Genomic DNA, 115,343 nt, shown 5'->3' with positions numbered 1-115,343 from the left:
ATACGCCTTCAATATTCAGTGGCATCCATTCCTCAAACATTTTCAATTCTGACCACGGGCTGAGCGCTTTAGTGGTCTGTATTTCCTCTAACGATTTGCCAGCCAGAATACCTTCCAGCACGGTGTCATGCAGGGTCACCAGATAATTTCTGTAGTTTTCCACATCCCTGTAGCTACCTGTGTCTGCGTGCCCGCCGATAAACAAATTGAAGGGCTGCTTCAGCACCTCTTCTACCGAAACTATCATTCCTTCAATGTCGTATCCCATTAAATCTTTATAGGGTAAACGTCCCAGTGTTATCCAGTCGGTCACCATCAAAATGTTGCCGGGCTGAATCCTGATAGCCACGTTGCCATAACCGTTATTTGGCCCCAGGTAACGCATTTCAATCGAACTTTCGCCGGCGTGCAGGATGAAGGTGTCACTGAAAACCAGCTTCGGGATAGTCGTCTGCGCTTTTGTTCGTACTAAGTTAGCTCTCGCATCTTCGTGACTGATAAAAACTGTATTACCGTCATCGAACACGTTGCCACCGTAACTATGGTCAGGATGGCTGTGACTGTAGATCACGTAACGTACTGGTTTATTAAAGCGCTCTTTTACTTCTTTTTTCAGCCAGTTTGCAGCATCCGTGTTTAGCGGGTCGACGACCACTATACCGTCGCTGGTATTGATCACCACGGAGCGGTAGTTTCCGGCCACATACCGGTAAACATCATTTCCGGTATCTTCGAGGCGATATTCCTGCGCTGATGCCGGAGAGATTATGCAAATGGTTATGAGAATATATCTGGTGAGAAATGACATAAGTGGGTCCGGAGTAACGTGTGATGGCTCTAATTTCAGTTATATAAATGTATAACTATGTATGTTTGTCACTGATTTCACTGATAATTTCAGTATCTTCTTTCATGCGACTCATTCTTATTTCAATGTTAAGCGATTAATTTATAGTCAAAATTTAATGCTTACACTATCTTTGTCGCAAATGTCGTTAAAATTCACTATTGTCGCCAAATAACCAAAAGTATAATTTCGCGAATTTGGATCTTGTTCATACTGTGTACTACGTTTATTGGCATCACCGATCACTTTCTGTCCGGTTTAATGCCAACACCGAATAGTGAGGAGTAATCAGGTGAGTACACGGGTTTTAGTTGTAGATGATTCCGTTTCGATCAGACAAATGGTGGAAATGACATTGCGTGCGGCTAACTTCGAAGTGACATTAGCCGAAGACGGTCAGCATGCACTGGATATGTGTTCCGGTTCCGCATTTGATGTTGTGCTTACAGACCAGAACATGCCACGCATGGACGGACTGACACTGATTAAAGCGCTCAGAGGCAAACCGGCATTCCAACGCGTTCCTATCGTCATGTTAACCACCGAAGCCGGTGATGACATGAAAGCAAAAGGGCGCGCGGCCGGTGCCACCGGCTGGATGGTTAAGCCCTTTGACCCCAATAAACTTGTGACAGTTATCAATAAGTTGGCCAGCTGATTCTATGCTTCACGGGAGCGTAAAATGTCCATTGATGTTGGGCAGTTTCATACTGTCTTTTTCGACGAAAGCGACGAACATTTGCAGGAAATGGAACGCATCTTATTGGAAATTGATGTGTCTGCCCCTGATGATGAGGAACTGAACAGCATATTTCGCGCCGCCCACTCCATTAAAGGCGGCAGCGGTATTTTTGGTTTCGACGCACTTACCCGTCTGACCCATGTCATGGAAAACCTGCTCGACCAGGCCCGCAAACACCTTATGCCACTCACCACGGAATCCGTGGACTTACTGCTTTCCTCCACAGATGTGCTGAAGGAAACCCTCGAAGCTTATAAAGCGGGAACTGATACTCCCGACGACAATATTTCTGCCCGTATTGCTGAACTGGAAACCGTCCTTGGGAGCGGGAGTCAGGGAGAGAATAGCGGTCAGGACAGCCAGCCGGCGGCTTCCTCTGAATCCGGTGATGACGGTGAAGGGTTTGATTTCGGCTTTTTTGATGATGAAGAAGAATTCCCTGTTGTTGCAGAAAGCGCAGGTGAAACCCCTGCCGCGAATACGACAGATGTTACGGCGGATGCCAAAGCGGCCGGGCAATCTGAACCTGCTCCGGCGGCCGTCGCAGTGAAACCGAAAGTACCGGCGAAAGCCTCACCGGCCAAAGAGAACGCCTCTATCCGCGTAGATACTACCAAGATCGACGGGTTGGTGAATCTGGTGGGAGAGCTTGTGATCACCCAGTCAATGCTCTCGATGGTGGGCAGTGAAGTAGACGGACAGGCAAGCGACCGGTTGCAACATGCAATCACCGAGTTGCAACGCAATACACGGGAAATTCAGGAATCGGTGATGTCCATGCGGATGTTGCCTGTAAATATGACCTTCAGCCGTTTCCCCCGGGTTGTCCGTGACTTGTCTAGAAAGTTAGGTAAGCAGGTCAATCTGGTGATGGAAGGTGAGCATACCGAAATTGACAAAAGTTTGATTGAAAAGCTGGTGGATCCGCTCACCCACCTGGTGCGCAATAGTATTGATCACGGTGTGGAATCCCCGGAGGTCCGTAAGGCAGCCGGTAAACCAGAGGCGGGTACGGTGACTCTGAGTGCGGAGCAAAAAGGCGGCAATATCGTCATCGGTATTACAGACGACGGTGCCGGTCTTAACCGTGAGCGCATTCTGGACAAAGCACGTCAAAATGGTCTGCCATTCAGTGACGATATGCCAGACAGTGATGTGTGGAATCTGATTTTCGAACCCGGCTTTTCCACTGCTGCGGAAGTGACTGACGTCAGTGGCCGGGGAGTTGGCATGGACGTGGTCAGACGAAATATTGAGTCGATTGGCGGAAGAATTGAGATAGTTTCAAAAACTGGTGAAGGATCAGGGTTTTACATTCAGTTACCCCTCACTTTAGCCATTCTTGATGGCATGTGTGTGAAAGTTGGAAGTCGCATTTTTGTGATTCCTCTACTAAATATAATTGAGTCATTCCAACCAAAACCTAACGAACTGAAAAATATCCGGAATGAAAAACTGCTGTGGATCAGAGAACAGTACTGGCCAATGGTGGCACTGCACCAAATGATGGATATCGATGATGCCGTCACGTCGGCTACTCAAGGCATTGTTGTACTGGTGGAAAGTAGCAAAAAACGCTACGGCATTCAGGTTGACTCCATTTTAGGTCAGCAGCAGGTGGTGATTAAGAGTCTGGAGCGCCATTACCGGAAAATCCCCGGTCTGGCAGGAGCAACAATTATGGGTGATGGCACCGTGGCCATGATACTGGATGCAGACGCCGTGGCAGAACATTGTCAACTGCCCGCAGAAGAGGAGTTATGTGTATGAGCGAAGCCGCCGTACAACAGTCGGTGATGGCCGGAGATGATCGTGAATTTCTCAGTTTTGTTTTAGGTGAGGAGCACTACGCGCTGGACATCACCACTGTGAAGGAAATCAGAGGTTACGAGCAGGTAACAAAAATCGCCAATGCTCCTGACTTTATAAAAGGGGTCATGAACCTGCGGGGCGATATTGTGCCTGTGGTTGACCTGCGCATTAAGTTCAATGTGGGCGAAGCCACTTATAACGAATTCACCATTGTCATTATGTTGAATGTGGATGAGCGCATTGTGGGTATTGTGGTTGACGGTGTATCCGATGTTATCCGTCTAACTGAAGAAGAAATGTTGCCACCTCCGGAGTTTGGCGTGGCGTTTGATAGTCGGTATTTACATGGCTTGGCGGATGTGGACGAAACCATGGTCATTCTTGTCAATATTGAAAGTTTAATTAACAGCAATGAACTTGGGCTGGTGGAAGTCGGTCAGGCGAGTGTAGGAGAGTAATCGATGGGTGTTTTTAAATGGTTAAGTGGTGAGGACAATGCCGTAGTAGGATCGCTGGAAAGCATCCAGGCCCTTGAATCATCGTCTGCATGTCTGCTGATTCTGGATGGTCAGTGCAACATAGTGGTCGCAAACAAAGCGGCAAAGGCGCTGCTGGGGCAACTGGAAAGTAGTATTAAAGCCCGCAATAGCGGTTTTTCGGTCATGACCCTTATTGGCAGTAACATCAGTGCCCTTGGCTTACAGGCCAGCAGTCTTCAGCAGGCCGCGGCGCACTCGCCGGGCGGTGGCGAGGTGTTACTGGAACTGAAGGACCGGAATATTAAGGTTACGGTGGCCGGGCTGAAAAACGTGCGTAGCGAGACAACCGCCTACAGCGTTGAACTGATTGATAATCAGGACGCCATTTTAACCAATGCTATTACTGACGCACTGAATCGCGTTCAGGCAGTTATTCAGTTCTATCCGGACGGTACTATCATTACGGCTAATGAAAACTTTTGTGGCGCAGTGGGTTATGACCTGGAGGAAATTCAGGGTCAACACCACCGTATGTTCTGCAGAGGTGACTATGCTTCCAGTCAGGAATATAAAGATTTCTGGCGCAACCTGGCCCGTGGTCAGGTGTCCTCGGGCGAGTTCTGCCGGATTCGCAAAGACGGCAGTGAAATTTGGATCAATGCATCTTACAACCCGGTATACGATGAAAACGGTAAAGTGATCCGGGTTGTTAAATTTGCCACAGACATCACTGACGAGAAAATCAAAAATGCTTATTACGGTGGTCAGATTGAAGCATTGAACCGTGCTCAGGCGGTTATCGAATTTAACCTGGACGGTACAATTATCAACGCCAATGAGAATTTCCTTGGCGCTATGGGTTATTCACTGGAAGAAATTCAGGGCAAACATCACAGCATGTTTGTTGATGCGGAATATAAGAAAAGTCCGGAATACCGTTCATTCTGGGAGCAACTGAGCAAAGGTATTTACTTCGCCGATGAATTTAGACGCATCAATAAAGCCGGTGACGATGTGTGGATCCAGGCTTCCTACAACCCGATTTTCGACCAGAATGGTAAACCCTACCGTGTGGTTAAATATGCTGTAGATATTACCGCGCGGGTTAAGGCAGTTCAGGCTATCCGCGCTACCATGCAGCGCCTGGTGGTGGGTGATCTGGATACCGACCCGCTGCGACTGGATGGTGATTTTGCTGAACTGGGTAATTCAATTAACCAGTTTGTTCAGGACAATAAACGTATCATCGGTACTATCAGCGATGTTATGTCTTCAATGTCAGCCGGTGACTTAACACAGCGGGTAGATGATGACTTCCAGGGTGAATTCCAGGTGCTGGCCAACGCCATCAACTCATTTGCCGAAGAAATTTCAGGGACTATCCGTTCGATTAACGAAGCGGTAGACACCATTAATACAGCTTCGTCGGAAATTGCCACAGGTAACGCCGACTTATCCAGCCGTACTGAGCAGCAGGCGTCCAGTCTGGAAGAAACGGCTTCCGCTATGGAAGAACTGACCGGCACCGTGCGTCTGAATGCAGAGAACGCAGAGCAGGCAAACATGCTGGCTTCACAGGCTTCAAAAGTTGCAAATGAAGGCGGGGACCTTATTCGTCAGGTGGTCGATACCATGGGCGATATTAATGCGTCAGCTCAGGAAATCTCAGACATCATCGGCGTCATTGACGGTATTGCCTTCCAGACTAACATCCTTGCACTGAATGCGGCTGTAGAGGCAGCCAGAGCCGGTGAGCAGGGCCGGGGCTTTGCCGTGGTAGCATCGGAAGTGCGTACGCTGGCACAACGTTCAGCGGAAGCCGCGAAGGAAATCAAAGAGTTAATTTCTGACTCTGTGGGCAAAATCAACGGTGGTAACCAGCTGGTTAACAAATCCGGCGATACCATGGCTGAAGTGGTTAATGCGATTCAGCGCGTGAACGACATCATGTCTGAAATCTCTGCAGCGTCTTCTGAGCAGGCTACCAGCATCGAAGAAGTGGGCAAAGCCGTGAACAGCATGGACGAAATGACGCAACAAAACGCGGCACTGGTTGAAGAGGCTGCGGCTGCGGCTGACAGCTTGCAACAACAAGCCATTGGCCTGACAGAACGGGTTGCGATGTTCAAACTGGATGGTGGTAGTCTGCTTGCACCACCGCCAGCTAAGAGATTGAACGGCTCTGCAAAGCCGGCCGCACGTATGACAGCCGTGAGTACGCCTAAAGCTCTGAAGCCAGGCTCGCCAAGCGAAAGTGAGTGGGAGACATTCTAAATGACCGCCGCAACCGCTGAGCAAGTCGACAGAGAATATGCTTATAGTCAGGACGACTTCGAACGGGTGCGCGCCACCGTGTTTAAGATTGCAGGCATTCGTCTGGCAGACTCTAAAGTTACCATGGTGTACAGCCGGTTATCCCGGCGCCTCAGGGCGCTGGGGCTGAAAACCTTTAGTGACTATTTAAAAGTGGTAGAGCGCAGTGACATTGAACAACAGGAATTTGTTAATGCGCTGACTACTAACTTAACGTCATTCTTCCGTGAGCCTCATCACTTTTCCGCGCTGGAAAAATACCTTCGTAATCATTCCAATGTGACCGCGATTTGGTGCGCGGCGAGCAGTACAGGAGAAGAGCCTTACTCTATTGCTATGACAGTAGCTGAAACCTTTGGCTCATTCCGGCCGGGTATCAAAATCTACGCATCGGACATTGACAGCAAGGTGCTGGCAACCGCAAAAAATGGTGTATACAAAGCGTCGTCTATCGAGAAAATGTCGCCGGAAAGACAAAAGCAGTTTTTCTACCGGGGCAAAGGCTCGAAATCCGGCATGGTGCGGGTGGTCGATGAAGTGCGGGAGATGGTGGAATTCAGGCAAATCAATCTGTTACATAAAGATTATAGCTTCAAAGAGAAAATGGATGTCATTTTTTGCCGTAACGTAATGATTTACTTTGATAAACCGACTCAATATCAGATTCTGAACAGGCTGGTCGGTCATCTCAAGCATGACAGCCTGTATATCGCCGGGCACTCTGAGCATTTCGCTGATGCATCGGATATTCTCAGACCGGTTGGTAAAACAATTTATGCGCCAGTCAGGTAGTTACACATAACGTGTCCGCCCATGATTTTAGTCAGCCTCCTTCCTACTACGACAGTCGTTTTGGCCGTGATGCGGTAAAAATTTTACCTGGTCAATACTATGTCACTGCGGCAGACAAACTCATTGTGACGGTACTCGGCTCCTGCGTGGCAGTATGCCTGTATGATCCCATCACTGAAGTTGGCGGCATGAACCATTTCATGCTGCCAAATAATAAGCAAATCGACAAAATGTCTTTTGAAGCAAACCGCTACGGTGTGCATGCCATGGAAGTGCTGTTAAATGATTGCCTTCATCTGGGCGGAGAAAAGAAACGTTTGGTTGCTAAGGTATTCGGCGGTGCCAGAGTGTTGCCCGGATATGTGCAAAATGATATCGGCGCAACCAATTCTGAATTTGCCATCGACTTCTTAAGAACCGAAAATATTCCCATCCTGGCCAGCGATCTGATGGCTAATTACGCCCGCAAGATTTATTTCACCCCATCTACCGGTTCGGTGCTGATGAAGCGCATTTACGACATGAACAACAACACCATTCATGACCGTGAAGCGGAACTCGCCATGCGTGTTAACGAGGAAACGAAAGCGACCGGTTCCATTGATATGTTTGGGAATTAAGTGTTCTGCCAGCGCCCTTATATAGTCCGGGGCCTTTAATCTTCATAAAAGCTTCAACAAAACCGGTTTGCTCACTGAGTTGATATGATATAACATCCTGCGCCATTTGGTTCCCCCCTTACAGAAGATTTTATGAAAAAGCAGTTTTTATATTCATTACTCGCACTATCCACCAGCGCAGCAGCACAAGAGAGTGTTATTGCCGCGCAGGAAAAGAAGGATGACGTGGAACACATTGAAGTGAAGCGACACTTCCAGCCTTACCGTGGCAATGTTCCGTTAATTCAAACGCCTCAGGCAGTCGATCGCATCAGTGCAGATCAGTTAGCCAATGAAGGCATTACCCGTTTCATTGATGCGCTGGATTTTTCTCCTGCTGTCGTCAGACAGAATAACTCCGGAGGCATGTTCGACAGTTTTGCCATTCGTGGTTTCTCAGGCGATGAAAACAACGCCACTGGCTATCTCATTAACGGCTTTAATGTTCGCGGTTACAGCGGGAACCGCGGCACAGTAAATATTCAGTCAGTTGAAGTAATGAAAGGCCCCGGTTCTGCCTTGTACGGACAGGGAGAACCCGGCGGTACCATCAATATCATTACTAAAAAGCCGCAATTTGAAGAACAGGGCTACGTTCAGGGCACACTGGGTAATTACAGTAAGAAACAGGTTGAATTCGATTACACGAATGGTCTGAATGATGACATGGCTTACCGGCTCAATGGTTCATATGAAGACTCTGACACGTACAGAGATACCGTTTTCTTTAAAAACCTCAATATCAATCCTTCGTTCATCTGGAACCTGTCTGATGTCACCAGTGTGAGTTATCAGATGGAAATCCTTGATCAGGAAAAGCCGCTGGACCGTGGTGTTTATGTACTGGACAACGATTTTGATGCGGTGAACCCGGAAGACTTTTACGGTGATATCCGGGACGGTGCACATGAGGTGAAAACCTTCGGTCATCAACTGGTGCTGAACCACGAACTGACTCACAGCTGGCACCTGCTTACAGGCATGGCGTACCGCGATTCGTCCATGAAAGGACAATCTTCAGATACTGAGCTGTCGGCTGGCCGTCAGTTATTACTGACTGATCCGGATATTCTGTCGCGCCAGCGGAGAACCCGTGATTATGAAGCGCAGGATTTATCCTTACGTGCAGAATTGAGTGGCGAAGCAGAGGTTGCCGGTTTAACCAATAACCTGCTGATTGGTCTGGATTACTACAATTATCATATCGATACTGACTATCGTCGCTGGCGAACAGCCTGGGGCGCCGGTGACACCACTTACAGTATTGATCCGGCCAATCCTGCTTACACCATAGCCCGTCCTGATGTATCGCCTGTTACCCTTACTGCAGAAAAGCAACAGGGTCTGGGTTTTTATGCGCAGGATCTCATCGAGTTAAATGAAGCCACTAAACTGCTGCTGGGTTTCCGTGTAGACAAATTTGAGCAGGAAATTTATGACCATCTTGCAGGTGCCGGTCAGAGCCAGGATCAAACAGTGGTCACGCCCCGTCTCGGTCTGACTTACGCTGTAAACGAAAAGGTGAGCCTGTATACCAGCTATGCTGAAGGGTTCAGACCCAACCCTGGGCTTGATTCCGACCGCAATGCGTTTGACCCGGAAGAAACTACCTCGTTTGAGGTGGGTGCTAAGTGGGAAAATCTGGCTGAGCGGTTCTCCGGTAGCATTGCTATCTTTGACGCTGAAAAAACCAACATGCTGACAGCAGAGCCCAACACCGGGTTGTCGGCGACATTAGGTACAGTGGAGAGCCAGGGCGTTGAGTTTCAGCTGACCACAGACTTAACTGCCAATACCCGTCTGGATTTCTCGTATGCTTACACGGATGCGCAAACCGCGAATGAAGTGAATAACCTCGATTGGGGCGTGACCATTCCGAAAGGCTCCCGTCTGATCAATGTGGCGAAACACGCGGGCTTTATCTCGTTGAATCACTATACGCAACTGATGGAAAAAGAAGCCTTCTTCGGCGCCACGGTGCGTTATGTGGGCGACCGCCTGGGGGAAACCACTGACGCCGGATTTATACTGCCTTCCTATACGCTGGTGAACCTGTCGGCTTCGCTGGCATTAAATGAGAAGCTGAGTGTGAAGTTCGACGTCAACAACCTGTTTGATGAAGTCTACTTTGAAAACTCATACCATAAGCTTTGGGTAATGCCGGGCTCGCCGGTGAATTACACTGCCAGTGTGAAATATCAGTTTTAAATAAATATACTCACAAAGCCGGTTCCGCTGCCTTCAGGGGGCGCTGACCGGCTTTTCTATATTTAAGCCGCTACCAGTCCTGATAAATCACAGTGACGCCAGGAAATTACCGATGCGCTTTATACCTTCATCCAATGCAGTTTCTGAAGCCGCGAAGGACAAACGCACATAATCATCACCGGTAGCCTCGCCAAAATCATTGCCCGGTGTCAGGGCAACGTGCTGTTCTTCCAGTAACCGCTCACAGAAAGTCATGGCATTCAGACCGGTAGAGGTGACGTTGATATATACATAAAACGCGCCGTCCGGCTCCACATCCACGGATAATCCAGCCTGCTTTAAGCCATCAAGAACCCGCTGACGCCGGTGCAGCAGAATATCTCTGCGTCCTTCGCAAACGTTCAGGGTTTCCGGGGTGAAACAGGCCAGCGCCGCATATTGCGCGGGGGTCGACGGACAAATGTATAAGTTCTGCGCCAGACGCTCCATCACCGGCACCATGTCATCCGGCACTACACACCAGCCTAAACGCCAGCCGGTCATACCGAAGTACTTTGAAAAGCTGTTGATCACAATGGCGTCGGGGTCAAAAGCCAGTACTGTCTGAGCGTGACCATCATGGCTGAGATTCAGGTAAATTTCGTCAACAATACGCCAGCCACCGCGGGATTTTACAAAATCGCATATTGCCGCCAGATCACTTTCAGGCACCGATGTGCCCGTGGGATTAGACGGTGATGCCAGCATCACACTTTTGGTATCGCTCTGCCAGTTTGCCTGCACGCTTTGTGGTGTCAGCTGAAAGCGCTGTTCAGCGCCGGCGGGAATGCTTTGCAACTGCCCGCCAAAGCTTCGGATAAACTGACGGTTGCACGGGTAGGCCGGGTCGGCCAGCATCACTTTATCGCCGTGGTTAACCAGTGCGGCACTCACCAGAAGCAGCGCGGCTGATGCTCCTGCAGTAACTACAACATTGTCTGGATTGACAGCAACACCATGTCGCTGAAGATAGAAACCGGCAATGGCTTCCCGCAAGGCCGGTAAACCTAAGGCTGAAGTGTAGGGCAGTTCTGCCCTTTCCATGACATCCTGCATGGCCTGCACAACCGGACCAGGAGCACCGAAATCCGGTTCGCCAATATTGAGTCTGACGACATGATGCCCTTTTGCTTCAAGGGCACTGGCTTTCTCTGAAAAAGCCATGGCATAGAAGGGTGTAATGGCGTTGGCACGATCTGAAAACTTCAACAAAACAGGCTCCCCGTAAAAACGAGGAGCCATGATACCGCAAACCGGTCAGCGCCAGCCAGCTTACTTGTAGATCACCTGGTTTACGATGTTTTCCAGGCCTTCCTGTTTGCCGGATACCGGCTTGGGATCCAGTGCGTTATCGCTGGCGAACTTAGCTACGTCTTCCAGCGACATTTTACCGTTTAATACCTGTTGGCCGAAATCTTCTGACCAGCCGGCATAGCGTTTCTCAACGGCGTCACCCAGTGCTTCAGACTCCAGCAGGGCAGCGGCTTTTTTCAGGCCCAGCGCACAGGTATCCATGCCGCCGATGTGGCCCAGGAATAAGTCCTCCGGCTCGATACTTTGACGGCGTAATTTGGTGTCAAAGTTAAAGCCACCTGAGGTGTAGCCACCATTTTTCAGAATTTCGTAACAAATCAGTGTCATTTCTTCTACTGAATTAGGGAACTGGTCAGTATCCCAGCCTAATTGCGGGTCGCCGCGGTTGGCATCAATAGAACCGAAGATCCCCAGCGCAAATGCAGTGGCTATTTCGTGATGGAAAGAGTGGCCGGACAAGGTGGCGTGGTTAGCTTCAATGTTTACGGCAAACTCTTTCTCTAAACCAAATTCAGACAGGAAGCCATGAACGGTTGCTGTGTCGTAGTCGTACTGATGTTTCGTCGGCTCCTGTGGCTTAGGTTCAATCAGCAGCAGGCCGTCAAAGCCGATTTTGTGTTTGTGCTCAACCACCATGTTCATGAAGCGCCCCAGTTGCTGACGTTCACGCTTTAAATCGGTGTTCAGCAGGGTTTCGTAACCTTCACGGCCGCCCCACAACACGTAGTTTTCACCGCCCAGTTGTTTGGTGGCATTCATCGCATGAAATACCTGAGTGGCTGCGCGGGCAAACACGGCCGGATCCGGGTTGGTTGCTGCGCCTGACATGTAACGTGGGTGGCTGAATACATTCGCTGTGCCCCAGAGCAGTTTCATGCCGGTTTCTTCCTGCTTGTGCGCCAGCACTTCAGTCATGGTGGAAAAGTTGTGCACGTATTCCTTCAGAGACTGACCTTCCGGTGCCACATCAACATCGTGAAAGCAGTAATAAGGCGCGCCGAGCTTTTCCAGAAATGAGAAAGCCGCATCCGCCTTCGCTTTGGCTTGCGTCATGGCATCACCCTGAGTCAGCCAGGGACGATTAAATGTGCCGCCACCGAATACATCAGCTCCGTCCCAGCAGAAGTTGTGCCAGTAGCAGGCAGCAAAGCGCAGGTGCGCTTCCATGGTTTTACCCATGATCACTTCTTCCGGGTTGTAGTGTTTAAATGCCAGCGGATTGGTCGAGTCCGCGCCTTCGTATTTGATCTTTGGAATTGCGTCGAAATAGTTGCTCATATTCTTTTTCCTGTTCAGGCAGGGTTATGGTGAAGACAGTGTGAAAGACCCTGCGCAGTTCAACAATTATGTTAATTCGTGAAAGTTTTCTGTTTTTTCGGTGACGACCAGAAAGGTTCTATGGCGTAGTAAAGCTCACGGAACTGCTGACGTTTTGCTAAATAGGCTTCATTAACTTTGGGGTCTGGTTGATATTCCGCTTCTGCTTCGGGCTGGAAACAAATATCAGATAAGGATTTGTCAGGATTCACCGCCAGTTGCGCAAGCCTTGCAGCTCCTAGCGCAGGGCCAACATCGCCGCCTTTGCGGTAAGTTAAGTTCTGACCGCTGATATCGCTGAGCAATTGTCGCCAGAAAGGACTTTTCGCTCCGCCGCCTATCAGACTGATTGACGATACACTGACGCCACTTTGATGCACTGCGTCCATGCCGTCTGCAAGTGCCATGGAAACACCTTCAATGACAGCTCTGGCCATGTGTGCGCGGGTAGTGCTGGCTGTGACCCCCAAAAAGGCTGCTTTCGCATAAGGATTATTATGCGGTGTCCGCTCACCGGTCAGGTAAGGCAAAAACAACGGCGTTGCTTCATCAGAATAAGAGACTGACTGCTCAACATCATCAAGCATCGCCCCTACATCCTCGTAACCACTTTGACCTGCGTACCATTGAAAACAGCTCGCAGCACTCAGCATTACCGACATCATATGCCAGCGGGAAGGCAGGGCATGACAGAAGCTGTGTACAGCCTGCTCTGTGTTAATGCGAAAGGTATCGGTGACGGCAAAGTAAACCCCGGATGTGCCCAGTGACAGCATGGCCTGACCCGGATCAACAATACCGCAGCCAATAGCGCCGGCAGCGTTATCGCCACCGCCGCCGGCAACAGGGACGGATTTCATGGCCCAGCGTGCGGCAAGGCTGGCCGTCAGCTCTCCGGTGACCGCATTCCCTTCGAAAAGTGCCGGCATATGAGATTCATTCAGCCCTGTGGCAGCCAGCAATGTGCTGTCCCATTTACGGGATTCCGTATTCAGCCAGATAGTGCCGGCTGCATCTGACATTTCGCTGGCAAATTCACCGGTCAGTTTGTAACGCAGGTAATCTTTGGGCAACAATACTTTGTGAATGCGTTTGTAGACATCAGGTTCATGGTGCTTAACCCACAGGATTTTAGGCGCGGTGAAGCCTGCCATCACGATATTACCGCTGCGCTGACGTGCGTCGCTCACGGCCGCTTCTATTTCATGACATTCATCATCGCAGCGGCCGTCGTTCCACAGGATGGCAGGGCGCAACACGTCACCGTTTTCATCCAGCAAGGTTGCCCCGTGCATTTGTCCGCTCAGTCCGATAGCCTTCACGGTACTTAAGTCCTGCGATGCTTTCAGCGCATCCAGACACTGACAGGTCGCTTCCCACCAGTCTGCCGGATCCTGCTCTGACCATAAGGCCTTTGGCATCGACACATCCAGAGACGCATGGGTGGTTCTTAACACCGCGCCCTGTTCGTCTGTTAACACCACTTTTACCCCTGAGGTGCCTAAATCAATGCCTATGTACATGTTGTTTCCACTTCTGGTAATCCGCTATTCCTCTATGTTGATTATCAAAAGCGATCAGAGCAATTATGAAATTTTGTAATCTTTTTGTTAATTGCTTTGCGGTGGTTTAGGATGCGTAAAAACAATATTCATAAATTGCTTTACGGAATCTTATTAGTCGGGGCCAGCTATGTTCGAAAAGTCACACAGTATCACGTTGCTGTTTAATGCCAGTAAGGTTTATGACCGTCAGATTATCGAAGGTATAGGCCGATATTTGCAAACGTCGAAAGCCGATTGGGACTTGTATCTTGAAGAGGACTTTATGACCCGGCTGGAGCATCTGGACGAGTGGAGCGGAAACGGGATTATTGCAGATTTTGACAATCCTGCTATTGAAAAAGCGCTGACTAAAGCCAGAGTGCCGGTCGTGGCAGTGGGCGGTTCTTATCAAAATCAGGCTGATTATCCCCAAGTGCCCTACGTCGCTACCGATAACTTTGCATTGGTTGAAGCTGCATTTGAACATTTAAAACAAAAAGGCATAGAACAATTCGCCTTTTACGGTGCGCCTCTTGACTCTCAGAACCGGTGGGCACATGAGCGTGAGCGAGCCATGCTGGAATTGACTCGGCGGGAAGGCTATGAGTGTTTCGTTTATCGTGGTCATGCCGTACGTCCTGAAACCTGGCAGTATTCTTTAAAACGACTCACCGACTGGCTGAATAGTTTACCGGAACCGACCGGAATCGTGGCAGTTACCGATGCAAGGGCCCGTCACCTGCTGCAAGCCTGTGATCATCTTGGCTTACTCATTCCTGAAAGGTATTCAGTGATAGGTATAGATGATGACGAGCTGGCCCGGTACCTGAGTCGTGTCAGTCTGACATCAGTGAAGCAGGGCTGTTTTGACATGGGGTTTCAGGCTGCAAGAATGCTGCACCGGCAATTGCAGGGTTTACCAGTCAGCAAAGCGCCGGTACTCGTACCACCCGAGCGTGTAGCTGAACGGCAGTCTACCGATTACAAAGCGATTAAAGACCCGCTGGTAATGCAGGCTATGCATTTCATACGGCATAACGCATGTCGCGGCATTAAAGTTGATCAGGTGCTGGACTACGTAGGTATATCCCGCTCAAACCTGGAGGGCCGTTTCAAAGAGGAGCGGGGACACAGTATTCACACCGAAATTCATAACGAAAAACTCAGCCGTGCCTGCAAAATGCTGAAGGAAACTGATGAAGCCGCAGTTGAAATCGCAGAAATTTGTGGCTACCCGTCGATTCAATACATGTATGCCATATTCCGCAAGCATTTTAACCAGACTCCGGTGGAGTACCGTCAGGCACACCGGCCCCAAAGTCTGGATGACTTGCCCGTGGAAGGTTTATCAAAGTTTGCCGCTATCTAGAGAGCAATGAAACTTAAATGACGCAGAATTATTAATAACGGAGAATCAGTACCCTATGGACACCGTGTTATCAGCAAGTGCAGACAAGCCCTCTGAAAACAGGAGTTTTATACTCTTCATCAGTGTTGTTGCCACTATAGGTGGTTTCTTATTCGGGTTCGACAGTGGCGTTATTAACGGCACTATTGACGGTTTGCAGGCCGCCTTTCAGTCAGAAAGTGTGGGTACGGGATTTAATGTTTCCAGTATGCTTTTAGGTTGTGCTGTCGGTGCTTTTTTTGCCGGGCGGCTGGCAGATAAGTACGGCAGAAGAGCATTGCTGCTGGTGGCGGCAGTATTTTTTATTATCAGTGCCTGGGGCTCCGGCGTTTCAACCAGTGGTGGTGAGTTTGTTTTTTATCGTATCCTGGGTGGACTTGCGGTAGGCGCTGCCTCTGTCATGGCGCCGGCTTATATTGCCGAAGTCTCGCCTGCCAGATACCGCGGCATGCTCACGTCGATCCAGCAAATCGCTATTATCAGCGGGTTATTTGCCGCTTTTCTCAGTAACTATATTCTTGCCGATTTCGCCTCGGGTTCTACGCAGGCTCTGTGGATGGATTATGCAGCCTGGCGCTGGATGTTCTGGATGGAGCTGATCCCGGCGTCGTTGTTTTTACTGATGCTGTTATTTATACCTGAAAGTCCCCGTTTCCTTGTAGTAAAAGGAGATAAAGTCAAAGCGCAGCAGGTTCTGGGTAAGCTTTACGGTGATGCAGGAGCGGGAAAGCTGACTGAAATTGAATCCACACTGGCAAATGATCATCAGCCGCGCCTGAGCGACCTGAAACAACCGGATACCGGAAAGGTCAGACCCATCGTGTGGATTGGTCTGGGACTTGCCACCTTGCAGCAACTGGTGGGTATTAACGTGGTATTCTATTACGGCGCGGTGTTATGGCAGGCCGTCGGCTTCTCAGAAAGTGACGCTCTTCTGATCAACGTGATAAGCGGAGCCATCAGTATTGCTGCCTGTCTGGTTACCCTGGCAATCATCGATAAAGTGGGCCGTAAACCACTGTTGAAGTGGGGTTCTGCCGGTATGTCTGTAACGCTTATCGCGCTGGTTGTCGCGTTTGGTAACGCAGAGCAGGGGATGGACGGAAAACTGATAATGGGTGCCTGGGGACCTGTTGCACTGATTGCTGCCAATCTGTATGTGTTCTGCTTCAACTTCTCATGGGGACCGGTCATGTGGGTGATGCTGGGAGAAATGTTCCCCAATCAAATCCGTGGCTCCGGTCTGGCGGTGAGCGGATTGATTCAGTGGCTGACAAACTTCGCCATCACATGGACTTTCCCGATGATGCTGGCCGGTATTGGTCTGGCAGGTGCATACGGCTTCTATGCATTGTGCGCGGTGTTGTCAGTGATTTTTGTCAGCAAGTACGTGTATGAAACCCGCGGTCGTGAACTGGAAGATATGCAAGGCTGAGCCGGCGGAAAAAAAGCCTTACATCCACTGAGTATTAAAGGCATACGAAAAGCGGTAATATGCCTTTTTACGTTTCAGCCTTTTACCGCAAGCAGATACCGGAGTGTAAAGGGCTGCATCACAAGGATGCCTCATGTCACAGCCGGTCAGACTCCTCAGTTTCTCCATCGCATTTGCCTGCATATTGTTATCGCTCAACTTTGGATTGCGCTCTTCCATGGGCTTCTTCATGGAGCCTGTTTCCTCAGAGTTTGGCTACGGCCGTGAGGTGTTTGCTTTTGCGCTGGCGATGCAAAACTTATGGTGGGGACTCTTTCAGCCTGTTGCCGGGGCAATGGCAGACCGTTTCGGTACCGTAAAAACCGTTATTCTTGGCGCCTTCCTGTATGCCGGTGGTTTAGCGGTTACTGCCTTCAGTGACAGCGCCGGCAGCCTGAACGCGGGAGCCGGCTTGCTGATGGGGATGGGCATCGCCGCCTCCGGCCTGGGTGTGGTATTGCCTGCGATGGCAAGAATGGTGTCTCCGGAAAAACGCTCATTTGCCTTAGGTCTTGGCAGTGCAGCCGGCTCCGCCGGACAGTTGCTGGTAGTACCCGTTGCACAGCATTTTATTGCCGCTTATGGCTGGAGCAATGCGTTGTTACTGATGGCGGGAAGTGCGCTGATGATGAGCCTGATGGCCGGTTCATTAACCGGCAGCGGCGGGCAACAGGCGGCGCAGGGCAACACACAGGTGCGTCAGACTGTGAAAGAAGCGCTGAAAGAGGCTTGTACTTACCCCCATTACTGGCTGATTGTGGTGGGGTTTTATGTGTGCGGTTTCCAGCTGGCATTCATTACCGTGCATATGCCTGCATTTCTTGCTGACAGGGGCTTTACCGCTGACATCGCGGTCATGAGCCTGGCGCTCATTGGATTGTTTAACATCATTGGCTGCCTGTTGTCCGGCTCATGGGCGGGTAAATATTCCAAGAAAAATCTGCTCACCCTCATTTACGCATTGCGGGCTGTTGCCATTGCCGGCTTCATGTATTTTCCCATGTCATCAACATCGGTCTACATATTCTCTATTGTGACTGGTTTGTTGTGGCTGGCCACGGTGCCGCCTACATCCGGGCTGGTGGCGCAGTTATTCGGTCTGCCGCACATGGGGCTGCTGTACGGCATTGTGTTTTTAAGCCATCAGCTGGGTTCATTCAGCGGAGTCTGGCTGGGTGGTTATCTGTACGATACTACCGGTTCTTATGATGTAGTCTGGTGGAGTGCCTGCGTGATTGCCGGTATCACTGCGCTGATCCACATTTTCATTGATGAGCGCCCGGTGTTAAGATTGCGAACGGCACAGGCATAGTGAAGACGGGCGTGATGTCACGCCTGTCTGTTGATTCAGATAAAACGTGACATATCCGGATGGGCGATCTCAATCCATTGTTTCAGTGACGGTTCCTCAATGAAACTGAAGTCGGCGAAGTCAAAGCCCGGCGCTACGCTGCAGCCCACGAGAGTGTATTCTCCGGTGGTTTCAGCGGCCTGAAAGTTGCCGGCCGGAATGACAGCTGCATAGCCATGTTCCCTGCCACCAATCCGCTGTTCTCTCAGCTGTTGCTGATGAATGTGGTACAGACGCAATGGCGCTCCCTCGTAATGGTTCCAGACTTCATCGTGTAAAACGCGGTGGAAGCGGCTTACCTGACCTTCAAGCAACAGAAAGTAGATATGCGTCATGGCGGGGCGGCCCAGACCGTGTGCAGGTGAATTAACCTGTTTATCAGACTTGAATATCTGCCTGTAAAATCCGCCTTCCGGGTGGGGTTCCAGTTGCAGTTGATCGATTAATTCGTGATGTCGCGTTTTGCCCATGTTTTTATAATTCTTCTTTTGTGTGTTTACCCTGTACAAATAGCATACCGTGCCCGTTAATCGAAAACATCATCTTTATTAACCAATTCTAAACAAATCCGATGTGGTGAATGGGTGAACTTTTTTTCACAACATCACCGTATGAATGAGAAATTCTCCGGCGCTTTTTTGTCTTTTCAGGCCATACAGAACCGCGCACTCATTCAATTTGAAAGGTGAAAACGTGAAATATCAGAAGTTTACGACCGTTAATGTTGGCGATAATGCATTCAAAGCAATCAGTTTCGATTCCATTGGGCAGCAATTCGACCTCGACCGTCTGCCTTTCTGCATAAAGATCCTGCTGGAAAACTTAATCCGCCACGAAGACAAGGAATTCGTAAGCAGCGAAGATATTGAGAAAGTGGCGAAGTGGGATATCAAAGATGACAGTCAGCATGAAATTTCCTTTGTGCCGGCCAGGGTAATTCTGCAGGATTTTACCGGCGTCCCGGCCATTGTTGACCTCGCCGCCATGCGTGATGCGGTTAATAATTTAGGAGGGGATGCACAAACCATTAACCCTCTGAACCCTGTAGAGCTGGTTATCGACCACTCTGTTATGGTGGATTATTTTGCCTCAGAGGATGCTTTCGAGAAAAACACTGGTGTTGAAGTTCAGCGAAACCGTGAGCGCTATCAGTTTCTGAAATGGGGACAGTCTTCTTTCGACAACTTCAAAGTGGTACCGCCGGGCCGGGGTATCGTGCACCAGGTGAACCTGGAATATCTCGCACGTTGTGCGTTTACCAAGCAGGAAGGAGACGACACACTGGTGTATCCGGACACGCTGGTAGGCACAGACTCTCATACCACAATGATTAACGGTCTTGGCGTACTTGGCTGGGGCGTGGGTGGTATTGAAGCCGAAGCGGCCATGCTTGGACAACCCGTTACCATGCTGCGCCCGGACGTTGTAGGCTTCCGTTTAACCGGTAAGTTAAATCCCGGCGTAACTGCTACTGACATGGTTCTGACGATCACTGAACAACTGCGAGAGCATGGTGTGGTGGGTAAGTTCGTTGAATTCTACGGCCCGGGCATTAAATACCTTACCACTGCAGACCGCGCGACTATTGCGAACATGGCGCCTGAATACGGTGCCACCTGCGGTATCTTCCCGGTAGACAGTGTGGCACTGGATTACCTGAAACTGACCGGTCGTCCTGACGAACAGATTGAACTGGTAGAAGCCTACGCAAAATCAGCCGGTCTGTGGCACGACGATCACACGAAAGATGCCATTTATCATGAAACGCTGGAATTGGACCTTGCTGATGTGGTGCCTTCCATTGCAGGACCCAAACGTCCGCAGGACCGTATTGCTCTTGATACTGCCGCCAGTGCCTTCACTGACTGGTATCAGTCTCAGATTGATATAAAAGTCGAAGGTGAAGAAGCTAAATTTGTTGCTGAAGGCGGCGACATGGCAGAGGTGGATGAAGAGCAGGATTCTTTCGTCGACTTCAATGGTGAGAAATTTAATCTGGAAGACGGTGCAATCGTTATTGCCGCCATTACCAGCTGTACGAATACGTCTAATCCGTCAGTGCTTATCGGTGCCGGTTTGCTGGCGAAGAAAGCGGTGGAACTGGGTCTGACCCGTAAGCCGTGGGTGAAAACTTCACTGGCGCCGGGTTCACAAGTGGTCACACAGTATCTGGAAGATGCAGGACTGATGGAGCCCCTTGAGCAACTTGGCTTTAACCTGGTGGGATACGGCTGTACGACTTGTATCGGAAACTCCGGTCCGCTGCCTGAAGAAATTTCCCGTGCAATTAACGATGCGAAACTCACCGTTACCTCGGTATTGTCCGGTAACCGTAACTTTGAAGGTCGTATCCATCCAGATGTAGCGGCTAACTACCTGGCTTCACCACCGCTGGTGGTGGCGTACGCGCTGGCTGGCAACATGAAAGTGGATATTACCCGTGAGCCAATCGGTACAGATAAGAACGGAAAACCGGTTTATCTGAAAGATCTGTGGCCATCGGAACAGGAAATTCAGTCGAAAATTAACGACTATGTGTCGGGCGATCTGTTTAAACAGAAATACGCGGATGTATTTAAAGGCAATGACATCTGGAACGAACTGAATGTGTCTTCAAGCTCTGTGTATGACTGGCCGGACTCCTCTTACATCAAACATCCGCCTTTCTTTGCTGACATGGGCAGTAAACCTGCGGCACTGAGTGCCATTGAAGGCGCACGCTGTCTGGTGAAGGTGGGTGATTCCATTACCACCGACCATATTTCTCCTGCCGGCGCCATTGCCCCGGACAGCCCTGCAGGACAATATCTGCAGGAGCAGGGTATTGAACCGGAAGACTTTAACTCTCTGGGATCACGCCGTGGTAACCATGAGGTGATGATGCGGGGTACGTTTGCCAATGTGAGACTGAAAAATCAGTTAGCACCCGGCACCACCGGCAGCGCAACCACCCATTATCCCAGCGGTGATGCCATGTCTATCTTCCATGCGGCCATGCGCTACCGTGAAGACGGTGTGCCGGCTGTGGTTATCGGAGGCAAAGAGTATGGTACAGGCTCAAGCAGGGACTGGGCAGCCAAAGGGCCGTCATTATTAGGTGTCAAAGCCGTTATGGTAGAGAGTTATGAGCGTATTCACCGTTCTAACCTCATCGGTATGGGGATTCTGCCGTTGCAGTTTAAAGAAGGCGACAGCGCGTCATCGCTGTCATTGCGTGGTGACGAAACCTACAGCATTGCACCGGTTGAACGTGGGCAGAAAGAAGTGCAGGTAACTGTCACGCCTGACGATGGTGAGGCCCGTCAATTTATGATGGACGTACGGATTGATACCGCCAATGAGTTTACCTACTTCGAGAACGGCGGCATCCTGCACTATGTTATCCGCGAGTATCTGAAGAAAGGCGCTTAAATATAGCGCCGTCTTTCGGCAAGTACGCCCAGAATGATGAATGCACTGATAAAGCCCGCGCCCTGTAAATACCAGGGCAGGTATTTTATCAGGTAGAGCAGGAACGGCGCACCGTGAATAGTGAGCAGCCCGTATCCGAAAGCACACAGCAACACGAACAGTGTGGTGCGGATAAGAAAATGATACGGCGCCAGCATGCGTTTGATATGTTTATTGATGATGTCGCCGTACACCACCAGAATGGTGGCCATCAGCATGATACTCAATTGGGTGTAATAGGGAGATAGCCACTGGCTTAACTGGCCAAATAGTTCTGTCATAAATTCACTGCAAAAATGCCCGCTTTGATAGCGGGCATTTTACGTTTTGCGGCAAAGAAAACCTACGTCTGAATTAAGGTTCAGCGTATGTGCATGACCACTCAGGTATTAGCCGGCCAGCAAGGTGGATACGGCTTTGTAACCCTGCTGAATGGTTTGCAGTTTATCCGGTGTCTGGTCGCGTTCAACGAAACGGTGCTCTACGCCTGCCTGCTTCGATGCGGCAAAGATTTTGGCAAAGTTAATTGTACCGGTACCTACGTCAGCGAACTGGCCCTGCTTGTCCATGTCTTTGACGTGCCACAGCTTGAAGCGGCCGGGGTGTTTGGCAAAATAGGCCAGCGGATCTTTATTGGCTTTGAACATCCAGAACAAATCCATTTCCATCGCCATTTTGTCGGCATCCACTTCATTCAGTAACACATCGTACGGCTCGACACCGTCAGTAACGTGGAATTCGAAATCATGATTGTGGTAGGCCAGTTTCAGTCCCTGACGGTTACAGGCATCGCCCCACTTATTGCATTCTTCTGCCAGCTTTTTGTACACATCGATGGTTGTACCGCGCTGTTCTTCAGTCAGATAAGGGATAACCACATATTTGTGGCCTACTTCGAGGGCGGTTTCGATAACTTTATTAATGCCTTCTTTGCGGAACATATCCAGAGGAATGTGTGCAGAAGGAGCTGAAAGGCCTTCACCATCAACAATTTTGCGGATTTCTTTCGGGCTGTGACCAAAATAACCGGCGAATTCCAGTTCTTTGTAGCCTACCGCTGAAACCAGTTTCAGCACGGCGGGCACACTGACGGCCATCATATCGCGCAGTGTATACAGCTGTAGTCCTACGCGGGTTTCCGCTTTAGCCTGACCAAATGCAAATCCCGGTGCCATCAGCAGGCCTGCTCCGGCTGCGCCCAGTTTTACGAATTGACGACGGTCCAGTGAGGACTGGCCGATCTTGCTGGCAATATGACTTGCCTTATTGTTTCTGCCTGACATGTTATTCTCCTTCGTCATTTGCACTTGCTCACGAAGTTACAGCGTACGCAGCAAGTAAAAGTCATCGTTCTGTTTAATCCGGAGCCTTTCCGGTGCTGCCCCGTAAGATGAGTTCGAACGGCATAATTACTTTAGGTGCCGTTGTCAGTTTGCCTTCCAGTACGTCCACTAACAAGTTTACAGCAGTGCGGCCGAAGGCTTCTGCCGGCTGTGCAATGGTGGTCAGAGGGGGATCGCAATAGGCGGCAAAGTCGATATTATCAAAGCCGGCAACCGAGATATCCTGAGGTACCCGCAAACCTGCGTTTTTAAAGCCCTGAAGTGCACCCAGAGCGGTTTCATCGTTCTCACAAAATACCGCAGTAGGGCGGTTATCCAGTGCCAGCATCCGGCCGGCAGCTTCATATCCAGCCTGCAACGTAAAATCGCCGGCGAAAAGCAAAGATTGATCGTAAGGAATATCGGCGGCCTGTAACGCGTCACGGTAACCGGCAAGCCGCTCCTGTGTGAGGGGACTGTCTGCAGGCCCCTTAAAAAGCGCAATACTTTTGTGACCGAGAGAGAGCAGATGCTCCGTCATGGCTCTGGCTGCGGCGCGGTTATCCAGTGTCACGGTCGGGCAAATATTCGAACTGAGCACCTCACAGGCATTCACCATGGGCAGCATGCTGTCGTTCTTGCCGGTATCTTCAGAAAACGGGTTGTGTGCGCGAAGCTGAATAAGCCCGTCAGCTTGTGATGTTTGTACCATTTTGGCGTAATTTGCCTCGATGTCTGCATTACCAAGCGTGTTGCCCAGTAACAGTGAATAGCCGGATTCGGCTGCAGCTTCCTGCATGCCACTGATCACCCTGGCAAAAAATACGTTTGCCACCGTCGGAACCAGTACTACCAGACTGTGCGTTTTACCGGAGCGGAATTTTACCGCCATCAGATTAGGCTTATATCCTACTTCACTCACTGCTGACATGACCTTAGCCCGTGTTTTCGGAGAAACACGTTCAGGCTGTTGCAAAGCACGCGACACAGTTGCCACGGAAACTCCGGCTAAATCAGCGACATCTCGGATATTTGGCATTACCTTTTTCTCAAACCACTTTTTTATTCTTTGCAGTGCGAAGTGAGGTATTCACTTCTGTGCATATGTAACGGATTACATTTTGTCGCGACAGGATTACCCAAATGTAAGCATAAATCCAGTTTTAAATGTGAAATATAAACAAAAAATATACAAAATTACCGTGTGTTGATTACATTTGGTCGTCCGGACTACGACGATGGTAGAAAATTCGTTGACATCAATTTATGTAATCCGTTACATTTTTACAGTAATTACATATTTGTAACAACGATGTGCACAATTGGGGGAATACATGGCGAAGTTGCAGCGGGTTCGCATGGGTATGGTCGGTGGTGGTGAAGGTGCTTTTATCGGCGCCGTACATCGTCACGCAGCAGGCCTGGACGGTCAGTACGATTTAGTTTGCGGGGCATTCAGCCGCGATACTGGGAATAATCAGCGTACCGGTGACAGTTTGGGTTTAAGCAGCGACCGCGTTTATGCGTCGTGGCAGGAAATGCTGGAAGCAGAAAATAAATTACCTGCTGACGAGCGTATGGAAGTGGTTGTGGTTGTCACGCCGAACCATCTTCACGTGCCGGTCACCATAGCCGCGCTCGAAGCTGGCTATCATGTATTCTGCGAAAAGCCTGCCGGTCTGAATCTGGCAGAAACCAAAGAGCTGGCGAAAGTCGTTAACAGTTCTGACCGTCTGTATGGACTGGCACACACCTACCTGGGGTATCCCATGGTGTGGCAGGCTAAAGCCATGGTTGAAGATGGCAAACTGGGCAACATCCGTAAAATTCTCGTTGAGTACCCGCAGGGCTGGTTAAGCGGCGAAGACGATCCTGATAACAAACAGGCTGCATGGCGTACAGATCCGGCATTGTCCGGCGGTGCAGGATGTATGGGCGATATCGGTACCCATGCCTTTGGTCTGGCCGAATTTATCAGCGGCCACACGGTAACTGAACTGTGTGCAGACATGAACATTATTGTGCCGAACCGCCGTTTAGACGATGACGGTGCAGCATTCTTCCGCACTGCTGAAGGCGCTAAGGGCGTGCTCATCGCCAGCCAGGTGTGTGCCGGTGAAGAAAACGCGCTGAAAATCAAAGTGTACGGTGATAAAGGTGGACTGGAATGGCATCAGATGGAGCCTAACTCCGTTATTTTCCGCACACTGGATGCACCGTACTGTGTATACCGTGCCGGTTCCGGCCAGCCGGGTTTGTATCCTGAAGCGTCCGATCGCTGCCGTACTCCGTCAGGTCATCCTGAAGGCTATCTCGAAGCTTTTGCTAACCTCTACCGTTACTTTGCCATCGCTGTACGCGAAGGTCAGACAGGTAAAGCTGAAGGCGTGCCCGGTCTGAAGTCCGGTTTACGCGGAATGGCATTTATTGAAGCAATGGTTGCCTCCGGCGCCAGCGACGTGAAGTGGCATCCGATCCCGGATACCGAGTAACAGACCCGTTTACAGAATTTAGGAGATTACCATGGCAGCAATTAAAGGCCCTGCGATTTTTTTAGCGCAATTTGCAGGTGACAAAGCGCCGTTCGATACCCTGGAAGGGATGGCAAAGTGGGCCGCTTCACTGGGCTATAAGGGCATTCAGGTGCCAACTGACCCCAAATTATTTGATTTAGAAATTGCCGCAGAAAGTCAGGAATACTGCGACAAAGTAAAAGCTATGTGTGCTGAAGCCGGTGTTGAAATTACCGAGCTGTCTACACATTTGCAGGGACAGCTGGTGGCTGTTCACCCTGCTTACGATGAGTTATTCGATAACTTCGCGCCTGAGCATTTACACGGTAAGCCGAAAGAGCGTACTGAATGGGCAATCAATCAGCTGATGCTGGCAGCAAAAGCCAGTAAACGTCTTGGCCTGAAAGCACACGTGACTTTCTCCGGTGCACTGATGTGGCATCTGGTCTACCCGTGGCCGCAACGTCCTGCCGGTCTTGTTGACGAAGGCTTCAAAGAACTGGGTAACCGCTGGAGACCTATTCTGGATGCATTCGAAGAAGCTGGTGTTGATTTGTGCTACGAAATCCACCCGGGTGAAGACTTACACGACGGTGCAACATTTGAGCGTTTCCTGCAGGAAGTTGACGATCACCCCCGCGCAAACATTCTGTTCGATCCCAGTCACTTCGTGCTGCAACAACTGGATTACCTGGACTTTATCGACCGTTACCACGACCGCATCAAAATGTTCCATGTAAAAGATGCTGAGTTTTTGCCAAATGGCAGAAGCGGCGTATACGGTGGTTACCAGGGTTGGGTAGACCGTCCGGGACGCTTCCGTTCACTGGGCGACGGCCAGGTAGATTTCAAGAGCATCTTTACTAAGCTTACCCAGTACGGTTTTGAAGGCTGGGCAGTGCTTGAGTGGGAATGCTGTCTGAAAGATTCTGCGCAGGGTGCAGCTGAAGGGGCACCATTTATCGCATCTCACATTATTGAGCCAACTAAAGTTGCGTTCGATGACTTTGCCGGTGCTGGCAGCAGCACAGAAAGAAACCGCCGGATCCTGGGTCTGGACAAATAATAATAATGCCCGGGGCCAAAAGGCCCCGAAGTAGTAAGAGGATATAACAATGATAATGACCCGCCTGAGCATTATGATGTTTCTCCAGTTTTTTATCTGGGGTGGCTGGTTTGTGACCTTAGGTACCTTCATGGGGCAAACACTGGGCGCTTCCGGTAGTGAAATCGGTATGGCGTTTTCTACCCAGTCCTGGGGTGCGATTATTGCGCCTTTCATCGTTGGCTTAATCGCTGACCGTTTCTTCAATGCAGAACGTATTCTGGGTGTGCTTCACCTGATTGGCGCAGCGCTGATGTACATGATGTACACCTCCACAGATTTTGCTTCATTCTACCCTTATGTACTGGGCTACATGATTGCTTATATGCCGACGCTGGCGCTGGTTAACTCGGTATCATTCGGCCAGATGACTGACCCGTCAAAACAATTCGGTAAAGTACGTGTTTGGGGAACCATAGGTTGGATTTTAGCCGGTCTGGTGATCAGCTATGTGTTCTCATGGGATTCTGCCAGCGGCATTTCTGAAGGCGCACTGCGTAACACCTTTGCGCTTTCTGCCATTGGCTCATTAATTCTGGGTATCTTCAGCTTCACGTTACCTGCAACACCACCTAAAGCGAAAGGTACAGCTTCGGCAAGTCTGGGTGAAATGCTGGGTCTGGATGCACTGACACTGCTTAAAAGCCGCAGCTTCCTGGTGTTCTTCCTGTCTTCGGTACTGATTTGTATTCCGCTGGCGTTCTACTATCAGAATGCGAACCCGTTCCTGGCCGGCATCGGCGTGGAAAATCCGACGGGTAAAATGGCGCTGGGTCAGGTTTCAGAAGCATTGTTCATTCTGGCACTGCCGGTATTCCTGAACCGTTTCGGCATCAAGGCAACGTTATTGCTGGGTATGCTGGCGTGGGTACTGCGTTATGTGATGTTCGCTTACGGTGATGCTGACGGCGGTATGTTCTTATTATTAATCGGTATTGCACTGCACGGTATTTGTTACGATTTCTTCTTCGTATCCGGACAGATTTATACCGATGCTAAAGCCGGTGAAAAAATCAAAAGTGCGGCGCAGGGCCTTATCACATTAGCCACCTATGGTGTGGGTATGCTGATTGGTTTCTGGGTTGCAGGTAAGATCACCGACACCTACACATCAGAAGCCGGAGCGGACTGGAGCAGCATCTGGTTGTTCCCTGCAGGGTTCGCGGCTGTCGTACTGGTACTTTTCTTCATCCTGTTCAAAGACGAGAAGGTTTCCACCGATGCGTAATTCGCGTAGAGCGGTGCTTAAAGGGCTGGCGCTGTCAGGGGTTGGGCTGACAGCGACCAGTGCTTTATCTCTTCATGCGCATGCTGGCACAAGCCAGCATGCCGCCCTCAAAGGAAATATCAAACACGCAGTGGCGCGTTGGACATTTCCGGATCTTTCTTTAGAGGAGCTTTGCCTTGCCATTAAAGATATGGGCTTTTCAGCGATCGACTTAGTGGGTCCTGATGAGTGGCATATCCTTAAGAAACATGGCGTGCATTGCTCTATGTGTAATGGTGCTGAACTGAACCTTGAAGACGGTTGGTGTGACGACCGTTTTCATGAAGCGCTCATCGAACGTTACATTCCGCATATAGAGAAAGTGGCGGCAGCCGGTTACACCAACCTCATTTGTTTTAGTGGTAACAAACGGGGTATGGACAACGAAACCGGACTGAAAAATGCCGTTAAAGGGCTATCACAAATTCTGCCTCATGCTGAAAAGCACGGGGTAGTGCTGCAAATGGAACTGTTTAACAGCAAGGTCAATCATCCTGATTACATGGCCGACAATTCAGCCTGGGGTATCGAGCTGTGTCGCCGGCTGGGATCAGCGCATTTTAAATTGCTGTACGACATCTACCATATGCAGATAAGCGAGGGTGACATCATTCGCACCATACGTGACAACCATCAGTATTTCGGGCATTACCACACAGCGGGTGTGCCGGGGCGTCACGAGATTGATGACTCTCAGGAACTGTATTATCCGGCCATTGCGAAAGCGATTAAGGATTTACCGTTTGACGGGTATCTGGCCCAGGAATTTATTCCAACTCCAGACAGTAAGGCAGGCAAACTGAAGTCGCTTAACCAGGCGATCCGCATTTGTGATGTCTGATCAGTAGAAACGCTTTTGCCGGACGTGTTTAAGGGGACAAAACATGGCAAGTAATAACTATGATGCGATCGTTGTCGGATCGGGGATCAGTGGCGGCTGGGCTGCCAAAGAACTGACCGAGAAAGGCCTTAAAGTACTCATGCTGGAACGTGGCCGAAATATTGAGCACGTTAAAGATTATATTAATGCGCACAAAGAAAGCTGGGACTATCCTCACCGGGGCCTGGCTACGCAGGACATGAAAGAAGTTTATCCTGCACTTTCCCGCGATTACCCGCTGAATGAAATGACGCTTGGCATGTGGGCTAATGAGCAGGAAGCGCCATACATTGAAAAAGAACGCTTTGACTGGTACCGCGCCTACCAAATGGGCGGACGTTCACTGTTATGGGGACGTCAGAGCTACCGTCTGAATCCGGAAGATTTCATGGCTAACGGCAAAGAAGGTATCGCCGTTGACTGGCCAATTCGTTATGAAGACCTGTCGCCATGGTATGACTACGTTGAAAAATATGCGGGTATCAGTGGTACCCGTGAAGGCTTGAGCGTTCTGCCTGACGGTCACTTTATGCCTCCTATTCCGCTGAATGCGGTTGAGAAAGACGTTGCTGCCCGCGTTAAGAAAGCGTTTGGTGGTTCACGTCATTTCATCCACTCACGTTCTGCAAACATTACCCAGGGGATTAATGATATCCGTGTGGGTTGTCAGTTCCGTAACAAGTGCTGGTTAGGCTGTCCGTTTGGCGGCTATTTCTCAACGCAGTCTTCTACGCTGCCGGCAGCAATGGCAACCGGTAACCTGACAGTGCGTCCTTTCTCCATCGTAAAAGAAATCAAATACGACAAAGATAAGAAGCGTGCAACCGGTGTTGAAATCATTGATGCTGAAACTAACGAGACTTACGAGTTCAACAGTAAAATTGTATTCGTAAACGCCTCTGCCTTTAACTCTGCATGGCTGCTGATGAACTCAGCAACGGATGTGTGGGAAGGCGGTCTGGGCAGCAGCTCCGGCGAACTGGGTCACAACGTCATGGACCACCACTTCCGCGTTGGCGCAAGCGCCAGTGTTGAAGGGTACGAAGACAGCTATTACTTCGGCCGTCGTCCGGCTGGCTTCTATGTGCCCCGTTTCCGTAACTGGGATGGCGACAAGCGTGATTACGTACGTGGCTTCGGTTATCAGGGTTCTGCAAGCCGTGGTGGCTGGCGTAAAGACATCGCCGAACTTGGTCTGGGGTCTAACCTGAAAGATGCGATGTCTGAGCCGGGTGACTGGACTATTGGTATGACAGCGTTCGGTGAAATGCTGCCGCATCATGACAACCGTATCTATCTTGATAGCAAGAAGAAAGATAAATGGGGTCTGCCGGTACTTGCCATGGACGTTAAGATCCGTGAAAACGAATACAAAATGCGTAAAGATATGAAGCAGGACGCCATTGACATGTTTGAGGCTGCTGGCCTTAAGAATGTTCAGGGTTATGATGCTGATTACGCACCGGGTATGGGTATTCACGAAATGGGTACGGCGCGTATGGGCCGCGATCCGAAGAGTTCAGTACTTAACAAGCACAATCAGGTTTGGGATGCACCAAACGTGTTCGTGACCGATGGTGCGGCAATGACTTCAGCATCGTGTGTTAACCCGTCTCTGACCTACATGGCAATGACTGCCCGTGCAGCAGACTTTGCAGTAGACGAACTGAAAAAAGGAAACCTGTAGCCATGAACCGTCGTGACTTACTTAAATTCATCACTGCTGCCACAGGTGTTGCATTTGTCGGTGGCAAAGCGCTGGCTTACGAAAATCTGCCAGTGGTGCCGCTGTCCGACACCGGTTTCAGCAAGGAAGACGTAGCCTTCTTCAACGAACTGGGCGAAGTTATCCTTCCCCGTACCGACACACCGGGAGCAAAAGATGCCGACGTAGGTAGCTGTATGGCCGTACTGGTAGCAGACTGCTATCACCCGACTATGCAGAAAACCTTCAAAGAAGGCCTGGTAACCCTGAAGAAGCGTGCTGAAAAAGAGTATGGCAAAGACTTCCTGTTGCTTTCTGCTGAGCAGAAGATGGAACTATTGTCTGCGCTCGACGAAGAAGCTAAAGCCTATAATGCTAAGAAAGGCATTTGGGGTGATGTAGCCATGAGCAATCCTAATGCGGGAGCGCCATGGGATGAAGAGCTGGTTGCTCCTCATTACTTCTCGTTGATCAAGCAACTGGTACTGTTCTCGTTCTTCACGTCAGAAGTTGGCTCGACGAAAGTACTGCGTTACGTTGCCATTCCGACTAAATACGAAGATATCCCTTATAAGAAAGGTGACAGAGCCTGGGCTACCTGAGGTAGCCTTTTCACCAACACCATCATTTCAATATTAAGGGCACATAATGAAAAAGATGACAAAAACAACATTGCTATCCGGCTTAGCACTGTCACTGGCGTCAACAGCGTCAATGGCGAAGGAACTGAGTCCGGAAGAGCAAGCTGCTAAATCTGAAGTGTGGGAACCTGTTCCTGCTATGGTTGAAACTGCGCCGGGCAAAGCACCTTCTGATGCGGTGGTACTGTTCGACGGTACTGACTTATCCGCTTTTGAATCACTGAAAGGTGGTGAAGCGAAGTGGACGGTAGAAGACGGCACGCTAACTGTAAAACCGGGAACCGGTGACATTGTCAGCAAGCAGTCTTTCTGCAGCGTGCAACTGCATGCCGAGTGGAAAACACCTGAGGATGTTGAGGGGCTGGAGAGCCAGCAGCGAAACAACTCAGGTATTTTCCTGCAGCAGCGTTATGAAGTTCAGGTTCTGGACTCTTATAACAATAAAACTTACCCCAACGGTCAGGCAGGCAGTATCTACAAGCAGGCTATCCCGTTGGTTAACCCGGTGAATCCGCCGGGTGAGTGGCAGAGTTACGACATCATTTTTAATGCACCTGAGTTTGATGGTGATGAACTGGTGAAACCGGGTTACCTGACCGTTTTAATTAACGGTGTGCTGGTACAAAACCACACTGAAATCTTAGGTAAGACCGAATGGATTGGCGGACCTTCTTATGAAGCGCATGGTTGTGCACCTATCCAGTTACAGGACCACAGTAACCCTGTGAGCTTCCGTAATATCTGGGTACGTGAAATCGGCCAGAATACTCTGACGGACTTCCGTTAAGTTTTACAGTGATAAACCTTCAAAGCCGCGAATTATCGCGGCTTTTTTGCTTGTCTGGTGAACAATTGATCTATATAATGCGCGCCCTTACAGCCATCAAACCTATCTAGTTCCTTGTCTCTATACAGTTTGGCTGTACTGTCGAGGCTACAACCGTAAGGAGCGTGTAATGCGTCATTACGAAATCGTATTTATGGTTCACCCTGATCAGAGTGAACAAGTACCTGGTATGATCGAGCGTTATACCACTATCCTGAAGCAAGAAGGTGGTCAAATCCATCGTCTGGAAGACTGGGGCCGTCGTCAACTGGCTTACCCAATCGAAAAGCTTCACAAAGCACACTACGTTTTGATCAACGCTGAAGCAACTGCAGAAGCTGTTGACGAGCTGGAAAATGCTTTCCGCTTTAACGATGTGATCCTGCGTAACCTGGTTATGCGCACGAAGAACGCTGTGACTGAACCTTCTCCAATGATGAAGGAAGAACGTCGTGAGCGTCGTGACGATTCTGCTCCACGCGGTGAGCGCGCGGAAAAGAAAACTGAAACCACTGAAGACAACGCGTAAGGAGATCTATCATGGCTCGTTTTTTCAGACGTCGTAAGTTCTGCCGTTTTTCTGCAGAAGGTGTTGAGCAAATCGATTATAAAGATATTGCTACACTGAAAAACTACATCACTGAGAGCGGTAAAATCGTTCCTAGCCGTATCACTGGTACCAGTGCAAAGTATCAGCGTCAGCTGTCTACTGCTATTAAACGTGCGCGTTTCTTAGCACTGCTGCCGTACACAGATTCACACAACAAGTAATTGGCGAAGGAGTAACTTAGATGGAAATCATCTTATTAGACAAAATCGCTAACCTTGGTGGTCTGGGCGATACAGTTAACGTTAAAGCTGGTTTTGCGCGTAACTTCCTGTTCCCACAGGGTAAAGCAGTTCCTGCAACTAAAGCTAACGTTGAAAAGTTTGAAGCTCGCCGCGCAGAGCTGGAAGCGAAAATCGCTGACCAGTTGTCTGCTGCTGAAGCTCGTGCTGCTAAAGTTGCTGAACTGGGTGAAGTGACTATCGCTGCTCCTGCTGGTGACGAAGGCAAACTGTTCGGTTCAATCGGTACACGTGACATCGCTGAAGCAATCACTGCTGCCGGCGTTGAAGTATCTAAAGCAGAAGTTAAACTGCCTACCGGTACACTGCGTGAAACTGGCGAATACGACATCGACCTGCAGTTACACTCTGAAGTAATGACATCTGTTAAGGTTGTTATTGTTGCAGAAGCTTAATTGCCAGTTGATTAAGTAATACTGAAAACCGCTGCACTTGCAGCGGTTTTTTTATGCCCGTTAAAATGTTTCCCGTATCAACTTACAGCATTAGCTGCATTTGTATATCGCACCGCGCGTAGGGTGAAGGTGTGGGTTTATCCACTTCTTTGAACCCCAGTTTGCGGTAAAGGCTGATGGCCGGTGCCAGTTTCCTGTTACTTTCCAGGTAAAGCTTCTTCGCTCCGGCATCCCGGGCCTTTTGTATGGCAGCTTCCCCAAGGAGTGCTCCCAAACCTTTGCCCTGTTCGCTGTCTGCCACAGCCATTTTAGCCAGTTCATAGCAGTCATCATCCATGGCTATCAGTGCTACCGTTCCGCAAATATCACCGGCAGGATTTTGCACCAGCAAAACATGGCCCCCTTTTTTCAGAATATAATTTTCGGGGTCCCCCAGCGAGGCATGATCAGAGCTTTCCATGGTGAAATAGCGTTCTATCCAGTGCTTATTGAGCTGGTAAAACGCATCACGATGCTCAGGGGAATAGTCAATTACGCGGAATCCCCGTGTTGCCTTTTGTTTTATCAGGCCCAGCAAAGTCGTTTGTGATAGCAGGGTTTCTACGGCACCCAGCTGTTCAAGGAAGTCCGGCGCCACGTCGTTCAGTGCTGAATTAAGGGCATTGCCGATGTCGGCTATCTGCTTTTCAAGCACCGGTAGCATCGTCAGAGCTTTATCTGACAATGAAAGCAATTGCACCCGCTTATCCTGCTCAGAAGGACGGGTGACAAGTAATCCTGCGCTTTTCATCTGAGCGGTGGTTTTACTGACAAACGGGTGAGACTGGCCGGTAATTTCTGCAATGGTACTTACACTTAACGGCGATTCCTGCATCAGACTATACATGACAGGGAACCAGCTTGGTTCCATGGAAACGTTATACGCTCTATAGACTTCACTGGCCTGCGCAACCAGCTTTTCAGACAATCTTCTGAACCGGCTGCCCAGTGCAGCTGCACCTGCCAGTTGTAAAACATCAGCCATTTCCCTAAACCCCATAATATACGTAACTAGTTACGCATATTAGATCTCAACGGGTAATGTGACAAGGGGAAATGATATAGCCGGCAAGAGAATCCTCTAGACGAGACTTTTATAAAGGTCCGTGTAAGCATCCGCCATGGCGGCGATACTGAAATGCTGCTGCACATGATGAAACGCGTTTTCACCCAGAGCCCGGGCTTCTGCCGGGTTATCCAGCAGACGAAGAATTTCCCGCGCCAGTGCGGCCGGGTCTCCCGGCTCAACCAGTAAGCCGGTTTTTTCGTTGTGAATAATTTCCGGAATGCCGCCAACAGGGCAGCTTATCATGGGGACTTTACAGGCCCCGGCTTGAAGAAGGATTATGCCAAGGCCTTCTGCATAAGCAGGGTGAACCATCACATCAATATTTGGCAAAATACGCGGAACATCTGATGTGAACCCGCACAGCCTGATATTTTTACCGGCTCCGGAGTCATCTGCCAGTTGCTGATACGCAGCCTGTTGTTTACCTTTACCGAACAGTAAGCAGGTCACATCCTGTCTGCGGGCAATTACAGCTTGCATGGCCATGATGAGATCTTTCTGACCTTTCCTCGGGATAAGCTGGGCAAAGTTTGCGATGACCTTATGGTTTGCAGGGATGTCATACTTTTCCCGAAACCACTCAGCGTCCCTGCTGTAGCGGAAGTCATTCAGATCGACTGCCGAGTGGATCACAGGCTGCAGGATCTGTTTGCAATGCCGTGACACCACATCATGTACACCTTGCGAGATACTGACGACAGCTTTGTAGTGCCGGTACTTCAATGCAGCCAGTGCAGACTCTTTATTATCTACTCTGCGGGTACATACAGCCGGAATACCGAACAGTGCACTCACCAGGCCGCCCCACACATCAGCACCCCGGCGGCTGTGAATGTGCAGAATATCCGGTTTAGACCTTTTTATAAGCCGGTAAAGGCGGAAAGGAAACCTGAGATCCGTATCGCCGGAGTAAGGGACCGGATGCTTGATACAGCCGGGCGCCGGGATGTCAGAAATCGCGCTGTCTGATGCGCACACCAGGTGGCTGGTAATGGTGTCTTCTGGCAACGCATTGATAAGATATTCAACCTGTTTGGCACCGCCATACAACTGTCTGCCAAGTTCCACATGCATCACCATTATCGTCATAGCCACTTCTCCAGCCATGCGGTGACTTTTTGTGGCGTGATAGCCCGCATGCAGTCATAGGCTCCGTTGCAAACCGGCTTACGCTTACAGGGGGCGCAAGGTAAGTTTTCGTACAATACTGTCGCATCCGGATTATCTGTTTTCGTATACGGACAGGTGGAACCGAACAGGGCTAGAACAGGTCGCTGATGACAAATCGCCAGGTGAGTCAAACCGGTATCCACACCAACCACAACACGTGCATTTGCCAGTAATGCCCCGCTGGCAGCAAGAGACAGTTTTCCTGTGAAAGAGAATATGTGTTCTTTGCCTGATGCCAGTTCTGATGCTGTATCCGCATCGTAAGGCCCTCCGGCAATAATCACCGGAAGACTGTCATGATTGTTTAACCACGCTATGACATCTTTCCAGTGTTGCACTGGCCAGTGTTTCTGAGGACGGGTGGTAAAGGGACACAGAACGATATAGTCGTGATTGATACCGCTGGCAGCAAGGGCATCCTTCGCCTGGCGAACAGCTGACGGGGAGGCAGGGAGTGTCATGGTGAATTCATGTGCACCAAGATAGCGCCCCAGTGCTTTGTACTCCGAGCTGATGTCATCAGAGTCCGGTTTATTCAGTGATTCTGTCAGTAGCCAGTGACTGTGCTCTTTGCTTTTAAACCCTATGCGACGGCCTGCGCCGGACAACCAGCAAAAAAAGGCGCTTTTAAGCAGTCCCTGTGCATCTATAGCGATATCGAAGTGATGTGATGACAGCTCAGCCTTAAATGCTATTACAGCGCGACAGAGGCTCAGCCAGCGCTTTTTTTTTGCCAGTGCTGACCATTCTTTCTTCGGCCAGGGAATAACCTGGTCAACATCAGGATGAGCAGCAATGAAACTGGCATAGGGCGCTTCGGTAAGCCATACAAGACGTGAAGCATTTAGTGAGGATTTTATGTTGGATGGCAAACCCGAGGCCATTACAATGTCACCGATGGCGCTTAGTTTAACCAGAAGTACAGCAGGCTTGTGACTCTTGTCCGGCATAACAAACACAATAATTGAAAACTGATTTTTAGTTAAACAAAGCTTCACGACAGTTTAATGACGAAAGGACGCAGAGTACGTATGACTGCCAGCAAAAACCAATACCGGCCCGGCCTCAGTGAGACGTTGTTTCGCTGGTTTTATTCACTAGTGCTGGCGCTGATCGTTCCGTTCGCTTTTCTGAATCTCATCATTCGCGGGCAGAGAAGAAATAAAGAATATAACCATCGCCGGTTTGAGCGGTTTGGTTTTGTACGTCAGCCGGCCGCACCGGGAGGATACCTTTTTCACTGTGTGTCGGTAGGCGAGGTGGTTGCGGCGTCTGTGCTGATTAAGCAGTTAATGAAAGAAGAACCGGAAACACCGGTGACGATAACCACCACCACGCCCACCGGTTCGGCGCGGGTCAGATCTATATTCAAAGATACTGTTCACCACTTCTATTTACCATACGATTTACACATGGCTATGGCGGGTATGCTGCGGCGGGTGAAGCCCAAAATGGTGCTGATCACTGAGGTGGAGCTGTGGCCTAATCTGATCCATAGTTGCTGGCGTCGGGACATTCCGGTTGTAGTGATTAATGCGCGTATGACAGATCGCTCCGCCAGACGATATAAGAAATTGAAAATACTGTTTGAGCCCATGCTCCACAAGCTTTCCCATGTATGTGCCCAGGGCATGAGAGACTTTAAAAATTATCAGTTTCTCGGTATCGAAAAAGAGAAGTTAACACTTACTAACAACATAAAGTTTGATCAGGCAATGTCTGCACCGGATGCCGGTGATTCATTTTACGGTCTTGAGAAAAATGTCCGCAGGGCACTGATTGGTGGAAGTACTCATGAAGGTGAGGAAAGTGCCTTACTTGATGCTTATCAGAGCCTGAAGCCCGGATTTCCGGATTTATTGCTCATTCTTGTACCCAGGCATCCAGAGCGGTTTGCCCGTGTAGCGGATCTGCTGGAACAAACAGGGTTACACTACCTGCGCACAGCTTCACCGGGCGCACAGGTGAGCAGTGAGACTGATGTCATGCTGGTAGATGAAATGGGCAAGCTCAATACGGTTTACACATTCGGCACCATTGCGTTTGTCGGTGGCAGTCTTGCGGATAAAGGTGGTCACAACGCCCTGGAGCCGGCTGCACAAAAATTACCGGTAATCATGGGCCCCAACGTTTATAACAATCCGCTTATTTGCCAGTACCTGCAAGAATGTGGTGCGCTCAGCATTGTAGAAGATGCAACGCAACTCACCGCCAGTTGTAAAACGTTGCTTGATTCTCCCGAAGCTGCCCGTGTGGCGGGCGAGGCCGGATTCGCTGTGATCAGTGCAAACCGCGGCGCGACCGGGAAGACACTGGAAGTCATCCGTTCATCCCTTTGAGCCTTTTTGGTGCATGTGAGTTGAGATGGTGCGTGCTGTTGGTGCGTCAACAGTGGGCAATGGTTGGTAAATGCCCTGTAAAAAGCATAAAGTACTGATAACTATGTTATTTCAAAAGTTGGTCTGTCTATTGCTTTCATAAGCGCCGACGGTGTAGCTCAAGTAAAAAATAAACAACAACGCATCCAATAATAATAATAGAGGGGAGCGCTTGAATACACGTTATTTCCAGGGAGAGGCACCCTGCCCCAAGGGTAGGGTGCCGTTCTGGCCTCACACCGGTTCACTCTCCGGTATAATCAAGCTGATTAATTTCCATCCTGCTTTCGGCGCAATATCTTTACCATTCAAAAATGCATGAGAACGTCCGTTCTCGTCCAGAGCAATAAGCGGAATAGCTCTGTCGCCGTATCTTGCGGAATAATCTTCGAAAGTAAATTCTTCGCTCAGGCGTGTTGTTTTCACGGATGCATCATGAGAGACAGCAGAAGCCAGGTATCCGTATGTGACTCCCTCAGCAAACAGTGTCAATTTCTGCGCATACTGGGTGCTAACCTGATGCGATGGCCGTGCACTTTGTTCGTTGTTGGTTAAGCCCCACACTTTATCTTTACCCATGGTGTACTCAAAATGATAAGCAATCATAGGGTTAAGTTGTTTGTAGGGGGACATGATCAGTACAGTACCGAATAAACCTAAATCCAGGCTTCGCGCTGCGTGATCCGACATGGGGTTCCCGAAATAGGCCGGAATATCCATCATTCTGGTTTCTTTAATGGCATCCCAGTTGGTATCGGCAATACAAACCGGTAAATCATGTGCTTTCAGTTCCTTTGCCAGCATCCGGCTGAACTTACTGCCGCCGAAAATTAAAAAGCCGTTTGGCGCAGGGGAACGAACCTTCAGAAGTTTGGCCACAGATTTAGATGACAGACTCTGTACAACGACGGTGGTAATAATGACCACAAAGACGATGGGAACGATAACCCCTGCACCCTCATAGCCAATTTCCTCCAGCTTCAGAGAAAACAGTGCGGATACGGCTGCCGCTACAATACCTCTGGGCGCTATCCAGCTGATCAGCGCCAGTTCACGCCAGTTTAGTCCGGTGCCCACAGAGGAAGCCAGTACGGAAAGGGGTCTGGCGATAAACATAATGGCCACCAGAACCACAATGACGCCGGAGCCGACCTCGAACACAGAGTCGAGATTCAACCGTGACGCAAGAATAATAAACAGGCCGGAAATCAGAAGAACACTTAATGTTTCTTTAAACTCCAGGATGTCTTCCACGTCCACATTTTTCATATTTGCCAGTACCATACCGGCAATGGTCACTGCCAGCAGGCCTGACTCATGGGCTACATGATTAGAGATGGCAAAAACACCCAGTATCAGGGTGAGAACAGCTGTGTTTTGCAGATAGTGGGGGACCAGTTCTTTACGTAGCGAAAGACCAAGCAGGTAGCCGGCGGCCAGACCAAGGACGGTGCCCATGCCTACCGTCTTACCAAAAGCCACCAGAGTATGTACCAGTGCCGTGTCCTGAGAGGCCACAATGTACTCGTAAACCAGCACCGCCAGAAGTGCACCGATAGGGTCAATGACAATGCCTTCCCAGCGCAGAATGTTAGCGATGTTACTTTTCGGTCTTACAGTTCTGATCATCGGCACAATGACCGTCGGGCCTGTTACGGTCACGATGGCACCAAACAGGGCTGCAAGCTGCCAGGATAAATCCAGGCTCAGATGGGCAGCGATGGTTGCAACCACCCAGGTGACCAGCACGCCAACGCTGCACAGGTTTCTCACCATATTGCCGTGACCCGCAATATCACTGAATTTCAGTGTCAGCGAACCTTCAAACAGGATGATGGCCACCGACAGGGACACTACAGGGAACAAAAGATCCCCGAACAGTGCGTCTGCGTCGAGCACGCCAAATACCGGGCCAACGATAATACCGGTTATCAGCAAAGGTAAAATGGCTGGCAGGCGTATTTTATAAGCCAGAAACTGACAGAATATAGACAGCAGGCCGACACTGACCAGGCTTAATAACGGGTCTGACACGTGGTGTTCCTTCTTAAAGTTGAAGTTATGCCGCTGATGCCCGGCATATTTATTATTTTCCGGCTTTTATACTGACCTCAGGTCAAAGCAGATTTATCGTTAGCCATTGCAAAAAATAATCGTCACAATGGTATAGTAGTCTGAACTTGTGCATATCACATTGTTTTATTTAGATTAACCTTATTTACAGCAGAAAGAGAATATCAGTGAACCGTATTGTTTTCATTTTAAGCCCGTTATTGTTACTGGCAGGTTGCAGTGTGTCAGCAGATCCACAACATGGTGTTGAGGTGCTGTCCACCTATACGCTGGATAACGCGCTGAAGGAAACATCGGGCCTGTTCTGCGACAGCAACAATATTTACACCGTCAATGACTCTGGCAATGAGCCGGAATTGTTTACCCTTGGACAGGATGGAGCGCTGACCGCAAGGGTGACGCTGGATGCAATAAACCGTGACTGGGAAGCCATTACCGGTGACGATGAATATTTCTATATTGGTGACATCGGAAATAATGCCGGTAAGCATAAATCACTCACCGTCTATAAAATTAACCGTGCAGACCCCGTGCAGGAAGCAGTAAAGCGCCGTTTTACCTACGCAGGTAATACGCCGCAGGAAAATGCTCCCTATGCTCACGATTATGATGGTGAAGCCATGACAATGCGGGATGGAAAACTGATCCTGTTTTCAAAAAGCTGGGCTACTGAGCAGTCACACGTCTACGTTTTACAGGATATAAAAGCTAAGCAAGTACTTACTCCTTTTGCATCTGTAGACGGACTTCCCGGCGTTGTCACCGGCGCAGACTGGAACAGTGATACACAGGAGTTTGTTCTGGTCGGTTACCGCAGTAATGCCCTGGGCATGTTTAAACCTTTCATCGCCACTGTCAGTGGTGAATATCAGCTTAAAACTGTGGACTTTCTCTCACAATTCGCTCAGGTCGAAGGTGTTTGCTATGGTCCTGACGGTAACGTATGGATCTCACAGGAAAGCACGCCTTATACCTCTGCAAAACTCGCAAAGCTAAAATTTCATTAATGGCTATAAAATCAACACACTGATATTTTTTGGGTATAGTTAGACTAATTGAGGATGGTTTTATATACCCAAAAAGCTGCCCGTTTGCTTATACTTTAATCACTCGCTGAGGTAAGCCCTTTGCAGAATGATAATAAAGCGGAGCAGAACCATGTTGAAACAGGTAACCACTTTAGCACTTTGTGCCCTGCTGACACCTCAGGTATGTCTGGCCAGTTCTTCTATTGGTGACCAGGCTGAAGCCTGGCTGGAAGAAAAACTCGATTACTCCGGTGATATCTCCGTTTCCCTGTCGAAAAATAAAATCAGATTCAATGGTTGCCGCCAGAAAGATTACAAACTGAGTCTGGCAACCAGAATCAGCGATACAGTTAATCTTGAAGCAGTGGCATCTTACGGTCGGGCTGTAATGGACTTTGGTGTGTTCAGTCAACGGGTGACATCGAGAGCGTATGAGTTGATTACCTGGTGGGAACAACCAGCTTACCGGGTTGGGGTAGCGTCCGGCGTGCGTCCTGCTCATGATATTGATTTACCGGTAAGCGGCTCTTTTGCCCTGCCTGACAGCAACACCGTATCAGTATATCTGGAAACGGAAGGAGCTGAAGAAAATCACACCATGTCGTTTGCTGTTCGCAGAGAAACCTGGCACGGCGATACATCAGATATCACTTTGTCTCAGGACAAGAGTTACGACAATCAGGTGCAGTTGGGTTACCGCGTAAGCTTTTAATTCAGTGTTGAGAGGCTGATAAAAAAGGGGCGATTATCATAATCGCCCCTTTTTCGTTATTAAACGGTTTACTCAGGTACCGGGGCTTACTCAGGTACCGGGGCTTACTCAGGTACCGGGAACCCCCGCGCACGCATCAGTGCATCTGTTTGCGCATCGCGACCACGGAACAGACGGTAAGCTTCGGCCGGATCCATTGCATTTCGGACAGCAAAGAGATATTTCACCAGCTTTGCCGATAATTCTTTATCGTAAAAGCCGCCGGGGGCTTCTGCGAATGCTTCCGCTGCATCTGCAGAGAGAACGTCTGCCCACATGTAGCCATAGTACGCTGCTGCATAACCTTCACCGGAGAATACATGTCCGAACTGTGTGCTGCGGTGACGCATCACAATCTCTTCAGGCATATCCAGCGCCTTCAGTTGATCCCGTTCAAAGGCATCAGGCTCAATCTTCTCAGGATCGGTGGTGTGATACAGCAAATCCATGATTGCCGAAGCCATGTATTCGGTTGTCCCGAAACCGGAATTAAAGGTGGATGCATTCTTAATTTTTTCTACCAGTTCAGCGGGAATCGGCTCGCCGGTTTTGTAGTGCACCAGGTAGTTATTGATGACTTCATCAGTGGTGAGCCAGCGCTCCAGTAATTGTGACTGGAACTCGGTATAGTCACGTACACCGGAGTGGGACGTGGGGTATTCCACATATGAAGACAGGAAATGCAGGGCATGACCAAATTCGTGGAAATAGGTATTGGCGTCATCCCAGGAAATTAGCGTGGGCTCGCCCTCAGGGCCTTTAACGAAGTTAGAATTGTTAGAAGCCAGCACAGTGGTTTCACCGTCAAAAGTGGTGTAACTGCGGTATGTGGTCGCCCATGCTCCTGAGCGTTTGCCCTGACGTGCGAAAGGATCGAGATACCAGAGACCAATCAGCTTACCGCTGTCCTTGTCTTTTACTTCCCATACCTTCACATCAGGGTGAAAAACCGGTACCGAACCTTCAGGAACCGGTGTGAAGTCAAAGTTAAACAGACGGCCGGCGACATAGAACATTGCTTCACGGAGTTTATCCAGTTGCAGATATTGTTTTACTTCGTTTGAGTCCAGGTCGTATTTAGCTTTACGTACTTTTTCGGCATAAAAACGGTAATCCCAGGGCTTGATAGTAATGTTTGCGCCTTCTTCATCAGCGATAGCCTGCATGTCTGCTACTTCTTCGTCTACCCTCGCAATGGCTGCCGGCCAGACTTTCATCATCAGATCCATGGCATTCTCAGGTGTTTTTGCCATACGGTCTTCTAAACGCCACTGGGCGTAATTGTCATACCCCAACAATTCGACCCGTTCATCACGTAACGTCAGGATTTGTTTGATGATGTCATTGTTATCATATTCATCGCCGTTATCACCACGGTTGTAGTAGGTGTTCCACACCTGCTCACGAAGCGCCCGGTCTGTGCTGTAAGTGAGGAAAGGATCCATAGATGAGCGCGTGTTAGTAATTGCATACTTACCTTCCTGACCACGTTCTTTTGCAGCAGCGGCTGCACCTTTTACAAATGATTCCGGCAGGCCGCCCAGTTGCTCCGCGGTGATATAAGTCACGTAGTTTTCTTCGTCGGCCAGCACATTCGTTGAGAACTGGTTGTACAGCGTTGCCAGCTCTTTATTGATTTCGGCATAGCGTGCTTTTGCGTTACCATCCAGGGTAGCGCCGTTACGGGCGAAGCTGTTGTAGGTGATCCATGTAATACGTTGTTCTTCGGGCGTCAGCGATTTCAGTTCTTCACTTTCGTAAACCGCTTTAATACGCTCAAACAGCGCTTCATTTTGGGTAATTTTTGTTGAGAATGAGGAAAGTTCCGGAGACATTTCTGCCCGCACATCCCGAAATTCAGGGCTGGATTTGTTCGAGCTGAAAATACCGTAGTAACGGAATACACGGTCCAGTGCACTGCCGGCACGTTCCATGGCGACAATCGTATTGTCGAACGTAGGCGGTTCAGGGTTATTTGCAATGGCTTCTATTTCTTCCAGGTTAAGTGCCATTCCTTTTCTCAGGGCTGGCTTAACATCTTCAACCTTCATTTTGTCGAACTGGGGAACGCCGCCGTAAGGCCCGGGGAAGGGTTGCAGTAACACATTGTTAAATTCCGGATACTGTTGCTGCGTTTGTGCACTTGCATCCGCTGAGGTCGTTGCAGCCTGGTTGGCTGCCTGGTCAGAACATGCGCCGAGGGTAAGCGCAACAGCCAGCGCTGTCAGCGAGGCAGTAAATTTTTTCATTATAGAGTTCCATCGTCGTTATTATCAGCGGTTCAGTGTATAAGAATGCGGCGCTGAGGGCCATATAACGACGACGGGTTCCGGGACAGGTACGGTGGACTGTGGTCTTTACGCGAAGACCACAGTTTTGTTGCGGTGAATAATGACCCGGTCTTCCAGGTGATAACGCACACCGTGGGCCAGCGCTGTCACTTCGCAATCCTTTCCTTTGCGGACCATGTCTGCGGCTGAATCGCTGTGACTGATGCGCTTTACGCTCTGCTCGATGATAGGGCCTTCATCGAGATCCTTCGTTACGTAGTGGCACGTGGCTCCAATCAGCTTAACACCGCGATCGTAGGCCTGCTGATAAGGTCTTGCACCGGCAAAAGACGGCAGGAAGCTGTGATGAATATTAATCGCTTTTCCCTGCAACTTTGTGCACAACGTATCCGGCAGAATTTGCATGAATCGGGCAAGGACTGTGAGGTCAATTTTGTATTCGCTGATCAGCGTTTCTATCTGCGAGAACGCCTGTTCTTTACCCAGAGCTTTAAAATCCACCCAATGGAACGGTACTTTGTACCAGTCAGCAAACTGTTTCATCTGCGGGTGATTACCGATGATCACCGGAATGTCGCAGTGCAGTTCGCCGGTGTGCCAGCGGTGCAGCAAATCTACCAGACAGTGGGATTCAAGGCTGGCCAGCAGAGCAACACGCTGTTTTACGCGGGAGTCGGTTAGTTTCCAGTTCATCCGGAATTCATCTGCAACCGGTGTAAACGCTTTTACAAACCCGTCATAGTCCAGTTTGATTGAGTCAGCCCCGATTTCATGGCGCATAAAAAAGCGGCCGGTTTGCAGGTCGGTATGGTGATTAGCCTCGACGATAGTGGCTCCGTGACCGGCAAGAAACTGGGAAACTCTGGCGACAAGGCCAATCTGGTCCGGACAATCAATTACAAGACGAAAAGTTTGTTGCATGAGATGTAAAGGCTCTGACAAATAGGTTGTTGAATTCAGTGTGTTGTTTTACCCATGCAATTGGCATCTGTAAAGCCTCAATTGATATATCTCATACCAGACCCCGCCGTAATCGCTCGCGAACGGAGATATCAGGCTCCAGAGACCAGGAGTGCCGCACGGGGTAGCGGACACCTGATGGCGTAGAGACAGACTCAAAAAAGTGAAAGTCACGGAATTGCAGTTTGATATCCGGAGGCAACAGAGGGGCAGGCTGGTCGCTGCCGGCCTTCCTGACAACAGTGACATGAGGTTTGTATTCACGGTTTTCCAGCGGTATTCCCGCTTCACGGGCGGCTTTACGTACACACTTAGCTAACTGCATCAATGGCGGGCACGGCTCATCAGGGCCCGCATATAAAATTTTAGGTCCGTCCCACACGCCGGTGGTGTTGAGGGTCACAGAAAAAGGTTCTGCAGCGACGTCGTCCAGTGCGTGTAACAGTGCTTCATGCTGTCTCTGGTTGATGTCGCCAAGGAATGCCAGTGTGAGATGATAGTTCTCCGGTGGCACCGCAGCAGGCGGGGCTTTCTGACCGTGAGCGATAATGGCACCTGTTTTCCTGAGCGCTACAGCCGGAAGAGCCCGTTCCCGCCAGCCGGAAAGCGCGAGCTTCTCCTGCAAAGAAAGATCAAGGCCGATAAATGAACGCATTGCGGTAACCCGTGTTTTTCTGTGAAAGGCGTACAGTAAACCAGGCTTGCAGGGGATTCAAAGTAAACCGGGTTAATTTACTGCCACGCTTCAGCGGTATGCTCCGGTTCAGAAATGCTGACCGTATTCCGGCCTTCTGCTTTTGACTGGTAAAGTGCTTTGTCAGCACGGTCAAACAGCGCTTGCCAGCCTGAATCATCGTGATGACTTAACGCACTGCCTATGCTGATTGTAATATTCATTGGCTTATCGTTCATCATCACCGGCCGGCTTGCCACAGACTGCCGCAATCGTTCACTCACCCGCTGCAATTGTTCTGCATTACAACGTGTCAGAATAATCAGAAATTCTTCGCCGCCGATCCTGAAACAGTTGTCTTCGTCTCTGACAATATCTTTTGCCCGCGATGTAATTTGCTGGAGAGCAACGTCACCGGCATGGTGACCCCATTTATCGTTAATTGCTTTAAAGTGATCAACGTCAAATATGATGATGCCGAAAGTGTGTCCTGTCCGCTGCGCTGTTTCCCGGCATGAAAGTGCGCAGGGCTCAAGTGCTTTTCTATTCAGCCAGCCGGTGAGGAAATCCGTGTTCGAGAGCTTTTTCAGCATCTGCTGATGTTCGCCGTTGATGACGTAATTTAATGTTACTGCCAGCATTGAAATAAAAGTAATAACGGCCAGCGAGCCTGCAATCTGAAATATGTCGTTACCGGTAAATGCCAGTGCGTCGTGAGAAGTGAGTAACGCCACAGTGCGTATTAACATCTGGAGGGCGAAAATGGTAATTGTGATAAGCAGTGGCCACAGGAATCTCCCCTTTTTACGCATGGCGGTGTGCCACAACATGGTAATGGATGCGCCACTGAGCATCACTACAACGGGAGTCAGGATAATAAATCTGGCATCAACCGACCCTCTGAAATCCGGGCTCAGATGGAGCAGAAGCGTGAAAAGCGCCACACCTGTTGCCAGATAAGGCGGAGCCTTACCATAAATGTACAGGGCAATACCCGAGGTGATAAAGGCATGGCCTGCCATGTATAACACATTCGCTATTCCCGGGTGGAGCACGCCTTGTACGTCGAGTTTAATGCAGACAAAAGCGGTAAGGTTGGAGACGAGAAAGCAGGCGCCGGCACACATCCAGTGGAAGATATAGTTTGATGCCTTGTGACTTTGCCAGGCCATGCCCATAGTAAAACACAATGTCATACTGGCAATGGCCGTACAAATAATGATGGTCTGTAAATCCATTTACTCACTTCATTTATCTGATACGAAATTTGAATATATGAAAGTAGAACTGTATTCGGAAAATAAAAACAGTTCGCTTACAGTCTAAAATCTAAACGGAAGTGGCTGACTTATCAATGACTTTATGTATTTCTTCCGGGGCACAGGTATATACTTGCCAGATTATCTGTTGAACCTGTTTTCTTGTTATGCAAAGTAAATTACCTGCCGCAGGCCTGATCCCTGAACTGATAACTGCTGTTGCCGCCGGCAATGTCATTGTCGGTGCACCACCCGGGGCGGGCAAATCTACCGTACTGCCTCTGGCACTGCTGGAGCTTGTTCCGGGGCGCATTGTCATGTTGCAACCGCGGCGGGTTGTGGTACGCAATCTGGCAGCTTACCTTGCTTCATTGCTCGGAGAGGAAACCGGACAAACTGTGGGTTACCGTATCCGCGGTGAAAGTAAGGTCAGTAAGCAAACACGTCTGGAGATTGTCACAGAAGGTGTGTTGTCTGCCCGTATCCAGAGGGACCCGGAATTAGCAGGTGTTGACTTAATCATCTTTGACGAATTTCACGAACGCAGTATTCACAGTGACTTTGGTCTTGCGCTGGCGCTGGAAGTACAGGAAGGGTTGCGGGAAGATTTATCTCTGGTGGTGATGTCTGCCACTCTCGATGTGGATGAATTACTGACGCTGATGCCCGAAGCCATGGTGCTGAAATCTGCCGGCAGGCAGTTTGAGGTAGAGGAAATCTATACCGGTCAGGTACAAAGCCATACTTTGCATGAGCAGGTTACCAGGCAAATTCAGTTCAGCCTTGCACAGGATGACGGCGATATTCTCGTTTTTTTACCGGGCGCCGGCGCGATTAATAAAGTTGCCACCTTGCTGGAGCAGCGGCTGAATGCATCTGAATATGTGGTGCATCCTCTGTATGGCGCGTTGAGTAAACAACGGCAAACTGCCGCTATTTTACCGGATAGCCGGGGAATGAGAAAAATCATTCTTGCTACTAATATTGCCGAAACCAGCCTGACGATTGAAGGCATTAAAGTAGTCATTGATGCCGGTCTTGAAAATGTCGCTAATTACCATCCTCCCACTGGGTTTACCCGCCTGAATACGCAAATGATTTCGCAGGCCTCGGCTATTCAGCGCAAGGGACGGGCAGGGCGCCTGGGGCCCGGGAAAGTGTATCGCATGTGGCCGAAAGAGCAGCATGACAGACTGGCAAAATACCCGCTGCCACAAATTTTGCGTGAAGATATCTCCCCGCTTACTCTGGATGCGCTGGCCTGGGGAACTGAATTGCATAATATGCGCATGTTGACGCCTCCTTCTCAGGCGCAATCTGCAGCAGCATTACACCGCCTGCAACAAGCCGGTGCCGTAGACCGCGATGGTACGTTAACAGCACATGGTCGCGGACTTAACAAATTATCGGTGCACCCGGCTCTGGCAAATATGTTAGTGAAGGCAAAAGAAGCCGGAGCGCAGACGCGCCTGCCTGAACTGGAGGATGTTGCCTGTTATGTGGCGGCAGCCTGTGAAGAGTATTCAGCTTCTGAGCGGCAATTTCACGTATCAGCCTGGCTTGAACAACTGGCAGAACCCCAGTTATCCGGTTTGAAAGCCAGGGCCTCGCGGTTTGCATCTGCACTTGGCATCTCACTGAAAGCAGAGCCCCGAAAGTTAAATGGTGAAGCTGTTGCAGTGTGTCTCGCGCTGGCTTTTCCTGAGCGGGTTGCGAGACGTAAGCAGGGTAGTGATTATAAGCTGGCCAGTGGCCGGGGCGCTGCTCTGCCTGAAGGAATGATTGAAAAGTCTGACTGGCTGGTGGTTAAGGAAGGGCAGGTTAACGGTTCCGACGTGATCATTCGTCAGGCCGAACCTGTTAATGAAACCTTATTAAGACAGTTATATTCGCAGGCTTTCAAACTTAAAGATACGGTGACGTACAACAGTCAGAAGAAGCAAATGGAAGCGCGCAAAACCGAAGGTTTCCATGAAATAGTGTTAAGCAGTGAACCGGCAACTAACGTGCCGGCCCGCATTCGCGGTGAGGCCTGGGTATCGTTGCTGGAAGGATTGCCGTTATCCGCGTGGCCTTTCAGTGAAAAAGACTGGCAATGGTGGTACCGGTATCAAATGGCCTGCGGGTGTGACTTACATCAACCGCAAGCTTTCGACAGCCCGCCGGTATGGAAAGACCCTGAGTCACCATTGTCGCTTCTGGACCGTAGTGATATTTCCGCACGATTATCTTCGTTTAAAAGTTGGGAGCAACTTGCCGGCCTGTCCTGGGCGACACTGCTACACCAGTCACTCCCCTGGAGCCAGCAACACGCCATGGACAATGCTTTGCCACTGAGCATCACCGTGCCTTCCGGTGAAAAAAGGAAACTGGTCTACCGGTCAAACGGCGAAGTCGTGCTTCCGGTCAGACTGCAGGAAATGTTTGGTTGTGCAGATACGTTCACTGTTGCAGACGGCGCAAAAGTCATTACGCTGGAGTTGCTGTCTCCTGCGGGAAGACCAGTACAAACTACATCGGATTTGGCCGGCTTCTGGCAGGGTAGTTATCTTGCTGTGCAGAAAGAAATGAAAGGACGATATCCGAAACACCGGTGGCCTGATAATCCGATGGAAGCTGAAGCCGGACGTTCAATGAAGCCGCGAAAATAAACGGGGGGTTGTTCCTGAACTATTGTACCCGTCTTACAACTTTAATCATGTTTGAACGGTGTATACAACTAATTTACGTGCTGCAATTATTATGCAAGTATTTGTTATTAAAAGAGATCCTCTGACCAGTTAATAGCTAAATGCTTGTTCATTTTTTCAACTGCATGATAAGTAAGAAGTTTCTTATTCACTATAGTCATTCATCTGGACACGGGCATTGACCCCGCGCAAAAAGTCTTCAGGTTTCCGTTGTCAACATCTCATCAAGCATGCTTATATAGAATTGTTGTACAAATATGAGTCAACATTTGAGGGAGACGAAATGAGCAAAGTTGCACTGGTCACAGGTGGCACCCGGGGAATAGGTGAAGCAATTTGTGTAGCGTTGAAAGATGCGGGTTACACTGTTGTGGCAAATTATGGTGGTAACGATGGAGCGGCTAAGGCGTTTACTGAACGCACTGGCATACCTTCATTTAAGTTCGATGTCTCGAATTTTGAGAAAACGAAAGAAGCAATTGACCAAATCGCGACAGATTATGGTCCGGTGGATATTCTAATCAACAATGCCGGGATCACCCGGGACGGCACCATGCACAGAATGAATTTTGAGCAATGGGATGCCGTTATTCAAACTAACCTCGCTTCCTGTTTTAACACGTGTCGCTCAGTGATTGATTCAATGCGCGCCCGTGGTTTTGGTCGCATTGTTAATATCGGTTCGGTTAACGGTCAGGCTGGTCAGTATGGCCAGGTTAACTATGCGGCAGCTAAGTCCGGTATTCATGGTTTTACTAAAGCGCTGGCACTTGAGGGTGCAGGTAAAGGTGTAACCGTAAACGCTATTGCGCCGGGTTATGTTGATACTGACATGGTGCGTGCGGTACCGGAAGAAGTATTGAAGAAGATCATTGCAACAATTCCGGTGGGTCGTTTGGGGAAACCTGAAGACATCGCCCGCAGTGTTATGTTCTTAATAGGCGATGAAGCCGGATTTATTACCGGTTCTACATTGTCCATTAACGGCGGACAGCACATGTACTAAGCTGTACGGTTACAATGTTCACAGAGCACGCCCGTGCTCTGTGAACTGACCGTATCCGGATCCAGCTACTCGCTTTCTTTATTGCCGTCGCTCTCTTTGAGTTCATCCGGCAACACACCAATCGCTTTCATCACATCCAGTCCCGGAAAACCATCAGCAATCAGGTTGCTGGCCAACTGATATTCGCGGATCCCTGCACGGGTTGCCGGTCCGATAATACCGTCGGGTTTACCTACATTGTAACCGGAAGCATTCAGCGCTGTTTGCAGTTTCAAAATGTCATCCCTGGTATAAGCCGGTAATTCCGGTAACGCTTTATCAATACCGGCTTCACCGGCAATCTGGTCAGCCAGCTTACCTACGGCGATGGCGTAGAATTCAGAATTGTTCCAGCGCATAATAATTCGGAAGTTGTGATAGGCAATGAACGCCGGACCGTTATGACCGGCAGGTACAACGACATAGCCTTTTTCATCACTGTTACCCAGCGCACTACCGTCTGCTTTTTTGATCCCGCTTTCGTTCCACTCAGTAATACTGCGCCGGTTTTTATATCCCGTTTCGCGATAATCGAAATTATCCGGTAACTGAATTTCCCTTCCCCAACGGAATCCGGGTTGCCAGCCTAATTGAGACAAAAAGTTAGCCGCTGAAGCGAGGGCATCTTCTTCGCTGTCCCACAGATTGATCTGGCCATCGCCGTCGCCGTCAATCGCATAGTTCATATATGCTGAGGGCATAAATTGTGTATGGCCCATGGCGCCTGCCCAGGAACCTACCATTTTGGTCTGATCTAAAGATTCTCTTTCAAGAAGCTTAACCGCAGTGACTAATTCTTTGGAAAAATAGCTGCTACGTCTTTCATCACAGGCAAGAGTCGCCAGTGAATTCAGTACATTCATCTTACCTTTGTAACCACCAAAATTGGTTTCCAGCCCCCAAAATGCCACCAGATAATGGGCAGGCACACCGTATTTATGGCTTAAGCTATTTAACAGTTCTTTATGTTTAGCGTACATTTCCCGGCCTTTGCCGATACGCCATGCCGTAACGCGTTTGCTGTAGTAGCCCGGAAAGGTTTGTACAAATTCAGGCTGGCTGCGGTCCAGCGAGATCACGCGGGGCTGATATTGAATGTTGGCGAACACGGCCTTTGCCGTTTCTTCTTTCACGCCCTGTTCTACGGCTTGCTGAGATAACTGTGTTTTACACTGTTCAAAATCTGTATTGGCATAAGCTGAAGAAGTCGCTGTCAGCAGTGACAGTATTGAAAAACCAAGCTTACGCGGCATCCATTTAGACATTGCATATTACCTTTGTTGATGAGGCGTTCATGCTACCTTATCTGAGCCCCCGGGGGCGAGGGAAACATGGGGAAAATACGGCGCGCTCCGCCGGTGAGATCAGGAGCGCTGCAGGAAAGAGTTATTTGTCCGGGAGGGCTTATGCGTACTTGTGGATGAAATCAGTGATAACCGGGCGTACCGATTTGCGGAACTTAGATCCACTGAAGATACCGTAATGACCGGCTCCCTGTTGTACGTGATGTTTACGCATATTTTTCGGAATATTTTTACAAATATCCTGTGCCGCTTCTGTTTGTCCTAAGCCGCAAATATCATCATCAGCACCCTCTACGGTAAGCAGAGCAGTATTGTCGATGGTTTCAAAATCTACAGGGTTACCCTGATAAGTAATCGCACCGCGGGCAATCTCGTTATTCTTGAATACCCGTTCAATGGTTTCAAGATAGAACTCGGCGGGCATGTCCAGTACTGCCAGATATTCATCGTAAAAGGCGCGGAAACGATCAGCATCTTCTTCTTCACCAAATACCAGATTTTGGAAGAAACTCTGATACTTTTTCATGTGAGTTTGCTGGTTCATACTGATAAAACCGCCCAGCTGCATGAAACCGGGATACACCTGACGACCTTCGCCCGGATAACCATAAGGTACCGACATAATCGCCACATTACGGAACCAGTTCATCGGATGTTCCTGAGCGAACTCGTTCACCCGTGTAGGATTCTTGGAGCAGTCAATGGGGCCCGCCATGAGAGTGAGCGACTTGGGCACACAGGCATTTTTCTGTCCGGCCATCACTGCGGTGGCGATTAAAGCCTGAACAGTAGGCTGACATATCGCCATTAAGTGCGTGCCCGGCCCTAAGAACTCAAGAAACTCGATAAGATAACCCACATAGCAATCAAAACTGAACGGACCGTCTTCCAGCGGTACTTCTCTGGCATCAGCCCAGTCAGTCACATAAATCTCGTGATCCGGAAGCAGCGCTTCCACCGTGCCTTTCAACAAGGTAGCAAAATGGCCGGATAAAGGCGCAACAAGCAAGACCTTATGATCATCTTTCACACCGATCCGGTTGAAATGAATGAGATCACAAAACGGCTTGCTCATTACGATTTCTTCTTTCACCTTATGGCGTTTATCGTCGATTTTGATTTCGTCGATATTAAACCCCAGCTTCTCGTAGCGTTGTGTCAGCCGCATGGCAGTTTCCAGCGAAGCGCGGGTTATGCGGCCGGGTAAGGTATGTGCGAAAAGATTGGAAGGATGGTTCGCAATATCATTAAGCAGACTGAAACCCTCGTGCATAATGTATGCGCCGCGCGTCAAATAATCGTAAGCCTGATAATTCATTACGTCTCTCCTCAAATACTGGCTGGGGCTAAGACCTTTTGGGGGATGAAAAGGTTCACTTGATGTGGGGTAACCTGAGCGGCCTCTGAAGGCCGCTCAGGAGGGACTTATGCTTTAGCTGCGCTTTGGAATTTCGCAGTCATTTCGTCGCTTAAACCTTTGAACATCTCGCCAGCTTTCTGCTGTGCATCAGAAATTACTGCATATGAGCTTTTCGCTGCATCAGTAACAGTTTCCTGAATAGTTTCAACATATGCCTTGTTCATCTCAGCCAGACCAGACAGATCTTTCTGCTGAGAAGCTTTTTCAAAATAAGACATATTTTCAGATAACAGAGATGAATACAGGGCGTTCTGTTTTTCTGCCAGATCCTGCATTGTACTCATGTTCAATGTCGCAAGGTCAGTCATCGGCTTCATTGCGCTTTTCATTTGCTCGTTCATTTGCTCAAACATTACTAGTCTCCAGTTTCCGGGGTAAGTTAGCTAGTTGATTTAGTCGTTGTCGCAGTCTTCTTAGCAGTCGTGCGACGGGTACGTGTTGCTGGTTTCTTTGCTGCTGCGGCAGGTTTTGCCTCAGCAGTCGCTTCCTTTGCTTCTTCAGCAACGGCTTTTGTCTCTTCAGCGGCCTTCTCAACAGTTTCCTTTGTTGCTTCAGCCACTTTTTCTGCTGCCTCTACCGGCGCTTTCGCGGCTTCAGGCGCAGCTTTTTTCGGTGCGGCAGCTTTTGTGGTTTTCTTCACGGCTGCTGTCGCTTTTTCAACTGTTTCTTTGGTTTCTTCAGTAGCGGTGGCCAAACTGGCCGCCATCACTTCGGTCATTTCTTCACGCATAGCGTTAAGGGTGGAGTAGGTGTCTTTTGACGCGCTGGTCATGCGTTCACGCACTGACTCAGCCAGTTCAGAATTCGCTGTCATTACACCTTTAAACTCTGTTTGTTTCGTTACCGCTTCAATGTAACGAACACTGTCGCTCAACAAACCCGTGAATAACGTGGTTTGGTGTTGAGACAGACTTTCCAGCGTTTTTGTATTCACAGCAAACAGCGTATGTACCGGTTTAGTGGTACTTTTCAGCTGTTCTGAAAACTTGCCAAACATACTCTTCTCCCGACCAGTTGATAAAGTCCTTCTGCTGCGTTGCAGCAATATTTGATTAGATATTAACCAGGGTATTTGCAGAGATCAACAAAAATGTTGCGGTGCAGCAAGAATGTTTAGACGAATATTTAATAAGCAAATAGCTTTTTATGCTGCTCTGCAGCATTGAAGAGGAAATGTGGCAGGTCTGTCCGTTCTGGGGCAGGAGAATTGCTCCCCTGCCTGTATGTGATACTTACTTCTGGTTCTTCTTCCAGGCATCCATATTTTGTTCGATGATTTTGTTAAACATACCGAAGGGCGTGTTATCCATCATATTTTTCATCATACCCTGCACCTGATCCTGTTGCTCTATAAAGGTAACAAGAGATTGTTCAAGGTACTGTCGCAGAAAGTCCTGCATGTCAGTGTCGTAATAACGGATTAGTTGTTTGAGTAACGAATTTGTCAACAGTGACTGATTTTCGTTGGCTTCGGATTCACTGATAATTTGCAGCAATAATGACTTGGTAATGTCATCTTCGCTTTTGGAGTCAATCACCTTAAATTCCTGACGTTCATTGATTAACGCCTTTATATAATCGAGGTTAACGTACTGACTCTGAGATGTGTCGTACAATCTGCGATTAGGATATTTTTTAATGATGATCATAATGTTACCTCCGGCGGTGCTGAAATGAGAGTAACGCACAAAATGCCGCTGCGGCAACCTAAAAGGTGTGAAAATAAGCGACACTCCGACCACCTTTTTCACTGATAAGAAAATCTGATTTTTGTTAACTTTATGAAATTATTGATTAAATCGTGATTGGCATAGTTATCGCTGTATCACTGTTGAGAGCCTGAATAGCCGGATTATCTTTCTTTTAATCATATTCATTTGAAGATAACGCATTTCAGGCAATTCAAATGAAACCGGAGATTATTATGACTAAACTTGTCAAATCACTTGTGATGAGCCTCGCTGTTGCTTGCACGTTAAATTTCGCTGCACAGGCAGCTCAGGAAACCAAAGAGGCTGCCCCGTCAAGTGCGCCGATGACACAGTCGAAGGATTTCGATGATGCAACTCTTGAGAAATTTACTGTCGCGATGAATGCGGTCAGTGATGTTGCAGATAAATATCAGTCTGAACTGAAAGGTGATGAAACACCTGAGAAGATGCAGCAAATTCAGCAGGCTGCACAAACTGAAATGGTAACAGAAATTGAAAAAACCGGTCTTGAGGTGCAAACCTACACGACCATTGCACAACTGGTACAAACGGATGAAAAACTGAGATCCCGTGTACTGGACATCGCTAAAACACAAAACAGCGAATCGTAATACTGAATCCTCATGTAGACAGAAGCAAAGCGGGGCGTTGAACGCCCCCTTTTTTTGTCTGCCGGTTTATCCCAGCTGTTTTTTCACGTAACTGCCCGGGGCTGCTTCGATGGCCGGATATTTTTCACTTCCGCCGGGCTGCGGGGCATTCACTTTTGTTTTCCGGTGACTCTGCAACCATGCATGCCAGTCTGGCCACCATGAGCCTTCCTGCTTCACAGCCCCATCAAACCATTCGCTGGCACTTGCCGGCAGATTGTCGTTAATCCAGTGCGGATATTTCCCGGGATCTGGCGGGTTAATTACCCCTGCAAGGTGTCCCGACCCGGCGAGTACAAAGCGTGTATCGCCGGATACCAGCTGCGTACCTTTGTAGGCGCCCTGCCACAGCACAATGTGGTCTGCCAGAGTAGTGAGGAAATACACCGGCACATCAATATTTCCAAGGTCGATGGGAATGCCGTCAATTTCTACCGCCCCCGGCACTTTCAGTTTGTCTTCCCAGTACATGGTGCGGATGTATTGCTTAAAACAGGCCGCGGTGATGTTGGTGGCGTCGCTGTTCCAGAATAAAATATCAAAGGCAGCAGGGTCTTTGCCCTTGAGGTAGTTATTAATAAAATACGACCAGAAAAGGTTATTTTCCCGTAGCAAACTAAAGCTCAGGCCCAGTATGCGGCCGTCGTAAATACCCTTGATGTCTGCGTTCTGCTCCATCACAGGTAATGCATCTTCGGTAAGGTAATTACCAATTTCGCCGGGTTCACTGAAGTCCAGCAAGGTGGTCAGTAAAGTGAGTGACTCAATGCGGGTGTCTTTTTTCGCACGCAGATAAGCCGTTGCTGTGCTAAGCAAAGTGCCGCCCACACAAAAGCCCACCATATTCACTTTCTTCTTACCGGTGATATCACAAACTACACCTAGGGCTTCCACCGGACCTTTCTTCATGTAACCGAAGAAATCCTGATCCGCCAGTTTTGCATCCGGGTTGACCCAGGAAATCATAAACACCGAAAAACCGGCATCAAGCAGGCCTTTTACCACGGACTTACGTTCGTCGAGGTCAAGAATGTAGTATTTGTTTATGAAAGGAGGCACAAACAGTATTGGCGTTGCGAAGGTTTTCTCATGCTTCGGTGTGTAATGAATTAACTGCATCAAATCGTTCTGATAAACGATCTGGCCTTCGGTGGTAGCCAGGTTGACACCTAACTCGAAGGCATCCATATCGGTCTGTGTGATTTTGAACGCTTCAAGAGGACTCTTTTCCAGATCCCGCATGAAATTCTCAATACCTTTCACCATGTTCTGGCCTTTGGTTTTCAGAATTTCTTCACATACTTCCGGGTTAGACAGCAAGTAGTTAGTTGGTGATACCGAGTTGATATATTGGCGTGTGTAGAATTTTACCTGTTCTTCCGACTTAGGATCTTTGAAATGCATGGATGAAATCATGCCCTGCAACATCTTGGAATTAATCAGGTAAGCCTGCTTCATATAGCTGAATATGGGATTGTCCTGCCAGTCTGTATGAGAAAAACGACGGTCGCCTTTCTCTTCCTGCATAACAGGATGGGCATTCTCTCCCAGCATGGCCTTAGTGGCCTGCTGCCACAATTCAGTTTGTTGACGCATGAAATCCATTTGCGTCTGGATAAGCTTTGCCGAATCTACCTCTACCGTGTCGTTTGACAGCAGCGAACCTAACTTTTCCGGGTCGAACATAGCGGATGTCTCCTCACTGCTATTTTTCTTCGTCAGAATGTTATGAACCATGGCGTTAAACTGCTGTGCGTATTGATTCAATGTGTCCAGAATATGATCTTTGTCCTGCTCGTGCACAAAAAACCTCCGTGCTTATTTTTTGCTGGTTCCTGTGGTTGCCATGCTTTCCAGCATCTTTTGATAGAATGAGAATGCTTGCTGACTGCCGTCCAGGTAGGGCTTCAGCATGGACATCATGGCTTCCTGATTTCCGCTTTTGATTTGCTCGCTGAGTTGTGAGATGGTGGCCTCATGAAGTTTGCTCATATCCGGCCATCCCATGAGTTCTCTTGCTTCCTTGGGTAAAAGGTCGATATCGATGGAAATTTTCATGTTTCACTCCTTTCTGGCGCCTTCCGGGCCATCCGGATTGATTGTTCTGGCGTAATCATAAGATTACTGCAAGATGACAATGATTTGCACGGTTAGTTTCAGGCTGGAAATTCAGCCGCGAAAACCGCAAAATCCCCTTTGACGTTTTCTATATTGGCATGATAAGTGGCTAAAAAACAGACGAAAGTTAATAAACCAAAGAAAATTGGCAGTAAGCCCCGCCGTCGCTGGCCCGGGCTGTTGTTCAAGTTATGTATTGTCGGGTTCGTGGTGCTGGCAGGGTACATGGTGTATCTGGATGCCCAGATTAAGCACACCTTTACAGGCAATAAATGGGAAGTCCCGGCGCAAATATTTGCCCGGCCGCTGGTGTTATCGGAAGCGCTGGAAATCACGCCAAAAGAAGTGCTGGATGAACTGAAATTGCTTGGTTACCGGAAGGTCACGAATCCCGATAGTAGCGGAGAATATCGTTATACCGGCAATAAACTGGTGGTTCAGCGACGGGCTTTCAGTTTTCCTGACGGCGATGAGCCTTTGCGTCAGATCACCATTACCTGGCAGGGCAGCCGCATCAGCAGTATCCGGGATGACAGTGCCGGTATTTCACTGCCGAAAATTCGCCTGGAGCCCTGGCTTGTCACGCGGATGGTAAGTGGCAGCCGCGAAGACCGTATGCTGGTGAAGCTGAATGAAATTCCGCCTTTATTGCCGAAAGCCCTGATCCTTGTCGAAGATAAAGATTTCTACAAGCACCACGGGGTCGCACCACTTTCTATTCTCCGCGCACTGGTTGCCAACATTCAGGCAGGGAGAACCGTGCAGGGTGGCAGTACTTTAACGCAGCAACTGGTGAAAAACCTGTACCTCACCAGAGAAAAAGCGCTGACGCGAAAAATAAAAGAAGCATTGATGGCACTCATCATCGATGCCCGTTACAGCAAAGATGAAATTTTGCAGGCCTATCTGAACGAAGTTTTTCTGGGTCAGAACGGAGATATGGCCGTGCACGGTTTTGGCCTTGCCAGCTATTTCTATTTCGACCGGCCGGCCAATGAACTCAGCGTACCTGAAATCGCCACGCTGGTGGCCATGATTAAAGGACCATCCTATTACAATCCGAGACGCTATGAAGAACGGGTTATTGAGCGGCGTAATCTGGTGCTGCGTATTTTATTTGAAGCCAACGAACTCGACCGTAAGCAATACGAATTTGCTGTTAACTCTCCTGTAGGTCTGGCGTCCGGCGCGAGCTTAGCCAGCGGGAAACATCCCGCGTTTATGGATAAAGTGCGCCGTGAACTGAACTCCATTCTGGCCGATCCTTCCCTGCGTGACTCCGGGGTGAAGGTATTTACCACGCTGGATATATATGCCCAGCGCAGGGCTGAAAAAGCGGTTGAAAACACATTGAAAGGCTTGCAGTCAGATCGCAAAGCTGAGTTACAGGCAGCGATGATTGTGACGGATATCGCCAGTGGTGAAATTCGTGCCATTGTGGGCAGCAAAGATACCAGCTTCAAAGGGTTTAACCGTGCGTTGGATGCCAAACGTCAGGTGGGCTCACTCATTAAGCCGGCAGTATATCTCACTGCTCTGGAAGACCCGGTAATGTTTAATCTGGCCACTCCTTTACAGGACGAACCCATTACCCTTGAAAATGGCAACGGACAAACCTGGTCACCCCTGAACGCGGATAAGAAATTCCGTGGACAAGTACCTCTGATTGAAGGTCTGACAGAATCGTTAAATGTGCCTACAGTGAATCTCGGTATGCAAGTGGGGCTCGACAATGTGACAGAAACCATTCACCGGCTGGGAGTAGAGAGTGACTTCCGCGAAGTGCCGGCTATGACACTCGGGGCCATGTCGTTATCGCCGCTGGAAACTAACCAGATGTATCAGACCATTTCGAACAATGGCCGTTATATTCCGCTGCATACTGTGACATCGGTTGTTTCTTCGAATAACCGGCTGGTATGGCAGAATGCCGATTACTATTCACAGCGGGTAGATGAGGCCGCCACATACCTGCTGAACTACGCGTTGTATAAAGTGACCACGGAAGGTACAGCGAAACGTGTGGGCAGTAACTTCCCGAATATCAACATGGGCGGTAAAACCGGCACCACAGATGATTACCGCGACAGCTGGTTTACCGGCTTTGACCGGAATAATGTGGCAACTGTATGGGTAGGGAATGATGATAACCAGCCAGTGCTGTTAACCGGTGCCGGCGGGGCCTTACCTGTGTTTGTAAACTATCAGAAAAGTCAGTCGCCCAAGTCACTGTCACGACGTTTTCCGGAAGGGTTAGGTATTGCTCATTTCGACAGTCAGACGGGGGCACTGACCATTGCCGGCTGTCCTGACTCCATGAGTGTGCCGGCTATTCTTGATGTACTGCCGCCGCCGGCGCAGGATTGCTACGGTAAGCCTGTCGCGCCTCCGGGCAAAGAAAAGAAAAGCTGGTGGGAACGTTTGTTTGGAAACTAAGGCTTTTTCTTATCGAAAAAGCCCTGTAGTCAGAACTGGCAGCGACATACGGCTCAGTAAAAATCTGTCCCGCTACCAGATCTGACTCAGGGAAGGCCCTACGGGAGCTCGTTGGGATTAGTGAAAGCGGTCTGCAATGTGTTGCACACCGCTGAATAACACTGCGCTGGCGAGATACGCGACAACCGGTCCCAGCGCAAGCAACAACAACGCACCTGATGTCATCATCATTACTCTCCTTTGATGTCTTCAAAAGAAATAGCATCTTCCTGTTTAAGATCACGGATCTTGATGTCAGCAACCAGTGTTTCTTCAGCTACTTCAGGTTCGGCCTGATACGTGGTGTTGGCCACTAGCTGAGTCACTTCAGACAGGATTTCTGTGCGCACATTATCGATTTGTTGCTCAACCATCTCAGATAAATAGCCCTGAAGCTGGCTTTGCAATGATGTTTCAGCCATTGCCGGTATAGACAGAACAGAAGTAGCAACAAGTGCAAGTGCAGTGAATTGACGACGTAAAGTAAACATAATTTCTCCAAAGTTAAGGTTAATAAACTGCACTCTTACTGACTTCCCGGCAGTTAATTGTTAAGTCGCATTAACTTTAGCGATAGTTGTGCCAACACGAATAAAAATTTTAAAGTGTTGATTTTAAGCTTTTTATTTTGTCGGTGTGGAAAAGCTTAGATAAGTGTAAATAGTATAAACACTAAGAATTAGTAATTTTGAAAACTCTATTTGGCGAATTTGACCAGGTATGATGTAAGGGGCTGACAGGTGAGTCAGCCCGCGATAATTTTGGTTATGGCCGGGGCATAGCTTGCCGCCCCGACAACATCAGAACAGCTTAATGCGCGTCTTTCTTTTTAGAAAACAGTGAAACAATACCCACAATTACTGAACCGGCAATCAAACCAGCCACACCATCAGTGATAAGGGAAATGACAAAGCTGAGTTGCTCCACACTGTGATTAATGGATTCAGCGAGGTGGTGCATAAACGGAATATTGTGAGTAAGGATGCCACCGCCAACGAGGAACATAGCAATGGTGCCGACAAAAGCGAGGGTTTTCATTAACAGAGGCGCAGCAACGAGCAGGGCGCGGCCAGTGACACGCTGAAAACCGTTGTAGCCGCCGGTGAGTGATTTTCTGAGCAGATACAGACCGACGTCGTCCATTTTCACAATGCCGGCAACCAGACCATACACACCAGCAGTGATCCCAACACTCAAGGCGCACAACACACCTACCTGAGTAACAAAATCAGCCTGCTGCACGCTACCCAGTGCAATGACGATAATCTCTGCGGACAAAATAAAATCAGTCCGGATGGCGCCTTTAATCTTGTCTTTCTCAAGCGCCACAAGATCAATATTTTCCTGCGAGAGTTTTTCAATTCTGGCTTCGCGCTCTGCTCCATCTTCTTTATGGAAAAGCCGGTGCAGTACTTTTTCAGCCCCTTCGAAACACAGGTACAGACCACCAATGACCAGCATGACGGTGATCAGAACCGGAATAAAAGCGGAAATAAGCAGCGCAGCAGGTACCAGGAACACTTTGTTCAGCAGCGAGCCTTTTGCCACAGCCCAGACCACAGGCAGTTCTCTTTCGGCACGCACTCCCTGAACCTGGTTGGCATTTAATGCAAGATCATCACCCAGAACCCCGGCTGTTTTCTGCGCAGCCACTTTAGACATGGCGGAAATGTCATCCAGCAAAGTAGCGATATCATCAATCAGGGCGAGTAAGTTAGCGGCTGCCATAGGTTTTCCTCAATAAGAATCGGGGCATAGGTTATCTGTAGAAGCCCTTATACGCAATACAGACTAATTTTGATTCTCTTCTTCTTTGACCCCTTTATTTATCCGCGCATCAATGAATTTCTCAAACCCTTTGCCCCTGTCTGAACAGGTCGCCCGTCCACCGGTAAAACGTGAAATAAATGCCAGGGTTTGGGTGGTTTTACTACTGCAATCCACTTCAACGGCAGGGGGCGGGGCATGAGGATCTTCTTTTTCTGCGCCTTTGCGGGGATCGCTGATATCCGGTGACGTTTTTGCCCGCCTGAGTTCTTTGGCTACCTGCTCAGCATCCTGCTGTGTACTGGCAGCCTGTTGCCGGCTGAAAAAAGCATCCAGAGCACGGCGCGATGTTAATGACGGTCTGGTTGAAACCGTGCCTGAATCTGTTGGCGCAGCCGGCTGCGCAATAACAGAAGAGACAGGCGGTTGAACCGGCTCTGACGTTTCAGGCTGCACAGGTTGTTGCGGCAACGACTCTTTTACTGCCAGCGGTGTTTTGACGTCAGGCGGGGCTGCCTGTTCCGGAATTGGTTTGGACTCCGGTGCGGCCAGTTCAGGTTCAGGCTTGTCGGGAGCCGGTGCGGCCAGTTCAGGTTCTGGCTTGTCGGGAGCCGGTGCTTCCGGAATGGTTTCCGGTAGTGTGTCCGGTTCCCGGACAGCCTGAGGTTGTGGCAGACGGATTAACGTCGCCGTGATGGGCTTACTGACCACGGGCTCCGGAATATCGCGCTTACTTTCCATCAGCGCCAGCGCGGCAAGCAATATAAGGTGAATAATAACAGACACGACAAAGACCCCGCTTTTCTTTCCTGAGCGGGGGGGATCAAATGTTGGCCTTTGAGGGGCAAAGAAAGCGGTGTCCGTGGTTTCCATACGCGACAGAAGACCGTTGAAATAAGATGAAGTTCCCGGTCTTTACACAAGCACGATTCTGGTTGCCCAATTGTGGTGCGTTATTTTGCCTTCGCACGATCATGGTGCGTAATTTTTAGGCTCTTCATTCGTTTTAATGCATAAATATCTGTTTTTTATAGATTAAAATTTGTGGCATAGGACTTGGTTTACTTCAGCAACCCCCGCTAAAAGCGAAAACAAACAACCATTATTTGGGAGCAACACATGAAACTAGTCACAGCTATCATCAAGCCATTCAAGCTGGATGATGTTCGTGAAGCCATTTCAGAGATCGGTATCGACGGTCTTACCGTTACCGAAGTGAAAGGGTTTGGACGTCAAAAAGGACACACTGAATTATATCGCGGCGCCGAATACCAGGTGGATTTCTTACCAAAAGTAAAACTGGAAGTTGCTGTTCAGGCAGACCAGGTTGATCGTCTGGTAGAAGCCATCGTTGGCGCAGCAAAAACGGGCAAGATCGGTGACGGTAAAGTATTCGTCTACGACCTTGAACATGCTGTTCGTATTCGTACCGGCGAAGCTGACGCAGACGCGCTGTAAAACAACACAATAAGAAATTGCGGAGAAAACAATGGAAATCACATTTGAACTCGGGTATGCATTAGATACCTTCTATTTCCTTATTTGCGGTGCGTTAGTCATGTGGATGGCTGCCGGCTTTGCCATGCTTGAGGCGGGTCTGGTTCGTGCTAAAAACACCACTGAAATTCTGACCAAGAACGTGGCGCTGTATGCCATTGCCTGTACTATGTATATGATCTGCGGTTACAGCATCATGTACGGCGGTGGTGACTTCACATTATTCCTTTCAGGTATTGTTGGTGACGGTGCAACAGGTGTTGCAGAAGAACCGGCTACCTACGCGCCTTCAGCTGACTTCTTCTTCCAGGTAGTATTCGTTGCCACTGCAATGTCTATCGTATCCGGTGCGGTTGCTGAGCGTATGAAACTGTGGGCCTTCCTGGCATTCGCAGTTGTGATGACTGGTTTCATCTATCCAATGGAAGGTGCATGGACATGGGGCGGTGAGTCTGTATTCGGTATGTACGTGCTGGGCGACAACGGTTTCTCTGACTTTGCAGGTTCCGGTATTGTTCACATGGCAGGTGCTGCTGCAGCCTTAGCCGGTGTACTGGTACTTGGCGCACGTAAAGGTAAATACACTGCAGATGGCAAAGTAAATGCTATCCCGGGTGCTAACCTGCCTCTGGCGACTTTAGGTACATTCATTCTGTGGATGGGTTGGTTCGGCTTCAACGGTGGTTCTGTTCTGGCAACAGCTACTGTAGAAAGTGCTAACTCTGTTGCGGTTGTATTCATGAACACCAATGCCGCCGCTGCCGGTGGTGCAATTGCTGCTCTGCTGCTGGCCCGCGTAATGTTCGGTAAAGCTGACCTGACTATGGTACTTAACGGTGCACTGGCTGGTCTGGTAGCCATTACTGCTGAACCTTCAACGCCAACGCCTCTGATGGCAACACTGTTCGGTGCGTTAGGTGGTCTGCTGGTTGTTCTGAGCATCGTGTTCCTGGACAAACTGAAAATCGATGATCCTGTAGGTGCTATCTCTGTTCACGGTGTAGTTGGTCTGTTAGGTCTGTTACTGGTGCCGGTAACTAACGAAGGTTCTACTTTCGGTGGTCAACTGTTAGGTGCTGCTACAATCTTTGTATGGGTATTCGTAACCAGTCTGATTGTTTGGGTAATCCTGAAAGCTGTAATGGGCATCCGGGTTTCTGAAGAAGAAGAATTTGAAGGTGTTGACGTTGCTGAATGTGGTCTGGAAGCATATCCTGACTTTACTTCAGGTCGTTAATCTTCAACACGGAGACTTGATTGGGCAACCTATAACAAAAGCATAATGCTCAACTCACCAAAATTTGAACCCCGCATCTGCGGGGTTTTTTCTGTTTAATAGAAATAAATAATTAACATCTTTTAAAAAATAGATTGGTCGTTTTCCGGCTCTCTGTTGTACGCATAGTTACACCAACTATCGTGCTTTTCCCAGGAGACCGTTATGAGTAAAAAACCAACTCTCACCACCAGCGCGGGCGCGCCCGTCGAATCTAACGAAACCAGCAAAACAGCGGGCGCAAGAGGTCCGGTTCTGCTGACAGATTATCAGCTTGTTGAAAAGCTGGCACACCAGAACAGGGAGCGTATTCCTGAGCGTACGGTGCATGCCAAAGGCTGGGGTTTGCAGGGTACATTTACAGTGACCCACGACATTACCCGGTACACCTGTGCCGACCTGTTCTCTGAGATTGGCAAAAAAACCGAAGTGCTGAGTCGCTGGTCTACCGTTGCCGGCGAATCAGGCGCTGCTGACACCGAGCGTGATGTACGCGGTTTCAGTCTTAAGTTTTATACCGAAGAAGGTAACTGGGATATGGTGGGTAACAATACCCCAATCTTCTTTATCCGCGACGCGTTTAAGTTTCCGGATTTTATCCGTACTCAAAAGCGCCATCCGAAAACGAATCTTCGCAGCCCGGAAGCGATGTTTGATTTCTGGGCCGGACAACCTGAGTCTGTGCATCAGGTCACCATTCTGATGTCTGATCGTGGTATTCCTAAGAACCCTATGTACATGAACGGCTACGGCTCACACACTTTCAGTATGTGGAATGCCAAAGGCGAGCGTTTCTGGGTGAAATTCCACTTTAAAACACAGCAGGGGCATGAACATTACACCAATGATGAGGCTGAAGAGATCATAGGTAAAACCCGTGAGTCTTATCAGGAAGACTTAATCAATGCCATCGAAGACGGCAAATATCCTAAATGGACTCTGTACATTCAGGTGATGCCTGAAGAAGAGGCAGGGAAGCAGGCTTATAACCCTTTCGACCTCACCAAAGTGTGGCCTCATGGTGATTTCCCTCTGATTGAAGTGGGCGAACTGGAAATGCACACCGTGCCTGAAAACTACTTCCAGATGATTGAGAATGCAGCCTACAGCCCGTCAAACGTGGTGCCCGGTATCGGCTTCAGTCCTGATAAAATGCTGCAGGCCCGGGTGTTCTCCTATGCAGATGCTCACCGTTATCGTTTGGGAACTCACTATGAAGCCTTACCGGCTAATGCGCCGAAGAAAGCGGAATTGAACCATTATCATAAAGACGGTGCGATGCGCTTCTTTACCAATGATTATGGTAATCCTGACGCCTATTACGAGCCAAACCAGCACAACGGTCCGGTGGCTCAAATTAAGAACCCGGAACCACCGCTGCGCATCGATGGCGATGCTGACCGCTACTATCAGGAAGAATCGGACATTGATTACGTGCAGCCAAGAGCCCTTTACAACATGTTCTCTGACGAGCAGAAAGAAAGGTTGTACAAGAACTATGCTGCCGCGATGGGGCCATGTTCAGACGGCGTAAAAGAGCGCTGGTACGCTGTTCTTGAAAAAGTACATCCTGACTACGCTGCAGGTGTCCGAAAAGCGGTGGAAGCGTTGGATACAGACGTTAACGCGGTGCCCATCACCGAAGACACGCCTCTGGAAGATAAGTAACAGTTGCCCGGTCACGGGCAATTAAACTGAAAAACATAACACCCGGCAGATGCCGGGTGTTTTCGTTGTGAAGAACCAATCGCGGGGAACCGGACCCCGCGTAATTTCTTACATCAGGCCGTTTGCTTCAATGCACCTGTACGGGTTAACGTACCAGCCGGAGCTGATGTGCCTTCTGACGCCACACTATCCGGTTCTTTTACCAGGTAAGTCGCCAGCTCTTCATCTGTAACCAGACGTACCACACGCATACCGGACTCTTCGTAATCTGCGTTAATAAGCCCGAGTTCAGCGAAGCGGGCGAACAAATCACAGGACGGATACGCACCCCATTTCTGTTTGAACACTTCAGCGTTCGATACGATATCGCATAAGTGATTTACCGGTGGGTTGTAGTGAGCGTGGAATTGCTTGAATACATGACGGCCGGTGTTAACCAGATAAAGGCCTGCCTGGCTGCAACGTGCAGCAAAATCCAAATCGCCGATACCAAAGCCATGATAATCGAGATCGAACCCGCCTACACGCTCATAATCCTTCCGGGTGATACCGAATATATTAGTATCGAACTGCACAAACGGGACTTTTTCTGCGGCAGTGGCCTGAGGAAGGGCAAGCTGCTGCACATAGCTTTCGTTAATATCTTCCGCTTTTTTATCAAGCTGGCATACATTGGCGGTGACAACCTTACCGATGGCGAGTGAACGGACCAGATTTTCCAGTAAAGATTCAGGGCAGATGCAGTCCACATCAAGGTAAATAAATTTGTCGGTTTTGCAGGTATCGAAACCACGGTTACGGGCTTTCGGGATCGGAAGTTCATCACTTGCTGCAAAACGGTGCACGATAGGGAAGTTTTCGCTACTTAATAGTGATTCGTCACTTGGCGGAGCCATCCATACAATCACCATTTCTTTTGGTAAAAGTGTAGAGCGTTCTATGCTGCTAATCAGGTTAGACAACTGCTGGGTACGTCGCTTAACAATAGTAACAATACTAAAATCAGTGCTCATGGCGTCGTCTCTCTGTCGGTTCATGTCCCTGCGGGACGGGTTAATTTCCAACCACAGATACGGCTCGTGGTGAGTCTGTTAGAAAAACAGTGAATAAATCCGCAAAATTACTGCAAACTTAGTTCCACCTTTAAACTAAAGTATAGTGAACGGGCTAACTTCGCGTTAATTCGTCATTTTTTGTTTTCTGGCCTGCCCGGATGAATTGCAGGGCGGAGTGTGTTAAATATGAATTTACAGAAAGCCGGTAATTTTTACAGTGGTTAGACAGAGCGGGGAAATGCATTTGCGACTGATAAAAAAGAGTCTGAAGCCGGTTATCACCGGTATGGTATTACTGGGCGTGTCTGCCGTCGCCTGGGCATACGACCGGATCACCGGTGAAATGTTTGCCAGCCGTTCTGAGGTTATTGCACAGCACGGGATGGTAGCCACCAGTCAGCCGCTGGCGACCCAGGTGGGGCTGGATATTCTTAAGCAGGGTGGCAATGCTATCGACGCAGCGATTGCAGCGAATGCCATGCTTGGTCTGGTGGAGCCCACCGGAAGCGGTATCGGCGGTGATCTGTTTGCCATCGTGTGGAGTGCAGAAGAGAAGAAACTGTATGGTCTGAATGCGTCCGGCCGCTCACCCCGTACCCTGACCAAAGCCGTGTTTGCAGAAAAAGGGCTCAATAAAGTGCCCTCATTTGGTCCGTTGCCGGTATCGGTTCCCGGTGCCGTGGATGGCTGGTTTGAGCTGCACAGCAAGTTCGGTTCTCTGCCTGTGACAGCCATTTTAACCCCGTCTATTGAATATGCCCGCAACGGTTTTCCGGTTTCTGAACTCATTGCGTATTACCTGCAAATGAATGCAGACCGGATTGGTCAATATGACGGATTTGCTGAAACCTTTATGCCCGGCGGTAAAGTACCGCAAAAAGGGGATGTGTTTAAGAACCCCGGACTGGCTGCCACCTACGAAAAAATTGCCACCGGCGGCAGAGATGCTTTTTATAAAGGCGATATTGCGCGGACAATCGCTGCCTACATGAAAGAGCAGGGCGGATACCTTACCTTAGATGATTTGGCCAGCCATACGTCGGAGTGGGTCGAACCGGTATCCGCGAATTACCGGGGGTACGATGTATGGGAATTACCCCCTAACGGACAGGGCATTGCAGCTCTGCAAATCCTGAATATTCTTGAGCGTTACGATATTGAAGGGATGGGGTTCGGCTCAGCAGACTACATTCACACTTTCGTTGAAGCGAAAAAGCTGGCATTTGAAGACCGCGCAAAATTCTATGCAGATATGGCATTTACTTCAGTGCCCGTAGACTGGCTGGTGTCTAAAGACTACGCCGCAGAGCGGCAGCAACTTATTAATCCGGAAAAAGCGGCCAAACGCTATGATGCCGGTGTGTACGAAGGTGATACCGTGTACCTGACTGTCGCCGATAAAGACGGCAACATGGTGTCTCTGATCCAGAGTAACTACCGTGGTATGGGCTCAGGTATGACGCCGCCGGAACTGGGCTTTGTGCTGCAGAACCGGGGGGAGCTGTTCACCATGCAGGAAGGACACGCAAACGAGTATGCACCGAGCAAGCGTCCTTTCCACACGATTATTCCTGCCTTCGTTACCCGCAATGGTAAGCCGTGGTTAAGCTTTGGTGTAATGGGCGGTGCCACCCAGCCACAAATGCATGCACAAATCGTTGTCGACCTGATTGATTTTGGCATGAACTTACAGGAAGCCGGTGACGCGCCCCGTATATTACATTCCGGTTCCAGCAGTCCTACCGGACATCTCATGCTGGATGGCGGTCAGGTACACCTTGAATCAGGCTTCAGCGAAACGGTCAAACGGGAACTGATGGAGAAAGGTCACACTCTGCAACCTGCCGTCGGGATCTACGGCGGTTATCAGGCAATTATGCTGGATAGTCAGCGGGGCGTGTATTTCGGTGCCTCTGAAAGCCGAAAAGATGGACAAGCCGCGGGGTATTGAGCCACACTATTAGTTACTGGCCCGGGAAAATGCCCATAAATCAATAATCAGCGGGCAAACGGAAGGATGTCATGAGTCAACCTCAAAAAGGGGTGTGCGCCGAACCGAATCTGCATGCGCAATATTTATTGCTGAATGTCGTGGATGACGATGCAGAAACGGTGAGGGGAAAGCTTGCCCGCGTGTTGGATATATTCGATTTTTACGAAAACGAGCACTATGAAGCCATGCTCACCGGCATGATTGCCATCGGTGCCGGTTTCTGGTCTGAATTGTATCCGGGCTTTATTCCCACTGAACTGGCTCCGTTTCCGGATATGCAGTGTGAAGATCGCACTGCCCCTTCCACGCCCTGCGACCTGTTTATTCAAATACGTGCTGACCGTGCTGATATTTGTCATGCGGTAGGCATGGAAGTGATGGAGCTGCTCAGGCTGCACGTTGAGCTGGTGGAGCAGGTAAGAGGTTTCCGTTATCTCGACGGCCGTGACTTGAATGGTTTTATCTATGCGCCGGATAATCCGCGGGGAATGCAGCGTCGTAAAACCGGCATTATCGATAATGACGAACTGGCTTTTAACGGCGGCAGTTACGTGCATGTGCAACGTTACCGTCACGATTTGCGACGCTGGGAAAGTCTTACTGCCCGTCAGCAGGAACAAATTATCGGTCTGACCCGGGAACACAACCTGGTGAGTCAGGAGCAAAACCCCATGTCTCATTGTATCCGCGCGTCAGCGAAAGGGCCTGATGATGATTTGCCGGGGTTAATTAAGCAGGGAATGCCTTACGGAGATCTGACAACGCAGGGACTTTTCTTTGTGAGCTGTTCAGCCAGTGCACGGCCTTTCAAGTCTATGTTGCACAGCCAGGTTTTCGGAACCGGAGACGGTGATTATGACCGCTGGCTGGATTACACCAGTGCGGAAACCGGAGCATCTTTCTTTGCGCCGCCGGTTAACTTTATCCGCGAGCACGCAAAAAAATAACCAGGTTAGTGGTGCAGCTTCAACGCACCGTCCCAGTCTTCACTGAGCGTTAAATTGCGGTATTGCAGGCACACATCAATGTGATGCTGAGGCAGTTGATCCTGCGGATTGATATCTCTGGCTTTCATGAAGTGAGCAATGGCGTCGTCCCACTCCCTGCGCATACGACAGGCCAGTCCGGCGGTGATTTGTGTTTGTACAGAGAGCCTGGCTTTCTGTTCTTCCTCACTCAGATGGTCGAGCACTTCATACACTTCAATGGCACTTTGCCGGCCTTTCACTTTAACCCAGTCAAGTAAACGGGTTTTAACCGGATAGCCCGCGCCTACCGTTTCCAGGGTTTGTGCGCTGACAATAATGTCAGCATTGTATTTTTTGGTCAGTGACTCAAGTCTGTAAGCAATATTCACACTGTCGCCGAGTACCGTGGTGTCCATACGGTCATCTGAACCGATAGTACCGATGATCACCGGCCCGAAATGAATACCAATCCCGATATTAATGGGCAGATATTCACAGTTGTCCCTGTGAGAGTTGTACATCACCAGCGCTTTACGTAAATCGATAGCAGCCTGAAGGGCGTCGCGGGCTTTATCTTTGGCGGTGCCGCCCGGGTGGTCGAACAGCGCCATAATGGCGTCGCCAATAAATTTGTCGATAAATCCACGGTTCTGGTGAATAGGATCATTCATTCGCAGGAAATAGGAATTCAGGAAGCCCATGAGTTCCTGCGGGCTGAGATGCTCTGACAAGCCGGTGAAGCCGCGGATATCACAAAACAGGATAGCCACTTCATCTTCGTCTGCATGTCCCAGTTCCAGCGTGGCTCCGCTGCCATGTTTGGCAAAGTGTTCAACGAACTGACGGGGGACGAATTTCTGGAAGGTTTTACTCAGTTGCATCGCCTCATTGGCTTTTTCGACGTAACTGGCTTCACGGCCGTCAGGGGTATCAGAAACAGGCGTTTTCTTCGGATGTGTTCTGTCGAGTTCAGCCTTCAGTTCGCGGATTTGTGCAGACTGTCTGAACAGGAAATATGCGGCAACACCGCCCACAGCGATAAGACTATAAATGAGTAGCCAGCTTAACGTCATGGTGTCACCACATATCCAACACTACAGAGAGCCTAACACTTTATCAGCAATGCTGAGTGTTTTATCAATTACGTCTGCTGTGTGCATTTTTGACACAAACCCTGCTTCATAAGACGCCGGAGCCAGGTAAACACCGTTGTCCAGCATGCCGTGATAAAACACCCGGAATTGCTCCTGGTTGCAGTTGATGGCCTGCTGGTAGTTCGTCACGCGGTCAATGCCGGTAAAGAACAAGCCGAACATGCTGCCGGCAACGTTGGTGGTCATAGGGATGCCGTGTTTATCCGCCAGAGCCTGAAAACCGTCTGCCAGTGCCTGAGTTTGAGCGAAAATCCCTTCATACATGGCGTCATCATCTAGTTGAGCCAGTGCGGCAAGGCCGGCTGCCATGGCTACAGGATTACCTGATAAAGTCCCTGCCTGATAAACCGGGCCGGTAGGGGCGATATGTTCAATTATGTCGCGGCGACCACCGAATGCGCCCACCGGCATACCGCCACCAATCACTTTACCCAGACAGGTAAGGTCCGGCTTGATGTTGTATCTTGCCTGTGCACCGCCTTTGGCGACACGGAAGCCTGTCATCACTTCATCGAAAATCAGTACACTGCCGTGGTCATCACAGATCTTACGTAACCCTTCAAGGAATCCTTCTACAGGCGGAATACAGTTCATGTTGCCGGCAACCGGTTCAACGATGATGCAGGCGATGTCATCGCCGTGTTCACGGAAGACTTCTTCAACGCTTTCAAGGTTGTTGTATTCCACCGTCAGCGTATGCTGCGCCACATCCGCAGGTACACCCGGTGAACTTGGTACGCCCAGTGTCAGTGCGCCGGAACCGGCTTTTACAAGCAGTGAATCGGCATGACCGTGGTAACAGCCTTCAAATTTAACCAGCTTGTTGCGGCCGGTATAGCCACGGGCCAGCCGGATTGCCGACATGGTTGCTTCGGTCCCTGAATTTACCATGCGTACCATTTCCATTGACGGCACCATGCTGCTGACCATTTCGGCCATGATAATTTCTGATTCTGTAGGCGCTCCAAAACTCAATCCGTTTTGTGCGGCATTGATAACAGCTTCACGGATTTTATCGTTGTTATGACCCAGTACCATGGGGCCCCAGGACTGCACGTAATCAATGTACTGATTGTCGTCAGCATCCCAGATGTAAGCGCCGTCTGCTTTAGTGATGAAACGGGGTGTGCCGCCTACCGCTTTAAAGGCACGGACCGGGGAGTTTACGCCACCGGGAATCGTTTTTTGCGCGCGGGCAAAGAGGACTTCAGATTTTGACATAATGCTTATTGGCTCTTGTTAGTGTACCAAACCACGTCGCGTTCATATTTCGCGACCAGATCTTCAACGCCCAGTGTCAGCGCGAAGAGTGCCATTCTTACCAGCACGCCGTTATCGGTCTGCCGGAAGATGGCCAGGTTCGGGTTGGTATTCAAATCGTTATCCAGCTCATTAGCTTCCATACGGGAATCCCGCGGAAGTGGATGCATGATCACCGTTTTTGACTGGAAATGCTTAGTGTAAATAGACTGGTTGAGGCGGAAGCGGCCACGGTATTTATTGGCTTCTTCCTGAGAAGGAAAGCGTTCTTCCTGAATGCGTGTCTGATAACAGATGTCCACATCTACCGTGCCGTCGATATGCTCAGAGATAGTCAGTTTGTGACCGGCATCTTCAATGGCAGAGACAATGTAGTCCGGCATGGCCAGCTCTGCTGGTGCGATAAGTGTAAAGTGGATATCCTTATACAAACACAGCAGTTTCGACAAAGAATGTACGGTACGGCCATATCGCAAATCACCAATCATGGCGATGTGGAGTCCGTCGATGCCTTTACCATTGTATTCCAGCTCACGCTTTATGGTAAATAAGTCCAGTAATGCCTGCGTCGGGTGTTCGTTTGCGCCGTCGCCGCCGTTGATGACCGGTACACGGCTGCCGTCAGCAAATTCGCTTACTGAACCCGCGTGCGGATGACGCATGGCAATAATATCGGAATAGCCACTTAATACACGGGCCGTGTCGTAAAGCGATTCACCTTTCGCCAGCGCAGAGTTACTCATGCCGGTGGTTTCCCGCACTTCCCCGCCAAGCAGGTTAAAAGCAGTCCCGAAACTTACCCGTGTACGTGTGCTGGGTTCGAAAAATAAGTTACCCAGGATGGCGCCGTCCAGCACCGTGGTGCGCTTCTGACGCTTTGCATAAGGCTCCATGGAATGGGCCACAGAAAAGACTTTCTCGATGGCATCACGATCGAATTGATTGACCGAAAGGATATGGTTGCCGGTAAACTGTGACATAGTGCTCTCAACAAACAAAATAAACCTGAACAGTTTATCAAAAAGCCGGCGATGTGTAGAGATAAGAACCTTAAATAGGTTTATGAGTTTTTCTGCGCAGGCCGGGGTAAAATCAAACTTTCTTCAGATAATCACCGGATGAATGTGACAAAGCGACCGCAGGCAAACAAACCATCCCGTTCATGGTGGCGGACTGACTGTCCGCAATGCCGGCGTCTGCGTATGATATTCATCTGGGCGGTTATCGTATTTGTGGTGTATTTTTATGTCTGGAACTGATTCTGACCCTATTTATGTCAGGGCAACGTCAAAGGGTAACGGCATCACTGCATTGGTGCTGGGTGTGGCCGGACTGATAATGTCGGCAATATGGATGAAATTTCTGCCGGACTGGCTGTTTCTGGCCGCTATTTTCCTGACCAGTGCGTCGATTGTATCGCTGCTCATCGGCTGGTTCAAAGTAAGAGAGCCTCAGTTCAGTATCGAAATTTCTCCGCAGGAAATCCGTTATCATCACCGGTTGGGCAACTGGCTGTTACAGTGGGATAACGTGCAGCGTATAGACTGCCCGCGGGTGCAGCAGGGTTTAGAACAGGTGGAGCTTGAAGCGGTAGGTTTCCGGATTAAAGACTACGGTGCGTTCTTAAATCATGTTTCCCCCCGGCTGGCCACCCATTTACTGATGGAGCAACGTCCGTTGCTGCTTCACAGGGATGAAAAAAACTGTAAAACCGGTGCCTGTTTTGAGCAGGAAATGTTTGATGATAAACATTACACCACTGCAGACAATCAAACTTTTACCGGCGTTAAAGCCATGCTGGCGAACAGAATGTCTCAGCTTCGTCAGTCGCTGGGGTATGATGTGTTTATTGCCGCCTCTGATATTGATCGTGAACCTGCTGACTTTGCCCGCTTTATGCGCCAGTGCCAGCAAGCCCGTCAGGACAGACTGATGGATACTCAGGCAGGTTGATGCCTGCACCTTCCCCTGAGTCTCCGGCTCAGGGGAAGGTGTAATTCATTTCTTCCAGGAAGCGTCTGGCTTCTGTCATTAATATTTCGCACTCATTCAGCAGGGCAGGCAGATGCTCTGCAATCAGGAAGTTTTGCTCAAGCTTTAGTGCGATTTCCAGTTCTGAAGCCAGTTCCTGTAACTTCGGTACACCGGTGTAGCAGCAGGCTCCGTGAAGTTTGTGCACTTCCGCCTTCAGGCCGTCGAAGTCTTTTTCTTTCCACATCGATTTTAATGTGGAAATGGTGGGCGGCAGCAACACCACAAAATCCCCCAGTAACGAGCGTGCAGCTTCCGGGTTCTGGTGGGTGCGTTTAACCGCCAGTTGCCAGTCCAGAGTAGGTAAAGCCATGGCTGTCGGGGTGGCGTTCTGACACCAGCGCTTAATCAAATCGAGAAGGGCGCCCATTTCGATAGGCTTGGGCAGATAATCGTCCATACCTGATGCCAGCAACCTTTCCTGTTCCTCTTTGAAAGCATGGGCGGTGACTGCAATGATAGGGGTACCCATATTCAGAGCCGTTTTGCGGATCAGTCTGGATGCCTGCAAACCATCCATACCCGGCATTTGAACATCCATCAGGATGAGATCATATTCCGTGCTCTGACAACGGTTAACGGCATCCTGGCCGCTCATGGACGTGGTCAGACTGACCGGTGAGTGATCCAGCCAGGTATGCAGCAGCTTAAGGTTCATTTCCATGTCATCAACAGCCAGAATACGTGCCTTGGGCAGGTTATTCATCTTATCCTGCATCGGATTACGGCGACGGGCTGTTTTCTGATGCAGCAGGCTTTCCAGTTTGGTGAGTGTGACAGGCATTCTTACCTGTTCATGGAAGTGCTGGGTCAGGCTGGGATACTGGTTGAACGGTTCCGGACCGGAGTACCACAGGATGCGTTTTTTCGCCGGAAACTCCACCAGTTCACTGAGGTACGTGTTCCGCTTCTCCAGATGGGAAACCGGTACAGTAGCAAACAGTAAATCAGGATGTATATCCAGCATGTTCAGAAAGGCTACGGAATCTGCTGATGTCACCCTGGCTCCCAGTGCGGTGAGCATGGAGGCAGTGGCTCTGCGGGTGTCCGGCACAGGGTCGAATACCACAACCCGTTTTCCAATCCATTCGGCGTTCGGTGTAAGACTGTATTTCTGACTAAGCTGATTCGCCCGCAGACGGATGTCAAAGACACTGCCAAGCCCGGGTACACTGTTTAAATCCAGAGTGCCGCGCATCAGTTTTATCAGTTCCCGGCAGATAACCAGACCAAGCCCTGTGCCCTGATAGCTACGGTTCAACGCATCATCAATCTGGGAGAAAGCATTAAACAGCTTTTTCTTATCCTGGCGGCTTATACCAATACCGGTATCTTCAATCCGGAAGTGTAATTCATGGATGCCGTGGGGCAGGGACGTGCCTCTAACTGTGAGGGTGATGGTGCCGGAAGAGGTGAACTTCAGGGCGTTACTGAGGAGGTTGTTCAGTACCTGCTTAATTCTGAATACATCGCCGATGAGTTTTTCCGGTAACGGGCCGGTATCAAAAACAAATTCCAGCCGCTTGGAGTGGGCAGACTTAGACATCAGCGTCACCATGTCTTCCAGTAACTGGTTCGGTGAGAATGGCTGATTGTTAATCTGCAGCTTACCGGCCTCAATTTTAGAGAAGTCGAGTACGTCATTGACGATACCCAGCAGGTTATCCGCCGCTGTGTTGATGATTCGAACCTGCTCCTGTTGTTCCACCGGCAGGGCAACATGGGTGAGCTCTTTACTGAATCCGAGAATGGCATTGAGAGGCGTACGGATTTCATGGCTCATATTGGCCAGGAACTGAGATTTTACGTTACTGGCTTTAATAGCGTCTTTGCGGGCAATGTCCAGACGGGCATTCTGCTCTTCAATGAGTTCCATATTATTGCGAAGCTCGTTGGTTGCCTGACTGACCTCAGAGGCCAGCTGATTGCGACTCTTTTCCATGAGGGCGAAAGAGAACAACCCGGCTTCGATAAACACGCCTACCTGGAAGCAGTATGTGGTGTAGTCATTGGAAGGTAAAATATTCAGTAAGCTCAGAATGCCCACGATTGCACCGCTGGCCAGCATGCCCCAGGCGAAGATGAAATAGAGGGCGGGTTTGAACTTATTAACGTAAGCCTCAAAGCCGGCATAGATGTAACTGCAAATCGCAATCATACCCACGCCATACACCAGGTTATTCTTCCAGATGTGAGGCAGCAAATCGATGAGACAGCCTGCGCCGATAACGCCCTGCAAAACCAGCAGAGACATGATCACCGGATGGGCATTCGGGGCATGTTTTCTGGTTTCCAGGAAGGTAACCGCGAACAGCCCGGAGCTGATCCCGATGATGACGAAAATCATCTCTGTATGCGCAGCAAACCACGGGTCAAAGCCGTCGCGGAATATCAGGTGAAGATGGCCGCCCCAGACAAATTGCCATAGCAATACCGCCATAATGTAGCCCACGTAAGCGACCAGGCTTGGCTCTCTGGAACCGAAGAACAGCGCGAAGTTGTATATTGCCAGAATGATCAGGCCGCCGTAGAACAATCCCCACAGCAGACTGTCCAGTTGTACGCCGAAACTATGGCGGGTTTCCGGCTCCACAGATAACGGTACAATCAGGCTGGAAGAGGCACTTTCGACCCGCAGGTATAACTCCAGCGGAGCGTCCACCGGCAGCTCAGCCCGCATGGTCGGTACGCGGAATATCTGCTCGGTTTGCAGCTTACCCTGATGACTTTGCTTTAAGACTTCATCGCCTCTGACGAGATAAAAATCGACTTTATCTAACTGGCTGAAATCGATATTGAATACCCAGTCACGGGTATTACTTGTGTTGTTGAATTTGGTAACCAGCCACAATGCGCGGGACTGAAAACCGAAGTTAGGATTCGGGTCGGTATAAAAACGGAAATCAGGACGACGCTTGATTGCTTCACTGATAGTCAGCTGCGTGTCTGTCTCGAAGTAAAATTCAAAATTGTCCGTCAGGCTGGTTTCAATATTTTCATTGATGAGCTGATGGGTAGTCTGAGCCTGAGCCGGCGCAGTGCACACCCCAAAAAACATCAAGATGCTGAACCAGGACCACAGTACTGCGCGCATTTTTGATAAGCTGGTTGGAAAAACGTGCGCCTATTAAACCACCAACAGGCGCGTTTGTACAAAAAACAGGGTGTAAATTGCTGCTATCTGTAAAATTAGCCTTCCGCATTACGGAAGGCTTGACGGTTATTTAAGCATAGGCAGATTCAGGTCGTGTTTCTGCGCACATTTCTGTGCCAGTTCGTAACCTGCATCAGCATGACGCATCACGCCGGTGGCCGGGTCATTCCAGAGTACACGGCCAATGCGCTTGTCAGCCTCTTCAGTACCGTCACATACAATCACAACACCTGAATGCTGGCTGAAGCCCATGCCCACACCACCACCATGATGCAGCGATACCCAGGTGGCACCGCCCGCTGTATTCAGCATGGCATTGAGCAGCGGCCAGTCGGAAACCGCATCCGAACCGTCCATCATGGCTTCGGTTTCACGGTTCGGGCTCGACACAGAACCGCTGTCCAGGTGATCACGGCCAATTACCACCGGCGCTTTAAGTTCGCCGTTACGGTACATTTCGTTGAACGCCAGTCCGAGACGGTGACGGTCGCCCAGTCCCACCCAGCAAATGCGTGCCGGTAAACCCTGGAAGCTGATCCGTTCCTGCGCCATATCCAGCCAGTTGTGCAATGAAGCGTCATCAGGCAGCAGCTCTTTTACTTTGGCATCGGTTTTGTAAATATCTTCCGGGTCGCCTGAAAGGGCAACCCAGCGGAATGGTCCTACACCTTCACAAAAGCGCGGACGAATATAAGCGGGTACAAATCCCGGGAAGTTAAAGGCATTGGTTACACCTTCCTGCAAAGCCACCTGACGGATGTTATTACCGTAATCAAAGGTAGGGATACCCATATCATCAAAGGCCAGCATCGCTTTTACATGTTCCGCCATAGACACTTTCGCTGCTGCAGTCACTGCTGCCGTGTCGCTCACCTGTTTCTCACGCCATTCTTCCAGCGTCCATCCCGCAGGCAGGTAGCCGTTAACCGGGTCGTGGGCTGATGTCTGGTCGGTAACCATATCCGGCTTAATGCCACGCTTAACCATTTCCGGCAGTACTTCCGCTGCATTTCCTAACAGGCCTACCGATACCGGTTTACCGTTTTCTTTTGCCCGTTCAAGGATGGCCAGTGCTTCATCCAGTGTTTCTGCTTTTTCGTCCAGGTAACGGGTGCGCAGACGCATATCAATGCGGGTAGCATCGCACTCAATAGCGAGCATGGAGGCGCCGGCCATGGTGGCCGCTAAAGGCTGTGCACCGCCCATACCGCCCAGTCCGGCAGTCAGGATCCAGCGTCCTGCCAGGTTACCGTTGAAATGCTGGCGGCCGGCTTCGACGAAGGTTTCATAGGTGCCCTGAACAATGCCCTGAGAGCCGATGTAAATCCATGAGCCGGCAGTCATCTGGCCGTACATCATGAGGCCTTTTTTATCGAGCTCGTTAAACGTGTCCCAGTTCGCCCAGTGAGGAACAAGATTGGAATTGGCAATCAGTATCCGCGGCGCATTTTCGTGGGTGGGGAACACTCCCACCGGCTTCCCTGACTGCACCAGCAGGGTTTCATCGTCATTCAGGTTTTTAAGCGTATCGACAATCTTGTCGAAGCATTCCCAGTTTCTGGCTGCTTTACCGATACCGCCGTAAACCACCAGATCTTCGGGACGCTCCGCCACTTCCGGGTCCAGGTTGTTCATCAACATACGCAGGGGTGCTTCGGTCAGCCAGCTTTTAGCGTTCAGTTCACTGCCTCTCGGGGCACGGATTACTCGGGATGTTGTCATGATCTTTCCTCAGGATTTTGCCCGGTCAATCAGCCGGGAGAGTAACTGTTTTAATTCGTTTTGAAGCGGAGCAGCATAAGCCGCATCGTATTCCGGCCGGCCGGGTTCTGCCGGCTCACGCAGGTAGCAGCGCTGGGCGATTTCCAATTGCAGTGCATGAATACCTTGTCCCGGATTGCCGTAGTGACGGGTGATCCAGCCGCCTTTGAAGCGACCATTGCTTACCGCAGAATGAACGCTGCTTTGCAGCGCAGAAAATGCGATGGTGGCGTAGTCGCTGTGGCAACTTTTATCCGTGTTTGTCCCCAGATTCAGGCCCGGTAATTCGCCTTCAAATAAACGGGGGCACAGCGAGCGGATGGAATGGGCATCAAACAGGACGACCTGCCCGTGCTGACGCTTAAGCCGGTTCAGCTGGTGGGACAGTGCGTTGTGATAGGGCATAAACCACGTGGCTTTCCGGTATTCCGTTTCTTCTTCAGAAAGCGGTGCGGCATAAAACGGTACGCCGTCGAAACGTTCCTGCGGGCAAAGTTGTGTGGTGGTCTGGCCCGGATAAAGCGATACGCCGGACGGGTCCCGGTTTAAATCGATGACCGTGCGGGAGATATGGCTGCGCACCACGGTAATACCGAGTTCAGGCGCGAAACTGTATAGCTTGTCTACCCACCAGTCTGTGTCAGCCAGTGCCGTTTCTTTATCGCATTGCAGTTGTTGTGCTATTTCATCCGGTATGGTCAGTCCGGTATGAGGGATACTCAGCACAAGGGGCGCATTGCCCTCGCTGATTTCCAGCCAGTGAGTGCTCATGCTGACGCTCCGCCGGACTGCGCAGGGTTAAATATCTCTGCGACTGGTCCTGTGAGGTCTGAGCCTGCTACGAGCGCAAAGGCGGCTGCCATGTCTTTTGCCATGTAGCGGTCATCCTGCAACATAGGGACTTCACTACGCAGAGTTTGTCTGACGGTTTCCAGGTGAGGACTGGTTTTCATGTCACCGTGCAAATCGATGCCTTGCACGGCAATCAACAATTCTATGGCCAGAATATGCTGCAGATTGGTGTTCATACCAGCCAGTCTGCGTGCACCGTGCGCGGCCATTGAAACATGATCTTCCTGATTCGCGCTGGTGGGGATGGAGTCCACACTAGCCGGGAATGCCTGTTGTTTGTTTTCAGATACCAGGGCCGCGGCCGTAACCTGCGGGATCATAAAGCCGGAATTCAGGCCCGGACGGGGCGTCAAAAATGCCGGCAAACCTGACAGCGCCGGGTCAACCAGCATGGCAATACGCCGCTCGCTCAGTGAACCGGTTTCGCACACGGCCATGGCAATCATATCGGCTGCAAAGGCAACCGGTTCGGCGTGAAAATTTCCCCCTGACAGGGCTTCATCCGTATCACTGAAAATGAGGGGGTTATCTGACACACCATTGGCTTCAGTAAGCAGGGGGGTAGCGGCCTGATTCAGTAAGTCAAAAGCGGCACCCATGACCTGGGGCTGACAGCGAAGACAGTAAGGGTCCTGCACTTTCTCGCATTGCAGATGAGAGTCACGGATTGTACTGCCTTCCAGAAGCTCACGCAGCGCTGCAGCTACGGTGATTTGGCCCTGGTGACCACGCAAGGCGTGAATGCGTGGATCCATCGGGGCGGTTGAACCTTTGGCCGCATCGGTAGACATGGCACCGGTAATAAGTGCGGTGGCGAAGCCATGTTGTGCGGCGAACAGTCCTGCAAGGGCCTGAGCCGTAGAGTATTGGGTACCATTGAGGAGCGCCAGACCTTCCTTCGGTCCGAGGCTGAGCGGAGTGAGTGAAGCTTTAGCCATGGCGTCAGCGGCAGGCATTTGTTTGCCGTCGACCAGCACATCGCCCAGTCCGATGAGCGCCATAGTCATATGAGATAAAGGCGCAAGATCGCCGGATGCCCCGACTGAGCCTTTTTCCGGCACAACCGGCGTGATGCCCTTATTCAGGAAAGCTTCCAGCAGTTTAACCGTTTCCAGCTTCACACCGGATGCGCCATGTCCAAGGCTGGCCAGTTTGAGCGCCATCATCAAACGGATAACGTTAACCGGAGCCGGCTCACCCACACCGGCAGCATGAGAAATGACGATGTTGTGCTGCAGTTGTGCCAGCTGATCATCAGGAATACGGACATTTGCCAGTTTTCCGAAGCCGGTATTAATACCGTATACCGGTTTGTTGCGGGCGATAATGCGCTGTACTGCCTGTTCTGAAGCAATCACCCGGGGTAAAGCATCTTCGTGCAGAACAGCCGGTGCGCCTTCGTAAATCGTACGCCAGTCTTTAAGTGATACCTGACCAGGTTGCATTATTATTGTTGTCATTTTTCCAGTCCTCTGAAGATTCGGCGACGTAAGGGATTAAGTCCGATTTGATAGATAAGGTGTGCCGGTGACGGTGCGTTCCAGCAGGCAAGGTCGCAGTACTTTCCGGCTTCCAGACTGCCGGTCTGAGATTGCTGACCCAACGCAGCGGCGGCATGAACTGTCATACCACTGAAGGCTTCAGCAACGGTAAGTCCGAAAAGGGTACAGGCCATGTTCATGATAAGTAGTGGTGACGTTACCGGCGATGTACCGGGATTGGCATCTGTAGCAACAGCCATCGGAACATTGTGTTGTCTGAGTAATTCAACCGGTGGCTTCTGCGTTTCTCTCAAACAGTAAAAGGCGCCCGGCAGTAGCACTGCTACGGTGCCGGAAGCGGCCATGGCTTCCACGTCTTTCGCGGTGGCAAATTCAATGTGATCGGCAGACAGCGCCTGATAGTTTGCTGCCAGCGACACGCTGCCATTATCTGACAGTTGTCCGGCATGAAGCTTTACCTTGAGTCCGGCTTGTCTGGCAGTGTCGAAAATCCGGCTGGTTTGATGTGGCGTAAAGGCAATGTGCTCACAAAATGCGTCCACTGCATCAATGTTGCCATCTGCCAGTGCAGCCGGGAACAGCTGTTCACATACATACGACACATAGTCGTCAGCGCGGCCTTTAAATTCCGGCGGTACCACATGCGCGGCCAGCAGTGTGGGGGAGACTGACACTGCCCGGTGCTGCGCCAGTGACCGTGCAACCCGTAACTGCTTAAGTTCAGACTCAATATCCTGTCCGTAACCGGATTTTATCTCTACCGTCGTCACACCCTGTGCAAGCAGACTGTCGAGCCGGGGCAGGGTTTCATCCAGCAGGGTTTGTTCTGATGCGGCGCGGGTTGAGGTGAGCGTAGACATAATGCCGCCACCTTGTGCGGCGATGTCAGCGTAACTGGTCCCTTCCAGCCTGGCTTCAAATTCATTGGCACGGCTGCCTGCATACACCAGATGGGTATGACAGTCGATGAGGCCGGGTGTTACCAGCAGGCCCTGTAAGTCAATAACCTGGTCAGACTGATACTGCGCAGTGACGGCGGCAGCAGGACCGGCGGCCAGAATTTTGCCATCAGCCATCGCGACGGCACCGTCTTCTGTTATCGCCAGAGGGGCGGCGGGATCGGCCATGGTTACCAGCCTTGCATTCACCCAAATCTTTTCAGCTTGTTGCTTCATGCGCTTGTCTCTGTGGACGCTATTTCAATTTAATATAGCCAACAATTTTTAATATGTATAGTCATATAAATCCAAATATTTATCCATTTCATCGCAATATCTATGTTGCGTCTTGTATTTATTGCCAGCCCCCGATATAACAGAACAATAAAAATAAAATTGCCTGTCACCATTAGTATAAGTATAGACATAAGAGGTAAGCATGAATTCAGTGTTGATTGCGGTGTGCATAATGCTGGCGCTAAGTCTGGCGCGGGTGCACGTAGTTATAGCGCTTATTATCGCGACGTTTGCAGGTGGCCTGCTCAGTGGTCTGGGTACCTTAGGCACGCTGAATAACTTCAACAGCGGACTGGGTGCAGGCGCAACGGTGGCACTGTCGTATGCCTTTCTGGGGGCCTTTGCGGTGGCAATTTCCCGCTCGGGTATTCCTGATCTGCTGGCAGGACAGGTCCTGAAAAAACTTGATAAGAAGCAGGGTGAAAATCCCGCGCTGGCACGGACTATCCGTTATGGCGTAATGGCTGCTTTGTTAGTGATGGCGGTATGCTCGCAAAACCTCATTCCTATTCATATTGCCTTTATTCCGTTGCTGGTACCGCCTCTGCTGCTGGTCACGCAAAAGCTGAAGCTGGACCGCCGGGCCATTGCCTGCGTGCTGACGTTTGGTTTGATCACCCCGTACATGTTTCTGCCGGTGGGGTTCGGTTCCATTTATCTGAATGACATTCTGCTGGTAAATCTGCAGGAAAGCGGTGCTGATGTGTCCGGTGTATCTGTCATCCGGGCCATGGCATTGCCTGCCCTTGGCATGCTGGCCGGTTTACTGGTTGCTGTGTTTATCAGCTACCGCAAACCGCGGGAATACAGTGATAAAAAGCTGAAACGGGCTGAGCATACAGAGGTGAAATACAGCGGCCGTTCACTGGCGGTGTCAGGTGTTGCCGTGATTACTGCATTTGTGGTGCAACTGATGTTTGACTCTATGGTGCTTGGTGCACTGGTGGGCTTTGTGATCTTCAGTATCAGCGGGGTTATCCGCTGGAAGCAGGCCGATGATGTTTTTGTTGAAGGCATGAAGATGATGGCCAACGTGGGCTTTATCATGATCACAGCGTCCGGGTTCGCGGCAGTGATGCGTGCAACCGGAGATATTCAGTCTCTGGTTGATACCAGTGCGGCGTTGATTGACAACAGCAAGGCGTTAGGCGCGCTGATGATGTTAGTGGTGGGTCTGGTGATCACCCTTGGCGTGGGCTCTTCTTTTTCCACTGTCCCGATTATCGCCGCGATTTTTGTGCCGCTGGCCTTGCAACTGGGTTTTAGTCCGCTGGCCATTGTCACGCTGGTGGGCACGGCAGGTGCACTGGGCGATGCGGGCTCTCCGGCTTCAGATTCCACTTTGGGACCCACTGCCGGACTCAATGCAGACGGTCAGCACAACCATATCTGGGACACGGTTGTACCTACCTTCTTACACTACAATTTACCCTTGCTGGCAGGCGGTTGGGTTGCTGCCATGTTGCTATAGCAGGAAGCCGCAGCCTTTATAAAGCGTGGCTGCGGTTAACCGAAAGCGGGTGAGAAACGGGCGAGAAGATTATAGGCATCGCCCGGAAATAACTGTCTTACGTAAGTGATCCCTTCGCCGCCACGCCATGTCTGACGCTCCAGTAACAGGCATGCTGTACCTTCTTCAATACCCAGCGCTTCAGCCTGTTCTGCATTGGCTGAAATGGCAGAGATACGGTGCTGGGCTTTACTCCAGGCTACATGTTCAAGCAGCCAGTGACCCGGCGACACATCCTCAAACGTGATGCCTTCAGCCTCAGGGACGGCATTCAGGTTGATGAGACGCATTTCCAGTGCAAAGGGCCGGTTACTTGCCAGATGAAGACAGCGTAATTCCAGTAACGGATTGTCAGCACCCAGTTCCAGTTCTTCCGCTTTCCGTTTCTGCGCGGTGCGTTTGCGCCGTGATAACAGAGAGAAGCCGTATGGCTGCCCCCGGTTAGCGATTTCAGTTTGTATATCAGGAATATCCACAATGACAGACTGAATTTTCGGACGCGCCACAAAAGAGCCGGCGCGACGGCGGCGGTGAATCAATCCTTCATCTACCAGAGAGGTAATGGCTTTGTTTACCGTCATACGGGAACACCCGTAGTTCTCAACAAGTTCATGCTCAAAAGGGATTTTGTAACCCGGAGGCCAGGTGCCCGAGAGGATCTGCTGACGAATGTCGTTGCAGATTGTCTGGTGCAGCGTATCTTTGACCCCTTTTTCCTGCGGTTCTGGCGGCATTACTGAAATACTCTGTTAATAGTCTTAATGAAGGCGCGTTGCGCGTGTTCTCTGCCGGCATGGCGGCCTTCTTTTACTGTAAGCCGGCCATTTACCCACACACAGTCAATCAGGTCTTTATTGTGACAGAAAACCAGTTGCTCGATAATATTATCGTGAGACCTTAGCATATCGGGTAACCCGCTGATTTTCAAAGAAACCATATCGGCACAGGCGCCGGGCTGTAATCCGGGAGCAACGCCCAGTGCCTGAGCGCCGCCGGCAACGCTTTGTTGCCACAAAGACTGACCACAGCGTTCACCTGCATGACGCTGGCTTACATTCCGGTTTTGCAGTTGCAGGCGCTGACCATATTCAAGCAGGCGTAACTCTTCCGGTGCATCAATTTTTACGTTGGAGTCTGAACCCACACCAATGCGGCCGCCGGCTTCCAGGAACGGGTTAAGCGGAAACAGACCATCGCCCAAATTGGCTTCGGTAACAGGGCACAACCCAGCGACAGCTTGTGAACGTGCAATACCGGAAATTTCGGCGTCATCCAGGTGAGTAGCATGCACCAGACACCAGCGCGCATTCACGGGCTGATTGTCCAGCAGCCACTGAACGGGACGGGCGCCGTAATGGGCCAGACAACTGTTCACCTCTTTCATTTGCTCTGCAATGTGAATGTGAACCGGTCCGTTTCCCAGCGACGTTAAAAACTGCAGCTCTTCTCCGGTCACTGCCCGTAAACTGTGAGGGGCTACGCCGGTTACGGCACCGTCTGTAGTCAGCAGCCGGCGTTCAATATGCTCATAGAGTTTACCGAAGTCGTCGGTGCTGTGAATGAACCGTTGCTGTGCAGCTTCCGGTGCCTGACCGCCGAAACCACTGTGCGCATAGAAAACCGGAAGCATTGTGAGGTTGATGCCGGTATCGGTGGCAGCATCGATGATGGCATCACTCATGGCGGCGGGCTGGCCGTACGGTTTACCATCAGGCGCATGGTGAAGGTAATGAAATTCGCCAACACGGGTAAACCCGCTCTCCAGCATTTCAATGTATGCAAGGGTGGCAATCGCAGTAAGATCGTCCGGTGTGAGTTTTTCTAAAAAGCGGTACATTACCTGCCGCCAGGTCCAGAACGAATCTGCGCCCGGTCCTTTCACTTCTGCAAGCCCTGCCATCCCTCTTTGAAAGGCGTGACTGTGCAGGTTTGGCATGCCGGGAAGCAGCGCATCAATCACAAGATCTGAAGGTTCAGGGCTTGCCGGTGTGATATGACTTATTTTCCCGCCGGCAATACTGATGCGCTGATCCTGATGCCAGCCGTCAGTGAGCAATACATGACGGGCAAAAAGGGTATAGTCAGAAAGCGATGCAGTATGTGATGTCATGGTAGCTACCATTCGGAAGATGATAGATTTATTGTATAGACATAATTTGAGAAAGGGAACAAAAATACCGGCTCAGTCGTTGACAGAGCCGGTTGCATAGTTATGCGTTGTGGCGTTACTTGTACAGGTTGTTGAAGATAAACTTGTACGTGCCGTGTGACTGGGCGCGCCATTGAGGCTGGAAGCCCAGCAGATACACCTCGCCGTCACCGTAATTCACTTCCATAGCAGCCGCTTTGCCATTTATCGCTTCAGGGTGCAGCAACACACCGCTCAGCAATACGTCACCTTCTTCAGAATAGGAAGACAATATGGTGCCGTCAAAGCCGGGTAATGTATCAAAGGCAGGACCGTGAGAGAACATCACTACCGGGTCGTCCGGCAGGCCCTGTGTGGCGGCACTGTCAGCTTCTTTATTCAGTTCGGTTTGTACCAGCGCACCGGCACAGTAGAAAACGTCACTGCCCACACCGGCGAGGACATTTTTTACCGGCAGTCCCAGTAAGCTGATAGCGGCATCAGACGCCTGGTTGAAGGCAATGAGTTTACCGCCACGGGCAACAAAATCCCGTAATGCCTGTGCACCTTCTGAACCAATGCCTCCGGCATATTTTGCCGGTACAGGATCTTCTGTGGCACCACCGGTACGGTTATACCAGCTGTCGCTCTTGGGTGCACTGAAGCCTTCGGTGATCCAGCTTAAATCGATGTCCGGCAGTACCAGTACATCAATTTTCGACAGTAAATCTCCGGCTTTCATATCGTCGTTGTACAGGGTGACCGGGTTATAACCGTACTGCTCGAATATCCAGCGGGTCCAGCCTTCGTCCATAGACGGTTTCCACGGACGGTAGAGTCCAACTCTCGCTGTTTCTACTGCCTGCGCATTTTCAGGTGCGCGGGAAGTGCTTTGCAGAGTAACATCGTGGGCTGTGGCCAGCGCTTCAGCGCTGTCTTTGTCTATCCCTGAAATAAAGAATGCGGGTTGCTCGTCATGCATTCCGCGGCTTACCGAAGCACCTTTTGCAAGGGCTGCATTAATCAGGGCGAAGCTGGCATTCTGATTCTGAGGAGCAACAAAAACATTACCGCGGCCTTCAATACCGGAGGGCAGATCTACGGTTGTAACAGCTTTCAGTTTCTTCTTGTCGCGGTCAGACAGTTTGGATGTCAGCGCTACTGTATCCACACCCATTTGCAGGGGTAAAGTCCAGCCTGTGGCATCGTAGGGCAGATTTTCCGGAAGGCCGTCTTTATCAACAAAGGTAGCGGGATACGTTTGACGTTCAAACAACTCCTGTACCAGTCCGGCGAACGGCTGATCCATGGGGATAACCCAGCTGCCTGCAGCGACTTTGGTATCGCCGAATGTAGCGGATTTACTTACCTGATACACCTCAATCTGCTGGCGCAGCATGACTTCTACCAGTTCACCGGCCTCTGATAAATCGTGTTGCTGAGCCGGAATTATCCAGGCAAAAGGCCCTTCTTCTCTGAAACGTGCGACGGTATCGCGACCTGACTGATAGCGGTCATACAAGATTTGCTCGCGGTAGCGTGACGCAGTATCCAGCGTAGAAATCGAAGCCACTTCCATATAGTGTACGGCATCACCCAGCGTCCATTTGCCGCCTTTCCACGGAGACGGATACATCACCTGAGGCTTCAGATCTTTGCGGTTATCCGGAAAATCTTTGGCATCGTATTCCCAGGGCGTGGCATAAAGGTGAAGAGCCGTTTCCGTGAAATAGGAAATAGTGTGGCGGAAGGCGTGGGTGTAATCCAGAAAACCCGGGAACCAGTTATCAAACCGGGCCTGCGCGATGGCTCCCGGTAACTGCTGGTGTTCAAACTCGCCAATCATGTGCATACCAATCAGACTGGTCCAGTGTCTTACCAGCGGGTCGATATTTTCTGAAATAGGATCTGAAAACGGCGGTACCCAAATCCGTGCAGGGAAGGGCGCTTTCTGGTGCTGGGAATAGAAAATCGCCGGCGCATTTTCCTGGACCTGAGCGGTGACAGAGCGGCTTTCTGTCATATTCAGCATATAGCCGTCACGGTTGTTGTCGTGGCCGACGTACTCCTGATACAACCACGGCATGGGGCTGGTTTCGTGCTCTGTTCCGGTGTTCTGGCGATACCAGTCAACCACCATGTCCTGTCCGTCCGGGTTCAGTGTTGGCCATAAAACCAGAATCACATCGTCAAGGATGCGGCTGATTTTCGGGTCGCCCGGGGTCACCATGGTATGAGCCAGTTTGATAGGGAGCTGATGGTCAGCCACTTCAGAGGCGTGCATGCCGCCATCAATATGAACGATAATTTTTGACGTGGCAGCCAGTTTCCGGGCTTCCTCATCCGTCAGATCTCTGGAGTCAGCCAGCCTGCGGGAAATGGCTTTATACTCTTCCCACTTCGCCAGGTTTTCCGGTGTGGAGATGATGGCGTATTCGAAGGTTTTACCTTGCGTGGTTTTACCCGCCGTGAACATCTGCATTTTATCCGTGCTGTCTGCCAGCGCATGAAAATACTTCAGTGAATCTTCGTAATTCGCCAGATAAAAATCATCACCCGGCGCGTGCCCCAGCACATCAACCGGAGCCGGTATGGCATCGTTTTGTGCCAGTACCGGCGCAGAGGTGCCAAGCAGGCCACTGATCATCAAACCCAAAGCCAGCTTTCTAAAGGATTTAACTGGCTTTGTTGTAAAAAACGCCCCGTTGGAAAAAGTCATATTTGTTCCTTTTTTAATGTTGTTATCCGGCAACCGCACTGTAGTGCCATTGCCTGAGTGTCCGTCAGAAAAAGTCCTTACGTACGGTTATACCAACTGTTCCGGGTTGAGCGCTACTGGCAAACACATTGGGATATGATGAACTGCCGCTGATATACATGTGTGGCTTTCATTATCGCATCCTTATGCAGGTGGTATTTTAATAGGTCTATACATTTAAGGATTGCGGGTGCAATAACTCTGCCTTTGATACTTTTGTATAGTGTGAGTATCCTATTTATCGCGTTGAATTTCGTAATTATGAGGATGGCTTTACTAATATTTCAGTTAAAGTGCAGCGGGGTTTTCAGTTTCTATAGATATATACAAGATAATTTCCGGTGAATAAATATGCTATTTAGCTGAATGTTGAGCGTGGAGAGTGCAACTTGCACTAATGTTGGGCGGAGGGGCTTACGGCGGGAAAACACTGAGGCGCGGTACTAACCACACGCCTCAACAATCATGACATCCACGCCATGCTGCCTGATACCTTGCACGGCTTCAGGATTGGCCTGGCTGTCTGTGATCACAATGTCTACTTCCTCCAGGCCACAGAACAGCAGGTTGCCCTTCACACCGATTTTGGTGCTGTCAGCCAGTACCACCAGCTTGTCAGCCCGTTTGCGAAGTTTCTGTTCTGCGAGAATTAGCAGCGGGTCGGTTTCCATGATGCCAAATTCGCTGACCCCGGGTGACCCCATGAACATCATGCTGCCCCGGTATTTTTGCGTCGTATCGTTTTCAAACGAGCTGAGAATAATGCTCTGGTGGCGGTAAACCTGTCCGCCGGGCAGGGCAACCTGATTCTGGCTGCTTTCCAGCAGTTCGTGGGCAAGAATGAATGAGTTAGTCAGGATGTTCAGTTTTCTGTCCGCCAGGAACTCGGCCATCATAAAGGTCGATGTACCGCCGTTTATAATGATGGCCTCACCGTCCTGAACGAGCTGGGTGGCTGCTTTGGCAATCATCCGCTTAGTGTTCGCATTACGGCTTCTGTCCTGTGCAAAAATGCTGGCAGAGAGCCCGGGTTTGCTGTCCCGTACCGCATTCTCTTTTACCTGCGCACCGCCACGAATTTTGCGAATTTTGTCCAGTGCCGCCAGCTTGACTAAATCCCGGCGGATGGTGGCTTCTGACGATTTTAACTGTGAGCAGAGATCTTTCACGCTGAGAAATTCGGTTTCATCCAGAGCGCTGATGATCAGTTGATGCCGTTGTTTTTCAAGCATGTGCGGTCTTCTTATTTTTCCGTCAATAACAAGGGGCAACGAACCCCGGTTTATCCTGCCGTTTCCGGACGGGCAGTGGTTTCTGTGTCGTGGAGCCGGTTTAAAGCCTCTGTGAAAGCGGATTCCGGCACAATGGCTCCCGGAAACCGGATAATGGTGGACGCCACGTCAGCCCCCTGCTGCGCGGCCTGACGGACGCTTTTTCCGTCGAGACGTGCTGCCAGATAGCCGCCGGTAAATCCGTCACCCGCCGAGGTGGTATCGACAACATGGGCTACCGGTGTCACGGGAATGGTCACCATGGTTTCATTAAACAGCACGCGTATCTTGTCGGTTCCGTTCTTCGCAACAACTTCTTTCACGCCCCAGTCAGCTACAATATCCATCACATCAAAACAGTCTTTGTGACCGAAAAGCAGTTTGTGTTCATCCATGCCGGGAAAGGCGATATCAGCAATATGGTAAGCCCGTCGGGTCCATACTGCGGCTTCATCAACAGATGCCCACAGTTGCGGCCGGTAGTTAGGATCAAACGCTACTCTGATACCGTTTTCTCTTGCCTGATGCAGCCAGTCGAACAATAAAGCCCGTTGGGTTTCATCCAGCACTGCCAGTGTAATTCCGCTCAGGTAAATTAAATCTGCCTGCGGTAGAGGCGATTGTTCTGACCCGGCAAGGGTTTGCTGCCACAGCGTTACCCATTCCCTTGCTGCCGCGTCATTGCGCCAGTACTGAAAGCTTCTTTCTCCACTGGCGTCGGTATGAATGGCATAGAGTCCCGGCCCCTTTTCGGGGTGTGTGAGTATGAAGCCGGTGTTGATGCCTTCCTCACCCATGGCCTGTTTCATTGCTACACTAAACGGATCCTGCCCCACAGCGGTGAGCATGCTCACCTCGCAGTCGGGCAGGCAGCGCTTGAGATATACCGCCGTGTTGTAAACATCGCCGGCAAAACTCTGCCTGAACAATCCGGGTTCCGCGCGGGATAATTCCACCATCACTTCGCCGGCAAGCAGGCAGCGTGGCATGGTTGTATTAAAAAGCGAATCTGCTGTCACAGGCACCGACCTAATTGCTTACCCGTTCAAGCTGATAGGCATCTTTATAGATGCCTCTGGCTGCTTCTTTAACCATTTCAGCCACTTTAGGCACGGCTGTTTTGGGAAATACAGCGGCCGGTGCGGTGATACCCACCGATGCCACTACGGTGCCCAGACTATTGCGCACAGGAACAGCAACACAACGTACGTCCTTGTTATATTCTCTTTCGTCAACGGCATAGCCTAATGCCCGGACCCGGTTAAGCTCTTTGCGCAAATCGGCGATGTTAGTGATGGTAAACGGCGTATGCTGTTCCATAGGATGTTCGGCCAGCAACAGTTCCAGATTGTCGTAATACAAAAACGCCAGAAATACCTTTCCTGTTGAAGAACAGTGCATTTGGGCTTCTACGCCCGGGCGTTTGGATACCATTAACGGATTCGGGCTGTCGAACACTTCGACGATCAGCGCTTTACCGTGATTCGGTACAGCCAGATGCGCAGTATGACCGGTGCGCAGGGCCAGGCGCTGAATATGGGGAATGGCCATTTGCTGCATGCGATCTGAGTGAATGATTTGCAGACCCAACTGCATCAGATTGGCACCACAGAAGTAAATTTTGCCGCGCTTTTCCAGCATCTCTTCAGCAACCAGCGTACGCAGTAAACGGAAAACCGTGGTTCTTGGCAGATCCAGTGCAGCTTCCAGTTCCTGCATGGTCATGCCGCGATCTCTGCTGGCCAGCAAGCGGAAAACTTCGCAGGCATGCACCACACTGGGTATCAAATATCGTTCTGTCATAACTGTGTCCTTTTTTGCTATGTAGCTAACCTTTATTCGCTGCCGGAAGGGAACTGCCAATCCCGCCCGGTACGGGTTACCGGGCTAAGAATCCGCCATCCACGGCCAGAATGTGTCCGTTGATGTAATTGCTCGCTGCGCTGGCAAGAAAAACGGCTGCCCCCTGTAAGTCCTGCGCCTCGCCCCAGCGGTTAGCAGGAATACGCTTGAGAATTTCAGTGCTGCGGTTTTCATCATCCTGCAGGGCCTGAGTATTGTCGGTACGGATGTAGCCCGGTGCGATGGCATTAACCTGCACATTATGCGCGCCCCATTCATTGGCCAGCGCTTTGGTTAAACCGGCAATGGCGTGTTTGCTGGCGGTATAGGCAGGAACCGTTATGCCTCCGCTGTAGCTCAGCATCGATGCAATATTGATAATTTTCCCCGACTGGCGCTCTACCATGGTTTTGCCGATGGCTTGCGACAAAATAAATGCAGAATCAATATTCACCCGCATCACTTCCTGCCATTTATCCAGCGGAAAATCAGTTGCCGGTGCCCGGAAAATCGTTCCGCCGTTATTGAGCAGAATATCCACGCCGCCATACACAGATAACGCTTCTTCAGCGAGGGCTTGTGTTGCATCAGCGTCACTTAAATTGGCTGACAATGCGGTGGCTTCGCCACCGTTATCGCGGATTTGGGCAACAGTATCGTCACACCCGCCGGCGCGGCTGCTGGCACAGATCACTCTGGCGCCTGCACTGGCAAGCCCGCTGGCGAGGGCCTGGCCTATTCCACGGCTCGCGCCCGTCACCAGGGCTGTTTTGTTCGTTAGATCAAATGAAACAGACATAACCGGTTTCCTTAAGGTTGTTGTGCTTTGGCCGCTTCTACAGCGTAAACGTGCACCGGGCCATGCATATTGGAACGGAAGACCACCCACTTGTTATCAGGGGTAAAGGTAACGTTAGGTTCAAGGCGGTAGTCGTGGTCAGCCATATTGACCAGACGCTCTGCCTGTAAGGTTGCCGGTTTAATCAATGACGCTGCATCAGGGGCACTGATCCCGGCCACATCGTTTATTGGTTCATCCCTGAACAGATAAATCCATTTACCGTCTTTGGCTCTGGCAACCATTTCTTCATCGCCACCGTCACCGGCAAACAGCTTGCCGTCGGGGGAAATGTTGAAATGCACTGACCAGTAGTCCCGGGGCATGTGCCGCCAGATACGCTCTCCTGAGGAAAGATCGACACTGGCTAACCAGAACACTTCCCCGCGGGGCGTTTGTAAGTCGTAGAAAATACGGCTGCCGCTGTGGTCAAAGAATTCATGACCGGCAATTTCCATGTTCATGCTGCGGGTGTGCATTTTTTGAATATGGCTGCCATCCACATTCATCGTCCAGATGCGATCCACTTTATGCCAGGGGCCTTCATGGCAAAACATGATTTTGTCCGGGTCAGCGGGGGAGAACTGAATGTGATTCAGCCAGTCAGTGGCTTTATGTATGGTTCGTTGTTCGCCGGTTTGGGTATCCACCACAAACATTTCCATGGGAATACGTGCTTCCAGCCGCTCGTTAATGCGCACTTCTTTGGCTTCTGCAAAGGTCAGCGGTTTGCCGTCTTTACCGGTCGCTTCATAACGGGCTTCGAAACGGGCGTGGCGGGGACCGGATTCAATGCTGTATTCGCGCTCTGCAAATGCACCGATGAGCAGGCTTTCATCCTTATTGATGGAATGAATTTTTCCCCGCGGTACGGTGGCAACATGCCGGACCCGGCCATTGTCTATATTGATAGCCAGAACTTCTGTGGGCTGTTGCAGCTCATTTTTTGCAACGACTTCACCACTTCCTGCGCCTTCTATACGGGTCACATATACATTACGGCTGGCAGGGCCCATGAACAATATGCCCGCGTCTGGGTCTTCAAACAGTCGCTTAACAGTCCCGTCTTTCAGATTAACAACGGCGATTCCTTTGGGGTTATCCACCGAAATAACCATGCTGTTGCCATCTGCGCTGTAGGCATTTTGATGAAAATATAACGAACGGGAACCGGGTTCTTCTGACAGGCGTATTACCCGGTGGCCGGTGTCTTTATCAATCCATGATTTAGGAATGTCTTCAGCATTGACTGCCGGAGACAAAGCCCCGGCCATCAGGGCAACCGATGCGGTGAGCAATGTTTTACACATTGGCATTTTCATGACGACTCCCCGCTGATGAACTGTTGTCCTGTGCAATACCAACCGTGTTATTACCCCACAAGTCGCGGTAAGCGAAGCCTGATAAGTCTTCGACAATGGCTTTGTTTTCTTCGCTTGTCGGTGTGGTTGCTCCGCGCTTTAAGTGCTCAATTTCGTTCATCAGCACTTCGTGGGTTTCTTTGGATAACTTAAATTTAGTCGAGACCCAAAAGCCGAAAATAAGTACCACTACCGGGCCAATGGCGAGCATCAGGACGATGGTGGAAATGGCCTGGTTGCTTTGGGTTTCTGCACCGGAAATAAAGCCGCCGGCTTCCAGAATAATACCCACTGACATCACTGCAACGGCCTGGGTTGCTTTACGGATAAAGGTCATCACGCCGGCAAAACTGCCCTCACGGCGTCGGGCGGTCACAATCTGGTCCACATCAGCCATGTAATTGTATGTGTTCCAGGGTATGTAGTTCAGTGCTCCCCGGCCTAGTCCGGCAACAATGACGCCCAGCATCAGCCACATGAAGTTGAAGTTATCGGTGGTGATATACATGGCAACCAGAGACACAATGGCAATGATGTAAAGCAAAATGGCAACCCGGTAACTGGGGGCGGGACCAAATTTCATCACCATGGGGATCGCGACTGCGACGGCAAAGAGCTGTGCAACATAGGTTACGGCCATCATTTCTGACGCAATGACCACAGAGCCGCCTATAGCGAAAACTACGAAATACGTGAACACGGCATTAAATACGTCCTGACTGATGTAACCACCCAGATACATCCCCAGGTGGAGCCTGAAGGCACGGATTTTCATAGTGGAGGTAAGGTTGGTGTACAGCGCTTTAAGCGTGCCGGAAACCGTCCAGCCTTTGCCTTTGGTCAGCTCCTGCTCTCCGACTTCTTTGACGTCACGTTCCCAGGTGAAAAGCCATACGGTGAACACAACCACCATAAACAGCACTGAGAAAATGACACCCATGATTAAGAAGGTGGAGGCTGACTCTTTGCCGCCAACTGCACTGACTATCCAGCTTGGCAGAATGCCGGCCAGGATGGCTGACACCTGACCCGTCAGGATGCGGGCACCGGCCAGTTTAGCCTTTTTCTTATAGTCATCTGTCATTTCTGCAGCAAGGGTTTCATAAGGAATGATGACCGCCGCGTAGACCAGCTCGAAGAAGACATACGTCACGAGGTAGTACAGATAATGCTGACCACTTACCCACATCAATGCAAAGCTGGGTAACAGAGGAATGGAGAAGATAAGAAATACCCGGCGTCGCCCAAAACGACGCCCCAGTTTAGTATTGCCTAATCCATCAGAAATATGACCAATAAGCGGGCTCGCCACTGCATCGAGTATACGGGCGATGGCGAAAATACTGGCGGCCTGAACGGCTGACAAGCCGCAGAATGTGGTATAGAAAAATAATATCCAGCCACTTATCACGGCCATGGAGCCGGCCCCGAGAATATCATTGAGGCCGTATGCTACGTAGTTTACCGGTTTGAGCTCGCGTCGTGCCATGGTGCGCTCCTCCTTGATTAAATCAATCAGATGTATGCGTTCATGTACTCAACGAGTGCCAGAATCGCCATGGACTGGCCGTAAGGCATCGACGTCAGCGGAATATCCTTGTAGCCCTGTAAGGTGTCAAACACCGGCGTACCAAAGGAGACCTGCTGTAACTCGCCGGTTTCATCGATGTTTTCAAGCACAGCTTTAATGGCTTTTTCTGCACAAGGACGGTATTCATCGCTGATGTAGCCTTTGCGTACCGCTTTTAAGATGCCGTATGCGAAACCGGCTGCGGCAGACGCTTCAAGGTAAGAAGTGGGATCATCCAGCAGTGTGTGCCACAAACCGCTTTCATGCTGCGTTTCAACCAGCGCTTTGACCTGAGCCTCCAGGGTTTCAATCAAAAACAATCGCAGTGCGTCGGTTTCAGGGAGATCCAGCAGCTCTATAAACTCAGGAATGGCAATGGTGACCCAGCAATTACCACGGGCCCACAGTGCGTCAGCGAAGTTGTGACGGCCGTCGAATGTCCAGCCGTGGAACCATAGTCCGGTTTTACGATCAGCCAGGTATTTGGTGTGTACCATAAACTGGCGCTTAGCTTCTTCAACATAGTGAGGTCGGTCGAGTAACAAGCCGATTTTTGCCAGCGGCATAACACTCATCATCAGCGTGTCATCCCACATTTGCTGGTAGTTTACCGAGTTGAAAACAATATGCTGAATACCATTTTCCTCAGTGCGTGGAATACCATCCATGATCCACTCTGCCCACACATCCAGATACGGCAGGTAGCTGCGGTTGCCCGTGCGTTCCTGCATGTATGCCAGTGTCAGGAACGGCGACATGGTGTTGACGTTTTTCGTGGGAGTGCCTTCTGCAAAGCGGTTAGCAAACCAGTCTTCTATAATTTCACGGGCCTTATCGTCGCCGGTGATATCCCAATATTTAAGCAAGCCATATAAACCAATGCCGTGGGTCCATTCCCAGTCATTCCAGCCTTTGGTGTCTATCACTCTGCCGTCTTCCAGCTTTAGCAAGAATTCTCCGGTTTCATCGGTGATGTTCACCAGATTATCGATGAGTTTGTCTATGTTCTGCCGGACGGTGGAATACGCGATGTCGTTAACTAATGCAGGCATGATAAGTCCTTCTTTAAAACCAAACGGGTAACGGCGTTACCGAAATAATCAATTTCAATCACGTTACCTCGATTTACATTGGCTTAACATCGAAATGTTAAAATATGTGACATTAATTTCACATTTGAAACAGAGGGTTCAGCGAAGTGAAATCAAAAAAGGAAGGACGTTGAAAAAAGGGCGGCAAAACTGCCGCCCGAAGGGTAGGTTTGACTGACACAAACCTTTTCCACACACTGTTGCGCTTTACCGGTGAAAGCGCGTCATTCTATGAAAGTGCTGACTTCACCAGCGCCAGATTCTGAATAGCGGCCAGGCCCCACTGGGCGGCATCATTTGTCGATACCCAGGCGGCTTCATCAACGGGGTTTAGCACATCAGGACCCGTTACCCGGGTTGTGCCAATGGATTTCTCTCCTCCCCATTCCTGCCTGAATTCTTTCCAGGCGCGTCTGGCCAGTTCAGGATCATTTTCCTGCGCAGCCACATAGGCGGTTAACCGCGAGTGGGCCACGGTAAGACTGTTGCCGCGCATCACTTTCCCCAGCGCAGCTTCCTGCTCTTCATCCGGCGCGCTGTAAAGCCGGCCGTATTTAAGCCAGGCTTCCCGGTAAGCCGGAATATCGATGAGCTGATTTAGTTCTGTGGACATTTCGATGAGGCCGAACACTGAACTTAAATGAGACAGGGTTGGGTCAGCTTCAGGGTAGGGTACTAACGCCTGTTTCTCAGGATCATACCCAAATGCTCCGGCGAAAAAGCCCTGAGGGTGATTGCCGATGACTGTCATGGCATCCGCAAGACGTGCTCTGTACTTATCATCGCCGGTACGCTCCCATGCAGTCAGCCAGTTTGCGGCGGCAGAGCCCCAGTCTGTGCCGGCTCCCATTTTCGCCAGGCCGGGGATCGGGTTTGTCCTTTCTACCTTGCGGGTGGGGTTGAGCACGGCCAGCGCTTTATCTGCATCCGTCACTTCGCTGAGCACATCACCTGTGCGGTCATCGCCGGTAATGAAATAATGAAAACGGCGATAAGACGCGGTGCTGATCCGCATTTGCTTGGCACTGCATCCCCAGTGCTGCACATTGTGACGGGTGCCTAATCCTTTAAAGCGGCCTGCGTGATAAATGTCCACATCACGGTTATGGCGGGTCATTCTTTCAGCCAGATGGAAGGTGGTGGGATCGCCGGTGCGCAGGAAGGAGTACCAGAGCCACAGGTCCGGCGAGAGCTCTGAGTTATCCCAGGCATATCCGCCTATGTCATAGCGCCACACGTGCCGGTCGCTGTCGTAGGTATGCATAATGTCGCCGTAGTTCCAGAATCCGTACCAGTGACGTTGCTCCACTTGCCCGGCATAATATTCCACTTGCCAGGCCAGGCGATCTTCAATTTTCTTCATGGCAGGGGTTGATGAGTCCGGTAGGCTCCAGGAGCCGCCGAATACGTTGGCTGCCAGGTAGTCCTGCGGTGCGGCAATCAGTCTGGCCGGTTCGCGAATTGCCGCTGCCATATCAATAGTTTGCTGGCGGGATGGCGTACTGCCGGTTACGGCCAGAGTAAACTCTGTGGTGCGCGCAATACCATGAGCATCGCCGAATCCGGGCTCATAGTCTTCGTAAATAATATTCAGGGCATCGAGTTGTTTGTCGTAGGTATCCTGACCCATGCCGTCATGGTAAAAACGTAAATCCATCGCGGGGGCTTCAGGAGAGTAGAACCAGATAGTGGCAGAGGATTCATCCTGACCGGTGTCCCGCAAATCAATTTGCACCGGGTGTAATTGCCAGAAATCCCGCATGCCAAACAGGATCCCGCCGGACACGCCTCCCAGGTAGCCGACGCCGCTGGCACGATGCCCTTGATCTGAACCAATCCAGCCATGCCCGGCTTTGGTACGTTTGCGGATTTCGAAACCGTTTGCCGTTGTCTGGGTAAGGGTGACATCGTTCCACACGGGAATGTAATGCAAACGGCTGGTTACCCGTTCATCCCACTCTGACTCAGGTGGCAGAGCTATACCTTCAATTTGCGCTTTCCGGACCGCTTCACCCGGGTCACGGCGCAGCCCGGTGATGCCTCTTACCGCCTCGCCCCACAAACCGTTGTCTGCGCCCACTAAGCGAACGTGGCGGTTGTAAAGCTCGTCTCTTTGCACCACGTTAAACCTGAGACCTAAACCACTGATAAAGTCGGATTCTGCATCTCCGTCGAAGATAAATGAATGGGTGAGTTGTACGGTTTCACCGCCTGCATAAGCATACATGCGTAACGTGAAAGGTAGCCAGTCACGTTGTGATGCAGTGCGGTTTATGCCGGTTACTTTAATTACCGCCCGCACCGGACCGTTTTGTTCCACAACGACCTGTTGAATTTGAGATTCAAAATGCTCATTGGTGGCGTCGTTATCAGGCGACGCTTTTCGCATTCCCACCAGTTTGGCGTCTTTCCCCGTTACTTTGCCATCGCGGGAGAGCGTGCTGATTAACGACGAACCTTTTTTGGGAACAGAAAACTGTATGACACCGGTGTTTACATTGATGTGCTGATTCGATTCATCAACGGATACCGCCTTAGCAGGCGTGGCGGGTTTACTTTTCACTATTTTACACGCATCACCGCATCGGGCGTCTGCCGGAATAGCATGCGCAGTCCACTTAACCGAGCCATCGGGCCAGTAAGCGGTGGGCCAGGACTGCAGCGGGAGCTGCGTGCCTGATTCATGAACCAGCGACAACGGCGTTTCAGCTTGTAATTCGCCGCGGGGCCAGGGATAGCCAAACGTGGTGCCCGGTTGATAAGCGGGTTGTTCTCCCTCCAGCCAGCTCAGTGCACCGGGCAGTCGCGTTACCGGCTTTATTGCCTGTTGCCCTGCTGCCTGTCCCGCTACCGTTGAAGCACAACCTGTTGCTGACAATGCAAAAGGTACGGACGCCGCCATACTGCTGTTAACGATGAATTGCCGTCTGTCCATGAGATTCCTTTTATACCAAATCTGAAACTAAAAATATTAACTGCTTGTTAATCTTTGTTTAACTTCTATCATACGAGAACGAAAATAACACTATTTGACCGGTTGTGATTGCCGGTGAATCGTCAAAGAGTTTCACATTTGAAAAATAGTGTTATGGCACAAGGAGGGAGTATGGTTTCAGTCAGAACGTGTATTGTTGCAGGTGCTTTGTTTTCACTGGTCTGTGGCTGTAGTGGTAATGCATCACCGGAGATGACTGCCAGTGCGCAGGTGGTGGAAGAAAAATGGACAAAAGGCGACATTATTTATCAAAACCCCTTATCCCGGGAGACGGATATGGCGGGCTGGCGTATGGAAGGTCCGGGCAAGACAGCCTTTCAGAATGGTTGGATGCAAATGTGGTCGCCCGACGAAGCGGGTCACCATGTGTTCTGGATGCCTGAGACGTTGCCTGACAGTTTCATTGCTGAGTGGGATGCGCAGGCGCTGAAGACAGATGCGGGACTGGTTATCGTGTTTTTTGCCGCAAAAGGCGTACGAGGTGAAGACATTTTTGATGCAAGCCTTGCTCCGAGGGATGGCACATTCACCCAATATACCAACGGGGATATTCGCAGTTACCATATTTCTTATTACGCGAACGCTGCGCACAATCCGGCAAGGGGATACGCTAATCTGCGCAAAAACAACACATTCTCGTTACTGCAACAAGGTGAGCCCGGCATAGCGGCAACAGAGACCCGCATCAATCATATTCGCTTAGTGAAACATAAGAATCATATTCAACTTTCAATCAACGGGCGCACCGTTATCGATTACACCGATGATATGCCGGTGGTAGACGGCATCGACACCGGCCCGCCGTTACAGGACGGGAAACTCGGCTTCCGGCAAATGCAGTGGACAAAGTTTCAGTACCGCGATTTGAAAATTTGGGCGCTGGAGGAATAGGATGGAAAAATTCGTCATCAGGCTCTTTATGACAAAGTAGGTTATCTGTGTAAGATAGAAGGCCAGGCAGAAATGCCGGTCAGCAACGTTACATTCAGTAATGGTAGCAGGAAAACTACTGCCACCATGTCTATTCAGCCGGCGTCAAAAACTCATAAAAACCGGCAACACCGGCTTCTAGAAAACTGTCTACCGGGCCGAATTCTTCTTCACCTGAAAGGTAAAGCGCTTCACGACCTTTTTCCAGCAGTGTGCAGGCTACTTCATCTTCTTCAGCGGTTTCCATGTAGGCGTTTTTCTCTGCCGTGAAGTATTCTGGCGATTTTGCGTGGAATGCTTTCGGATAATAAAACTCTACATGGTTGGTACAGTGCCGCGGACCGTCCGGATACACGGTGCTGACAACCAGTACTTCGGGATACCACTCAATCATGATGTTGGGATAGATAAAGCACCAAATCGCACCGTACCGGGGGAGGTTGCCGGCGAAGCGCTCAGCCAGCGCATCCTGAAAATGGCGGTAGCAAGGTGTTGTTGCTTTCAGTAAATCCTGTCCCAGTCCCACTTTCTGAACTGAGAAATCATTGCCAAATTCCCATTGCAGGTCATCGGCTTTCACGTACTGTTTTAAACCCGGGTGCATAGAGAATACGTGGTAATTTTCCAGGTAAATCTCGATGAATGTCTTCCAGTTAAAATTATAGCGGGCCGTTTCCAGATCAGCGAAAAAATAGTCATCGAAGTTAATGTAGCTGCTAAGACCCAGTGCTTCTAAGTCCATGTCCGGCGCGCGGTCGCGGAAGAGTAAGCCGTGCCAGTTCACCAGTGACTCTTTTTTCAGTGCACCGGTTTGCTTTTCGCCAAATTGCGGTGTGCCACGCAGCGTGCCCAGGTTGTCATAGCCCCAGCAATGCAACTTACAGATTATATTTCGTGTGCGCCCTGCGCCTTCAAGCAGTTTTGCCTGTCTGTGCAGACAAACATTCGACACGATGTCGTAACCATCACCCTGATTAAAAAGCACGTAGCGATCATGCAGGTGAGGCAGGGTAAAGTAGCTGAACTTTTCGGGTACCATAAGAGTGTGGCCTGCATAACGCAGCCCTTTTTCGAAGGCAAACTTAACCTCAGCATCGCATGATGCAGCGTCGAAATAGCTCTTCACCGGCGGATATTGAAATGCCATTGAGTTCTCCGGCAATGACAAAAAAGTAAGCTGCAAGACTGGCTGGCAGAGTAGGATCCGGCTTACCCGAATTTGGCGCATTTTTACTCTGTAAATGAGTCCGCGTAAAGAATAATTTTTAAATAAAATGGTGCGGCTAACCGAAATCTCAAGTGTTGCTCTACCTGAGATAAAAAACCGGCTTCAGTGGCACGCTGACGGGGCTGTTATCGGGATTGTGGTCCATGATGTCGCCCATATACGCCCACCATTTTTGCATTATTGCCTGCTCTGGCAGGGTATCCATTTTGTGATTTTCCGGGCGCTTAAGTGTGGCGAACAGTTGCAGCGTTTGCGGATGCAGGAAAATGGAATAGTCTTCTATTCCGGCTTCTTTCAATAGCGTCACCAACTCCGGCCATATTTCATCATGGCGTTTTTCATATTCCGCTTCAAAACCGGGGCGTAATTGCATAACAAATGCGATGGTTTCCAAAGGTTGCTCCTGGTAAGTAAACAAAGAAAGGCTTCCTGTCAGGAAGCCTTATGTAACAAAGTTAACTATGTCGGTATCAGAACTGGTAAGTCACACCTACAGCGTACTCACGTCCGGACCACTGCAGATCTGATAAACGGTGCGGGCCTGCAGTATAAGTTTTCACTTCACCGGTTAAGTTACGACCGTCAGCGTATAAGCGCAGGTTTTCTGTGACGTTGTACACAATTTTTGCGTCCAGATACCCGGAATCATCAACGAAGACGGGGTTCCCGGAACGGTCTGCCGGCGATGCCAGGTATTCGTCGCGATAGTTGTATGCAAGGCGAATACTCCACATATCCGTTTCATAGAAGGCCGTCAGGTTATAGCTGTTTTCAGATTGTGACGGGAAGGGCAGTTCTTCACCGTTTAACTGGTTGAACAAACCAACATCATCAGCAGACATGCGGGTGTAGTTCACACTACCACCGAAGCCGTCGAAGGGCGCCGGCAACCAGGTAAATACGGTGGAAGCCTGAAGCTCGATACCTTTGGTGGTTACACCTGAGCCATTGATTTTCTGGCGCACATCAAACAGGCGACCGTCGCCGAAGAAGTCCACGTCAAAACGGGTTTCTGCATCAATGATCCAGCTGGTGATATCTTTGATGAAGTAAGCACCGGAGATGACTGAGTTCTCATCGGGATACCAGTTCAGTGAAATATCAAACTGATTCGCACGATACGGGTTCAGAGCGGGGTTACCGGCAGTACAGTAATCGTGAATATCATCTTCAACAGAGCGTCGTGTTTTATAAATGGTACAGTCAGCGTTCACGTTCAAGTCGGCGGTTTTTGGCCGTGACATGACTTTTGCTGCACCCATGTAAAGCACCAGCTCATTAGGAATGATACCGAGGTTCACGTTAATGCTTGGCAGCGTGTCGCTGTATTCACCGTCAACAGTTTTACGGCCCTCGAAATCCTCCGGATGATCCGGATCTTCCACACCTGCTAAGTCTTCGCCGGTGATTGGGTCAGTGAGAACATCACCATTCTCATCAACCTGGTCAACAATAATCCGTTCCCAAACGTTACCGTTTGCAGCCGTTTTCGTTTTAACGTAACGCACACCGGCATTACCCCAAAGACGCATCTCACCCACGTAAGTCTCGAAGTTACCCTGCAGATAGATGGCTTGGGTTTCTACCGATACGTCGTAGTTGCCCGAACGCACATCGAGATCTTCACGGGTTGTGTTGTCGTCCGAAATGGCCTGAATTGCATCGATGAAAGGCTGGGTATCAACGGCCTGATAAGAGCCTACGGTACTTACCGGTAAATCATAGCCGTCAAACAACTCATCTGACTGGAAAGTATTGCCGCTGATCAGCGCAATCTGGTCATCAACGGTCCACTCAACACCATTATATACCTGACCCACATCACGAATGATGTTGTACTGATAATCGGCGTTGATCTGCTCCTGTTTCGTGTACTGCACACCGGAGCGCACCATAGTGATGAAATCTGAATCCGGCACATAAGTGAAATCCAGTTTTGCCATGGTTTCGTCTGATTCATCGGTATGCGGTGCATATTTATAGCGTGAGCGTGAGCGGTAGCTGCCCGGGTCGTTTACATCAAAACGGTCGGAGGTATCGGTAGGGTCATCGGCATTATAAAAATAGCCGTCGTTGAAATCCCATTCCGGCATGCCTTCATCATTCAGTGTAACAGCAATGCCAGCAAGACCTTCGGCAGTAATATGGGTATCCCGGGAATCTATGTCCTGCTTAGAGTCTGATTTGGAGAGCAAGCCTTCTAAGCTCCACACATCGGCATCATATTCAAACCCAGTTTCGAAAATAGACGTTGTCTGATCCCAGGCGAAATTCAGCGTACGGTTGGTTACACCGGCTGCAATGGTCTCAAAATAGGTCACATTGTGCTGGTCATCAACCACTACAGATGCCGGATCGACACGGGCGGCGGAACCTGATTCCAGGTGCAGGTTCAGGTCAGTTGCGGTCTTATCACGGTCGTTATAGGTGTAACCCACATGTGTCTGGAAACGATCATTGAAACGGTACTGTACCATCAGGTTGGCGCTGATCCGGTCTTCCTCACGACCCCAGATACCGTAGCGGGGGATACGGGGTGAGAAGTCATACCATTGTTGCTCACATAGGTCCTGATCACTGGATGTGGCGCAGTCTGCTTTGTCAGTAATATCTGCAAAATCCTGATTCACGAACGTCTTTTCTGCGGTGTTGTCGTAATCATCGAACAGCATCCACTCGGTATTCCGGATAGCATGGATCATGGTGTTCTTTTTCTCACTGGTTACGTTCGCCAGTACACCAAAATCTTCATTAAATTTGTATACGCCAACAAAGTTAAAGCGGTTATTGGGCTCGCCTGTAAGGTCGTTGTACTGGCCTTCGGCGTTCACAGACAGGAAGTTCTCAGTAAACTCGTTAGGTTTACGGGTGTTAACCTGCACGGTACCACCGATACCCCCTTCAGTTAGCCGGGCTTCTGAACCTTTAATTACATCCAGTGAGCGGATGAGTTCTGACGCCATGGCGCGGAAGTCGACACCACGGTCGCCGCCAAAGCCCTGGGCTGATACATTGTTAACTTCTACACGGAGCAAGCCGGGTTCAACGCCCCGGATACTGATTGACGCACCTTCACCAAAATCTCGGTCAAGTTGAACGCCGGGAATACGTTGCAGGGCTTCACCCACGTTTTTGTCAGGGAACTGGCCGACATCTTCAGCTACAAGAGAGTCCATAATGGTGCCTGCCATCTTCTTACGGTCGATAGCGCCACGCTGACTGAAACGGATACCTTTGACTTCAATAACTTCTGTTTCGTCATCCGCATTTTCTGCTTCTGCAGTTTCAACGTTATTGGCATTAGCAGTAGCGGACACCTTAATGGCGTCTTCCTGCTGCGTAGCGGTATTCTGCTGTGCAAATGCCGGCACTGCTGCCAGTGAAAGAGACGCACAGGATCCTGCAATCAGTATGTTTGAAATAAGTGTGGCAAGTGGCTTGCGGGCAAGGGTAGGGTTTTGCCCTGTGTTTCTTCTGTTGTCCTTGAAGTTTTTCATTTTAACCTCGATTTGCTGTTATCGGCCAAGTTCGATGTAAGTCTTCCGTACATGTTTTTAATATTTTGTTTACATCGAAAATGATGGTAATCCCGGCCCAAAAAGCCGTCAACACAGCCCAATCATTTCCAATCAAGCGTTTTCATCCACAATCAGCCGTCAAGGGATAAATAAGCTTTTAACTATAAAGTTCCATAATTGAAATGGGAGCGGTTGGTGTTTGTTTAAAGTTATGATTAATAATGGTTTTTAAGGTAATAAAATAAGCGGTTTTGATGTCGTTTACCGGTGTGTCAGGTCAGTCATCGTGCTTTTCGGGGTCAAAATTACCGGTCAATAGTGGCCAAAACTATTTTCAGAAAAGTACAAAAAATTCAATATATGAAACTAACAGATTTTTAAATCTGTTTTGACGGATGGTTTACAATTGTTTCGCGGGAATTGCCGGTGTAAAAATAACAGGATAAATTGCGTGTTTGCCCTGAGGGTTGGGTACAGAGGATTGAGCAAACACGCTTGAAAAGGGTTGAACTACAATTGATTATCCAGAAAGGAAAGTACCTTGTCGATGTTGCCGGCAGATGTATTTTCTAGAATGATCTGAATATCCGGTTTAAATCTGGCCAGCCAGGCAAAAAGATAGCGGTGATTCATCTCACCTGTGCCGGAAGGTAAATCCCCGAATTTTTTGTGGTCTTTAGTGATGAAGTCTTTACAGTGCACTGCGACGATTTGCTGTCCAAGCTTTGCAAACATCTCATCCATGGCAGCCTCCTGAGAGACAGGCATGTTTACCGGAAAGAAGTTTACCGGATCATAGATCACTTTGACGTTTGGGGAATCCACCGCCTCCAGCAACTGACACAAACGTTGCGGTGTATTAATAATGTGGTGATGGGCCACACCTTCAATACCGACGATTACCCCGAACTTCTCTGCGGTCAGGGCAAGCCTTCTCACTGAAGTAACCAGTTCATCAAACGCTTTCTCTGAATGATTATCGGGATGCCAGAGGCAATCTGCATTAATACTGCCGGTTTCCGTTCCCACGATTTTGCAACCGAAGTCGCTGGCAAACTGCAAATGCTCTTCAAACCATTGCAGCGATGCTTCACGGATTTGCTTATCCGGATGCACGGGGTTGATGTAGCAACCCAGCACAGCAATATCGATATTGTGTGCAGCGAAGGCGTTTTTCACTTTGCTGGCAAAGCCCGGCGTAATACGCCCTGCATCCGGTCCCATAAAAGGAAAGGACTTGGGCAAAGCCAGTTGCACGCAGGACACATCATACTGGCCAATGCGGTTGCTAACTTCCTCGATACTGCCCTGACCAAAATCATGGGCGCGTACGCCGATATTCAATGCACTCATGTTTACAGACCCAGCATAGGTTTTAAGCGCTCAGCGACTATTGCTGCAGTGACTTCTGCGCCTACTTTGCTGGTGTGGGTATGGGCATCACCAAAATAGCTGTCGATTAACTCATGGGGTTTACCGTCGTAAGCGCTTGCAACCAATTCGTGTAAATCGATGAAAGCCGTGTTGCCAGTGCGGGCCACCGCCTCTGCCCATTGGGGATAGCTGTCACGGGCGCGGGCAGTACGAAAGCCGTTGTCTTCCCATTTTTTACGGGGAACCGGAGAGCAAATTACCGGGATGACGCCCTGCGCTTTGGCCTCTCCAATCATCTTACGTAAATACCAGCCATAGGTGTGAACAACTTCAGGTTCGCCGGTAAGCATGTTCTCAATACGCTTTTGCTCCATGCCTGTGCCCTTAATGGTACCGCGTGCTCTGGAGTCATCGTTAAGCGCGCCGGCATCATTATGGCCAAATTGTAACAGCACAATATCGCCGGGCTTCATCATATTCAGTGCCCGTTGCCAGTGTCCGCCGGTGACGAAAGTCCGGCTGCTCAGGCCTCCTACGGCGCGGTTAACAAAGTTCACATTGGCATCAGGCAACGCGGCGGCAATGAAATCACCCCAACCCCACTGACCGCCGGCACCATCGCCACGACCATTTCTGACAGTAGAATCGCCCACCATAAACACACTGCGAAGTGCCTGATTTTGCACCACGGGTAAATTAACGAAGGTCCAGTTGTTCGCAGTAACCGCATTACCGGCTTCTGAATACAGTTCTGGTGAAAGAGACGGGCGCATACCTTTTATGGCAGCGACAACGACTTCAGCGTGAAGCTTTGCCCCCTGCGTATGAAAGTGAGTATGATCCTTTGGATAAAGCGCAGCGGTGTCTTCCTTGCCCAGTGCTTCTAACTGATCAGCCGCAGCGTTGGTCACATCAATAAATGGTGTATGCAGTTCCATGGCCAGACTGTGCATCCAGCCACCATATTCACCGGAGCCCCGTTCGATACGATCGCCATGCCAGATATTTCTGGCCGTCAGCGACAGTAAAACAGGGGTGGCTTTTTTCTGTCGGACATCTGCCACCATCTGGCGAATGTAGTGACCGAAAGAAAATACCCGCTCGTCTTTGCCGGTCAGTAAATTGTGTATGTCGCGGTATTCTTCAGTCAGAGACTTCAATGTCCCTCTGGCTCTGGAGTCGTCATTGACGGGGCTGGCATCATTGTGACCGAACTGGATAAGCACGATATCCCCCGGCTTCACATCGTTAAGTAATTTGTCCCACCAGCCTTCAGCAATAAAGGTTCGCGTGCTGCGGCCTCCTTTGGCACGGTTATCAACGGTGACCTGTTTGTCGTCTAAGTATTGTTGAAAAACCGCTCCCCAGCCCTGGTGATCAGCATTGTTATACGTGGCTGCAGTGGAATCGCCGGCGATAAAAATGGTGGCTGGTGTCAGATGCTTTTCATCATCTGCCAGTGCGGTAAAGGAAAACACCACGCAAACACTGGTAACGAAGAACGCGAAAACGGGGCGTAAGAAGCGTGATAGATAAGGCATATTATTTCTCTGCTTTGTCATGTTGCGATACACGGAGGTAACTGGCCAGGTCTGATTGCTGACGGCTGATTTCATCCACTATAAATTGTGCGAATATCCCTGCGCCGTGCTCGTTTGAATGGGTCTGATCGTCATCCACAAAATAGGTTTGTGCTTCAGCCTGTCCCAACCGGGTGGCCCAGTCATGGGAAAGCGACATTAAATCAATGTAGGGTACATTCGCGGAGGCGGTGATTTCAGGCAGTACGTCCCGCACAACAAGATCGCCGTATATGTGCTGCTGCGTGAGCGGAATATTGTGATTGCGGATCATCGGAGAAATTACAACCGGATGTGCTCCCTTACCCTGAATGGTTTCAAGTAATCCGGTCATCCGTGACACGTAAACGGACTTTGGGGTTTTCTTATCGTTGTGCCCGAGTTGGATTAATACCCAGTCATCAGGCTGGATTTGTCCCGCCATTTTCTGCCAGAGCACGCCATCAGGCACAGAGAATGCTTCGGTGCCTTCTCCGCTGTCTGCATAGTTAATGACAGTCATTGACGGCGCAAACCAGGCTGGCAGCAACTGCCCCCAACCGGTATAGCGATCTTCGCTGGCCTTTGACCATTGCGGTGTTTGATCGCACACCGTTGAATCACCGATGATAAACAAAGAGCGGCTGTTCCTGACAGGTGTCACTTCAATACTGCTGATGGTATCAAGGGGCTGCATAAAGGTAAGGTTCAGTCCATCCGTTGACGGCTCGCTGACATCCTGAATGGGCTGGCCTTCCGGGTCGCGCACATTAACCGCGAAGTAAGCAGTGGAAGACCCGGGGTTAGCAGACATATCGCTGGCGACCGCCGGAGTGAACATTTTTCTGCGGCTCTCTGCGTAGATATCTGATGACAGTGTGCCGGAAACTGCGACCTGGTAATTGCCCGTGCCGCCCCCCAGTTTGCAGGTTAACGGTACACCACTGCACACTGATTTCAGTGAATCTGCTGACCAGTGCGTTGTGTCATCACCCCGGGCGTTAAGCAGTGTCTGAAGTTCTTCTTCGGTAATGGGAATAGCACTACCATGACGGGTGCCGGCAGGCAAATTAAGCTGAGGCGTTCTGTCTTCAAAGTGAATGAAGTCTCTGGTGAACATAGCACCAAACCGGTGTGTCATATAGGCATCGTAATACACCAGGAAACCGTCTTTTACCTTAAGCGTCGTCGGGCCTTCTACCCATAAACTATCCGGAGAAAAAGACGATTCAGTGAACCTCCATGGCCCGTTGATATTGTCACTGAATGCCGTATGCAAGCGTTTGGCGGCAGGATAACGGGTCTCGTCTTTTACCAGCATCACGTATCCTGAATCCAGCGCCGTAATGTTGGCATCAATGACATTGAAGTCCGGCTGATAGAAAAGCGTGGTGGGGGTAAATCCGGCGAAATCTTTCGTACGGGTTGCATAGATGCGGTGATCCCAGCCCTTATCTGCCTGAGCCTCAGTTTTAGGATATTTTCCGGCCAGAGTAGATGCCCAGAAGATGACAAACTCCTGCTCTGTTTCGTCATAATAAATTTCCGGCGCCCAGGCATTTTTAGCGGCAGGATAGGACGACATCACTGGGACAAACTGCTGGTCGCTCCAGGTGACCAAATCATCACTGTGAGCTATACCAATACCTTTGTCTTCCCAGCCGGTGGTCCACACCATGTGAAAAGATTCCGGTCCTCTTATTAACGTGGGATCCCGCATCAGCTTCGTGCCGACGTCTGGTGTCAAAACGGCATAATCGTTATTCAACGCAGTCCAATTCAGACCGTCTCTGCTGTATGCCAGATGCAAGCCGTCTTCACCATTACCTCTGAACGACGCAAACAGGTAAGCGGTATAGTCAGGTTCGGATTGGGGAGGAGGGGATTTGGCACAGCTTGCCAGGAAAAAAGCTGTGAAGGTAATGATGCTTGCAAAAAGAGCGGTGTGGCCGGCAAGCCTCGCGGCAAATGGATTGGTTAGTTTCACTGTGATTCATCCTGAAAAGTACAGTCAAATTCAATCACAAGGATTCACAATGCGTAAACAGGTATGTAAAAATAATTTCACATTTGAACCGGCGGGTTCAAAATTATTTTGCCGGTAAGGATATAAGCGCAGGCGCATTCCTGTCAGTAGTCAGCCAGTTACCTTCAAACTGCAACTCAGTGACCTGAATGACACTGCGTCTGGACTCTGCATTGTCTTTCCCTGCATTCTCTCCCACTCTGCCGCCATGGGTGAAATAGAAAAGCCAGGCGCGGTCATTTTCAACCACTACGTCGGGATGGCCGCCGTTAATACCGTCGTCTTTTCCTGTTCCGGGGTCCGCCAGTAAATAGCCGGTTTGTTGTTCCCAGCGGGTTAAATCATTCGAGCGGTAAACCGCCAGCCCTCGCCATGCGTCAACAATCAGCCACCAGTAACCTTGCCACTTAAAAGCAACCGGACCTTCCCCGCGACTGGCCAGTTGAGCTTTGCCTTTGTCCTGCCAGTGATACAAATCGTCGCTGTCAGCATAGTACACAGACTTCCCGTCAGGCTCATTGTTGTAAAACATGCGCCAGCCACCATCCGGCAGGGCGATGACATCGGCATCAATGACTTTCTCATTGGCCAGCTTCAATGTTGACTCATAATGCCATGACAGCATGTCAGTACTGGTGAAATGCGCGATGGTGCGGGGATGAGCCCAGTCTGTAAATACGCCGGGCACAATGGTGAGATACATGTGCCAGGTTTCTTCATGAAAAAACACATCCGGTGCCCAGTAGGTAATACTGTTATCACCGGAGTGGGGATAGTTGATAACAGCATTGCGCTTATAGCGCCATGTCACACCACCATCCGTTGATTCTGCGATACTGATGGGCGTTCCATGAACCCATTCAACACCTTCGGGATCTGGCATATTGGCACGCCGGTTTGTGTAGAACATGAACCAGCTGGAAGTTTGAGGATTCCACATCACTGTAGGATCAGCGGCGCCGTCATAAACGGGGTCACGGTAAAGTGGTTTCGGGGCTGCCTTACCTTGCACAGACTGTGTTTCAGATACGCTTCTGTCACCGGCACAAGCTGTCATCAAAGAAACAGCAAGGCATAGAATAATTGCTTCAGGCTTCATCCCTGTCCACGTTAATAAGTCGTCACTGAGTGAAGCGAGTGTAGAGCGGGCGGTGTTCCGCAGGCAAGGCTGAACAGGCGGCTTCAACGTTTTGTTCCAATAATGAAATTACCGCCCGGTTTGTCAGCTTATTGCGTATCGGCGGGGATTGGCTCACAATGGCTAAAAAGTAGTGAACCACATCATAACGAAAATAACGCATGAGCGACGAAATCATTATCAACCGGGATGGGGTTGAGCAACTTCCTCTACGCCGGTTTACCGAAGATGCCTATTTAAATTACTCCATGTACGTAATCATGGACCGGGCATTACCTCATATCGCAGATGGCTTAAAGCCCGTTCAACGCCGCATTATATATGCGATGTCTGATCTTGGTTTAAGTTCAACGGCAAAATACAAGAAGTCGGCCAGAACCGTGGGTGACGTATTAGGTAAATTCCACCCTCACGGTGATTCTGCCTGTTACGAAGCCATGGTACTGATGGCTCAGCCGTTTTCATACCGCTATCCGCTGGTAGACGGACAAGGAAACTGGGGAGCACCGGATGATCCCAAATCCTTTGCTGCCATGCGTTATACAGAAGCCCGTTTATCCCGTTTCAGTGAAGTGCTGCTGAACGAGCTGGGACAGGGCACCGTAGACTGGATGCCTAACTTTGACGGTACGCTGAAAGAACCTAAAGTTTTACCTGCACGTTTGCCGCATATTTTGCTAAACGGCGTGACAGGGATTGCGGTAGGGATGGCCACAGACATTCCTCCTCACAACGTGCGTGAAGTCGCCAATGCCTGTGCCATGCTGCTGGATGACAGCAAAGCCGAATTAAATGACGTACTGGAGCATGTTCAGGGACCGGATTTCCCAACCGATGCAGAAATCATTACCCCGCGGGCAGACATCCGGAAAATTTACGAAACCGGACGCGGTTCAATAAAAATGCGTGCTGTGTACACTGAAGAAAGTGGCGACATTGTTATTACGGCGCTGCCTCACCAGGCCTCCGGCGGCAAAGTGTTAGAGCAAATTGCTGCGCAGATGCAGGCGAAAAAGCTGCCTATGGTAAGTGATTTACGTGACGAATCTGACCACGAAAATCCAACCCGCCTCGTTATCACGCCGCGTTCTAACCGTGTGGACAGTGAACAGCTCATGCAGCATTTGTTCGCGACTACAGATTTAGAGAAAAGTTACCGCGTAAACCTGAATATGATTGGTCTTGACGGCCGTCCTCAAGTGAAAGATTTGCGCACTATTCTTGCGGAATGGCTGGTTTACCGTAAAGACACTGTAACCCGCCGTCTTCAGTACCGCCTGGATAAAGTGCTGGCGCGTTTGCATATTTTAGAAGGTTTAATGATTGCCTTCTTAAATATCGATGAAGTGATTGAGATCATCCGTACCTTTGATGAGCCGAAAGCAGAGCTTATGCGCCGGTTCTCACTGTCTGATAAGCAGGCAGAAGCCATTCTGGAACTGAAATTACGTCACCTCGCCAAGTTAGAAGAGATGAAAATTAAAGGTGAGCAGGATGAGCTGGAAGAGGAGCGCAAGAAACTGGAAACCTTACTGGGCTCTGATCGCCGCTTAAAGACGCTGATTAAGAAAGAAATTCTGGCTGATGCTGAGAAGTACGGTGATGATCGCCGTTCGCCGCTGGTAGAGCGTGGCGAAGCCAAAGCCCTGTCTGAAAAAGAGCTTATCCCGTCCGAAGCGGTAACAGTAGTTCTGTCGGAAAAAGGCTGGGCACGATGCGCCAAAGGTCATGACGTAGACGCAGAAGGGCTAAGCTACAAAGCCGGTGACGGATTTCTGGCGAGCGCGAAAGGCCGGAGCAATCAGCCTGCGGTGTTTTTAGATACTTCGGGCCGCGCATTCTCCTGTGACGCCCATGGTCTGCCTTCTGCCCGCAGTCAGGGGGAACCGCTGACCGGGCGCTTCAGTGTAGTGGGAGGAGAACAGTTTACTGATGTACTCATGGGTGATGATGAGCAGCGATATCTCATTGCATCTGATGCCGGTTACGGATTCGTCGGCAAATTTGCGGATATGATCAGCAAAAATAAAGCCGGTAAAGCGTTCTTAAGTTTACCCTCCGCAGCCAAAGTGATTACGCCGCAACGGGTAAATGATATTGAATCCGACTGGTGCTTAGCCATTTCTAATGAAGGGCGTATGTTGCTGTTCCCATTACGGGATTTACCCAGCCTTGCGAAAGGAAAAGGCAATAAAATCATTAATATCCCATCAGCGAAAGCACAAACCCGTGAAGAGTTTGTGTGCTGTTTAGCCGTTGTACCTGACGGCGCATCGGTGAAAGTGGTTGCTGGCAAGCGCAGCATGACACTGTCACCGGCTGACCTTGAGCATTACCAGGGTGAGCGGGGACGCCGGGGCAACAAACTTCCCCGTGGTCTGCAGCGGGTAGACGACCTCATTGTTGAACTCCCCAAAGCTGCTGCGCCTGAAACAGACAGCGAAGGCAACGACGACGACGCCTAAGTCTCTGACTGCAATCAGCTTACCTTCTGCGGTTTAGACCAATTATTGAGTTGTGGCCCGGTATTACCGGGCTACACTTAATAAGATTGGATAAAACAGGAATGTCCGTATGCTGGGGATTGTGTTCACAACGCTGGTTGAAATGCTGGAAGAAAAGGTCTCACCGGAATTTGCTGATGAGGTGATTATCGCGGCGAACCTTGAAAATGAT

The 115,343-nt window shown here is 50.1% G+C and carries 91 protein-coding genes (2 of these 91 running past the window's edge); 38 read left to right on the top strand and 53 right to left on the bottom strand.

Features of this window, described 5'->3' with window-relative positions:
• Nucleotides 1-808: the 5' portion of an MBL fold metallo-hydrolase gene (locus ACXAGR_RS04205; protein ID WP_474841623.1), read on the bottom strand. Its footprint begins 47 nt before the window's first position; only the first 808 of its 855 coding nucleotides appear in the window; the start codon lies at nucleotides 806-808; its stop codon lies off the left edge, out of view.
• A 331-nt stretch (nucleotides 809-1,139) separates the two neighbouring features.
• Between ACXAGR_RS04205 and ACXAGR_RS04200 the strand changes: the two genes are divergently transcribed.
• The 7 genes from ACXAGR_RS04200 to ACXAGR_RS04170 all read left to right on the top strand — a co-directional run bounded on the left by ACXAGR_RS04200 (nucleotide 1,140) and on the right by ACXAGR_RS04170 (nucleotide 9,852).
• On the top strand, nucleotides 1,140-1,505 hold the full coding sequence (locus tag ACXAGR_RS04200) for a response regulator (RefSeq protein WP_119502839.1): 366 nt from the start codon (nucleotides 1,140-1,142) through the stop codon (nucleotides 1,503-1,505).
• A 24-nt stretch (nucleotides 1,506-1,529) separates the two neighbouring features.
• On the top strand, nucleotides 1,530-3,359 hold the full coding sequence (locus ACXAGR_RS04195; protein ID WP_474841620.1) for a chemotaxis protein CheA: 1,830 nt from the start codon (nucleotides 1,530-1,532) through the stop codon (nucleotides 3,357-3,359).
• Nucleotides 3,356-3,859 (top strand): chemotaxis protein CheW, encoded by a 504-nt coding sequence (locus ACXAGR_RS04190; protein ID WP_119502837.1) that lies wholly within the window; start codon nucleotides 3,356-3,358, stop codon nucleotides 3,857-3,859. The genes ACXAGR_RS04195 and ACXAGR_RS04190 overlap by 4 nt, the downstream gene beginning before the upstream one ends.
• Nucleotides 3,860-3,862: 3 nt before the next feature.
• On the top strand, nucleotides 3,863-6,154 hold the full coding sequence (locus ACXAGR_RS04185) for a methyl-accepting chemotaxis protein (protein WP_474848300.1): 2,292 nt from the start codon (nucleotides 3,863-3,865) through the stop codon (nucleotides 6,152-6,154).
• Nucleotides 6,155-6,985, top strand: coding sequence for a CheR family methyltransferase (locus ACXAGR_RS04180; protein WP_474841615.1), 831 nt, complete (start codon nucleotides 6,155-6,157; stop codon nucleotides 6,983-6,985). It begins immediately after the preceding gene.
• Nucleotides 6,986-6,996: 11 nt separating this feature from the next.
• Nucleotides 6,997-7,605, top strand: a complete 609-nt coding sequence (cheD, locus tag ACXAGR_RS04175; RefSeq protein WP_474841613.1) for a chemoreceptor glutamine deamidase CheD — start codon at nucleotides 6,997-6,999, stop codon at nucleotides 7,603-7,605.
• Nucleotides 7,606-7,737: 132 nt separating this feature from the next.
• Nucleotides 7,738-9,852 (top strand): TonB-dependent siderophore receptor, encoded by a 2,115-nt coding sequence (locus tag ACXAGR_RS04170; RefSeq protein ID WP_474848298.1) that lies wholly within the window; start codon nucleotides 7,738-7,740, stop codon nucleotides 9,850-9,852.
• An 87-nt stretch (nucleotides 9,853-9,939) separates the two neighbouring features.
• On the opposite strand, the gene ACXAGR_RS04165 is transcribed toward ACXAGR_RS04170, so the two are convergent.
• From ACXAGR_RS04165 to xylB, 3 genes are all read right to left on the bottom strand, one after another.
• Nucleotides 9,940-11,100 carry a pyridoxal phosphate-dependent aminotransferase gene (locus ACXAGR_RS04165; protein ID WP_474848809.1) on the bottom strand — a complete coding sequence of 387 codons (1,161 nt, stop codon included), beginning with the start codon at nucleotides 11,098-11,100 and terminating at the stop codon, nucleotides 9,940-9,942.
• 63 nt (nucleotides 11,101-11,163) lie between these two features.
• The gene (gene xylA / locus ACXAGR_RS04160) at nucleotides 11,164-12,483 is read right to left on the bottom strand and encodes a xylose isomerase (protein WP_474841609.1); all 1,320 of its coding nucleotides are present in this window, start codon (nucleotides 12,481-12,483) and stop codon (nucleotides 11,164-11,166) included.
• Between the two features lie 71 nt (nucleotides 12,484-12,554).
• On the bottom strand, nucleotides 12,555-14,045 hold the full coding sequence (xylB, locus tag ACXAGR_RS04155; protein ID WP_474848296.1) for a xylulokinase: 1,491 nt from the start codon (nucleotides 14,043-14,045) through the stop codon (nucleotides 12,555-12,557).
• Between the two features lie 169 nt (nucleotides 14,046-14,214).
• Here xylB and ACXAGR_RS04150 point away from each other — a divergent pair, with 169 nt between their 5' ends.
• The 3 genes from ACXAGR_RS04150 to ACXAGR_RS04140 all read left to right on the top strand — a co-directional run bounded on the left by ACXAGR_RS04150 (nucleotide 14,215) and on the right by ACXAGR_RS04140 (nucleotide 18,260).
• On the top strand, nucleotides 14,215-15,435 hold the full coding sequence (locus ACXAGR_RS04150; protein WP_474841605.1) for a XylR family transcriptional regulator: 1,221 nt from the start codon (nucleotides 14,215-14,217) through the stop codon (nucleotides 15,433-15,435).
• A 55-nt stretch (nucleotides 15,436-15,490) separates the two neighbouring features.
• Entirely contained in the window at nucleotides 15,491-16,909 is a 1,419-nt protein-coding gene (locus ACXAGR_RS04145) for a sugar porter family MFS transporter (protein ID WP_474848294.1), read from the top strand.
• 133 nt (nucleotides 16,910-17,042) lie between these two features.
• Nucleotides 17,043-18,260 (top strand): MFS transporter, encoded by a 1,218-nt coding sequence (locus tag ACXAGR_RS04140; RefSeq protein WP_474848291.1) that lies wholly within the window; start codon nucleotides 17,043-17,045, stop codon nucleotides 18,258-18,260.
• Nucleotides 18,261-18,295: 35 nt separating this feature from the next.
• Here the strand turns inward: ACXAGR_RS04140 and ACXAGR_RS04135 are convergent, their stop codons facing one another.
• Nucleotides 18,296-18,769 carry a cupin domain-containing protein gene (locus ACXAGR_RS04135; protein WP_119502826.1) on the bottom strand — a complete coding sequence of 158 codons (474 nt, stop codon included), beginning with the start codon at nucleotides 18,767-18,769 and terminating at the stop codon, nucleotides 18,296-18,298.
• Between the two features lie 145 nt (nucleotides 18,770-18,914).
• Between ACXAGR_RS04135 and acnA the strand changes: the two genes are divergently transcribed.
• On the top strand, nucleotides 18,915-21,710 hold the full coding sequence (acnA, locus tag ACXAGR_RS04130; RefSeq protein WP_474848289.1) for an aconitate hydratase AcnA: 2,796 nt from the start codon (nucleotides 18,915-18,917) through the stop codon (nucleotides 21,708-21,710).
• Here the strand turns inward: acnA and ACXAGR_RS04125 are convergent.
• The 3 genes from ACXAGR_RS04125 to ACXAGR_RS04115 form a co-directional block, all read right to left on the bottom strand.
• Nucleotides 21,707-22,030, bottom strand: a complete 324-nt coding sequence (locus tag ACXAGR_RS04125; RefSeq protein WP_119502824.1) for a DUF3392 family protein — start codon at nucleotides 22,028-22,030, stop codon at nucleotides 21,707-21,709. The genes acnA and ACXAGR_RS04125 overlap by 4 nt on opposite strands.
• Nucleotides 22,031-22,138: 108 nt before the next feature.
• Complete coding sequence (locus ACXAGR_RS04120; RefSeq protein WP_303572102.1) at nucleotides 22,139-23,032, bottom strand: sugar phosphate isomerase/epimerase family protein; 894 nt, start codon at nucleotides 23,030-23,032, stop codon at nucleotides 22,139-22,141.
• A 73-nt stretch (nucleotides 23,033-23,105) separates the two neighbouring features.
• A complete protein-coding gene (locus ACXAGR_RS04115; protein WP_474848287.1) occupies nucleotides 23,106-24,110 on the bottom strand; it encodes a LacI family DNA-binding transcriptional regulator in 1,005 nt (334 codons plus the stop codon).
• Nucleotides 24,111-24,405: 295 nt separating this feature from the next.
• Here ACXAGR_RS04115 and ACXAGR_RS04110 point away from each other — a divergent pair, with 295 nt between their 5' ends.
• From ACXAGR_RS04110 to rplI, 10 genes are all read left to right on the top strand, one after another.
• Entirely contained in the window at nucleotides 24,406-25,563 is a 1,158-nt protein-coding gene (locus ACXAGR_RS04110) for a Gfo/Idh/MocA family protein (protein ID WP_474848285.1), read from the top strand.
• Nucleotides 25,564-25,594: 31 nt separating this feature from the next.
• Nucleotides 25,595-26,650 carry a sugar phosphate isomerase/epimerase family protein gene (locus tag ACXAGR_RS04105; protein ID WP_119502820.1) on the top strand — a complete coding sequence of 352 codons (1,056 nt, stop codon included), beginning with the start codon at nucleotides 25,595-25,597 and terminating at the stop codon, nucleotides 26,648-26,650.
• A gap of 49 nt (nucleotides 26,651-26,699) precedes the next feature.
• Nucleotides 26,700-27,917 (top strand): nucleoside permease, encoded by a 1,218-nt coding sequence (locus ACXAGR_RS04100; protein ID WP_474841589.1) that lies wholly within the window; start codon nucleotides 26,700-26,702, stop codon nucleotides 27,915-27,917.
• Complete coding sequence (locus ACXAGR_RS04095) at nucleotides 27,910-28,797, top strand: hydroxypyruvate isomerase family protein (protein WP_119502818.1); 888 nt, start codon at nucleotides 27,910-27,912, stop codon at nucleotides 28,795-28,797. The genes ACXAGR_RS04100 and ACXAGR_RS04095 overlap by 8 nt, the downstream gene beginning before the upstream one ends.
• A gap of 43 nt (nucleotides 28,798-28,840) precedes the next feature.
• The gene (locus ACXAGR_RS04090) at nucleotides 28,841-30,523 is read left to right on the top strand and encodes a GMC oxidoreductase (RefSeq protein WP_119502817.1); all 1,683 of its coding nucleotides are present in this window, start codon (nucleotides 28,841-28,843) and stop codon (nucleotides 30,521-30,523) included.
• A gap of 2 nt (nucleotides 30,524-30,525) precedes the next feature.
• The gene (locus ACXAGR_RS04085; protein ID WP_119502816.1) at nucleotides 30,526-31,143 is read left to right on the top strand and encodes a gluconate 2-dehydrogenase subunit 3 family protein; all 618 of its coding nucleotides are present in this window, start codon (nucleotides 30,526-30,528) and stop codon (nucleotides 31,141-31,143) included.
• A gap of 55 nt (nucleotides 31,144-31,198) precedes the next feature.
• A complete protein-coding gene (locus ACXAGR_RS04080) occupies nucleotides 31,199-31,969 on the top strand; it encodes a 3-keto-disaccharide hydrolase (protein ID WP_119503512.1) in 771 nt (256 codons plus the stop codon).
• Nucleotides 31,970-32,138: 169 nt separating this feature from the next.
• Complete coding sequence (gene rpsF, locus ACXAGR_RS04075) at nucleotides 32,139-32,537, top strand: 30S ribosomal protein S6 (RefSeq protein WP_119502814.1); 399 nt, start codon at nucleotides 32,139-32,141, stop codon at nucleotides 32,535-32,537.
• Nucleotides 32,538-32,548: 11 nt separating this feature from the next.
• Complete coding sequence (gene rpsR, locus ACXAGR_RS04070) at nucleotides 32,549-32,779, top strand: 30S ribosomal protein S18 (protein ID WP_070126454.1); 231 nt, start codon at nucleotides 32,549-32,551, stop codon at nucleotides 32,777-32,779.
• A 20-nt stretch (nucleotides 32,780-32,799) separates the two neighbouring features.
• Entirely contained in the window at nucleotides 32,800-33,252 is a 453-nt protein-coding gene (gene rplI, locus ACXAGR_RS04065; RefSeq protein ID WP_119502813.1) for a 50S ribosomal protein L9, read from the top strand.
• Between the two features lie 82 nt (nucleotides 33,253-33,334).
• Here the strand turns inward: rplI and ACXAGR_RS04060 are convergent, their stop codons facing one another.
• The 3 genes from ACXAGR_RS04060 to ACXAGR_RS04050 form a co-directional block, all read right to left on the bottom strand.
• Nucleotides 33,335-34,276, bottom strand: coding sequence for a bifunctional helix-turn-helix transcriptional regulator/GNAT family N-acetyltransferase (locus ACXAGR_RS04060; protein ID WP_474848282.1), 942 nt, complete (start codon nucleotides 34,274-34,276; stop codon nucleotides 33,335-33,337).
• 96 nt (nucleotides 34,277-34,372) lie between these two features.
• A complete protein-coding gene (locus ACXAGR_RS04055; RefSeq protein WP_474848280.1) occupies nucleotides 34,373-35,449 on the bottom strand; it encodes a glycosyltransferase family 4 protein in 1,077 nt (358 codons plus the stop codon).
• On the bottom strand, nucleotides 35,446-36,480 hold the full coding sequence (locus ACXAGR_RS04050; RefSeq protein ID WP_474848278.1) for a glycosyltransferase family 9 protein: 1,035 nt from the start codon (nucleotides 36,478-36,480) through the stop codon (nucleotides 35,446-35,448). Before ACXAGR_RS04050 ends, ACXAGR_RS04055 begins: the two co-directional genes overlap by 4 nt.
• Nucleotides 36,481-36,561: 81 nt before the next feature.
• Here ACXAGR_RS04050 and waaA point away from each other — a divergent pair, with 81 nt between their 5' ends.
• Nucleotides 36,562-37,869 carry a lipid IV(A) 3-deoxy-D-manno-octulosonic acid transferase gene (gene waaA, locus ACXAGR_RS04045; RefSeq protein WP_474848276.1) on the top strand — a complete coding sequence of 436 codons (1,308 nt, stop codon included), beginning with the start codon at nucleotides 36,562-36,564 and terminating at the stop codon, nucleotides 37,867-37,869.
• A 273-nt stretch (nucleotides 37,870-38,142) separates the two neighbouring features.
• Here the strand turns inward: waaA and ACXAGR_RS04040 are convergent, their stop codons facing one another.
• Nucleotides 38,143-39,942, bottom strand: coding sequence for a cation:proton antiporter (locus tag ACXAGR_RS04040; protein ID WP_474841575.1), 1,800 nt, complete (start codon nucleotides 39,940-39,942; stop codon nucleotides 38,143-38,145).
• Nucleotides 39,943-40,148: 206 nt separating this feature from the next.
• Between ACXAGR_RS04040 and ACXAGR_RS04035 the strand changes: the two genes are divergently transcribed.
• Both ACXAGR_RS04035 and ACXAGR_RS04030 read left to right on the top strand, forming a co-directional pair.
• Entirely contained in the window at nucleotides 40,149-40,988 is an 840-nt protein-coding gene (locus ACXAGR_RS04035; protein ID WP_474841573.1) for an NHL repeat-containing protein, read from the top strand.
• Nucleotides 40,989-41,139: 151 nt separating this feature from the next.
• Complete coding sequence (locus ACXAGR_RS04030; protein WP_474841571.1) at nucleotides 41,140-41,721, top strand: hypothetical protein; 582 nt, start codon at nucleotides 41,140-41,142, stop codon at nucleotides 41,719-41,721.
• Nucleotides 41,722-41,825: 104 nt separating this feature from the next.
• On the opposite strand, the gene ACXAGR_RS04025 is transcribed toward ACXAGR_RS04030, so the two are convergent.
• From ACXAGR_RS04025 to ACXAGR_RS04010, 4 genes are all read right to left on the bottom strand, one after another.
• Nucleotides 41,826-44,009: a M3 family metallopeptidase gene (locus tag ACXAGR_RS04025; RefSeq protein WP_474848274.1), complete on the bottom strand. Its 2,184-nt coding sequence runs from the start codon at nucleotides 44,007-44,009 to the stop codon at nucleotides 41,826-41,828.
• 108 nt (nucleotides 44,010-44,117) lie between these two features.
• Nucleotides 44,118-44,972: a formyltetrahydrofolate deformylase gene (gene purU / locus ACXAGR_RS04020; RefSeq protein WP_119502805.1), complete on the bottom strand. Its 855-nt coding sequence runs from the start codon at nucleotides 44,970-44,972 to the stop codon at nucleotides 44,118-44,120.
• 91 nt (nucleotides 44,973-45,063) lie between these two features.
• Nucleotides 45,064-45,666 (bottom strand): RNA 2',3'-cyclic phosphodiesterase, encoded by a 603-nt coding sequence (gene thpR / locus ACXAGR_RS04015; protein ID WP_474841567.1) that lies wholly within the window; start codon nucleotides 45,664-45,666, stop codon nucleotides 45,064-45,066.
• A 77-nt stretch (nucleotides 45,667-45,743) separates the two neighbouring features.
• Nucleotides 45,744-46,922: a GGDEF domain-containing protein gene (locus ACXAGR_RS04010; RefSeq protein WP_474841565.1), complete on the bottom strand. Its 1,179-nt coding sequence runs from the start codon at nucleotides 46,920-46,922 to the stop codon at nucleotides 45,744-45,746.
• A gap of 188 nt (nucleotides 46,923-47,110) precedes the next feature.
• On the opposite strand from ACXAGR_RS04010, the gene hrpB reads away from it, so the two are divergent.
• Entirely contained in the window at nucleotides 47,111-49,594 is a 2,484-nt protein-coding gene (gene hrpB / locus ACXAGR_RS04005; protein WP_474848272.1) for an ATP-dependent helicase HrpB, read from the top strand.
• Between the two features lie 322 nt (nucleotides 49,595-49,916).
• Complete coding sequence (phbB, locus tag ACXAGR_RS04000) at nucleotides 49,917-50,639, top strand: acetoacetyl-CoA reductase (protein WP_474848270.1); 723 nt, start codon at nucleotides 49,917-49,919, stop codon at nucleotides 50,637-50,639.
• A 65-nt stretch (nucleotides 50,640-50,704) separates the two neighbouring features.
• Here phbB and ACXAGR_RS03995 read toward each other — a convergent pair whose 3' ends face one another.
• From ACXAGR_RS03995 to phaR, 5 genes are all read right to left on the bottom strand, one after another.
• Nucleotides 50,705-51,943 (bottom strand): lytic murein transglycosylase, encoded by a 1,239-nt coding sequence (locus ACXAGR_RS03995; protein WP_474841560.1) that lies wholly within the window; start codon nucleotides 51,941-51,943, stop codon nucleotides 50,705-50,707.
• Nucleotides 51,944-52,082: 139 nt separating this feature from the next.
• On the bottom strand, nucleotides 52,083-53,300 hold the full coding sequence (locus ACXAGR_RS03990; protein WP_119502800.1) for a polyhydroxyalkanoate depolymerase: 1,218 nt from the start codon (nucleotides 53,298-53,300) through the stop codon (nucleotides 52,083-52,085).
• Between the two features lie 107 nt (nucleotides 53,301-53,407).
• Nucleotides 53,408-53,755 carry a phasin family protein gene (locus tag ACXAGR_RS03985; RefSeq protein WP_119502799.1) on the bottom strand — a complete coding sequence of 116 codons (348 nt, stop codon included), beginning with the start codon at nucleotides 53,753-53,755 and terminating at the stop codon, nucleotides 53,408-53,410.
• Nucleotides 53,756-53,781: 26 nt separating this feature from the next.
• A complete protein-coding gene (locus tag ACXAGR_RS03980; protein ID WP_474841557.1) occupies nucleotides 53,782-54,399 on the bottom strand; it encodes a phasin family protein in 618 nt (205 codons plus the stop codon).
• Between the two features lie 235 nt (nucleotides 54,400-54,634).
• Nucleotides 54,635-55,051: a polyhydroxyalkanoate synthesis repressor PhaR gene (gene phaR / locus ACXAGR_RS03975; RefSeq protein ID WP_119502797.1), complete on the bottom strand. Its 417-nt coding sequence runs from the start codon at nucleotides 55,049-55,051 to the stop codon at nucleotides 54,635-54,637.
• A gap of 275 nt (nucleotides 55,052-55,326) precedes the next feature.
• On the opposite strand from phaR, the gene ACXAGR_RS03970 reads away from it, so the two are divergent.
• Nucleotides 55,327-55,725 carry a DUF4168 domain-containing protein gene (locus ACXAGR_RS03970; protein WP_161599183.1) on the top strand — a complete coding sequence of 133 codons (399 nt, stop codon included), beginning with the start codon at nucleotides 55,327-55,329 and terminating at the stop codon, nucleotides 55,723-55,725.
• A 66-nt stretch (nucleotides 55,726-55,791) separates the two neighbouring features.
• On the opposite strand, the gene ACXAGR_RS03965 is transcribed toward ACXAGR_RS03970, so the two are convergent.
• Together ACXAGR_RS03965 and ACXAGR_RS03960 are read right to left on the bottom strand one after the other, a co-directional pair.
• Nucleotides 55,792-57,567, bottom strand: a complete 1,776-nt coding sequence (locus ACXAGR_RS03965; RefSeq protein ID WP_474848268.1) for a PHA/PHB synthase family protein — start codon at nucleotides 57,565-57,567, stop codon at nucleotides 55,792-55,794.
• Between the two features lie 15 nt (nucleotides 57,568-57,582).
• Complete coding sequence (locus ACXAGR_RS03960) at nucleotides 57,583-57,822, bottom strand: DUF6489 family protein (protein ID WP_474848266.1); 240 nt, start codon at nucleotides 57,820-57,822, stop codon at nucleotides 57,583-57,585.
• A 165-nt stretch (nucleotides 57,823-57,987) separates the two neighbouring features.
• Between ACXAGR_RS03960 and mrcB the strand changes: the two genes are divergently transcribed.
• Nucleotides 57,988-60,318, top strand: a complete 2,331-nt coding sequence (mrcB, locus tag ACXAGR_RS03955; protein ID WP_474848264.1) for a penicillin-binding protein 1B — start codon at nucleotides 57,988-57,990, stop codon at nucleotides 60,316-60,318.
• 230 nt (nucleotides 60,319-60,548) lie between these two features.
• Here mrcB and ACXAGR_RS03950 read toward each other — a convergent pair whose 3' ends face one another.
• From ACXAGR_RS03950 to ACXAGR_RS03940, 3 genes are all read right to left on the bottom strand, one after another.
• The gene (locus ACXAGR_RS03950; RefSeq protein ID WP_474848262.1) at nucleotides 60,549-60,848 is read right to left on the bottom strand and encodes a hypothetical protein; all 300 of its coding nucleotides are present in this window, start codon (nucleotides 60,846-60,848) and stop codon (nucleotides 60,549-60,551) included.
• 319 nt (nucleotides 60,849-61,167) lie between these two features.
• Entirely contained in the window at nucleotides 61,168-62,085 is a 918-nt protein-coding gene (locus tag ACXAGR_RS03945; RefSeq protein ID WP_474848260.1) for a DUF808 domain-containing protein, read from the bottom strand.
• 63 nt (nucleotides 62,086-62,148) lie between these two features.
• Complete coding sequence (locus ACXAGR_RS03940; protein ID WP_474848258.1) at nucleotides 62,149-62,997, bottom strand: hypothetical protein; 849 nt, start codon at nucleotides 62,995-62,997, stop codon at nucleotides 62,149-62,151.
• 246 nt (nucleotides 62,998-63,243) lie between these two features.
• Between ACXAGR_RS03940 and glnK the strand changes: the two genes are divergently transcribed.
• From glnK to ACXAGR_RS03925, 3 genes are all read left to right on the top strand, one after another.
• Complete coding sequence (glnK, locus tag ACXAGR_RS03935) at nucleotides 63,244-63,582, top strand: P-II family nitrogen regulator (protein ID WP_119502789.1); 339 nt, start codon at nucleotides 63,244-63,246, stop codon at nucleotides 63,580-63,582.
• A 31-nt stretch (nucleotides 63,583-63,613) separates the two neighbouring features.
• Nucleotides 63,614-64,858, top strand: coding sequence for an ammonium transporter (locus tag ACXAGR_RS03930; protein WP_119502788.1), 1,245 nt, complete (start codon nucleotides 63,614-63,616; stop codon nucleotides 64,856-64,858).
• Between the two features lie 204 nt (nucleotides 64,859-65,062).
• Nucleotides 65,063-66,565: a catalase gene (locus ACXAGR_RS03925; protein ID WP_474848256.1), complete on the top strand. Its 1,503-nt coding sequence runs from the start codon at nucleotides 65,063-65,065 to the stop codon at nucleotides 66,563-66,565.
• 113 nt (nucleotides 66,566-66,678) lie between these two features.
• Here the strand turns inward: ACXAGR_RS03925 and ACXAGR_RS03920 are convergent, their stop codons facing one another.
• Nucleotides 66,679-67,602, bottom strand: coding sequence for a glycosyltransferase family 2 protein (locus tag ACXAGR_RS03920; RefSeq protein ID WP_474848254.1), 924 nt, complete (start codon nucleotides 67,600-67,602; stop codon nucleotides 66,679-66,681).
• 304 nt (nucleotides 67,603-67,906) lie between these two features.
• Here ACXAGR_RS03920 and ggt point away from each other — a divergent pair, with 304 nt between their 5' ends.
• Nucleotides 67,907-69,571, top strand: coding sequence for a gamma-glutamyltransferase (ggt, locus tag ACXAGR_RS03915; protein ID WP_474848807.1), 1,665 nt, complete (start codon nucleotides 67,907-67,909; stop codon nucleotides 69,569-69,571).
• A 71-nt stretch (nucleotides 69,572-69,642) separates the two neighbouring features.
• Nucleotides 69,643-70,560: a Dyp-type peroxidase gene (locus ACXAGR_RS03910; RefSeq protein WP_119502783.1), complete on the top strand. Its 918-nt coding sequence runs from the start codon at nucleotides 69,643-69,645 to the stop codon at nucleotides 70,558-70,560.
• A 5-nt stretch (nucleotides 70,561-70,565) separates the two neighbouring features.
• On the opposite strand, the gene ACXAGR_RS03905 is transcribed toward ACXAGR_RS03910, so the two are convergent.
• Genes ACXAGR_RS03905 through ACXAGR_RS03895 form a run of 3 tightly spaced genes read right to left on the bottom strand, consistent with a single transcriptional unit; the run spans nucleotide 70,566 to nucleotide 73,975 of the window.
• Nucleotides 70,566-71,654 (bottom strand): adenylate/guanylate cyclase domain-containing protein, encoded by a 1,089-nt coding sequence (locus ACXAGR_RS03905; RefSeq protein ID WP_474841539.1) that lies wholly within the window; start codon nucleotides 71,652-71,654, stop codon nucleotides 70,566-70,568.
• A 21-nt stretch (nucleotides 71,655-71,675) separates the two neighbouring features.
• Complete coding sequence (hemL, locus tag ACXAGR_RS03900) at nucleotides 71,676-72,956, bottom strand: glutamate-1-semialdehyde 2,1-aminomutase (RefSeq protein ID WP_474848252.1); 1,281 nt, start codon at nucleotides 72,954-72,956, stop codon at nucleotides 71,676-71,678.
• Nucleotides 72,957-72,961: 5 nt separating this feature from the next.
• Entirely contained in the window at nucleotides 72,962-73,975 is a 1,014-nt protein-coding gene (locus ACXAGR_RS03895; RefSeq protein ID WP_474848250.1) for an aspartate carbamoyltransferase, read from the bottom strand.
• Nucleotides 73,976-74,240: 265 nt separating this feature from the next.
• Here ACXAGR_RS03895 and ACXAGR_RS03890 point away from each other — a divergent pair, with 265 nt between their 5' ends.
• Nucleotides 74,241-74,948 carry a DUF2982 domain-containing protein gene (locus ACXAGR_RS03890; RefSeq protein ID WP_303572068.1) on the top strand — a complete coding sequence of 236 codons (708 nt, stop codon included), beginning with the start codon at nucleotides 74,241-74,243 and terminating at the stop codon, nucleotides 74,946-74,948.
• Between the two features lie 28 nt (nucleotides 74,949-74,976).
• Here ACXAGR_RS03890 and ACXAGR_RS03885 read toward each other — a convergent pair whose 3' ends face one another.
• The 5 genes from ACXAGR_RS03885 to hutI all read right to left on the bottom strand — a co-directional run bounded on the left by ACXAGR_RS03885 (nucleotide 74,977) and on the right by hutI (nucleotide 83,470).
• Complete coding sequence (locus ACXAGR_RS03885) at nucleotides 74,977-78,084, bottom strand: hybrid sensor histidine kinase/response regulator (RefSeq protein ID WP_474848805.1); 3,108 nt, start codon at nucleotides 78,082-78,084, stop codon at nucleotides 74,977-74,979.
• A 162-nt stretch (nucleotides 78,085-78,246) separates the two neighbouring features.
• Entirely contained in the window at nucleotides 78,247-79,902 is a 1,656-nt protein-coding gene (gene hutU / locus ACXAGR_RS03880) for a urocanate hydratase (protein WP_474848248.1), read from the bottom strand.
• Between the two features lie 9 nt (nucleotides 79,903-79,911).
• Nucleotides 79,912-80,712, bottom strand: coding sequence for an N-formylglutamate deformylase (gene hutG / locus ACXAGR_RS03875; protein WP_474848246.1), 801 nt, complete (start codon nucleotides 80,710-80,712; stop codon nucleotides 79,912-79,914).
• On the bottom strand, nucleotides 80,709-82,253 hold the full coding sequence (gene hutH, locus ACXAGR_RS03870; RefSeq protein ID WP_474848244.1) for a histidine ammonia-lyase: 1,545 nt from the start codon (nucleotides 82,251-82,253) through the stop codon (nucleotides 80,709-80,711). The genes hutG and hutH overlap by 4 nt, the downstream gene beginning before the upstream one ends.
• The gene (hutI, locus tag ACXAGR_RS03865) at nucleotides 82,250-83,470 is read right to left on the bottom strand and encodes an imidazolonepropionase (RefSeq protein ID WP_474848242.1); all 1,221 of its coding nucleotides are present in this window, start codon (nucleotides 83,468-83,470) and stop codon (nucleotides 82,250-82,252) included. Before hutI ends, hutH begins: the two co-directional genes overlap by 4 nt.
• Before the next feature lie 202 nt (nucleotides 83,471-83,672).
• On the opposite strand from hutI, the gene ACXAGR_RS03860 reads away from it, so the two are divergent.
• Nucleotides 83,673-85,001 (top strand): Na+/H+ antiporter family protein, encoded by a 1,329-nt coding sequence (locus tag ACXAGR_RS03860; protein WP_474848240.1) that lies wholly within the window; start codon nucleotides 83,673-83,675, stop codon nucleotides 84,999-85,001.
• A 35-nt stretch (nucleotides 85,002-85,036) separates the two neighbouring features.
• Here ACXAGR_RS03860 and hutC read toward each other — a convergent pair whose 3' ends face one another.
• The 11 genes from hutC to ACXAGR_RS03805 all read right to left on the bottom strand — a co-directional run bounded on the left by hutC (nucleotide 85,037) and on the right by ACXAGR_RS03805 (nucleotide 100,834).
• Nucleotides 85,037-85,774, bottom strand: coding sequence for a histidine utilization repressor (hutC, locus tag ACXAGR_RS03855; RefSeq protein ID WP_474841522.1), 738 nt, complete (start codon nucleotides 85,772-85,774; stop codon nucleotides 85,037-85,039).
• On the bottom strand, nucleotides 85,774-87,150 hold the full coding sequence (locus ACXAGR_RS03850) for a formimidoylglutamate deiminase (protein ID WP_474848238.1): 1,377 nt from the start codon (nucleotides 87,148-87,150) through the stop codon (nucleotides 85,774-85,776). Before ACXAGR_RS03850 ends, hutC begins: the two co-directional genes overlap by 1 nt.
• A gap of 115 nt (nucleotides 87,151-87,265) precedes the next feature.
• Complete coding sequence (locus tag ACXAGR_RS03845; protein WP_474848236.1) at nucleotides 87,266-89,887, bottom strand: M14 family metallopeptidase; 2,622 nt, start codon at nucleotides 89,885-89,887, stop codon at nucleotides 87,266-87,268.
• A gap of 482 nt (nucleotides 89,888-90,369) precedes the next feature.
• The gene (locus ACXAGR_RS03840) at nucleotides 90,370-91,158 is read right to left on the bottom strand and encodes a DeoR/GlpR family DNA-binding transcription regulator (RefSeq protein ID WP_474848234.1); all 789 of its coding nucleotides are present in this window, start codon (nucleotides 91,156-91,158) and stop codon (nucleotides 90,370-90,372) included.
• Between the two features lie 50 nt (nucleotides 91,159-91,208).
• A complete protein-coding gene (locus ACXAGR_RS03835; protein ID WP_474848232.1) occupies nucleotides 91,209-92,216 on the bottom strand; it encodes a sugar kinase in 1,008 nt (335 codons plus the stop codon).
• A 10-nt stretch (nucleotides 92,217-92,226) separates the two neighbouring features.
• Complete coding sequence (locus ACXAGR_RS03830; protein WP_119502766.1) at nucleotides 92,227-93,000, bottom strand: IclR family transcriptional regulator; 774 nt, start codon at nucleotides 92,998-93,000, stop codon at nucleotides 92,227-92,229.
• A gap of 76 nt (nucleotides 93,001-93,076) precedes the next feature.
• Nucleotides 93,077-93,838 (bottom strand): glucose 1-dehydrogenase, encoded by a 762-nt coding sequence (locus ACXAGR_RS03825; RefSeq protein WP_474848230.1) that lies wholly within the window; start codon nucleotides 93,836-93,838, stop codon nucleotides 93,077-93,079.
• Between the two features lie 11 nt (nucleotides 93,839-93,849).
• Complete coding sequence (locus tag ACXAGR_RS03820) at nucleotides 93,850-95,199, bottom strand: oligogalacturonate lyase family protein (RefSeq protein WP_474848228.1); 1,350 nt, start codon at nucleotides 95,197-95,199, stop codon at nucleotides 93,850-93,852.
• The gene (locus tag ACXAGR_RS03815; RefSeq protein ID WP_474848226.1) at nucleotides 95,180-96,727 is read right to left on the bottom strand and encodes an MFS transporter; all 1,548 of its coding nucleotides are present in this window, start codon (nucleotides 96,725-96,727) and stop codon (nucleotides 95,180-95,182) included. Before ACXAGR_RS03815 ends, ACXAGR_RS03820 begins: the two co-directional genes overlap by 20 nt.
• 26 nt (nucleotides 96,728-96,753) lie before the next feature.
• Complete coding sequence (gene bglB / locus ACXAGR_RS03810) at nucleotides 96,754-97,860, bottom strand: beta-galactosidase BglB (protein WP_303572053.1); 1,107 nt, start codon at nucleotides 97,858-97,860, stop codon at nucleotides 96,754-96,756.
• Between the two features lie 268 nt (nucleotides 97,861-98,128).
• Complete coding sequence (locus tag ACXAGR_RS03805) at nucleotides 98,129-100,834, bottom strand: exo-rhamnogalacturonan lyase family protein (RefSeq protein ID WP_474848224.1); 2,706 nt, start codon at nucleotides 100,832-100,834, stop codon at nucleotides 98,129-98,131.
• Between the two features lie 171 nt (nucleotides 100,835-101,005).
• Between ACXAGR_RS03805 and ACXAGR_RS03800 the strand changes: the two genes are divergently transcribed.
• The gene (locus ACXAGR_RS03800; RefSeq protein ID WP_474848222.1) at nucleotides 101,006-101,785 is read left to right on the top strand and encodes a DUF1961 family protein; all 780 of its coding nucleotides are present in this window, start codon (nucleotides 101,006-101,008) and stop codon (nucleotides 101,783-101,785) included.
• A 130-nt stretch (nucleotides 101,786-101,915) separates the two neighbouring features.
• On the opposite strand, the gene ACXAGR_RS03795 is transcribed toward ACXAGR_RS03800, so the two are convergent.
• The 7 genes from ACXAGR_RS03795 to ACXAGR_RS03765 form a co-directional block, all read right to left on the bottom strand.
• Nucleotides 101,916-102,971 carry an aromatic ring-hydroxylating oxygenase subunit alpha gene (locus tag ACXAGR_RS03795; RefSeq protein WP_474848220.1) on the bottom strand — a complete coding sequence of 352 codons (1,056 nt, stop codon included), beginning with the start codon at nucleotides 102,969-102,971 and terminating at the stop codon, nucleotides 101,916-101,918.
• 160 nt (nucleotides 102,972-103,131) lie between these two features.
• Nucleotides 103,132-103,446, bottom strand: a complete 315-nt coding sequence (rhaM, locus tag ACXAGR_RS03790) for an L-rhamnose mutarotase (protein ID WP_474841499.1) — start codon at nucleotides 103,444-103,446, stop codon at nucleotides 103,132-103,134.
• Between the two features lie 76 nt (nucleotides 103,447-103,522).
• Nucleotides 103,523-106,549: a TonB-dependent receptor gene (locus tag ACXAGR_RS03785; RefSeq protein ID WP_474848218.1), complete on the bottom strand. Its 3,027-nt coding sequence runs from the start codon at nucleotides 106,547-106,549 to the stop codon at nucleotides 103,523-103,525.
• A 531-nt stretch (nucleotides 106,550-107,080) separates the two neighbouring features.
• Nucleotides 107,081-107,923, bottom strand: coding sequence for a sugar phosphate isomerase/epimerase family protein (locus ACXAGR_RS03780; protein ID WP_474841495.1), 843 nt, complete (start codon nucleotides 107,921-107,923; stop codon nucleotides 107,081-107,083).
• 2 nt (nucleotides 107,924-107,925) lie between these two features.
• A complete protein-coding gene (locus ACXAGR_RS03775) occupies nucleotides 107,926-109,485 on the bottom strand; it encodes a rhamnogalacturonan acetylesterase (RefSeq protein WP_474848216.1) in 1,560 nt (519 codons plus the stop codon).
• A 1-nt stretch (nucleotide 109,486) separates the two neighbouring features.
• The gene (locus ACXAGR_RS03770) at nucleotides 109,487-111,490 is read right to left on the bottom strand and encodes a GDSL-type esterase/lipase family protein (protein ID WP_474848214.1); all 2,004 of its coding nucleotides are present in this window, start codon (nucleotides 111,488-111,490) and stop codon (nucleotides 109,487-109,489) included.
• A 103-nt stretch (nucleotides 111,491-111,593) separates the two neighbouring features.
• A complete protein-coding gene (locus ACXAGR_RS03765) occupies nucleotides 111,594-112,628 on the bottom strand; it encodes a family 43 glycosylhydrolase (protein ID WP_474841489.1) in 1,035 nt (344 codons plus the stop codon).
• A 200-nt stretch (nucleotides 112,629-112,828) separates the two neighbouring features.
• Between ACXAGR_RS03765 and parC the strand changes: the two genes are divergently transcribed.
• Both parC and ACXAGR_RS03755 read left to right on the top strand, forming a co-directional pair.
• Entirely contained in the window at nucleotides 112,829-115,132 is a 2,304-nt protein-coding gene (parC, locus tag ACXAGR_RS03760) for a DNA topoisomerase IV subunit A (RefSeq protein WP_474841487.1), read from the top strand.
• Nucleotides 115,133-115,241: 109 nt separating this feature from the next.
• Nucleotides 115,242-115,343, top strand: the 5' end (the start) of a protein-coding gene (locus ACXAGR_RS03755) for a heme NO-binding domain-containing protein (protein WP_474841485.1). 438 nt of this gene lie beyond the right edge of the window; 102 of the gene's 540 nt are visible here — the first part of the coding sequence; it begins with the start codon at nucleotides 115,242-115,244; the stop codon falls past the right edge of the window.

The organism is Alteromonas sp. ABH4_457 (genome assembly GCF_056160625.1).
Note: the sequence above shows the minus strand (reverse complement) of the source record. Positions and strands in the feature narration are given on the sequence as shown.

Coding starts and splice junctions, on each gene's coding strand:
- rpsF (WP_119502814.1), top strand. CDS start 32,139: ATGCGTCATTACGAAATCGTATTTATGGTTCACCCTGATCAGAGTGAA.
- rpsR (WP_070126454.1), top strand. CDS start 32,549: ATGGCTCGTTTTTTCAGACGTCGTAAGTTCTGCCGTTTTTCTGCAGAA.
- ACXAGR_RS03805 (WP_474848224.1), bottom strand. CDS start 100,834: ATGGACAGACGGCAATTCATCGTTAACAGCAGTATGGCGGCGTCCGTA.
- xylB (WP_474848296.1), bottom strand. CDS start 14,045: ATGTACATAGGCATTGATTTAGGCACCTCAGGGGTAAAAGTGGTGTTA.
- ACXAGR_RS03930 (WP_119502788.1), top strand. CDS start 63,614: ATGGAAATCACATTTGAACTCGGGTATGCATTAGATACCTTCTATTTC.
- ACXAGR_RS04025 (WP_474848274.1), bottom strand. CDS start 44,009: ATGAAAAAATTTACTGCCTCGCTGACAGCGCTGGCTGTTGCGCTTACC.
- ACXAGR_RS04125 (WP_119502824.1), bottom strand. CDS start 22,030: ATGACAGAACTATTTGGCCAGTTAAGCCAGTGGCTATCTCCCTATTAC.
- ACXAGR_RS03800 (WP_474848222.1), top strand. CDS start 101,006: ATGGTTTCAGTCAGAACGTGTATTGTTGCAGGTGCTTTGTTTTCACTG.
- hutU (WP_474848248.1), bottom strand. CDS start 79,902: ATGACAACATCCCGAGTAATCCGTGCCCCGAGAGGCAGTGAACTGAAC.
- hutC (WP_474841522.1), bottom strand. CDS start 85,774: ATGCCGCCAGAACCGCAGGAAAAAGGGGTCAAAGATACGCTGCACCAG.
- ACXAGR_RS03920 (WP_474848254.1), bottom strand. CDS start 67,602: ATGAACCGACAGAGAGACGACGCCATGAGCACTGATTTTAGTATTGTT.
- ACXAGR_RS04090 (WP_119502817.1), top strand. CDS start 28,841: ATGGCAAGTAATAACTATGATGCGATCGTTGTCGGATCGGGGATCAGT.
- xylA (WP_474841609.1), bottom strand. CDS start 12,483: ATGAGCAACTATTTCGACGCAATTCCAAAGATCAAATACGAAGGCGCG.
- ACXAGR_RS04080 (WP_119503512.1), top strand. CDS start 31,199: ATGACAAAAACAACATTGCTATCCGGCTTAGCACTGTCACTGGCGTCA.
- phaR (WP_119502797.1), bottom strand. CDS start 55,051: ATGATCATCATTAAAAAATATCCTAATCGCAGATTGTACGACACATCT.
- ACXAGR_RS04185 (WP_474848300.1), top strand. CDS start 3,863: ATGGGTGTTTTTAAATGGTTAAGTGGTGAGGACAATGCCGTAGTAGGA.
- glnK (WP_119502789.1), top strand. CDS start 63,244: ATGAAACTAGTCACAGCTATCATCAAGCCATTCAAGCTGGATGATGTT.
- ACXAGR_RS03795 (WP_474848220.1), bottom strand. CDS start 102,971: ATGGCATTTCAATATCCGCCGGTGAAGAGCTATTTCGACGCTGCATCA.
- ACXAGR_RS04100 (WP_474841589.1), top strand. CDS start 26,700: ATGATAATGACCCGCCTGAGCATTATGATGTTTCTCCAGTTTTTTATC.
- ggt (WP_474848807.1), top strand. CDS start 67,907: ATGGTATTACTGGGCGTGTCTGCCGTCGCCTGGGCATACGACCGGATC.
- ACXAGR_RS03775 (WP_474848216.1), bottom strand. CDS start 109,485: ATGCCTTATCTATCACGCTTCTTACGCCCCGTTTTCGCGTTCTTCGTT.
- ACXAGR_RS03970 (WP_161599183.1), top strand. CDS start 55,327: ATGACTAAACTTGTCAAATCACTTGTGATGAGCCTCGCTGTTGCTTGC.
- ACXAGR_RS03995 (WP_474841560.1), bottom strand. CDS start 51,943: ATGTCTAAATGGATGCCGCGTAAGCTTGGTTTTTCAATACTGTCACTG.
- ACXAGR_RS04150 (WP_474841605.1), top strand. CDS start 14,215: ATGTTCGAAAAGTCACACAGTATCACGTTGCTGTTTAATGCCAGTAAG.
- ACXAGR_RS04010 (WP_474841565.1), bottom strand. CDS start 46,922: ATGGATTTACAGACCATCATTATTTGTACGGCCATTGCCAGTATGACA.
- ACXAGR_RS03885 (WP_474848805.1), bottom strand. CDS start 78,084: ATGTTTTTTGGGGTGTGCACTGCGCCGGCTCAGGCTCAGACTACCCAT.
- ACXAGR_RS03905 (WP_474841539.1), bottom strand. CDS start 71,654: ATGACGTTAAGCTGGCTACTCATTTATAGTCTTATCGCTGTGGGCGGT.
- ACXAGR_RS04170 (WP_474848298.1), top strand. CDS start 7,738: ATGAAAAAGCAGTTTTTATATTCATTACTCGCACTATCCACCAGCGCA.
- ACXAGR_RS04190 (WP_119502837.1), top strand. CDS start 3,356: ATGAGCGAAGCCGCCGTACAACAGTCGGTGATGGCCGGAGATGATCGT.
- ACXAGR_RS03890 (WP_303572068.1), top strand. CDS start 74,241: ATGTCTGGAACTGATTCTGACCCTATTTATGTCAGGGCAACGTCAAAG.
- ACXAGR_RS04120 (WP_303572102.1), bottom strand. CDS start 23,032: ATGTCAGGCAGAAACAATAAGGCAAGTCATATTGCCAGCAAGATCGGC.
- hutH (WP_474848244.1), bottom strand. CDS start 82,253: ATGACAACAATAATAATGCAACCTGGTCAGGTATCACTTAAAGACTGG.
- ACXAGR_RS03945 (WP_474848260.1), bottom strand. CDS start 62,085: ATGGCAGCCGCTAACTTACTCGCCCTGATTGATGATATCGCTACTTTG.
- ACXAGR_RS03845 (WP_474848236.1), bottom strand. CDS start 89,887: ATGACTTTTTCCAACGGGGCGTTTTTTACAACAAAGCCAGTTAAATCC.
- ACXAGR_RS03785 (WP_474848218.1), bottom strand. CDS start 106,549: ATGAAAAACTTCAAGGACAACAGAAGAAACACAGGGCAAAACCCTACC.
- ACXAGR_RS04095 (WP_119502818.1), top strand. CDS start 27,910: ATGCGTAATTCGCGTAGAGCGGTGCTTAAAGGGCTGGCGCTGTCAGGG.
- bglB (WP_303572053.1), bottom strand. CDS start 97,860: ATGCCTGCATTAGTTAACGACATCGCGTATTCCACCGTCCGGCAGAAC.
- ACXAGR_RS03910 (WP_119502783.1), top strand. CDS start 69,643: ATGAGTCAACCTCAAAAAGGGGTGTGCGCCGAACCGAATCTGCATGCG.
- rplI (WP_119502813.1), top strand. CDS start 32,800: ATGGAAATCATCTTATTAGACAAAATCGCTAACCTTGGTGGTCTGGGC.
- ACXAGR_RS03985 (WP_119502799.1), bottom strand. CDS start 53,755: ATGTTTGAGCAAATGAACGAGCAAATGAAAAGCGCAATGAAGCCGATG.
- hutI (WP_474848242.1), bottom strand. CDS start 83,470: ATGAAGCAACAAGCTGAAAAGATTTGGGTGAATGCAAGGCTGGTAACC.
- ACXAGR_RS04110 (WP_474848285.1), top strand. CDS start 24,406: ATGGCGAAGTTGCAGCGGGTTCGCATGGGTATGGTCGGTGGTGGTGAA.
- ACXAGR_RS03820 (WP_474848228.1), bottom strand. CDS start 95,199: ATGAAAATGCCAATGTGTAAAACATTGCTCACCGCATCGGTTGCCCTG.
- ACXAGR_RS04105 (WP_119502820.1), top strand. CDS start 25,595: ATGGCAGCAATTAAAGGCCCTGCGATTTTTTTAGCGCAATTTGCAGGT.
- acnA (WP_474848289.1), top strand. CDS start 18,915: ATGAGAAATTCTCCGGCGCTTTTTTGTCTTTTCAGGCCATACAGAACC.
- hemL (WP_474848252.1), bottom strand. CDS start 72,956: ATGTCAAAATCTGAAGTCCTCTTTGCCCGCGCGCAAAAAACGATTCCC.
- purU (WP_119502805.1), bottom strand. CDS start 44,972: ATGCAACAAACTTTTCGTCTTGTAATTGATTGTCCGGACCAGATTGGC.
- ACXAGR_RS04055 (WP_474848280.1), bottom strand. CDS start 35,449: ATGACGATAATGGTGATGCATGTGGAACTTGGCAGACAGTTGTATGGC.
- hutG (WP_474848246.1), bottom strand. CDS start 80,712: ATGAGCACTCACTGGCTGGAAATCAGCGAGGGCAATGCGCCCCTTGTG.
- ACXAGR_RS04195 (WP_474841620.1), top strand. CDS start 1,530: ATGTCCATTGATGTTGGGCAGTTTCATACTGTCTTTTTCGACGAAAGC.
- ACXAGR_RS03960 (WP_474848266.1), bottom strand. CDS start 57,822: ATGAAAATTTCCATCGATATCGACCTTTTACCCAAGGAAGCAAGAGAA.
- ACXAGR_RS04140 (WP_474848291.1), top strand. CDS start 17,043: ATGTCACAGCCGGTCAGACTCCTCAGTTTCTCCATCGCATTTGCCTGC.
- ACXAGR_RS03980 (WP_474841557.1), bottom strand. CDS start 54,399: ATGTTTGGCAAGTTTTCAGAACAGCTGAAAAGTACCACTAAACCGGTA.
- ACXAGR_RS04060 (WP_474848282.1), bottom strand. CDS start 34,276: ATGGCTGATGTTTTACAACTGGCAGGTGCAGCTGCACTGGGCAGCCGG.
- ACXAGR_RS03940 (WP_474848258.1), bottom strand. CDS start 62,997: ATGGAAACCACGGACACCGCTTTCTTTGCCCCTCAAAGGCCAACATTT.
- ACXAGR_RS03950 (WP_474848262.1), bottom strand. CDS start 60,848: ATGTTTACTTTACGTCGTCAATTCACTGCACTTGCACTTGTTGCTACT.
- ACXAGR_RS04135 (WP_119502826.1), bottom strand. CDS start 18,769: ATGGGCAAAACGCGACATCACGAATTAATCGATCAACTGCAACTGGAA.
- ACXAGR_RS04180 (WP_474841615.1), top strand. CDS start 6,155: ATGACCGCCGCAACCGCTGAGCAAGTCGACAGAGAATATGCTTATAGT.
- parC (WP_474841487.1), top strand. CDS start 112,829: ATGAGCGACGAAATCATTATCAACCGGGATGGGGTTGAGCAACTTCCT.
- ACXAGR_RS03895 (WP_474848250.1), bottom strand. CDS start 73,975: ATGTCACAGTTTACCGGCAACCATATCCTTTCGGTCAATCAATTCGAT.
- ACXAGR_RS04085 (WP_119502816.1), top strand. CDS start 30,526: ATGAACCGTCGTGACTTACTTAAATTCATCACTGCTGCCACAGGTGTT.
- ACXAGR_RS04145 (WP_474848294.1), top strand. CDS start 15,491: ATGGACACCGTGTTATCAGCAAGTGCAGACAAGCCCTCTGAAAACAGG.
- ACXAGR_RS03990 (WP_119502800.1), bottom strand. CDS start 53,300: ATGAATTATCAGGCTTACGATTATTTGACGCGCGGCGCATACATTATG.
- thpR (WP_474841567.1), bottom strand. CDS start 45,666: ATGCGTTCATTTATCGGCCTTGATCTTTCTTTGCAGGAGAAGCTCGCG.
- ACXAGR_RS04050 (WP_474848278.1), bottom strand. CDS start 36,480: ATGCCGGACAAGAGTCACAAGCCTGCTGTACTTCTGGTTAAACTAAGC.
- hrpB (WP_474848272.1), top strand. CDS start 47,111: ATGCAAAGTAAATTACCTGCCGCAGGCCTGATCCCTGAACTGATAACT.
- ACXAGR_RS04115 (WP_474848287.1), bottom strand. CDS start 24,110: ATGCCAAATATCCGAGATGTCGCTGATTTAGCCGGAGTTTCCGTGGCA.
- ACXAGR_RS03830 (WP_119502766.1), bottom strand. CDS start 93,000: ATGACAGAACGATATTTGATACCCAGTGTGGTGCATGCCTGCGAAGTT.
- ACXAGR_RS03850 (WP_474848238.1), bottom strand. CDS start 87,150: ATGACATCACATACTGCATCGCTTTCTGACTATACCCTTTTTGCCCGT.
- ACXAGR_RS03815 (WP_474848226.1), bottom strand. CDS start 96,727: ATGGCACGACGCGAGCTCAAACCGGTAAACTACGTAGCATACGGCCTC.
- ACXAGR_RS04030 (WP_474841571.1), top strand. CDS start 41,140: ATGTTGAAACAGGTAACCACTTTAGCACTTTGTGCCCTGCTGACACCT.
- ACXAGR_RS03860 (WP_474848240.1), top strand. CDS start 83,673: ATGAATTCAGTGTTGATTGCGGTGTGCATAATGCTGGCGCTAAGTCTG.
- ACXAGR_RS03780 (WP_474841495.1), bottom strand. CDS start 107,923: ATGAGTGCATTGAATATCGGCGTACGCGCCCATGATTTTGGTCAGGGC.
- ACXAGR_RS03925 (WP_474848256.1), top strand. CDS start 65,063: ATGAGTAAAAAACCAACTCTCACCACCAGCGCGGGCGCGCCCGTCGAA.
- waaA (WP_474848276.1), top strand. CDS start 36,562: ATGACTGCCAGCAAAAACCAATACCGGCCCGGCCTCAGTGAGACGTTG.
- ACXAGR_RS03825 (WP_474848230.1), bottom strand. CDS start 93,838: ATGTCTGTTTCATTTGATCTAACGAACAAAACAGCCCTGGTGACGGGC.
- phbB (WP_474848270.1), top strand. CDS start 49,917: ATGAGCAAAGTTGCACTGGTCACAGGTGGCACCCGGGGAATAGGTGAA.
- ACXAGR_RS03765 (WP_474841489.1), bottom strand. CDS start 112,628: ATGAAGCCTGAAGCAATTATTCTATGCCTTGCTGTTTCTTTGATGACA.
- ACXAGR_RS03840 (WP_474848234.1), bottom strand. CDS start 91,158: ATGCTTGAAAAACAACGGCATCAACTGATCATCAGCGCTCTGGATGAA.